The sequence below is a fragment of the Azospirillum argentinense genome (genome assembly GCF_000632475.1).
GTDB lineage: Bacteria > Pseudomonadota > Alphaproteobacteria > Azospirillales > Azospirillaceae > Azospirillum > Azospirillum baldaniorum.
In genome coordinates this window covers 2656241-2771303 of record NZ_CP007793.1, presented here as the reverse complement: position 1 = coordinate 2771303, position 115063 = coordinate 2656241, and the positions used below count along the sequence as shown (strand labels likewise).

Here is a 115063-nt window from a genome sequence, read left to right as displayed (position 1 = left end):
AATCGGCGCCGGAACGCTTGCGGCGGGGGGAGGCCATGGGGTGTCGCGCCTTATCGGAATGCGGGAACCTGGAGACGGTTTCTCCATCCTGCCCCGGAAATTGGCGGACGCAACCGTTTCAGATAAAATTTTTCAGCCGCCGGGAATTTGCCGGACAGCCTCAGCGGTTGACGATCAGCGCCACCCCCAGCACCGCCACGATGGCGCCTGCCCAGGCTCCGGCCCCCGGACGCTGGCGGGTCCAGACCCACAGCATGGGCAGGATCAGCACCGGGCTGGTCGCCGACAGGGTGGCGACCACGCCGGCGTTGCCGTGGGCCAGCCCGATCAGCAGCAGCGTCATGCCCAGCCCCAGCCCGATGAAGCCGTTCACCACAATCTGAGCAAAGATGCGCGGCGTCAGGCCGGGGCCGAAGCCGAAGCGCTGGCCGGGCAGCAGCCCGCCCGCGAACAGCAGCAGCCCCGACATGCCGACGCGCACGGCCGCCGCCGCGATGGGGTCGGCGCCCGCCGCCATCACCGGCCGGGCGATGACCGAGCCGGCGGCCTGGCAGACGGCGGCGATCAGGCAGGCGCCGACGCCGACCAGCAGGCGCCCCCGCACCGACTCCCAGTCATGGGGAACGGTGCCGGTGCCGTTCGGGACCGGGCTGGCGCGGAAGAAGATCGCCAGCATCACCCCGGCGGTGACCAGCGCGATGCCGACCGCCGTCCATGGCCCCAGCGCCTCCCCCAGCACGGCCCAGGCGAGCAGCGCGGTGATCGGCGCGTTGGTGGCGTAGATGACCGAGTTGCGGCGCGGGCCGATGCGCCCCAGCGCCCAGAACAGCGCGGTGTCGCCCATCACGATGCCGACCGCGCCGGACAGCGCCAGGATCGCCGCCCCTTGCAGGTCGAGCGTCTGCCAGCCGCCGAGCAGCGTCGCGGCCAGCGCCGTGCCGACGAAGACGATGCTCATGCGCAGGCGGTTGAAGGCGACCGAGCCGATGGCCCGCACCGGGCCGATGGCGATCAGCCCGCTGGCCGCCCAGCAGAGCGCGGCCCCCAGGGCGGCGAGGTTGGCGGTCAGCATGGCGGGAGCTTCGCAAGGGTGGGGTGGGGCGCGGTGTTGGGCGCAAAGTGGGGCATCGTGCCGGCACCCTATCCGGAACCCGGCCGCGACGGTAGCGCGGCGGTGGCATGGCGGGGGTGTGGGCGGGCGGTTTGCCTACTGCACCACGATCCGCCGCACCACGGCCTTGGTGGCGCGGGCCAGATCCGCCGGGGTCAAGGCGATCTGCAGGCCGCGGCGCCCGCCGTTGACGACCATCTCCGGCAGGGTCTCGGCGCTGGAATCGATGAAGGTGGGCAGGGCCTTGCGCTGGCCCAGCGGGCTGATGCCGCCGACCATGTAGCCGGTGGTGCGCTCCGCCAGGGCGGGGTCGGCGAGATCGGCCTTCTTGGCGCCGGCGGCGGCGGCCAGCGCCTTCAGGTCCAGCTTCGCCGCGACGGGGATGACGACGCAGGCCAGCGCCTTCGGCTCCAGCTGGACGATCAGCGTCTTGTAGACCACCGCCGGGTCCAGTCCCATCGCCGCCGCGGCGTGCAGGCCGATGGCGTCCGCCGAGGGGTCGTACTCATACTCCATCAGGCGGTGGGCCATCCCCGCCGCCTTCGCCGCGTTCACCGCCGGTGTGACCTTCGCCGCCATCTCGACCTTGCTCCCCCGGGCGCGGATTCGCCCTTTCACGCCGGGAGCTTAGCAGACCGCCCCAGCGAGGGGGAGAGGGGGACGGAGGGGATGGCGCAACGCCGCGGTGCACCCCTTTCGACGATGCAATTTTGCCCAAATTGCGCCCGTGTTCATGCCAACGCGCCTTGGACAGACGGGCCGCCTGCCGCGATTCTGAGCGCCGGCCCGTTTCCCGGTCGGAGAGTTGGAGAATCATGGTTCCACGCACGCTGCTTGTCGTCGATGACGATCCCACCCTGGAAGGCCGGGTCCAGGACGCCCTGCCGGTGTGCCGGATTGTCGCCGCGGGCGGCGTGGCGGACGCGCTGGAGGCGGTGCGGGCGCACCGGCCCCCGGTGGTGGCCCTGTCGGTCGATCTGGCCCAACTGGCGGAATCGCCGAACGGCGGCGGCGACGGACTGGACGCCCTGTCGCTGATCCTGGGCGAGGCGCCGTCGATCAAGGTGATCGCGCTCGCCCCGTACGACCAGCGGGTGCTGGCGGTGCGCGCGGTGGCCCGCGGCGCCCACGAGGTGTGCGGCAAGCCGATCGACGCGCAGGAACTGGCCGGGGTGGTGCAGCGCGCCTTCCAGCGCGCCGACCTCGAGCTGGAGGGGCGCCGGCTGGCCACCGGGGATGCCCCGCCGACCCTGCGCGTCCTGCGCGACGAGACGGAGCGGCGCGCCCTGCTCGATTCGCTGGCCCGCTCCGGCGGCAACCTGTCGGCGACGGCGCGCCTGCTCGGGGTCAGCCGCCCGACGCTCTACAGCCTGCTGCGCCAGCACGGCATCCGCGCCGATTGACGCGGGACCGGCTCACTCCGCGCGTGAGCCGGGATTGCCGATCATCGACAGGAACTCGCGCCGGGTGGACGGGTCGCTGCGGAAGGCGCCCAGCATCCGGCTGGTCACCATGGTGACTCCGGTCTTGTGCACGCCGCGGGTGGTCATGCACTGGTGCTGCGCCTCGATCACCACGGCGACGCCTTCGGGCTGGAGCACCTGATCGATGGCGTTGGCGATCTGCGCCGTCATCTTCTCCTGGATCTGCAGGCGCTTGGCGTAGGCCTCGACGAGACGCGCCAGCTTGGAGATGCCGACGACGCGCTGGCGGGGCAGATAGGCGACGTGGGCCTTGCCGATGATCGGCACCATGTGGTGCTCGCAGTAGGACTCCAGACGAATGTCGCGCAGGACGACCATCTCGTCGTAGCCGTCGGTCTCCTCGAAGGTGCGTGCGAGGATTTCCTCCGGATCGATGGCGTAGCCGGCGAAGAACTCCTCGTAGGAGCGGACCACCCGGTCGGGCGTGCCGATCAGCCCCTCACGCGCCGGATCGTCGCCAGCCCAGCGGATCAATGTGCGGACGGCATCCTCGGCCTCGGCACGGGTGGGGCGCGCGATCTCGCCATGGCCGGTGCCGGCGGGGTGGCCGGGGCCGCGGAGGACATTGTCGGCGTGCGGAGTCTTGGAAGCCGTCACGGGGCGAAGCCTTTCGATTCCTGGTCAAACAGGTTCTGATCACATGCGGGCCGTCGCCGCGGCACACAATGCCGGAGCCGGCAAGTCAGGTATGAATACGGCCCACTGCTCGCCCGGATCACCGGGATTTTCGAGAAAGCCGGCAGGCCGCAGGGCGGAGTATGGCGCAAGTGGGTTCGATGGCCCCACAGTCAAGGCGCCGGGCGCAGCCTTTCAGCGCGTGCTGCGGCGATTGGTTGCACGCGCCCGGTGGTTTTTCAGCGGCGGCCGCCGAGCGCCTGTCATGCGCCCGTCACGCGCTCGTCGTCAGTTCAGCTGGCGGGGCTGATGCGGGCTGTCCAACGAGAAGGCGGGGACCGCCACGTCGAAGGCCTCGCCGCCGCCCGTTTCGAAGCGGTAGGAGCCGACCATGATCCCGGATGGCGTGGGAAGCGGTGTCCCGCTGGTGTATTCGAAGCTGCCGCCGGGTTCCAGCACCGGCTGTTCGCCCACCACGCCCGGCCCGCGGACCTCCTGCACGCGCCCCAGCGCGTCGGTGATGTGCCAATAGCGTGTGCGCAGCCGGACGGTCTCCTGGCCTTCGTTCTCGATCCGGACGTGATAGGCCCAGACATAGCGGCTTTCGGCGGGCATGGACTGCTCGTCGAGAAAGACCGGCTGGACGGTGACGCGGATCGCGCGGGTGACTTTCGTGTACATGGCGGCACTCCCGGCACTGAGAATAGGGGCGGGGCAAAGCGCCTGTCCAGTGGTGGAGCGGGGGACACCCCCTCCGGATGCCCGCAAGAGGCGGGACGGGTGCCGCGGCGATGCATGCAGGACACACCGGGAAGCCATGCGCAACGGGCCGGTTCCGCCCCTTTCACGATCGCTTGAACCCCCTGTCCGCTGGTGTTATATGCGAGGTCCCTGCAACGGCCGAAGAGCCTTGCCCATGTCTCGTCCGCACAGCATCAGCATCCGACGACGACGCCATACCGCGCTGCGCGCGGTTGCGGCCGTCCTTGGGTCGCGTGCGGACGCTTCGGGTCTCCGCCGGCACTGATCCGGCGCTCCCCCGGCGCGGCGGCGCGATCCGCCTCCGACCACAGTCTTTCTGCCGGGAAGCCCCTTGACATGATGATCTCCCTGGAAGAGCCGCGGCACGACGCGGCGATCGAAGCCCTGCTCGACCGGTCCTTCGGCCCGGATCGTTTCAAGAAGACCGCCTACAAGCTGCGGGAGGGCGTCGCCCCGATCCCGGAGCTCGGCTTCGTCGCCATCGAGCATGACGAGTTGGGCAACGAGATCCTGGAGGGCACGATCCGCTACTGGCCGGTGACCATCGGCGGCACGGTGCCGGCGCTCCTGCTCGGCCCGATCGCCGTGTCGGACCGGCTGCAGGGCGGCGGGCTCGGCAGCAAGCTGATCCGGATGAGCCTGAACAAGGCGGCGGCGCTGGGTCACCGGGCGGTGATCCTGGTCGGCGACGCGCCCTATTACGCGCGGTTCGGCTTCACGCGGGAGCTGACGCTGGACATGGCTCTGCCGGGACCGGTGGATCTCGACCGCTTCCTTGGCCTGGAACTGGTCCCCGGCGCCTTGGCCGGCGCCGCCGGCATGGTGACCGTCCCGACGGTGGACGAGGGCTACGGCGTGCCCGCGAACGAGGACGTTCGGCAGGAGGCCAGCGGCACCGCCTTGTTTCCTCGACTGATCTCGCCGCTGGTGTCGGTTTTCGCCGCTTCCCCGCGGGAACTTGCCGAATCCCGCCTGTGGCATGCTCGAACCGCTTGAAAGCGGCGAAAGCGTCGCCTATAAACATGCGGCGCGCGGGTGTAGCTCAATGGTAGAGCAGAAGCTTCCCAAGCTTACGACGAGGGTTCGATTCCCTTCACCCGCTCCAAGCATTTCAAGGGCTTAGCGCCCAACAATTCCCCTCAAATGCCCCGTACGGAATCGGTACGGAAAAACATCGGCGGACGGCGGGGACCGCTCCCGGATGTTCACGCGCCGTCAACCGGCCATTCCACGGCCGGACCGGGGCGGCGTGCCCGGCGGCCAGAACGCGGACGCGCAACGCCGACCATTCCATCCAACGCTCCGCGCCCAGTGAGCCGTTCTTGATCGCGCGGCCCGTCCGCGCCGGTGATCGCCTCGGTCCCCGGACGGCTTGAAGACCGCGCCGTACCCAGGACAACGGAGCGTCCATCGGGGCGTTTGCCGGATGGGGCACCCGTCGCCCGGGCCGTCGTCCGCGATGTGGTTCCGGGTGTGGCGGTGTGATGGGCGTACGATCCCGAGGCCGCACCCCGGACCGATGCAGTGCGCCCGGCAGGATGCGTCGGAGGGGTGAAGGCTGTGGGAGCCCGCCCCCAAGCGACTTGCGGCGCTGGCCGATGCGGCGCGGACAAGACCTCTTCCACACACGTTTGCCCCCTACAGCCAACGGTTCACGCGCGATCATCGCCGCAATCGCCGCGAAGCACGGGGTGGCTTGCGCGCAGCCAGCGCTTGGGTCGGCGCGCTCACGTGAGCAGAGGGCAGCCGCGATAACTGTTAATTATGATCTTCTACGTTGCCCTTGCTGACGCTCAGCGCCTGATCGAGCGGTTCCAATCCACAGCCGGCACCATCACCGTTGCCATTGTCGCCAACATTAAGGAAGCCCTCGATTACGAAGAAGAATACCCTGAGGCGGCTTTGGCCACAGAGTATTTCAGCGAATATGAAATACGCCATATTGTAAATGCATTCCAAGAAATTGGAGCCTATGTGAAGATATACACCGGCGAGGACAGCTTCATGCGCTCTGTTCTCGACGGTGAGTTCGGCAAGCTGCCGCGCAAGAACAGGATGGTGTACAATTCAGCGCAATCGGGAACCGGGCCGGGGCGAAAGTCGCTGATTCCGGCGTTCTGTCAATTGCACGGCATCCCGGTCTGTAATTCGAATCCGTATGTCACCGGGCTTGCCCGGCACAAATACCACGTCGCCTCGTTGCTGACGGCGCACGGCCTGCCCGCGTGCCCGTCGTGGTATTATCTCGGAAACGGCCGGTGGATGTTGGGCCGGACGCCACCCGAGGACGTTCTGCTCATCGCAAAAGCGGCGTATGAGTCGGCGAGCATCGGCCTTACCGACGACAACGTCGGACGCCTCAGTCCGGTCTTCCTAGCGGCGTTGGATCACAAAATTCGGATATTGCGTCAACCCGTGATCGTTCAGCGGTTCATTGAGGGGTTTGAGGTTGAGGTTCCCGTGTTCGAGCACGCCGGAGCGCAGCCGCTTGGCGTCGTCAGCATCACGCTCGACGGCCAGAAGGACCTTGGAAGGCGGTTCCTGGACTTCGACGTCGTGAACCGGGATGGGTATGGATTTTCCGCCTCCGATCACTTGGAGGCCGATCTTCGGACGAGGCTGGCGCGCGACGCCGCCTCCGTGTTCGATCTTCTCGAGGTGTCCGGTGTTGGGCGCGTCGACTTTCGTGTCACGCCCGACGGGGCACACTATGTGACCGACGTCGCAACCTCTCCGCACCTCGTGCAGCACAGCTCTTTCGCGTGGCTGTTCCGCAGCGCCGGGCTGCCGGACAGTCATGCTCTTGCTCTTTTGGCGGCCGTAAATGCCCGGAGATTTGGCTGGATCTAACTTTCCGACCAGACCTGAATGTCGGACATCAGGAAGCCGTGCCGCAAGCCGTCCCAAAGGGCCGACACCAGTGGCTCCTCGTCCAGGAGCACGCCATCCCATTGGTGCATCGTCACCGGCGTCGCATCCGCGAAGCGGGCGGCCAGCAGGTCGGCGCGGCGGGAGAGGACGCGGCGCAGCTCGTCGCTCAGGGCGGCAACGGCGCCGCGGTGCTCGGCCCACACGCCGGCCGCCCGCTCGTGGTGCCCGCTAACGCGCAGCAGCGCCGCGTAGTTCGAGGTTACGAAGGCGCGGTAGTACGCATCCAGCCCTTTTCCCATCACGTGCTCATAGGCGCCGGCGAACTCCGTTTCGGCACGGCCGTAGTCGCCCGCGAGCAGGTGCAAGACGGCGAGATTGTTGCGGCACAGAATGCGGTCCTGGAGCAGGAGATCGCCGCCGATGCTGGCCGCCAGCATCGCCGCCGCCTGCTCCGCCGCCATGTCGCCGGCGCGAAAGGCGGCGATGTACGCGTTGTTTGCCACCTTGTACGGTTCGACGAGCCGGTGGATGTCCCCCAACCGCATGTAGGCGGTGAGCGCTTCCTGCCCGGCGCGGCTCGCCTCGTCGAAACGGCCCAAGGTGAAAAGGTTGCCGGACAGGTTCGTCAGCGCAGCCACATACTGGAATGGATGGCGAGGGAGGTCCGACGGCGACGATGGGCCGAAGTGGCTCACCGCCTGCCTGATGAAGGGCGTAGCCAACTCGGCCGGATAAAGAACCTCGGCTTTGCGCAACACAGCGTAGTACATGTCCTTGGCCGCGGGATCGTAGGTGCGGCGGCTGCGGCAATGCGCCTTGAGCTCACGCTCCAGGGCCGTGGCTTCATCGTGGCGATCCAGCGTCGCCAACACGGTCAGCAACGTCGCGCTGATGCGGCTCCACAATTCCGGCTCGCGCTTCAGGTAGTGCCACTCCAGCAAGGTGGTGCGTGCCCGCTCGTACGCCGCCGCCGTGCGCTGCTTGTAATACGCAAGCCCCAGCCAGTACGCGGTCTCCGCTTCAACCATCTCATCGGCGTCCGCGAACGCCGAGCAGATGGCGATGGCGTCGTCGTAACGCCCGCCGTCGATGGCCGCAATGGCGGTGGCGAGATTGGCGACGCGGTCCTGGTGGCGCGTCGCGTCGTGCCCCGCCGCAGCGAAGGCGTCATCGCGGGCACGAACGGACAGTTCACCGCGCAGAACCTGCGTTTCCACCATGAAGGCAAGCGCGTCGGCGGTGTCCCGATCTCCGGCCGCCGCGGCGTGATACAGCCGCAAAGCGTAATCGCTTGGACGGATCGCGACGAGGCACGCGCAGATTTTTCGATGATACTCCGGCGTTTCCTCCGCCATGCCCGTCAGGACGCCGTTGCGGAGGATTTCGTGCCGAAACCGAAGTTCATCATCACCGTCCAGAAGCGCCTCGCGTTTGGCCGCGGCCAGCACGCGCTCGAACACGGCATCATTGCCGAACGCGCAGGACAGTTCCCGCTTGGAGAAGGACAGACCAAGACAGGCTGCCGCCTTCAGCAAATGCGCCGACGAGGCGATCAACCGCTCGACATGGTGCATCCGCGTCCGAATGACCGCGGAAAGGAAATCCGGTACGGCGCCGTCCTTCCACCCAGGAAGCGTTCCGTCGGCGTTGTTCAGGATGACGACCAGTTCGGCGGCCAGTTTCAGATGCCCTTTTGTCACATCGTACAGTGCGTCCATCACACCGTCGTCCATGGACACCCGAATCCCCAGTTCTTTGAGAACCGCCGGAAACTTGTCCCTCGAACAGGGAGGAACGCTCATCACGTGGGGCGCGAGGGCGCGAATTTGGGAGAGCAGCGCCGTCGAGCCGACCGCGTCGTGTTCCGGCGTGCGGACGATCAGAAAGGATGCGCGTCCAGCGAACCGGAATCGCGCGTGCACGGCCGGGTCCGCCAAGGCGAGCAGGAATTTCTTTGAGGCATCGTCAAGGTACTGAACGTCATCAACGATGACCAGAATGTTTGTTTTAAGGCAGGAGCGTTCCAGAGCGCCAAGAACACGAATCATCCCCGACGAGAGGAAATCCAGACCGCTTTCCCGCCGCTTCGCCAGCCAGTCGACAAAACCGCTTAGGGCGCTTCCGCCGGGCAGCGCACGCAAACCAATGCTTGCCAAATCATACCCTGACTGAGCTTTGCGACCGTCGAGCACATCGGCTGTGGAAATCCAGGGAGCGAGTTCGAGAAAGCTTCGTCCCGAATTGCCGAAACACAGAACGAGATCTCCGCCTTCTTCGCGCCAGCGTTCCCCGATCGCCTGAACGATCCAAGACTTTCCGACTCCCGAAGGTCCTTCGAGCCAAACCCAAGTCCCGATCTGGACGCAATGTTGATAAACCCCTTCAACAAGCGCCTCACGCTGAAGGAGCGTTGCCAACTGGTCCATAATTAACAGTTATCCAGTCTTGGTCTGGTGCAAAATCAAGCCTGATCCAGACGGGTCAATGTGGCATCGTAGAAAATTTCCAGAAAAATCAGCCAAAGTCCATAAAAATTCATGAACATACCCGTGTATGTGAAAGAACTCTGGAGGGAGGATTGCGCCTTGTTGCGAGCCAATGCTTTATTTCGTGTTCGCGAGAACGCTATTTAGACTGGCTCTGCGCCCTCGTGGTCAGACGGTGGGCCAACCGGTCAAACTCGATCATCGGTGCAAGCTGGGACATGTGGTGAATGACCAGTGCGGCCCCTGCGCATTTCAAATCCGATGCCGCTCGCAAGGCGTTGGGCCCCTCTTCCGCAAAGCCGATGACGGTGATGCCGGCCTTAACCGCGGCGATCACACCTGAACGGCTGTCCTCCACAGCGATGCACGCGTCTGGAGCGACGCCCAGTTCCACCACGGCGAGCCGGTAAACAGCCGGATCAGGCTTGTCGCGACCGGCCGCGTCGGCACTGAACAGGCGATCCCCAAAGGCATCCGACAGCCCAGTCCGGTGAACCGCCATCCGTATCCACGCGGACGAGGCATTGGACACCACGGCTTTGGTCCCGGGAATTGATCGGACGGCAGCTGCGACCCCTTCGACCGGAGAGGCTTCCGCCTCACCAACGCGATCAATGTCCTGATCCAGAGCCTCGAGCCAAGACCGTTCGGCCTGACATCCAAAACGTTGCAGTTCCCGTTCCACAACGCGCACGGCCCATTGACCGCGCGCCCGGTTGATCACAGGCGCAATGTGGTCTTCCGGCAGAACATCGCGCAACCACCGCCGAAGGACCCGCGCAGCGGCGGCTTCGCTGTTGATCAGAACGCCGTCACAGTCAAAAAGCATTGCCATGCCGCCGCTCCCAAAAAACGTCCCTTCATGGAACCGCGTGTTGCCGGCGGGACGCACGCGACGAAACGGCGCAGGGCCTAAGAGCTCCTATCAAAACCCGTGGAAAGTGGGCTGAAGCCGTTGATTTACCTCAGCCCTACCCGGTTTTGATCCGCACTCTAAGCCGTCTCTTCGGTTTCCGGGCTATCAACGCATCTAATTCAGGCCTAGTCGACATCCTAATTGCCGTCCCGGTACGTGGCGCTTGCGGCGTGGTGCGGTGCGGTGTTGGGCGGGGCATCGCGCGGCGAAGGCCAATGGGGTCCCGGGGATGCGTCATCAGCCCATAAGCTCGTCTTGTCACTGGATGGCCCACCGCGCTGCAAAGGGCCTTCGCCGTGACGAAGCAATGGCCTTAAGCTTGGCCTTGCATTCGAATCGTTCGTACTCTAATCACGGCGGGGGGGCTGACGCACGCTGGTACCCCACGAGGTGCGTTCGTTGTCGGCCAGGCACGGTACCGCCGGTCGAGCCTGCGCCACAGGGTGGCTTTTCATGAACACAGCTCGTGCTTGCGCCGACTTTCTCGTTCACTGCCGCGTCGCCAAGACGCTGTCGGCACACAGCTTACGGGCCTACTCCACCGATCTGCGGGAATTCGAGCGGTTCGTCGGCGCCGGCGCCGAGGTCGCGAGCATCGACCGCCACGTCCTGCGCCGCTACCTCAGCCACCTGTTCGAAACCCGGCGGCTGAAGGAATCCAGCGTCAAGCGTCGGATCGCCTGCCTGAAGGTGATGTTCCGCTGGCTCGAATTGGACGAGGTGATCGCGATCAGCCCCTTTCATCGTTTGGATGCGCGCATTCGCCTGCCCAAGCGGCTGCCGCGCAATCTGACGGACGACGAGGTACGGAGGCTCCGCCGCACCGCCATGGACCGGGTCGGGCTATCCGGCCGCATCACCGAGGCGAAGGCGCTGCGGGTTGGCCGGCGCACCGATCCAAACGCGTTTTCGGCGTTGGTGGTGCTGGAGATCCTGCTGTGCACCGGCCTGCGCGTTGGCGAACTGACCAGCGTTCGTCTGGACGACATCGACTTGGTCGAGCGGGTCATCACCATCATCGGCAAAGGCAGCCGGCAGCGTCGCGTCTTTCTGCCCGACGACGAAACGGCCACTCTGGTGGCGGCTTATGCCGCCACGGCCGTCACCCGGCGCGGCTCCCACGACCGGTTCATCGTGACCGCGTCCGGGGCGCCCGCGACCACGGAGTTCGTGCGGTCCCTTCTGCGCACCACGGCGACAGATGCGGGGATCGCCCGCCGAATCACCCCGCATATGCTGCGCCATACCGCAGCAACGCAGCTTCTCGAGAACGGCGTGGACATCCGGTTCGTCCAAAGGCTGCTCGGGCACCAGAGTATTTCAACGACAGAGATATATACCGCGGTGACGGATGCCAGCCTGAAGGCCGCCCTTGGCCGGGCGGCTGGACGCATGAGAGGAGGTGGATAACTAGGAATTATCGATGTCGCGAATCTGGGATGGGCGGCTGGTCATAGTTGCGGACCCGTTGCCTGATATTATGCCGACGTTTACTTTTGATCGGTCTATCGACCAGCCGACCCAACGTGTTGTCGAGGAATTGCTTGCCGTCGCCCGGAAGTTTTGTCGCGAAACCGTTCTTTTGAACAGTCCGGCCGAACTTTCCTATCGGTACCGGGAATTCACCGATAGCCTGATCTTCCCGTATTGGTTCGGACGGAAACAGCGCTCGCGCCATGCGTACGTCCCCGGACTCTGTGAAGCTTGCGGCCTGATGTTCGTCGGAGCGGACGCCTTCACCAAGACGGTGTGCAACGATAAAGAACTGTCCAAAGCCGTCTGTCGTCTTTCTGGTTTATCCGTTCCAAGTTCTATAGTTGTCAACAGCCGAGAAGATCTCGAACTTTGCTGCGCGCTCGATTTTCCGGTGTTTGCCAAGCCGAATTTTGAAGGAACATCTCTGGGAATAACCGAGAGAAATGTTTGCGCAACGCTTGCTGAGGTGGAGGTGATTTTCAGCCAAATTCAGAGGGAACTGGGCCAGCCGGTCATCGTGGAGGAGTATATCGACGGGATCGAGTTCTCCGCCGCCTTCCTGGTCGGCAGGGACCGCATCCTTCATGGCGCGAGTTGCTGGATGCTTGACGGAAAGCCATTCGGGGGCGTCTACGATTGGCGCCTGAAGCGGGGCGAACAGCTCACGCCGGGGCTTTTCGAGGTTTCCAGAAGCGACTTCTGGGACAGGGCAAAAAAGGCATTATCCTATTTCGAGAAGACGGGGCTGTTCCGAATCGACTGCCGCGTCAGGGACGGCGAACCGGTGGTGATTGAGCTGACGCCAGACATCTACCTCGGGGCGGATGGCGAGTTTGTTTCAGCCTTGTCCAACGCCGGTGGAACTTATCCAGATGTCATCGGAATCATCATCCGGGACAGCCTCGAATGGTACGGGGCCGAGATGCCAGTGGGTGATTAGCGGTGTGAAGTAGCGGCAACGGTACCAAGGCAGTGCGTGGTCTCCGTCTGAGCCATCGCATTCCTTATGCCGCCAATAGTCGGCTGACAGTTCGGTCCTGATAGTCCGAAACCGTTCCCAATAGGGCTGTGCTTCTTCCGCTCTACCGAGGTCGCCAAACACCATGGCGATGTTGAACAGGGATAGCTTCAAGATTTCCTGGTCGATGCACGACAGCTTATCGACTTGGCCGGAAAGGTGCCTTGCCACCTTAACCGCGGCCTCAGGCTGCCCTAGAATGGCGTGCGCGGACAGGATGTTGTTCTCGATGAGGATGCGGTCGAGGGGATCGTTGCTGAGAGCAAGCGCGGTCTGGAGCTTTTGGGTGGTGTCGTGGTTGGCGGTTCCATTCATGAGGTTGATAGCGCAGGAATTGTTCAGAATCGAATAGCGTTCGACGCAGCCGACCATGTCCTCTTCGGCGGCCTGGGACAGGATGCGTTTCGATTGCTCGACTTGTTCGGTATACGCGAGAACTTGGGAATGGGCGATCAGCGCGGCCACCAGTTCACGGCGCTTGAGGGGAGCCCGGGCACGCTCGGTCGCCATTTCCAGCGATGCACACACCCGCTCGAAATCGCCTTCGAGGTAGAGGCAGGGATCTGCGAACCGGAGAAAGGTGGTATAGGCTGGAAGCCCCTCATCGTTCAGCAGTCTGGTGCTCGCCCGTTCATAGAGGGAGCGGGTCTCCTTCAGGCGGTTTGAGCGCCTCAGACAGTGCAGCTTGAGGAGAATTAAGCAAAGCCAATGGCTGGAAACTATGTCGGGAATTCGCTTTAGTTCCAATTCTACCTCGAGGAGGGCGCGCGCGTGCTGTCCGAGGAGATTGAGCAACTCAATCTTGAGATAGCGCAGCCGGGTCGGGAGCGATGGAATCTTATCGAGGCAGGCAAGGGCATCGGCATACCAGCCGGCCTCGTAGAGAAGTTGGGCCTGCAGCCCGACCACGGCTTTGATAAACCTCCGCATAGACGGGCTTTTGGTGGACGAGAAGCCGTCGATAAGCTTGCCTACGAAAAGGACAGCTGACCGAGGGTTGATAGACGCCACGCCGGTGCGCACGATCGCTCGCAGGCGGCTCGCCACAGCCGGCAGGTCGCCAAGCCGGGCCGAATACATCAGCAGATGGCTTTCCACCTCGCGAGGTTCCGTGCATAGCTCGCTGCCGCAGTGGGTATAGAGCGTACGCAGACGCTGGGTCGCGGCCAATTGGGGCATCCGAAATTTGCCATCATCAATGACGTGCCGCACCGATGTGGTTGCGGCATATCGTTGTCCGAGATCGACGATCAAGTCGGCCTCGGACAACGATTCCAAAATGTCCGTAAGTTTCACGGAGGTGGATGGATCAAAGACGTGAATGAGCACAAGGAGATCCATGGGTCCATGATGGGCTGCCACGAGATGGAGAACCTCCAACTCCATAGCGGTCAGACCGTCCACAAGGCGCCTCGTTAGTCGCTCTTCGCGCAACTGGTCTTCCGCCAGGAACTTGACGGCGTCTTTTTCGCTCAGCTCATGGAGCTTTCGGAACGGATGAAGATTCCCGCCTGAGGTGGCGAACTTCTCCATCAGCAACGTGGCGGCGGGTTCGCCGCAATGAGCGAAAAGCTGTTCCGCGTACTTCCTTTCCAGAGGAGCCACATTCAGGGCCGTCGCTCGGGCCGTGCTGGGATAATGGGAAAACTCCGATGGCGTTTCGTTGGCAGCGGTCCGGATTTCACACAGGAACTGCGGCTGGGCCGCCCGCGCCGACAATTGGCACATGAGTGTCCAATCGCGCCGCGACAGTTGGTGCCCGTCTTTGATATGTACTACCAAAGCGTCGGTCGGCCAATGTTCGACCAAATAGAGCATGGCGAGCTCCTCCATGTCCTCGGCAAGAAGAGCGCTTCGCAGCTTTACCTGAGGGCTCTGGCCTCTCGGTTCGAGGAGTTGCTTGAGGACGTCCCGCATACCAACCGCGCCGGCCAGACCAGTGGCCACCGACTCCGCCAGATCCTCTTTCCGCACTTTGCTGCGCAGCATGCGCTGATACTCGTCGAAGGCGGGAACGCCAAGTAAATGGCTCCGCTTTCCAACGGCCTGAGCCAAGTTCACCGCAAGAGAATCGGGTTCAAACGGCGCGTCTCCTCGGTGGCCAACTTCAACCGATTCATAATCTATATTGGTTAACCCAAGAGCCTGCTCAATAAAGGCGGTTTTCCCAACGCCCTCGGCTCCGCAGATCAAAATGATGCTGCCCGTGGATACCCTGGTTACCAGTCGAACCAACTCCGCGGTCAACCCGTCCCGATCGAGAAAAATTGGGGCCATAATTCCTAGTTATCCGTTGTTTCAATCCAAACCCATATCGGGGCTGGCATATGCTTGTATGCAATCGAGTGCACAGGAGAGAAAGATGCCATCATATTTCTGGAGAGGCGAGTCAAAGCTATTGACATGTATAAAAAATTGAACGCTTGTCTGCGCTTCATGACGTTCAAATCGGCATCGCGCGACGCCCTCCCGGCGGTGGTGACACGCCTTGCTGCCTTGATGCGTTCACCGGAGGACGACCGGCGAGGCCATAATCGTCAAAGGGGCCCGCTGAGCCGCCACCCGCACGCGTCTTGGTGGACCGGACGCGAGGCGTTGCGCGCAGCCGCGCCACTATCAGCCGACGGTCGGCCAGCATTGCGTTTGCCGTGAGCAGCGCGACGGTTCACGCTTGCGCTGTTCCGGTCCTGATTGAACACGAGTGGGCGGGGCGCGGCACGTCCCAGGCTGACGATGGTGGCTTCCGCTTGCCGTGCTCATGCTGGATCCTCGTCGGGCTCCAACGCGTCGGTGAAACTGATCCAGTGGATGGACGCCGAGCCCCGCGACAGCGCGGTGCCGTTCATCGTGATCGCCCGCACCTTGTCGGCGCCCAGCGCCGCGACCAAGCCCCAGACGGCCGTTGCCGGCAGGGCACCCAGGTATTGGCGGTGCTCGCCCCGCATTGTCAGAGTGCCAACGTGCGGAGCAGTGTCCGCGGACCGCTCCGGGGCGTTCAAGATGGCATCGGTCCCGCGTTTGCCAAGAAGCACCACGGTCACGGTCTTCCCCGCGTGCCGGACCGGTCGGACGAGCCGCGTGATCACCTCAAGATGTTGGTATTCCTCGTAGGGGCCGCGGGCAAAGCGACCGGGGTTCGAGGTGAAGCTGTAGTCGATTTTCCAAGCGAGGATCGCAAATTCGAACAATTCGAACTGTGGTTTCGGCGCGCGGCGGGGGCGTCGCGGTCGCTTGCCGTCCGCTTTCGCCGTTTTCATGCCCATGCCTCCCTCCTCCCTGTCCAAACGTTTGCGCTCGCGCCCAATGCGGGGTGCGGAGCCTGGTCTGCCTTTTTTCGCCTTCCCTTTGACGATCTCCCACTCGGATCGTCGCACCGGCCCTGATGCCCCGAGGGCATGGCAACCGGTCGCTCTTTTGTCCGCCGCCGACGGTTCCAATGGAATGCTGATCCCGAACGGTGATTCGGGGGCGGCCCGGCGTCCACGCCACTGCCGCCGCACGCAACATTCCCTGTGGCGTCGCCCATACGCCGGACCGACGCCCGGCCGATTGCTCCACCTAAAGTCGGGATCACGAAGGTGTTTGGGGAACGATGCGCGACGGTGTCTTGGTCGTGGCGCTCTGGACGTCGAACCGTGCCGCACCGTGTGTGGCGGAGGGGATGCCCATACCCGAGGTCGACGATGCCGCCGGGGGGCATGGGCGGTGTGGGGCAGCGGCGCTGCACCGGCACCGGAACGGCGTGATGCGCATGGACGTGGCGAGGGATAGAAGGGAGACCTCGATCTGGCCAAGGGCATAGGCGTCCTGCTCATGGAAGACGATACGGTTGTCATGGAGGTCGGGACGGCCAACGGCCCCGTGTGCCCACCTTGGGCGGGCACGGTGACGGCGCGCAAGACGACCTGAGAGCGCGTGGCGGGGCACGTCCGCGACCGTGTAGTCCTCCGCGGACTTGGTGAGCAAAGGCAGGGATACCGCAGGCATCACGGACGGCGGCATTGTGGTCCGCGTCGCCGGCGGCGAGGGCGGGACGGCGAAAACGGTCCTGGACGCGAGTCGTATGGCCGTCGCTCCAGAGGTCCCGGCGCCGTTGCGTGGTTCGCCCCGATGCGGAACCGTGCGCAAGCTGGAGACACCGGGCGGTCCAAAGCAATGAGACCGCCATGAGCGCTTCCTCTGACACCTCCGAACGGGGCATCACCCCTTCGGTCGCGCGCCGCTTCTCATGGAAATGGCCCGTCTGCTCGACCGTGCGGTGCGCCGGTGCTCGGGCGGCGTTGGGGGCCAAGCAGGCTTTCACTAAACAGTGCGTTGTGGTGACAGCGTGCCAAGCTGCCTGGCGCGTGGCGTTGAGATCTTAGATTCAGCTTTTCGCGTATTTCTGGGTCCACTTTTCCCGCACTTCGGCCTTCAAGCGGCGGCATGCTCCCGCTGCACCGGAGAACGTGATGCCCACTGGCCTCGCGCGCGTCTGCCGCAACGTTGTCGTCGGTCGCGGCCGGACCAGCCTGCGCCTGGAAACCCTGTTTTGGGTGGCGTTGGATGAGATCTGCCGCCGGGAGGGCACTTCCATGAAGGCCCTGGTGACCAATGTCGAGGAGCGGGGGCGAGCGAGGTGGGACCCCGATGCGTGCTTGTCGTCGGCGGTGCGGGTTTACGTGATGCAGTATTTCCAGATCGCCACCACCGAAGACGGCCACGAGCAGGCCGGTCACAACACCGGCAACCCGTTTGCCGGGTGTCACCTCGACCCGGACCGGCCAAGGCCGGCGTCGCGGACGCATGGCGGCCGGGCCGAGTCGGGACGGGGCCGGCGTTCGGCGCCATAAGGCGGGAGATCCGGGGCGCCGCGTTGGGGCCGCGGCCGATGGGGACGCCGCCACCGGTGTTGATGCCGGTCCTGGCGGCGCTGTGAGCCGCCGCAGGAAAACCCATCGACGTGGGCGCCCCGTTCCCGCGCCGGGTCCGCAGCGGGGCCACCGGTCCCAAAATGCAATCGTGGGTTCGATACATCCCGGGTTATCCTCTTCTTTCGCTACCCGTGCGCGTGTGCGCTGGCCTTCTCACGCAAAAATTTGTTCATGATGCAAGTATTTCTCCTGTTTTACCCTATTTGGGGTATGATCGCGACGAAATCCCAGAGGCAAAGTGAATACAGCGGCATGTCCTTATGATCGAAAGCTCTATGCTCAGCGTTTCAAGCACAGTTTGGCGTTTGATGGACGCAGCGCAAGCGGCTGGAGCCGGGCTGATGCTTTTGGACATGGATGACCGCATTGTCGTGTCGAACGAGATCAACACGCGTCTGTTCAATTTCATCGATTTCGACCGAAAGCCCAGCTACGCCGAGGCGTTTCTCAACTGCATCGCGCACGGGCGCTTCACCGAGCCCGATGCGTACGAGGACCCGCAGAAGTGGCTCTCAGGCGCGCTGCAGTTCCGCCGCGCCCACCGCTTCGCACAGTTCATCAAGTGCTATCCTGATGGGCGGTCTTACATGGTCACGTACGAGACCATCCCGGAGATCGGAAGCTATTTTTCGCGCATCGAAGTCACTGACGTTCTTCGGCAGCAACGGTCGTCCGGAACTCTGTTCGGCCCACAGATTTGGGCCGGCCTGGTGCCGGCGCGAGCAACACTGGTCACCGGCGCGCTGGGCTCGATGGGCGCTGCGGCGGCCGTTGTGACCACAACCGGTCTGCTGGTGGACGCCAACGCCGCGATGACGGGCTTGCTCGCGGGCCGCGACGGGCTGTCCGAGATCGGTGGGCGGATCACCGCCGCCCGGCCCCGCGAACACGACACGCTGTTGCGCCTGCTGGCGGCCACCGTGGGCGCCGAGGGCGAGCAGCCGCTGGTGATGCGGGTGACGCGCGAGGGCGTGGACGCCCCCTACCTGGTCCACGTGTCTCCCTGCGCGTTGCCGTTCGGCCAGGCCCGGGTTGCCCTGGCCACGCTGATCGTCGTGGACCCGAGCGCCGAACCGCAGGTCGCCCCCGGAGTCATGGCGGCGCTGTTCGGGCTCACGGCGGCCGAAGCTCGCGTGGCGGTCGAACTGGGGCGCGGTTTGCGTGTCGAGGATGTGGCGGAGCGCCACGGCACCTCGCCGCAAACGGTGCGCACCCAATTGAAGGCGGTGTTTTCAAAAGCCGGGCTCTCCCGGCAAGTGGAATTGGTTAGGTTGATTTCGCAACTTTCAGCCTTCTTCAGGCCAATCCTGAAGAGATAACCCTCTCAACGGAGCAAGAGAATGCCGGATGGCTCTTATCACTTCACGACGCACGCCATTCGCACGCTGGACCTTTCCTGGCTCGAGGCGCAGCTGGTGCGCCACCACGGCTTCGAGCCCGAGCGCGCCCGCCGCGTCATCGAGCATTACCGGTGCGTTCTGGAGATCGCCGCCGATCATCCGAACCGGGCGATCGCTCCGCCCGCCGGCGCGGACAAGGCGTGGCACGTGCATATGCTGAACAACAAGCGATACAACGAGGACTGCCTGCGCCTGTTCGGCACCGTGCTCCACCACGACCCGGAGCTGTGCGGAACGCCGGCCTTCTGGGACGCGTGGGACTTCACCCGCGAGCAGTTTGCCGCCCGCCTCGGCGTGGCGCTGCCCGCCACGGCGGACGTCAAAGGCGCCGCCCCGGATTTCCTGCCGATTCGCACCGATCGTCCGGGTGGCCCCGGGCCCGACGTCATGCCGGAATACTGCATGCTGGAAGCCCGCGAGCCCTGAACCGAACGGGCAGCGACCGACTCGACCGCCGGGTTCGCGATGGCGAGCCCGGCCCCCCGCCAGGCCAGAGGTGCCCATGCCCCGAAGCAAACCGCGTGCTCCAACGCCAACGACCGGCGTTGGGCCACTGGTGTCCCGCAACGTCGTCATCCACGGACGCCGGACGAGCATGCGCCTTGAGCCCACGCTGTGGGACGCGCTGAGCGAAATCGCCGCCCGCGAGCGCATGACGGTCAACGCGCTCTGTTCGTCGATCCAGGACCGCATGAGCGCACAGTTGGCCGCGCGGCGCGGCCCCGGCGCGGCGCGGCGCGACGGCCCGCCCCTCGACCACGCGCTGGATAAGGTCGGCGCCGCCGCGATCTCGCTGACCGGGGCGGTGCGCGTCCTCATCGCCGCCTACTTCCGGCAGGCGGCCCGGCAGTCCCTGACCGCCGAGCGCCGGCCCGGCGGTGACCTGTTCGAGGGCACGCCCTTCGCCGTCGCGGGCGACGCGATGATCCCGCCGGACCGCAGCTCCCGCCCACGCGGTGAGGGGGGAGCGCCGTCCCAGGCCACGTGACCTGCGGTTCGCCGGCCCCACACCCGCGGCGGGGGAATAAGCTTGGAGAAAATGGGATAGCCTTGGCGATGGCCTGGCTTCAGGATAACCTCTTGGTTGAAGCCTTTCCTAATATTTCGTGGCAGACATGATGTGCTGGGTAACGGGGTGGCGTCGGGGCCTCTTAAGGTTGTGGAGCGGCGCACCGCGCCCGCGCGCGGGAGCCCGCGTGTGGATCATCGCCGGCGCCATGCTTCTCGCCATGCCGCTCGCGGCACGCGCGTCGGCGCAGGTCCTGACCACCAGTCTGCGCGAGGACCTCACCACCACGGATCCGAGCGCCTATCTCGGGCTGACGGGAAGCCGCCTGCTCGGCCTGGTGTACGAAGGCCTGAGCGCGGTCACGCCGGAGGGGCGGATCATGCCGGCGCTGGCAACGCGCTGGGAAGTCTTCGAGCAGGGCCGGCTCTGGCGCTTTCACCTGCGGCCGGGGGTGCGCTTTCACAGCGGCCGGCCGCTGACGGTCGCCGACGTGCAGCGCAGCGTCGAGGCCGTCTTGGCCAGCCGGTCGCCCGGCATCGGCGTGTTGGCCCTGAGCAAACTGGAGGGCGCGCGGGCGTTCACCGACGGCCGCGCCGAACGGCTCGCCGGTTTCACCCCGCTCGACGCGCTGAGCTTCGAGCTCCGCTTCACCGAACCGGTCGGGACCTTTGCCCACCACCCCCTCCTCATTTTCGACAGCGGCGCCGAACGCGAGGGCGGTGCGGGCTGGTTCGCCCACCAATCCGGCGGAACCGGTCCGTTCCGGCTCGATGGCTGGACGCGTGGACGTGAGGTCACGCTGTCGGCCAACCCGGACCACTGGGGCGGCGCGCCACCGGTCACCGGCCTGCGCTTCCGCCTGCTGCCGGACGTCGAGACGGCCTTGCGGCTGTTCGACACCGGAACGCTCGACTTCGTGTCTGTGCCCGAGTCCGCGCTGCGCCGCGTCCTGGCCGATCCGGTCTACCGCGAGAGGGCGGTGGCGACGCCGCGCGCCCAGGTGCGCTATCTCGGCCTCAACCAATCACTCTACCCGCCGTTCCGCGATCGCCGCGTGCGCGCGGCGATCGCCCACGCCCTGGACCGGGCAGCGGTGGCCCAGGGCCTGTACGGCGGCGCGGCGCACGCCGCGGCCGGGCTGGTGTCGCCTGGCGTCGGCGGCCACACTGACGGCGTCCTGGACCGGCCCTACCGTCCGGACGAGGCGCGCCGGCTGCTGGCCGAGGCCGGCTATCCCGAGGGCCGCGGCTTGCCGCCGGTGGAGCTGACCGCTCCGGAGTCGGCGCGCGACGAGGCGGCCTACTACGCCGACCAGCTGCGGCGGGTGCTCGGCCTGCCGGTGCGCGTGCGCACCCTGGAGCGCGCCGCCTTCGGCAGCGCCGCCAACGCCGCGACCCTGGGGATGTTTCTCAGCGGCTGGACCGCCGACTACCCTGATGCGCTGACGTATCTGGAACCGATGTGGCACAGCCGCAGCCCGTACAACCAGTCGTGCTGGCGCGACGAAACGGTCGACCGCTGGATCGACGAGGCGGTCGGCACCGTGGACGACGCCGCGCGCCACCGGCTGTCCCAAGCGATCGAGCAGCGCCTCCTCGAGGAGGCCGCGGCGGTCCCGCTGCCGGTCCCCATGAACGTTCTGTTGCGCCACGCAAGCGCCGCGGCGGTTGCGGTCGACCCCTTCGGGTTCCTGTCGGTCGGCCCACGGCGCCGCGGGCCGTGACGGGGACAGAGGCCATGGTGGGCGCGCTCGTCCGCCGGCTGCTCGGCGCCCTGGTCACGCTGGCTGCCGCGGCGGTGCTCGCCATCCTGGCGTTCCATGCGGCGCCCGGCGACCCGGCGAGCGCGCTGTTCGCGGGAGGTGCGGCGCCTCCGGAGATGGCCGAGCGCCTGCGCGACGCCCACGGGCTGAATCGCCCCTTGGCAGGCCACCTCGCCGCCGCCATGGCCAGCCTGCTGTGCGGCGACGCCGGCACCTCGCTGCGCTATTGGGGAACGCCCGTCACGGCGATCCTCGCCGACGCGTGGCCGGTGACGGTGGCGCTCGCCACCGGGGCGCTCGCGCTGGCCCTGCCGGCGGGAGCGGCCCTCGGCCTTCTGGCGGCGCGGCGGCGCGGCGGCCGCGGCGACGTCCTGCTCGGCGCCGTGCTCACCGCGTTCCTGTCGCTTCCCACGATGGCCATGGCGACGGCGCTTGCCTGGCTTCTCGCCGTGGCCTGGCCGCTGCTGCCGCTGGCCGGTTGGACCGGTCCGGGCAGCGCGGTGCTGCCGGTGCTCGTGCTGGCCGTGCCCGCGACTGGCTACCTTGGGCGGGTGACGCGCGCGCTGACGGCCGAGATTCTTCCGCAGGACCACGTGCGCACCGCCCGCGCCAAGGGCCTGCCCGAGCACCGCGTGCTCCTCGGCCACGTTCTGGGCAACGCCGCCGGGCCGCTGGCGGCCGCGGCCGGACTGGTCTACGGCGCGCTGCTGGGCGGTAGCTTGGTGGTGGAAACGCTGTTCGCCCTTCCCGGCATGGGGCGTGTGGCCACGGAGGCCATGCTGGCCCGCGACTACCCGGTCGCCCTCGGCGCCGTGCTCGCCCTGACCGCCGCCACCACGTTGGTCACCCTCGCCAGCGACCTTCTGGCCGCTTGGCTCGATCCGCGCCGGTCGCTGGACGCCGGAGTCCCGTGAGCCACGCCGGCGCCGTCCCTCTGGGCGCGTGGCGGCGGTTTCGCCAGCAGCCCGGCGGCACCGCCGGGCTGCTGGTCACGCTCGCGCTGATCGCGATCGCGGCGCTGGCGCCGGCGCTGGCGCCGTACGATGCGGCGCACACGGACCTGGTGCGGGCGTGGGCCGCGCCGTCGCCGGAGCATTGGCTCGGCTGCGACGCCGTCGGGCGGGACGTGCTCAGCCGCCTGATCGTGGGCTCCCGGGCGTCGCTCACCACCGCCACGGCGGCGGTCGTGTTGGCCACCGCCCTCGGCGGGGGGCTGGGGCTGCTGGCCGGGACGATCGGCGGCTGGACCGACCGGCTGGTGGTCCTGTTGGTCGACCTCGGGCTGGCCTTTCCCAAGCCGGTCGTGGCCCTCCTGCTGACCGCGGCGTGGGGCCCGGGAGAGCCGGCGCTGGTGGTGGCGCTCGGCATCGCGGCCAGCCCGGCGATCGCCCGGCTGACCCGCGCCCAGGTGATGGTTGTGCGCGCAGAGCTGTTCGTTCTGGCCGCGCTGGCTGGCGGGGCAACGCCGGGCCACGTTCTGCTGCGCCACCTGCTGCCGGGCAGCCTGCCGGTCCTGGCGGCGTCGGCCGGGGCCGCGCTGGGACAGACGATGCTCGCCGAGGCGGCGCTGAGCTTTCTCGGCCTCGGCTTGCAGGAGCCGGCGGTGAGCTGGGGAGGCCTGATCCGCGACGGCTTGCCGGCGTTGCGCACGGCACCGGTCCTGGCGCTCTCCGCGAGCGCCGCCGTGTTCGTCGCGGTCGCGGGGGTCAATGCCGCGGCGGACGGGGCGCTGGAGGCGCTGAATGGCCGGGCGGTTGGCTCCAGGCACCAAGCGTCGCCATGAGGTGGCACGTGTGTACGGCGTTGGCCCTCGGCTCACCCGGGGTGGCGGTCACCGGCGGCGCGCGGCGCCCCGGCGCGGTGGCTTCCGCCGCGGCCAGGGCCGTGCGGAAGTAGGCGACGGTGAAGACGCGCAGCGCTTCGGCCAGCCAGCGCGCCTGGGATAGGCCCACGGACGCGGGGTCCTGGAGCCGGCGCGCCCGGTCGGCCACGCTGGCGCACAGGTCGTCCAGGCTCATGCCTTCGCGCCGAGCGATGCCGGCGAGGTCGTCCCAATAGGCGTCTTCCAGCCGCACGGAAACTGGGCGGCCGCGGACAAGAACCGTGCGGCTGGTGAGCATGCGGATCGCTCGTAATTGAACAGTGCACTTGCATACGAGCATAACATTGAGGGTATTTCAAGTGTCGCACTAACCCAAAAAGGGTAAGAGTTGCCTATTAATTCGTCAATTTTGCTGTGTTTTTGAGGGGGCGGTGTTGTAGACGTGCGGGGCAGGGTGGCTCATCGTTCCGCGTCGTGGCTGGGGGACCGCTGACACCGTCTTCCAACCAGCGAATCGGAAGCGATCCGCCTCCGCCTCCGCCAGGGCCGCAGACGGCACGTTCCTTGTGGCGAATCACGACGGCGACGGTTCCTCGCTCCACGGAAAGGCCTGTCCGCTGGGCAGGGGATCGATGCGGTCAGCCTCGGCCAACGCCCGCGCCGCCCAGGCTTCCAGGCGGCCCCCGGCGCCGGCCGTCCTGCCGGCGCCATGGCGGCCCGGACCGCAGCGACATATGAGCGGATCTCACCCGCCTGCCGGTGCGCGGCGGCGTCGCCCAGCAGGCGCTCGACGCGCGCCCGTTGCACCGCGGCCTGCCGGTCCCGCTCACGGCGCTCGGCTTCCTCGTGGTGCCGCTGCTCCGCCTTCTCCCGCTCGGCCCGGCGCTCGACGAGCCCGGCGTGAAGACGCTCGGCATCACGGCGGTGGCGCACTTCGCCCTCGACCATGATGGCCACGGCGATGGTCCCCACGTGGGCCCCGATCGGGGCACCATCGGCGTCCCGCCACCCCCGGGCCCGATCCGCCGTCGCCCGCGATCGTCAACGCCAACGTCTCGGTTGTCTTTGGGGTGGGGAGGCCTGGCCTCGTCCGCGGGCTCGCCGCGATGCGCTCGAGGACGACGGGGACCGAGGACTGGCCAACCTGGACGCGCCCGTCGCGTCCGGCACGGTTCAGGCTCGGTTTGCCGCCGGCCCGCCCCAGCGCCGGGAACGGGCCGTTGAGGAGGCGCAGCCGCCGTTCGAGCGGCGTGTCGAACGTGGGGGCGTCCAGGATGGACGGGTGCGCGGCCCGCGCCCGCTTCTCCAGCCGCGCCTCGTCCTCGGCCAGCAATTCGGCGATCAGCCGGTGTGGCCGGTCGAGGGCGCGCGGAACGCTGACCTTGCCCAGCATCGCCTGCACGCGCGCGGTCAGCGCCGCATCGCCCTCCTCAAACACCGGCGCTGGCGTGCCCGGGGCTCAGGGTGCCAGCGGGCGACGGCGCACCGGATGGCCGACGCGCGTGCGGGCCCAGTGGCCCGGCTCGGGGACCGGGATGCCGGCCGCACGGCCCGCCTTGGCGAGCGCCACGCCCAACATGCCGAAGCGCGGCGCTAAGGTGGAGAGCGGTTCCGACTACACGAGGTGATAGTGCAGGGCGCGGGTGAAACGACGGGTCATGGCACACCTTTGGAATGCCGGCCCCAGTGACGACAACGCCCCCTATTTACGGCGATGCGGCTCGGCAACGTCGTCGCGGCACACGCCGGGGGTGCGCCACCCTCACCGCACGCGCGGTGTGCCCCGGGGGCCTGCGGGCATGGCCGATGGGTTCGGCGGGGGCTCCGCTGTTCTTGCCCGTGGCCCCGCGGAACGGCCCGTTCCGGTGCTGGCAGTCCTGCCGATGTGGTTCGGCGCGCGAGGCTTCATGGGTGGCGCGGCGGGACCGGCGCCGGTCGGAGCGGCGGCCGCGCCGGACCAACGTTTTGCGTGTGGGGGCAACCCGGCCAGTTCGAGCACCCTAGGAACGGTCCATGCCTGCCGCTCTTGAGCTGGAGCCAGCCGTCACATCGCGGGCACTCCGCGACCGGCTGGCCGCAGTCCAGGCACCGGACGCTTCCATCGGCGCTGACCGGCAGGCCGGTGCCGCAGTGAGGGCAGGCATTCTGGGTGTGCCCGCAGTAGGGCCGGTTCGAACACCCGTAGAACGTCCCCCGTGCGCCGTCGCGGCGCTGCAGTCTCCCTTCCACGCACCGCGGGCAGGAAACCTCCGGCGCCGGCGGCCGGCCGAACACGGTGAGGTCGTCGCCGTCCTTGAGCAGCTCACGGATGAACGGCGAGGGCTGATCGCCGTCCGCGAGGAGAAAGACCCGGCGCTTGGCGCGGGTAGGGCGACGTAGAGAAGGCGCCGCTCCTCGGCGTTCGGATAGCCTTCCGGGGCCGCGAGCACGAGGTCCAGAATCGGATCGTCGGCAATCTCGGTGGGAAAGCCGAATCGCCCGGTCCCCAGGCCCAGCACGATTGCGTAGTCGGCCTCCAAGCCTTTGGCGCCGTGGACGGTCATGAAGGAGAGGCGCAGGCCGGGGTGCTCGCGCGCCAACGCGTCCATGTCCCGAGGCTGCGTGTGCCGATAACGCCCAAGCAGCAGCACCGTCGCCGTCTCCCGTATGGTCGCTGTCTCGGCGGCGATCGCCCGCAGGGCCTTCCGCAGCAGGTCAGATCCTTCGGCGCCCGGGAGCCCGATGTGCACGCAAGGCCCGTTGGCCCGAGCCACCGCGGTGACGTCTTTGCGGAGTTGCGCGGGGTTTTTGAGGACGAACCGCGTTGCCGTCGCGGCGATGCGGTCGGCGCAGCGGAACGTCGTGCCCAAGTCGACGCGGGCGCTCGCGCCGAACCGGTCCGCAAACCCGCGCATGACGGCGATGTCCGACCCGGCGAAGCGGTAGATCGCCTGCCAATCGTCGCCAACGGCGAACAGCTGGTTGCTGGGCGACTGGTCCAGGAGCGCCTTCAACAGGCGCGCCCGACCCGGCGAGATGTCCTGGAACTCGTCCACGAGGATGTAGCCGAACGGGCTCGTGTAGCGCCCCGTTTCCACATGCTCCGTCGCCTTGAGGATCATGTCGTGGAAATCGATTTGCCGCCGCGCGGCAAGCCAGCCCTGGTACCGCTCGAAAATGCGTCCGAACACGGCGAGGAACGCCTCGGCCCGTGGACGGTCGGGCCGCGCCGCCGCCCGGCGGGAGGTCTCCGCCAGCGTGACATGTCCCCCTTTGAAGTGCTGGAGAAAGGTCGCGACCAAGCGCGTGAAGGGGCTGACGCGGCCTTGGCTCTCCAGGATGGCGAAGACCTCCCCCGGTCGGATCGGGGACAGAGCGACGCCGTGGGCGGCCAGTTTGGTGGCCAGATTGTCGGTCAGCCGGCCGGCGGCCTTCTCGTGGCTGAAGGTCTCGATCAGGACGGTGCCGCGGTCGGCGTGCAGGCGCCGCTTCCACGCCATGGAGCGCCGGTACTCCTCGCGGTCGATGAACGGCGGCGTGTTTCCCGACGCGGACAGCGCGAAGTGCTCGATGTAGATCCCGGCGTCCGGCAGATAGAAGTCCGGCTGGTACTGCCGCCGGTCGGGGGTGGCGGTTTCGTGCTCGTAGGGGCGCTCGTACTCGTAGGGCACGCCGTTGAGGAAGAGAAAGTTGGCGATCTCGCACTCTTCGAAACTCTTGAGCTTTTCGCCTTTGAGCGAGCGGATGTCGTTCGCGCGGATGTAGCTCCAGTATTCGCCGTGGTTGCGGAACTCGCTGGCGCTTTTGTACGGCGCGAAATGGCTTTGGAACCACGTCACCATCACGCGCGAAAACGCCGGGTCGGCGAGCAGGTCAGCGACGATGCTCTTCAGCAGATCGAACAGGGCTTTGTCGTCCTCCGCGACCGTGGCCAGCGTGGGCCGCTTGCCCTCGGCCTCGCCGATGATGGCCATGCCGAGGCCGTGGAACGTTCGCACCGTGAGGCCGGAGGCGACCGCGTCGCCCAGCCGCTTGCGGATCCTCTGCTCCATCTCGGCGCGCGCGTCCGTGGCAAAGGCCAGCATCAGCAGCTCCGCCGGTGGACGATAGCGCTTCCACACCAGCCAGCCCGCTTTCGCCACGATGACCGAGGTCTTGCCGCTGCCGGCCGCGGCCACGACCAGAGTGCGGTCCTCGTCGACGACCACTGCCCTGCGCTGCTCGTCGGTGAGCGGCTTGGTCTCGACGCGGTCGAAGAAGTCCTTGGACCGCGCGGGCTCCTTCACCACGAAGGCCGCGTTGGCGCGCGCCCGGTGCCCCTCGGGATCGTTCAGGAAATCCCGGATCGCCCGGAGGGCGCGAACCTCGTCGCTGTCCGGAACGTCCTTGGGCAAGGCGGCCGGCAGGCTTGCGATCGCCGCGCGCGCGTCGCGCTCGAGAGCGGAAAAGACATGATGCGCCATGTACCGCGGCGGATCGGCAAGCTGCGCGATGCGCTGGCGGACGGAACGGAGCGCCGCCGCCCGCGCGCTCAGGGCGCGCGTCCACCACGCGACCCGCGCGGCCTCTCCCGCGTTCGCAAACCCACGGGCGTCGCGCTGCGCCACGCCGGAGAGGACGTAGTCGCGAGCCCCGGCGCGAAGCCGCAGGTTGGCCCAGAGCCACCCGACGTCCACCGCAATCGCCTCGAGTGTAGCGACGGGGACGGAGACCTCACCGGTCGCAAAGACCAGCGTCATCGTCTCCCCGTCCAGGGTTGCGGCCCGCGCGTGCGTCGGGCGGAGCACGGCGAACAGCACGGACGCCAGCGTGGTTCGGGTCACTCGTGACCAGGGTTGGGAACTCGGGTGGCGGCCGGGCAGCAGGCGCACGGGAATGAACGCTCCTTGGCAGAAGGTGCCAAATGATACCGGCGCAATCGGTCATCAACAACTTGCGCGTTTAGGTGGTTCCATGTGGTTCCAGCGCAATGGCGTGCGCAGGCTGGTTGGAACGGCAGGTGATCCGTTTCGGCATGCCGCCGACGGTGTCGCGGCCCCGGCCTCAGCCTTTCGCGGCGCACGGTTGCGGAGTCGCCGGGACCCTGCTCAGCGGCCTGATGGTGCCGAGGAGGCTTCGACCAGCGGCGATTGGGCATGGACCGCGGGCACCACCAGCCGTGATCTGGAGCGGGGCGCACCCGAGACGAGTGGTCCTACGCGGAATTGGCAAGCAAGGAAGGACACATCGTGCATCACCGTCGAATGGATCGTGTTCCGCGTCACCATCGGTGATGGCAGGGCGGCGAATCCAGTGCTGGAGGTGACCCGTCTGGCCGCCGCTCCCCGGAACCCAGAACTGTTCCGCGGTCCGTCGTTGTTCGCGAGTCATAATAAAATCAGCCCGCGGAAACTTTGGTGCCGCGGGCCAGCCAACTTTCGGCTTGGGCCCGTCCTCACATTACGCGGCGCGTGGGTACCTCGCTGGCGACACTGGGGCACGCGTCCTCATCCCGCCGGTGGCAACGCGGAATGCCGCGGGGGCTGGTCCACCCGCTTCGCCGGGCCTAACCTTCTCCGTCGAACCGACGCCGCATCAGCGCCAATTTTTCACGGTGCCACCGTTCTTCCCGCATCAATGCTTCTTCACGCTTCAAAAAGCGGTCCCTTCTTTTCTCGTCAAAGCGGTCGCGTCCCACCGGCCAATAGCCGTTGCGCCCAACCTCGAAAAAGGCATCGTTTTCAACTGTGGCGAGGTCGATGTCGAAGATCGAAGGAAGATCCGGCAGGCGATGAGACGCGGCACCCATCGCTTCGGCGTTGTCGAGCAGCACCCGTTCATCGTAGGGGTGGCCACGCTGCGCCACCAGTTGCAGATATTCTTCCATCTGGCGAGTCGCGGCCGCGATGCCCCCGCCGAAGACGGCGTCGACGGTTTCCCGTTTGTACACGGGGAACTTCGACGGGATGTCAGCGCCGTAGAAGGACAGCACGAACACGCTGACTTTGCGGTATGGCCAGTCGACGTAGTGGGTTTTCGCTTCCAGAGCGTCCACAATCTCCCAGAGCCGGTCGTCGATGGCGCGACCCTCTTCCGCGCTGTAGCGGCGCGTGCCTCGCTTCGCCTCGAAGACGAACAGTTGACCCGTCCGCTCGTTGATCGCCAGACAGTCGGCTTTGCGGTGGGACCGCCGCGTCGGAATGTCGGCCTCGTGGAACGCGCGCCAACCGTCCTGCATGTTGGCGAAGTCGACCAGGGCGCGCTCGATCAGGCGGGCATGGAAGAGCCGGATGCAGGTCGCCTCGACAAGGTTGCGGTAGAGCTTCTCGCCGTTGCCCTTTCGGGCGAACAGGGGATCGAGCGCGCACCCGTCGGCGCGCATGCGGGCCTTAGCGTAGATGTCCGCGGCCTCTGCCTGCCATTTCTGGACTTCGGCCTTTTCAAAGACCAGCGTTGCGTCCGCGCCGTCGGTGTTCGGAACTGGCCGGTAAGGCTTGGCATCTCGAGACGGTCTGCGCACCATTGCGGAGGCCCCTTGGGTCGGTGTTTCCGGTTGATTATTGAAATCGCCGCGTGCGAGCCCGGTCTTGCCGGCCACCTCGCTTGGTCGACCATGGATGCCAGTGCTGCACTATTGCAGCGTCCACCGCAACGCTCCTGCTTGGATGGGTTGGGCGTCGGCCACTGCCGCGCGACAGGGTCACGCACCGCGGTCGTTGCCAAGAAGCGCCGCGAGGGCCCTGAGCTGTTCGCCGATGCGGCGGCCGTGCAACGGGACCTCGACGGAATAGCCGAGCGCGGCCAATTGCGGCTCGAGATGCTCGCGGTACGCCGCTCCGGCGAGGATCACGAGGCACGTCCCCGGCGCGACCCGGCTGCCGATTTCGCGCACGACGCCGTCCGCCCAGCGCCTCCGCTCCTCCCGCTTCATGCGGTTGAGCGTCTGGTCGTACGGCGCGATGACGGCGTCCGGGGCGAGCAGCCCATGCCGCGCGGACAGAATGAACCAGCGCCCGCCGTGCCGCTCGGCGAAGGCGCGTGACTTGGCGAACAGGTCCGACACGTACAAGTCCTCGGCGCGGTGCGCGGCGGTGCGCTTCCGGCGGGCGCAGGACACCAGGACCACGGGCCTGTCCCGCCCGGCGTCGTGCACCGCGTCGCTGGCGCCGTTCATGCGGCGGTCTCGGCGAGCAACGAGCCGTACCGCTCGCCCACGTAGGACCGCCACTCCCGAAGGGCGGGGTGGCGGCCGGCGTCGAACGCGCCGAACACGCCCGCTGTGGTCGCGCTGACGAAGTCCTCGGGTTGGGCGAGCATCCCCTTCCAAACCTCGACCGCCGCGACACCGCGGCCGCGCAGGGCCGGCGCGGTCACCGCTTGGAACGCCGTGTTGCAGCTCGGCGCGATGTGCAGCACGCGCGCCCTCTCGCAGTCGTTCGCGCCGGTCCGCGGCGTGTGGAAGGCCAGCATCTGCTGGCGCAGGAACTGGTAGAACGGCTCGTGGAGGAGGTCGCGCAGGTTGACGCCCTCGACTCGGCGCACCGGGCCGTCGGGCGCAAAGGCGAGGTTCTGGTAGTGCGCGAGGCGCGTGGGCTCGCTTTTGGGGGTCGGGGCTTGGCCGTAGCGCTCGGTGTACTTCCACTCGATCAGGAGCGTTTCGGTGCGGCTGCCCCGCCGGAACCGCACCGCGGCGTCGGCGCTGGTGCAGTTCGCCCCGCGCCGCCGCGTCTTGGCCGCCCCGCTGCCCTCGTTGAGCACGTCGGGGCCGATCCACTCGAACGCGACGTACCAGTCCGCGCCGGAAGGCCCTTCACCGGGGAACGGCAGCACCTCAATGTCTGGTCCAAGCAGTGGCCGCAGGAGATCGTTGAGCGCGTCGGCACGGGTGGCGAACGGCATGAGGACGTTCAGGCAGCAAATCTGCGAACTGAGCAGGTGATGCCGCATGCGGTGCCAAACGATGGCGTGGTGGCCGAAGTAGGCCGCCGCCTGCTGGCGGATGCCCGGATAGAGGTTTTCCGCCCAGTGCTCAGCCGGGATGAGGAAGGGACGGCGGCGGCCGGCGTGGCACCCGTCGCGCTTGGCCGCTGCCGAGAACGTGGAGGACGACTGGCGGAAGGCGATCTGGCGCGCGCGCTCCTGGCGCTCGAACGAGGGAATGCCGATGGCGCTCATGGACCTGTCTCATCAACCGCGGGCTCCGCGCGGCGGGACGCCCAGGCCGAGCGCCCTCAGTATCGGCGATGCGCACCCGGTCCGGCAAGACGGATCGCTACCATACATTCAGGGGAAATGCACCCTGGCTGATTCCAGATCAAGGACCGCACATCCTCTCAAATATGGTGAGAGAAACACAAGTGATACGCATAATCATGCCTAGACCGGCGTATGTCGCATCTGTAGGCTGCAGGATGGCCGGGGAAATTGCCGCGCGCGAGTGGAGGATTTTGGATGACCGATGCGGCGTTTGCGGGTGGCACCAGCGTGTTCACCAAGCTCACGAGCCCAGCCGCGGTAAAGCTGGCGGTGGCCGAATGCAAGGCCATGGGGCGGCAGGCCTTCTTGGAGCACTACGGGTTCAGGATGGCCCGCGAATACCTGCTGGAGGACGCGGACGGCCACTACGACTCGAAGGCCATTGCGGCGGTGGCGTTCGGCTACCAGCACCCGGAGATTGGGCCGCTGGCGTCGAACCAGTGTTCCGGGGGCAAGGGACACGGCCACGCCGGGTGGGCGCTACACCGCTTGGGCTTCGCTGTCGCCGGAATGGCCGCGAATAGGAACGAGTGGCCGCTCGCCGAGGTCGAGGCGGCGGTCGACGCCTACCTCGGCGTGCTCCAGCGCCAGGACAGCGGCGCCCCGTTCAGCAAGAAGGCTGTGGTCCAGGCTGTGGCGGCGGCGCTGGGAACCCGAACGGAAAAGGCCGTCGAGTACAAGTTTCTGAACATCAGCGCGGTCATGGCGTCCCTCGGAAGGCCGTGGGTGCAGGGCTGGGCGCCGCTCGGGAACTACCAGCGGCTCCTCGAGTTCGTCGTGCGCGACCGTTTGACCTATGGCGCGCTCGGCATCGGCCCCGAAGGTCCCGCGGGCGACCCCGCGGAGGTGTTCGTGCCGCCGCCCAGCCCGCCGACCGGCGGGGGCGGCCACGTGGGGCCCCCCACAGGACGGAAGACCGACTGGAGCGAGCGCGGCGCCCGCAACGCGGAACTCGGCCGCCTCGGCGAGCAGTTTGTCCTCGATCTCGAGCGCGCCCGCCTCCTGCCCTTGGGGAAGGAGCCGGAGTGGACGGTCGCCGTGCACGGCGACGGCCTTGGCTACGACATCCGGTCCTGCGACGCCGACGGCAAGCCGATCCTGATCGAGGTGAAGACCACCGCCTCGGGAATCGGCGCGCCATTCTACCTAACCACCCGGGAACTCGTCGTGTCGCGCGAGCACGGCCCGTCCTACAAGCTGTACCGCGTGTTCAACTTCTTCGGGGAACGTCGGATTTACGTCCTTAACGGGCCGCTCGACGCAGCGTGCGCGCTGGAGCCGGTCAGCTTCAGGGCCGTGCCGAGCCCGCACCGGGAGGACGCGGCAGCCTGACGCCGGTCCCCACACGGCGGCCTCGTCGGTCCAATCAACGCGCCGGCTGGCGCGGACGGAGTCGCGCCCCGTGCGCACGGAACGTGCGGCGCAATCAGGGAAATCAAGCATGTCGATGCTGGCCGACGTCACGGAGGACCACGCCGCCGCGAGTTCCGGCCCGGGCCGGGAGGTCTGGCGGCTTACCCGAGACAAGCTCGAGGCCTTCGTCGGGCTGATCCGCGACGACGGCACGTACAAGGACCGGATTTACGAGAGCGCCAACAGCGCGTCGCGCCACATCGCGACCGACTACGGCCGGCGCTTCCTCATCGAGCTTGTTCAAAACGCCTACGACGCGCACCCGCCCGTCGGCCGCGCCGGGCGCATCAAAGTGGTCATGTGCGGGGACGAAGGCCCGTTCGGTACCCTCTACGTCGCGAACGAGGGCCAGGCTTTTGGCGGCGACAACGTCAACGCGCTGTGCGACTTGGGGCTGTCCAGCAAGCCGCCCGGGGAAACCGTTGGCAACAAGGGGCTCGGCTTCCGCAGCGTGCACCACGTCTCAGACGACCCACAGATCTTCTCCGCACTGTCGGCGTCCGCCGGGACGTTCGACGGGTACCGCTTCCGCTTCGCGAGTCACGACGACCTTGACCGCCTCCTTGCGACTCCGCAGCACCGCGAACTGGCGAAGAGGGATCTTCCCCTCTTCCACACGCCCGTTTGGATCGACGAGGTGCCGGAAGCCGCGCAGCGGTTCGCGCGTGACGGCTTCGTCACGGCGGTCCGCCTGCCGCTGCGCAACGAGCCGGCACGCGAGGCCGTCGCGGCGGCCTTCGATGAGGTCCGGCAACTGGTGGTGCCGCTGAACCTTTTCCTGCCGCGCGTCGCGCTGATCGAGTTTGCTATCGAAGCGGCGGCGGGGGCCGGGGTCTTCGGCCTGTCGCGGGCCGCCAAGGACGTCTTCGCCGCCAAGGACGAGCGGTACGAGATCGTCGACTTGGCGGAGCAGGGGCGGTATTTCGTCGCGCACCGCTCCATCGCTGAAGAGCGGGTGCGCGCGGCGATCGACGCGAGCATCGAGGCGCAGGAACTCCACGACAGCTGGCGCGCGTGGCACGGCTGCGGGGAAGTCGCCGTCGCCGCGCGGCTGGACGACGCGGCGGTCGAGCCCCGGTTGTACACCTTCCTTCCCATGGGAGGGCAGGCCGCCGCGCCGTTCCACGGCCACCTGCACGGCACCTTCTTTCCCAAGTCCGACCGGACCAGCCTCAAGGCGTCGATCCCGCTGAACGGCCTGCTTCTTCGCGAGGCGGCCTCGCTGGCGGCGCGGGCGGCGCTGTGGCTGGCCGGATCGGCCGGCGCCGACGGCGCGGCGACCGTCGAGGCGGCCGCCCGCGCGGCCGTCGACCTCATGACGTGGCACAAGGGGGCGGGCAGCCTCGAGGGGCTCCGCGACGGCGAGCTGCCGGCGCTGGTCCGCGATGCCCTGGTCGCCTCGGCCGGGGGCCAAAGCATCCTCGACGCGCCGATCGTGCCATGCTGGGGCGAAACGCCGAGCCTTCCCGACGCCCCCGCGCCGGCCCTCGAGCACCGGCCGGCGCGGCGTGCGCGCGAGTGGACGGCGGACCTGAAGGCGTTCCCGGAGGCTGCCGCCGCGATCCGCGCGCCCAGCGTCGGGCTGTCCATCCTGTGGTCGGGGCTTGGCGCGGAGCGGATCGGGCGCCTGCAGAGGTTCCTGAGCGCGCCGCCGCTGCGCGCCCTGCAGTTGGAGCAAAGCGAGCGCGCAGCCTTGGCCGAAGCGTTTGCCGTCGACCTGCACCGCGAGGGCCAGGACGACCCTGAGGCTTGGACCGGCTATTACCGGGACCTGCCGGCGTTCCTCGGCCCGGCGGGCGCGCCGAGCTTGTTCGGCCGCCGCGTCCTGCTCTGCAGCGGCGGTCGGCTGAACAAGGTCGAGGGCGACGGCAGCTCCCTCGGCACCCAGGGCGAGCCGCGGCGGCGGTCGCGCAAGGATCTGGGGCTGGCGGTGTTTTCCCCCTCCGACCGGCTGATGGGCCAGCGCGCGCCGGAGCATGCCGACGACGACGACCCGCTCCGCCCCCCGGAAAGCCTGGCGGGGAGCTTCGCCTTCCTAGACGACCGCCTGGACTGGTACGGCGAGACCCTGACCAAGACCCGGCAGTACTTCGAAGCGGCCCGCCTGGTGAGGCCGTACCAGGGTGACGAAGTCCTCGCGCACGTGTCGGACGCCATCAAGCGGGACGCGCGGAAGTCCACCCGCCGGGATGCGCTGATGTGGGCGTTCCGCCTGTGGCGGCGCAGCATGGCCAGCAACCGTCCCATTTCCCTGCGGGAAGCCAAGCTCTACGTTCCCACCCGAACCGACGACTACATCGAGGCCGGGGAGGTCTGCTTCGGCGTGGGGTGGCCGGACGACACCCAAGGGCCTCTGCTGGAGGATTTCCTCCAAGCCGCGGCCTCGCACGCCGACGACCTCCGCGCCATGCGCGGAACGCTGCTGGCGCTTCCCGATGCCCGGCCCTTCAGCCGAAAGATGCTGATGCCGTGGCGGGACTTCCTGCGCCAAATCGGCGTGCGGTGCGGCCTCCAGCCGGTCGCGCGCCACTTCGGAAGCGACACCGTCGAGGCGTGGAAGCTGAGCACGTTCGATTTCTGCCGGAGGCTGGGCATCGCGGACAGCGTGGCCGCCGCGTGGCGGAGCCACGTCGCGGCGGCCGTCGGCGCGCTGCCATACGGTCGCGGCGCCTACCGCATCACCGGGGGGATTTGGGTCATGCCCGGGCAGGAGGCGCTTGCCGGCGACGGCCTCGCGCCCGAGGCTCGGGAAATGTTCGCCACGCTCGTCGCCCACTGGTTTCGCGAGCACGCCGACCCGGACGAGCACTTCACCGTCACAGCGGTAAATCCGAACCGGTCCACGTCTTCTCGCCAGGTGTGGCCGACGCCGCTGGCCGCCTTTCTGCGCGACAGCCCCTGGTTCCCGGTGGACTGGCCGGCGGGCGGCGCGGACGGGCGGCGCCACCTCCCCTGCCGGCAGGTGTGGCTCGCGGCCGACAATCAAAGCGAGCGTCCTCCCGCCGTTCTCCCGCAAATTGCGATTTCTTTCCGCCGGGCGCTGGCGCGCCTTTCCCCGGAGCGCTTGGACCTGCTTGTCCGCATGTGCGGGCTGCGGGTGCTGAACCGTGTGGAGGATCTCTGGGCGCAGGCGGACTTCCTGGCGAGCTTCTACGCAACGGGCGCCGTGGCGCGCCACGACGCGCGGGCGTTTGCCAGGCTGTACGAGCAGACGTGGGCGCTCTTGGCCGACGCGGCGAGCGGTCCCGCGGAGGCGCCCTTGCGCCATCTCCTGGTGCGTCAGGGCGGCGAACTGCGCGCGGTCGATCTGGCGGCGGAGCGCAGCGGGACGGACCGGCAGCCGGTCTACGTGCGCGACGGCGCCGACGAGCTTCCCGCAGACTTGCTCGCGGCGGCCGGACGAGCGGTGTTCGACGTCGGGGCCGCCAAAGCGTCCCGCGTTGCCGCCCTGGTGCAAAGCCTCGCCGACGATGTGTTTGTGCCCGCATCCTCGGCCCTCATCGCCGCTTTCGCCGACGGCGTGGAGATCAAGGCCGCGCTCGCGGGCGGGGCGCTGCCCCCGTGCTGCGCCCCGATTGTCGCGCGGTGCCCGTCGCTGCCCGTGCTCGTGCTCTTGGCCATGGAGGCGCTGAACGGCGCGGCCGCCCGGCGGCTTCCGGCCGACCGGCGCGAGGTCGTCGACCGTCTTGCCGACGTTGTCGTCTGGCCGGCAAACGCGCTGACGTTCCGCGTTGGGGGCGAACCGGTGGACGTGCCCCCGGGGGCGACGGCCGCGGTGCTGGTCGCGGCGCCGGGGCGCCAGGTGGTGGTGGGCAGCGGCGTCCGGGACAGCATTCTCGCTTGGGCCGACCTGACACGCATGCTTCCCAAGGTGAGCGAGGCGGTCGCGCAGCCCGATCTGGCCGTCCATCTCCGTGCCCTGTTCGGAGAACTCGAAAAGCGGAACCTGCCGGTCGACGGGACAGTGGCCGACGATGTGCTCGCCGCGCTGGCCGGCGTGCTGTGGCTGAAGCCCGACGCTGCGCTCGCCGCCCTCGACCTACTGAACGCGCGCGCCGAGCGCTGGCTGCCGTGGCTCGAAGCGGTGGTCCATTGCTGCGCGGGGGAAGCGGCGCGCGCCGCGTTTGCGGCGTCGGCGCCGGGGCTTGCGTTGGATGCCGCGGCCCTGAAGGCCGCCGTGGAACGCCATGTGGCGGACAGCGGGATCGCGGCCGACCGGCTGATCGACGCCTGCCGGCGGTCGCGCGCGCCGGGCCAACTCCGCGACGACCTGGGCCTCGACTTTGCCGCGTTCAACAGGAGCCTGAGAGCCGCCGGCCTGGCGCCCGAAACCCACCCGGCGCTCCACAAGGCCGCCTGGGCAACCTTCATCGACACGCACTGGGCGGACATCCTCCTCCCGCTGCGCGGCCATTGTGCGGCCAAGTTGGACCAGCGCCGCCCGGCGCCTGAGTACCCCGAGCTCCTGTCCGAACTGCGCCGGCTGGAGCCGGACGAGGACTGGCTGGAACGCCACCAGGCGCCGCCCGAACCGCTTTGCCGCGCGCGTGTGGAGGCGTGGCTGAAGGCCCGCAGCCTACCGGCGATCGGCAAGAGCCCGATCGTCCTCCCGCCCTATCTCGAGACCCGGAAGGGGAACACAGAGGCCGTGCGCCGCTTCGCCGGGAAGGCCGGCGAGCGCGTCCGAGCCTGGTGCGCCGGCCAGCGCACGAGCGCGCCACCGCTGTGGCAGGACCCGGGATCGTCACCGCAAGCGCTGTTCGCCGCGCTCGAAGCGGTCGGGGTCATTGACTTCCGCCCTTTGGAGGAGGCCACCCTCGTCGGCTGGGCCGTCGCGCTGGCGCTGTGGCCGGACGGCATGCCGCCCGCGCTCGATCTCGCGGCGCTTGGGCTGAAGACGGAGGCGTTGGAGAAGCAGCGGCAGAGCGACAAGGACAGCCGCGACCAAAGGAACAAGGAACTCCGGTCCTTTGTGTTCAACGGCCGGTCCGTGGACCCGCGGGAGGCCGACCGCGAGGCGCTTTCTGCCGAAATCGCCATGGGCATGCCGCGCTCCCTGCGCAGCGCCGGGCTTGCGAATCCGCTCAAGCTGGCGCCGCTGCCGCCGACTACCAGGAGCGGCGGTGGAACTTCGCGCGGCACCGGCGGCGGGGCGGGCCGCACCAACCGGGAAAAGACCGAGATCGTCGGCTATATGGGCGAAGCCGCGGTGTACCACTGGCTCAAAGCCAAGTTCGCGAACCAGGACATCGACGCCGCGTGGGTCTCGTCGAACCGGGAGGCCCTGCTTCTCGAGCCGGGCAACGACGGGCTCGGCTATGATTTCGAAGTGCGCTTCCGCCGCCAGACCTGGCGGCTCGAGGTCAAGGCCAGTCTTGGCGATCCGTGCCAGTTTGAAATGGGCGAAACCGAGGTCAGGGCCGCGCGCGATGCGCTGCTCTCCCGCACCGCCGAGCGCTATTGCATCGTGTACGTGAGCAATCTAGCGACGCCTTCCGAACTTCGCATCGAAGTGCTTCCCAACCCGCTGAGCGAGGAGGCCGCCGGGCTGTTGCGCGTCAGGGGCGAAGGGCTACGGTATCAGTTTAAGCGGGCGTAGATGGGTTCGAAGCCTCCTGGCTTTGCGTGTGCGATCACTGCCTGACCGGGCTGGCCAATAACCAAAATCGGAAAAGGCGCTCTGCCGACACATTGTAGGGGTATGCGATGCCGATCGTTGATGGCTTTATAAGTATACCGACGCTCAAGTGGTGTTCTCTCTGTGATGCCGTGTTGTGGATTGAGCACGGCCGGCCCCCCGTTGCCTTCCGCTTTACGGGCGCGGTGTCGGTTCCTTTTTTGGGGCTTGATGAGAATGGGCAGGATTTGCGCATATCGCAAATCTATCGGGACAGCTTTTGCAAACTCTACAGCGTTCTGTGTGCGGATAATGGCGCGGCTCTGAGAGGGCGGCCCGCCATCGGTGCTCAGAGGATTTCTTACGACTACGGTAAGCGGCATGTTTTCTGTTCAGAGTGGGGAAATGATCCGGTCATTATCCCGAAAAATCGAATAGAGGAAGCTTCAATACTTGAGTTCGAGAACGCCGTTGTCGATAGCGTATTGACGGACGGCAGGATTCATCCCAGCGAGATACGCCCTGATACGGCGTGGGCCTATGCGGCGCCGGAGGTAGACTTCGAGCGGTTGGCAATGTGGTTCCCGCGAGGAGACGTTCAAAATCTCCGCATTGGTGAGGAAAAGGTGCTTCTGTTGCCGAAGCCGCAACCCAACGGATCTTCGGCGCAGCCCGGTGCTTCTGGCCGCAGCGCCGAAAGGCACCCTTATAGGACGCGCATACTCGATGCCATCGACGAACTTCGCGACATGATTGCCGATGATCCAAGGCCTCACAGATGGAATCATGACTCGATCAAAAACCTGCTGCAGGAGGGCAGCCTGAAGCATTTGGGAGAGGGGCTTTCGGCGCGCGACATCAAAGCCATTGGCACGGCGATCCTTCCTGACACGGTCAGGGGCAAGGACAAAGCGCGGTTGAATGAAGGTTCGGGAGCCGATTGAGCGCCGAGCGATTCCACAGGGCTATCCTCGTGCGCCTCAACGTCACTTGGGGCCGCTGGGGGCCTGGTCAGGACGCGGTATGGCCGATCGGGTTGTCAGCAGCTGATCCGCAGACGAGCATCGGCCGAAAGCAGCGTCCAATGTGGCGGGCGCGACCGAAGGCTGCTCCGCACCTCGAAGCGGTCCGCTGTCCACCCGTCGTAGTTTGGAGTGCACGGCGGTTTCTCACCTGACGCCGAACGGCCGCTCCCGAGCCAAACCGTGCCAAGTTGGCCGTTCCTTCTCAGTAGGTGGGCGATGTGACGAAGTACCGAGTGTGGGGGCGGTCCGCCGCCGGGACCATGACACTGAAGAACGTTGTTCAGGCCGGCAGCGCCCCTGGTACACCCTTGACGCCTCACCGGACCCATAGCGTTTCCTGAACCGGCCCTCCGTGCCGGCCTGCATTGAGCTTGGCCGGCAGAGTTCCCGGCGCGTCCGCCTCCCCGGCACCGACGAGGTGTTCGGAGTGGCTTTGTGTAGCGCACGCTGGGCAAGCAACCTGCGCCGACCCATCAAGCGTGTGGTCATCATTTGCGAGGCGCTCGTGCTGGGTGGCTTGCGCTTCGGCCAGGATGAATGTCCAATCGAGCGGCACGACGCCCTTGTTTGAACTTAGCGCGCAGGCGCAACTCCACCTCGCACCCGACCGTCTTTGTTTGGCGTTTCGTCCCCTGTCATCCAGCTTGGGGCGGCAGCACCGAGCGTGCTTGCCCAAGCTTCAGAGTAATGCCGCGACTCCTTGCGTTTTCGGGTGCTTAGCACCGCTCACCCCAGCCCTGTCACCCCCATGGTGTCAGGGGAGGGGCAGGGGGGGTCAGTTCCGCAGCCATCAAGAATCTGCCACCGTTTGTCCGCAACCACCGACAGCGCACGCCATTCGCCACCGTCCACGGAAGGAGACAGACGATGCAGAAGAAGAAAGTTACCAACGCGACCCCGATGGCAGGCATCACCAAGGTTTTGCTAACCATTCCCGAGTTTCTGAGCAGCACGGGCATTGGCCGCTCACTGTTTTACGAAGAGGTGAAAGCTGGCCGCATCAAGATCATCAAGGTCGGCGCTCGAACACTAATCCCAGCCACCGAACCCATGGCGTGGGTTGCCCGTCTGTCCGGCGACACCGCATAACCGGGAGATCGACGAGGCCCGCTCAGGAGAGATGCCCCTGATCCCCTGACCGGAGCTCGGCTTGAAGGCGCCACCGCGCCCGTGTGCGCCGCGGTGGCGCCGAAGCCACCACCCTTCACGTTTGGCGAACGCAGCAACTGCGTCGCGGCATCTACCCGCGCCCCAATGCACTTGCTTTGATCGCCTTGCCCGATCAACCAAAACCACGCACCAACAGAACAAAGGGAGCGTCGCTCATGATGTCACTATGGAACCAGCCGTATCCTCAAAGCTACTCGACTGTAGAGATGACGCAGCCAGCGCTAAGATTTGATCTGGTCCGGCAGCAAACGGCTGAGAACATCGCCACAGCCAAGCATCTTGATTCTTGGGAGCAGCGCGCCAAGGCGGAAAAAAAGTGGTTGGATGCCCAAGCGGTGCACGGCATTCGCATGCAGTTGATGCAAGCACCAATTCTTCCTTTGAGGAAAACTCTTGAAGTATCAGCGCCGTTGCCCCTCGCTCAGCTTCCACCCACGATGCGTGACCTGGTTGAGGCGACGGCGACGGCGTTGGGCGTTGGCGCTGAACTGGTGCTGCCCTGCGTCCTCGCTGGCGCTCTTATCGCGTCGCGCGGGAACTTCAAAGTCAAGGTCAGCGATGGGTATTTTGAGGCGCTAACCGAGTACTTCCTGGTCATTGCGGCCTCCGGTGAACGCAAAAGCGCCGTTGTGGGTTTGTTTCGTCACGTTTTCGAACAAGAAGAAGCGCTGCGCATAAAGCATAGTGCTGAGAGGCAAGGTGTCGCGCGGGAGGTGTTGCGCAAAGCGACTGCAAAGAAGAAGCATGAGTTGGCAAAAAAATTCGGCCGCCTCTATGATGAGTGCCGGGACGTCGATGCCGTGAAGAACTTGCTTTGGGATGAAATTGCGGCTGTCGAGCGCCTTGACATGGCGGTGTGTGGTGATGCGGTTCCCCGCCGCATTCTGATTGACGCCACGACGCCGCAAGCTCTAGCCGCCGAGCTGGCGCGCCACGGCGAGGTGCTCGCCATTTTCGAAGCCGAAGGGCGGACCTTGAAACAGTTTTCTCCGGCAATGGACGACATCTTTCTCAAGGGGTTTACCGGCGAGCCGTACACGTCCGACACCAAGACGGCGGGAACAGTCCGTCTGCGGACTCCCATGCTGTCCATCTGCGTGTGCGCGCAGCCCAACATTGCGGATCAATTTTACGGCAACAAGGACCTGGTGGGGCATGGCCTCACCGCCCGTTTCCTCCCGCTTTTCGTGCCAACGTCCAGTGCCATGTCCGGAGGCGGTCTGGCTGATTTTCCACCCGGCTTGGTCGCTCCATACGAGGCGCACATGCGTGCGCTCCTGCAGATTCCGGCCCCGGCTGGAACGGAGGGGGAGAGGGCCTTTCATGTTCTTGACCTCAGTTACGGAGCCTATAAGGAGCTTGACCGCTATACCAGGGAGATCGACGCCCAGCTCCGGGCTGGACTGTGTGAACGGTACGCCGCGTTCGCCAGAAAACTTCACGGGCACGCCGCGCGGCTTGCCGCGAATGTTCACCTGTTTGTCCACCCGGACCCCCAGAATCATCCGATTGCTCCAGCGACGATGGTGTGTGGAATCGCTTTGGCGGAATATTTCCGCAAACATGCGGCAGTCGCTTTCGTTGCTGAGGCGCGCGACGGCGTGACCTACGCGCCAAAAATCCTACAGTGGATGGAACGCCAGCGTCTCGCGCACTTCACCGAACGCGAGGCTCATCGAGGGATCGGGAGCAGCCGGCATACCGTCGCGCAAATACGAGCTGGGATTGATGAGCTTGAGCGTCACAATTTTCTGCGCCGGTATGTCAGTCTCAGCAGAAGTTCGATCTGCGTCGTGCACCCCGACGCTTACAGGGTGTGATGACGGGAACGGCGCGTTGACACCGTTGACCGTCAACGGTGTCAACGTAGCGCGCGCCGTCCCAAGCCCTTTTCCAAACATTGGCGGTGGGCGCCTTCTGCGAAGACGTTCAGGTTAACCCGGCAAGCGTGTTGCCCGACGCGCCTAAGAAGCGGCGCCTCATCGGGGCGCTTGGAGCGTCATAGCCTTTTCCAGAGGGTTCTCAGCGCCGGATCGCGTCGTCGCTTCACGACCAAAGGGCTGTCTGACGATATCCGTGCGGTGCCTCTCCGCTCGTGCCGGGAGGAGCCCAGCCGCCGACCGGCTGGGCCGCTCTTCCTCACCATGATAGCCTGTTGCCGTCCATCCCGGTGAGCGCTGGCAAGACGCAGTGGTTTGGCGGGGCGATCATCCCGACCGGCAGACGCGACGCGCTGAACTCGCGCACGCGGTAGGGTGCGCGGTCCTTCGAGTCCTCCTTGGCGAGATACGATGCCCAGCCCCAGGCGGCGGTGTAGTCCTGCTGAAACGCTTGCTGCTGGGCGATGAGGTCGGCCCCGGTCGCCGTCCCGGACACGCGCCGGATCATAATGCCCCAGTTCCCACTGTTTCCTCCGCCCGTTGGGCGGCATTGCTGGACCAGCGCGCGTGGCCCGTTCGTGATGTCCGACCACACCTCCGCCGCCTTGTCCCAGACGCCCATGGGGTGCTGGACCTTGGAGCCATTCAGCAGCACCACCACGTGATAGTGTGGCGCGTCGCTGCTGTCCTGCTCACGCGCCCAGACGTAGTGAAGCGCGATGCCCTGGGCTTTGTAGTGCGCCTTCAAGGTCTTCATGAACTGCGACATCTCAGTGTTCCGGCCCACATGACCGGTACCAAGAGGAAACCGCACATCGAAGCGAACGAAGAGGACCTTGCAATGGTGTGCCAGCATGAAATCCAGTCGCTCTTTGATGCACCAGAGGATTGCTGGGTAGTAGGTGTAGGCGATGTACATGAAGTTCTCCAAGATTATGCTATGAGGCTTCTTTGCCTATAACATAGTAGGTACCCATATTATATATTACTTATAACCCATTATTGTATGTAATAAAATCCCTGTGTTTGTCGAGTAAGTTACGCGGAAAGTGACCGTGATATCGGGGAGGGATTTTTCCGCGAATTAACTTGTTGCATTTCCAAAAAACGTAGATCACTTGAAGTAGCGATGTCGTTGAGCGCCAAGGAACACGCCTTTTGCGCAACAGCCCAGCGCAAGTGGGCGCTTTTGCGCCCACCCGTCGTGGCTTAGTCACTTGGCAGCGGCTTGGCTACGCCTTGCGACATCGGGCAGTGGCCCTGCCCAAGCTCGAACAAAGGCAGTTCAAGCCGCATCTTTCAGCCGCCCCTCCCGGTCGGCGGACGGGATGATCTCTGCCGAGTCTTTCCGGTGCAGCGACACGACGACGCCGACGATGGCGCAGGCCAAGCCGGTAACCGCCGCCGTTCCGAGAATGTTGGCGACGCTTTTACCGACCAGCACGGCGGTCACCGCCCCGCAGACGGCACCGACACCGCCCAAGGCTGCGATGGTCTTCGGTTCGACGCCATAAGTGGACGGTCTCTTCATGGTTCCGTTGCCTTCAGTCATGGTTTCCTCATTGCAGGGGAGCGAAAGTGAGTCGGCGCTCCGGTGAGTTTTGGTTGCGGCGAGGCCAGCGGCTGCCGGCGCAGCCGTGCGCACCGCTCGTGCCTTTCCGCGTACGGACATGCTGTCGTCGGCGCCGGAGTCCGACGCGCCGCGCGGTTCGGGGGCGCGGTGGATACCGGTTGTCGAGGCGGACACGCGGCGCCCGCCTTGCGACGGGCCTTGCGACGGGGCGCTCAGGCGTCGCTGGCGTACTGCGTGACGGTGATTGTCAGCAGGCGGTAATTGGCGTCTGGGTTGGGGCTGTCGACCAGCGTCGGCAATGTTTCGTCCGTCGGGAGGGTGATGCTCCACGCCAGCTTGAGGCGGCCGTGCAGGATCACGCCGGCGATGTTGGCGGTGGCGAAGCCGGCGGCGCAGAGCTGGGCATGGTCGGCGAGCTTGTGTAGGGCCGCGGGCAGACTGGTGTCGGTCACGTTGAGCGCGCCGCTGACCAGCCAGACGGTGGGCCCGCGGCTGGCGGGCAGGCCGCGAGTAGTGGGGGTGGGCCGGGACGGTTCCTCGGTCATGGGGCATTCCTGCGCTGGTGGAGGGAGGCGCCGTCCGCGCACGCGCTCTGGACCGCACCTCAAGGGCGAGTCCGGCGACGGTGGTAAGGCGGTGGGACGTGACGGCGGGCGAGAGCGTGTGGCTATGGTGCGCGGCAAAAACCGCACACCGAGCCACTCTCCTCCTGGGGGTGATATATGTCCAAGAGGACTTGGGCAGCACCGGGGGCAGGGCATGGCGGAGATGGGAAACGGGTATGGGAGCGAGTGCCATCTGCTGCGCTTCCTTGGCCGGCATCGACGGTTGCTCGATGAGCGCGTTTGCGCGGTGGTCGGCGCGGAGCGTGTGGTGTGGCTCGACCAGCCGTTCGACGCGTCCCGCACATGGGCGATGGCGAGTGGCAGGGGCTGGACTTCCTGCCCGAGGACTCCGCCACGCGCATGGTCTGGGCTGGCCTCTTGCCACGGCGGGGCAGCCCACCCATCTGGGACGCCGTCGCCCGCACGACGCGCGGCGGCGTGGAGGAATGGTTGCTGGTCGAGGCCAAGGCCAACATCGAGGAGCTGCGTAGTTCCTGCCGGGCCAGCCCGCAGGGTGGGCGCTCGATGATCGAGCGGGCGCTTGACCGCGTGAATCGGGAGCTCGGTGTGCCGCACGACCGGGATTGGCTCACCAGGCACTACCAGCTCTGCAACCGCGTGGCCGTCCTCCATGCCCTTAAGGAGCAAGGCGTGGCGGCGCCCCTGCTGTTCATCCACTTCGTCGGCGACCGCGGTGGGCCTGGCCGGACCTGCCCCGGTACCGCCGCGGAATGGGCGGAAGCGCTAACCGCTCAGAACGCGCACGTCGGCCTACCCGCCGGCCATCCACTCGACGATCGGATTCGCCGGCTTTTTCTGGAGGTGGCGCCGCGCTGAGGCGAGTGGGGTGCCAAAGCCGCCCGAGGGGAGCCCGGACGTTTCGGGTGCGGTGCCGCGGGGGACCGGCCCGGTCAACCGGCGAAGGCTACGGCGTCTACGGGAACGCCCGCGTGCACCAACGGCCCGCGCAGCGCGCTCCTGAGATCGGCGCGAGCGTCACCGCTCAACACGACACCGAAGGCGTACGCCGTCCGGTATGCGTCGCTCCGCGTGACCACTGGGCGGACTTCGGGTAGGTCGATGTAGCCGTAGCGGTGCCGGCAGCGCTGTCCCGCCGCCGATAGCGCCGATTGGCAATGCGGGCATTCCTCGGCCAGACGGCGCTCCGTGCGATCGGGAGCATGACACTGGGGCGGGACGCTCGCGGTTTTCGCCGCCGCTTCGCCTTGCGGACCTTGCCCCCGGGACCATCCTGCGAGGGCGGAAGGTGGGAGTTCGCCGAGGTCTTCTTCGGCTTGCCAACCAACACTTCCAGTTCGGCAATCCGCGCCGCCAAGCGATCGATCAGTGCCGCCTGCTCAAAGAGCAGGGCGTCCTTCTCGGCGTCGCTCAGGCGGTAGCGCGGCGGAACGGTCATCCCGCTCTTCACTCACGTCCGGCTCCGCGACGCAACACCGGATCGCCAATCAATCCCAATGCGTGGAGAGCCCAGGCCGCGTTACCCGCTCAGCCAGCTTGGTGAGGAGTTACCTCTCTCCCATGTGGCAACTCTTCGGCCGTGGGGCCATGCCGCACCCTGCCGAATCTGGAAGAAAGTTCAACCCGCGATTGGCCACAAAAACTTCCATGAACCCAAATTTGCCAGCCCGATAACAGCGGAGGGAGAGGCGCCGGGAGCAAACTCTCTCGTCGCATGGGTTCACACAAATTCGATTAGGGGCCGACGAGACGAAGCGAAGGCTTTTGATCATTGGAGGTTAATGGCACCTTAATCGATCAATGGATTTGCAATGGTGCAACAGTTTACCGACCGCAATTGCCTGTTCCTTTCGCCGTAGCATGCGAAGCCTGCTGGCAATCAGCGGATCAGCCGCTCCGCCGGATCCGTGGCATATAGCCTGCCACAGATGGCGCCCTCCAAATTCGGTTGAGCGACTCACCCGTATTGGGTACTTTCGACGCCAACCCAGAAACTGGGCGCACTCAGTTCCGTAGCAGGATCATTGGTCTATGACGAAAAGGCCGGATCTTCGGTGGGGCGTCGAGCGGCGGCTCGAGTTCATCGAGTTCCGCCTGTTTTGGGAGGGGCATGTGAATCGGGGCGATCTGATGGATGCGTTCGGCGTGTCGGTGAACCAGGCGTCTACCGATCTGAACCGCTACATCGGAATGGCTCCGGACAACATGGTCTACGACAAGAGCGCCCGGACCTACATCCGAGGCAGCAAGTTCGACCCCCTTTTTTTGAAGCCGGACGCTAGTCGTTACCTCTCTCAGATTCGTTCCGTCGCCGACGGCAACCTCGACCGGGCTGAGGCCTGGATCGGCCAGTTTCCGTCCTACGACTCCGCGCCGACACCAGTACGGGGCGTCAACGCCAAAACCCTGCGTTCGGTTGTTGCCGCAATTCGCCGATCAGAAGCAATCGAGGTCAAATACCAGTCCCTGTCCCGGCCGGAGCCACACTGGCGATGGATTGCGCCACACGCGATCGGGTTCGACGGGTTCCGCTGGCATGCGCGGGCCTTCTGCCTCACCGACCAGAGCTTTAAGAACTTTTTTCTCTCTCGGATCATCGAGACTCGCGGCACCAAGCCGAGCGAGGTCGGTGCCGATGGCGACGCCGACTGGAACGAGCAGGTGACTTTGGAGATCGGACCGCACCCAGAGCTGTCCGACACGCAGCAGAAAGTCATTGCCCTCGATTACGGGATGCGTAGCGGCCGGGCGAAGTTCCCCGTGCGCAAGGCGCTTCTCTACTACGCGCTCAAGCGGCTGGGACTGGACACCGACCCCACAGCGCGGCGCCCTCAGGATCAGCAAATCGTGCTGCTTAACGCGGCCGAACTCAGCACCAAGACTCAAGCCAGGTTCCCCGAGTCTCGGACGGATGGCTGAGATGATCGAGAAGCTGGATCACCTGGTCGAGGATATCTCGGGCCTGAACAGCAAGCTGATCCTTCTGATCGGTCCGCCGCGATCAGGAAAAAGCAATCTGCTTGGGCAGTTAGCCGAGCGTCGGCAAGCGCACGTTCTGAGCGTTGGTGCTGCCCTTGGTCGTGAATTGCTTACGGTGCCTAGTACCCGAAGACACTTGCTGGCGGCTGATCTGCTGAAAGAGCTCGCGGATGGATTTGTCAGCCGGGGGCTCTTACTCTTGGATAACATCGAGCTCCTGTTCGATCGAACACTTCAGCTCAGCCCGCTAGATCTACTGAAGCGACATGCTCACGCGCGTCGCGTCATTGCAGTGTGGCCAGGAGAGCTGCAGGAAGGCCGGCTTTCCTATGCCACGACAGGACATCCAGAACATCAGGACTACGGCATCGACGGCCTAGTCCCGTTCAAAATTCATTGAAGGGGGAACTCGGGATGCCGATGCGTTATGGCGATCTCATTCAATTTGAACCGATCGAGTCGGTCATTCAGCTTCTGGACGCCAATCGTCCGGATGAGGCCAAGAAGCTTGTCTCGACCTACGTCATTTCCGACGACATGGCCGAGCGAATCGCCAAGCAAATGATCCCCCAGCTTTCGTTCGACGAGGCCGTGGACCACAAGGGCGTGCTGGTTGTTGGCAACTACGGGACCGGTAAGTCGCACCTGATGTCGGTGCTATCGCTGGTCGCCGAAGACGCCGCATATGTCCCGATGATCCGCCATCCCAAGGTGGCCGAGGCCGCGGGTGCCATTGCCGGAAAATTCAAGGTTCACCGGATCGAAATTTCTAGCCAGATGTCCTTGCGGGACATCATTACGCAACAGCTTGAGGTATTCCTCGAAAAGCACGGCGTCAGCTATTCCTTCCCTCCAGCCGACAAGGTTATTAACAACAAGGCCGCCTTCGAAGAGATGATGGCGGCGTTCGCCGAGGTCCATCCCAACCACGGCGTCCTGCTCGTAGTCGACGAGTTTCTCGAATACCTGAGATCGCGCAAGGATCACGATCTGGTTCTAGACCTCTCGTTCTTGCGAGAGATCGGCGAGGTCACAAAGCACCTCCGTTTCCGGTTCGTCGCCGGCGTTCAGGAAGCGATCTTCGACAGCAGCCGCTTCCAGCATGTCGCCGACAGCCTTCGTCGTGTGAAGGACCGCTTCACACAGATCCTGCTCGCCCGCCAGGACGTCAGTTTCGTCGTGGCCGAGCGCCTCCTGAAGAAGACGGCAGATCAGCAGAACAAGATCCGCGCTTACCTGACGCCGTTCGCCAAATTCTATGGCTCGATGAACGAGCGCATGGACGAGTATGTCCGGCTGTTCCCGGTGCACCCTGATTACATCGGGACCTTCGAGCGGCTGGTGTTCACCGAGAAGCGCGGCGCACTGGTTACCCTCCGGGATCAGATCCAGGCCATTCTCAGCGATGAGGTGCCCGACGAACGGCCGGGACTGATCGGCTACGACAAGTTCTGGGAGACGGTCACGTCGAACTCCGTGCTGCGCGCGGATCCGAACATCGGGCCTGTGCTTAAGGTATCCGAAGTCCTGTCAGAGCGCGTAAGGAAGGCTTTCACCCGCCCGGCATACCGGCCAATGGCGCTCCGCATCATCGACGGACTTTCGGTTCATCGCCTGACGACGGGCGGCGACATTTATGTTCCCGTGGGACCGACGGCTGAGGAACTCCGCGATACGCTTTGCTTGTTTCAACCGGGCATCGAAGACATGGGCGGAGAGCCGGAGGCCGACCTGCTTTCCCTCGTTCAGACAGTGCTGCGGGAGACGCTGAAGACCGTCAACGGACAGTTCGTCTCGAAAGCGCCGGATACCGAACAATACTACCTTGATCTGAAGAAGGACGTCGATTACGACGCCCAGATCGAGAAGCGGGCTGAAGCCCTGTCCGATGACGCGCTCGACCGCGCGTACTACAGCGCGATCCGTCAGCTGATGGAGCGCACCGACGAGACCACCTACGTCACCGGCCATCAGATATGGCAGTATCAGATCGAGTGGCAGGACCACCGCGTCGAGCGCAGCGGGTATCTCTTCTTCGGTGCCCCGAACGACCGGCCGACGGCGCAGCCCGAGCGGGATTTCTACATCTATTTCATTCAGCCGTTCGAACCGCCGCGGTTCCGTGACGACCACAAGGCCGACGAGGTCTTCTTCCGTCTCAAAGGGCTCGATGATGCGATCAGGCGTCATCTCTCCTTCTATGCCGCAGCTCAGGATCTTGCCTCCACGGCCAGCGGCGGCGCGAAGTCCATCTACCTCGACAAGGCCAAAGACGCCCTGCGCGACATGAGCAAGTGGCTGCAGGAAAAGCAGATGACGGCCTACGAGGTCACCTATCAGGGCAAGAGCAAAACCCTGCAGGAGTGGACTAAGGGCGTCTCGTTGCGCGACAAGGCACGTCTCGGTCCGGAAGAGCGCATCAACTTCCGCGACGTCGTCAACGTCATCTCCGGTCTCGCGCTGAACAACCAGTTTGCCGAGGTGGCGCCTGAATATCCGACATTCTCCGCGCTCGTGACCGAGGCGAACCGGAAGCAGCTTGTCGGCAACGCTCTACGCGCGCTCGCAGGCGGAAACCGGACCAAGGACGCCGTGGTCATCCTCGACGGCCTGGAGATGCTGGACGGTGATCGCATCGACCCCACACAGTCTCGCTATGCGCAGGACGTCTTGGCTCGGCTGAAGGCCAAAGGCCATGGCCAGGTGCTGAATCGTGGTGAGCTGGTCAGCGGCGACGCGGACGTCGAGTACTTCGCGCCGATCAAGTTCCGCCTGGAGCCCGATCTGCTTGTCACCGTTCTGGGCGGGCTGGTCTATGCCGGCGACGTCGTCCTGGCGATCACCGGCGACAAGATCGATTCCGGCAAGATCACGCTCCTCGCGGAACGGCCGCTCGACGAGCTGAAGCAGTTCAAGCACGTCGAGGCACCGAAGGAGATCAACGTCGCCGTCCTCCGCGCGCTGTTCGAGATGTTGGGCTTGCCGCCCGGGCTCGCTCAGCAGGCAACGCAGGGCTCGGACGAGCCGGTCAAGCTGCTCCAGGAGGAGGTTGGGAAGCTGACGCGGCGCGTGCTCAGCGCCGCTACGGACATGTCTGGCCGGCTGAGCTTCTGGGGTCAGCCGCTGCTGCGGGAAGAAGAGATCCGCGACTGGCGCACCAAGCTCGATGCGCTCAAGACCTTCACGGAGAGCCTGGCTCCTTACAACACGGTCGGAAAGCTCAAGAACCTTCGCATCGGCTCTGACGATATCGCGGCCCAGAAAAAGAACCTCGAAGTCCTGCAGGCTGTCGAGGGGATGCTGGAACTGGTCGTCGAGCTCGGTACCACGGCCAGCTATCTGTCGCAGGCCGAGATGGTTCTGTCGGCAGACCATGCCTGGGTTCGCCTAGCGCAGGAGACTCGCAAGCAGGTCCTCGACAAGCTCGCGGCAGATAGGACCGCGCAGCACGCAGCGGAATACCGGCAGACGTTGGCCAAGCTGAAGAAGGATTACATCACGGCCTATGTCGGGCTGCACAGCAAGGCACGCCTTGGGGTCACGGAAGAGAAGACGAAGTCCGCACTGCGCAAGGACCCGCGGCTTGTCGCCATGCGGGCGCTGGCTGGCATCTCGCTGATGCCGACCAGCCAGCTGACGACCTTCGAGGAGAAGCTGGACAAGCTGAAGAGCTGCGCATCTCTCGTCGAGTCTGAGCTTTCGGCCAGCCCGGTCTGCCCGCACTGCGGCTTCCGGCCGGCGAACGAGCAAGGCGACCTGCTTCCGGCTGCGAACGTCCTGAAGCAGCTCGACGACGAGCTCGACCGGCTGATCGACGGCTGGACGCAGACCCTGCTCGACAACCTCGACGATCCGATCATCCAGGAGAACTTCGATCTCCTGAAGACAGCCGCCCGTAGCCTCGTCGATGGCTTCATCTCGTCCAAGAGACTGCCGGATCCGGTGACGCCTGAGTTTGTCGCTGCGGTTCAGGAGGCGTTGTCGGGGCTGGAAAAGATCAACGTCAGCAGTGCGGACATCAGACAGGCGCTCCTGCAAGGCGGTTCCCCGGCAACACCCGAGGATCTTCGCAAGCGCTTCGAGTCCTTTCTGAACGACCGCTGCAAGGGCAAGGACACCACCAAGCTGCGCTTTGTGGTGGAGTGAAGTCCATGTCCATCCAAGCTGTCACGGACATTGATGTCTTAGCGCTTGCGGTTCGGGACCGGGAGTCACGTCGACTGGTCGAGGAAGCGATTACTGCATATCGTGGAGGAGCTCTCCGCTCCGCAATCATGTCGGTCTGGATCGCAGTTGTGCACGATGTCTTCTCCAAGGCTCGGGAACTGGCTAGTCAAGGAGATGCAGCCTCCGTTGCGTTCGTTGGGAAGCTCGACAATGCGATCGAGCACAAGAACATCGTGCAGATGCAGGCATTGGAGCGTGAACTGCTGGATACGGCCAAGGACGATCTGCAGCTCGTCACACCCCATGAGTTTGAAACGCTCCGGCGAATTCAAGAAGACCGCCATCTTTGTGCCCACCCGGCATTCATCACCGAAGATGAACTATTTCAACCGTCTCCTGACCTCGTCAGATCGCATCTTGTTCACGCTCTTCAGTGCCTGCTGATTCACGCGCCGCTTCAAGGAAAGAGCGCACTCAACCGCTTTAAGGCGGACGTCCTCAGTCCATCGTTTCCGTCGACCGAGGACGGCATCAGGACTTTCGTATCGGCCAAATACCTGAACCGCTCCAAAGATGCCCTGGTGGCGAACCTGATCAAGGTTCTGCTCAAGGCGCCGTTCCTGGAAGGTGAAGAGGAACTGCTCAGGAAGAAGCGCCAACTCGCGTGGGCGCTTAGCGAGGTTGCCGCAAAGAAGACACGGATTTTTGAAGAGATCGCCCGCCCGTTCGTCGGCCAGTTCTTTGATGGCGTAGGTGACGGTCGGCTTCTGAACATCTGCACTTTCATTGGTGCCGAGCCGCAGCTTTGGGGCTGGCTCACCGATCCCGTCAAACTGCGTCTTGTGCGCCTCATCGAGGAGTGTTCGATCGAGGACATGAAGGAGCATCTGGTCTTCGATGCGTTCGCGATTCCAGAGTTGGCAGACACGCTGTTGGCAAAGTTCACGAGCTTTGCAGCGCCCGAGCGCATACAGCTCTTGTCCGACAATCCCTGCAGGGAGTTCGTGCCGTTCGGTATCGACATCTACGCGACGGCGGGCAGCTATCGCGACGCGGAGAAGCTTGGACAGACGGTGGTGATCCCTCTCGCTCCGCATTTCGGGGCGGATGACATCGGTCGTTTGCTCGATGCAGTGCTCGGCAACAGCCAGATCTCCTACGCGTCAGCGACGGCGGACGTCCTGCTGGGGGTTTTCAAGCTGACTTCAGCGACCTTGCCTGCGTCGCGAGACCATTGGCAGCGCTTTGTCGACGAGATGACCGCTCAGCATGGCGGCAAGACCGACACGCCGTACTCCTATCCCAGCATTCGCGCGAAGCTCGACGCCGCGTAAAAGGTGACACCAATGAATGACCTCCTGAACCACGACACCGGAGTGAACAAGAAAGGCCATGTTGAGTGCCTTGGTATTACTTTCCCAAGCGAGGACGCGCGGCGGGAGCACTTCTTGGGGCTGTTGGCGGAGAAGTTGAAGGATCCGGCGTTCCGGAAGCAGGAGGGGTTTCCGCAAGGCTCGGATGAAGCGATCCTGGCCATGTCTGATCCGCCTTACTACACGGCGTGCCCGAATCCCTGGCTGGCGGAATTTGTGAAGTACTACGGCAAGGCTTACGACCCTAGCCAGGAATACGCGCGCGAGCCGATGGCGATCGACGTGTCAGTGAGCAAGACCGATCCGATTTACAAAGCGCATTCCTACCACACCAAGGTGCCCCACCTGGCCATCGTGCCGTCGATCCTGCACTTCACCGAGCCGGGTGACATCGTGCTCGACGGATTTGCAGGATCGGGCATGACCGGCGTGGCCGCACAGTGGTGCGGCACGGCCCCCGCGTCTTATCGCCACCAAGTAGAGATGGAGTGGAAGAAGGCAGGCATGTCCGCGCCGAAGTGGGGTGCGCGCAGGGCTGTGCTGAACGATCTGTCGCCGGCCGCGACGTTTATCGGGGCCAACTACAACCTGCCCTTCGATGTCGACGCTTTTGCCAAGGCAGGAAACCAACTCCTAGCTGAAGTCGAGCGCGAAATCGGCTGGATGTACGAAACGCTGCACACGGATGGCAAAACAAAGGGGCGGATCGAGTTCACCGTCTGGAGCGAGGTGTTCACATGCCCCGAGTGCACAGGCGAAGTGAACTTCCTTGAAGAAGCGCTTGAGGAAGACAGCAAGCGTACTCGCGATGTGTTTCCGTGCCCGCATTGCGGTTCAGAACTAAACAAAGACCGGCTAGAACGGGTTCTAGAAACCCGCATTGACCCCGCAAGCGGAAAGCCTTGGAAGAGGGTAAAATTTAGGCCTGCTTTGATTGTCTATAGCATCGGAAAAGGGCGCTACAAGAAACAGCCTGATAGCGCCGATCTAGCGATGATCTCACGCATTGAGAACATGCCACTTCCTGTTGGCATCCCAACGGACCGCTTTCCGATTGAGGAAATGTACCACGGATCGCGTATCGCGCCGAAAGGCTTCACAAATATCCATCACTTCTTTTTGCCGCGATCGTCTCAGGCTATGGCACTCCTGTGGTCCAAGGCTGCCGCACAATCAGACCCTCGCATTCGCTCCGTGCTGAAGTTCTTTGTCGAGCAAGCTTTTTGGACTGCGTCTTTGCTCAACCGGTTTCGCCCAACCGGCTTCTCCCAAGTGAACCAATACCTTACAGGCGTATATTATGTAGCTTCCCAGCATGCTGAGTGCAGCCCTCGGTATATTCTGGAAGGCAAGCTGGGTAGATTGGTAAAAACGTTCCAGCAGTTTAAATCTCGTCTTGGAAATTCAGTCATAACTGCCGGTACAGCGGCAAGCCTACCACTGCCGCCTGACTCAATTGACTACATTTTTACGGACCCGCCATTTGGTGAAAACATTTACTACGCCGACCTTAATTTCCTTATTGAGTCATGGCACGGCGTTACAACCGATGCCAAGCCTGAAGCCATCATCGACGGTTTCAAGAACAAGGCGCTTGTGGACTACCAGCACCTTATGCAGCGGTGCTTCGCAGAATATCACCGAGTTCTGAAGCCCGGCCGCTGGATGACTGTAGTCTTTTCCAACAGCAAAGCGTCTGTTTGGAACACAATTCAGGTTGCACTTCAGCAGGCTGGCTTCGTGGTCGCCGAGGTCAATGCGCTCGACAAGGTCCAGGGTAGCTACCGACAGGTCACGTCGACGACAGCGGTGAAGCAGGATCTTGTCATCTCTGCGTACAAGCCGAATGGCGGGCTCGAAAAGCGGCTGGCAGAACGTGGCGCAGCCCCGGAGTCAGCCTGGGATTTCGTCCAGACGCATCTCCGGCAGTTGCCCGTCTCGAAGACAAAGAACGGCGGCCTTGAAATGGTCGTGGAACGCGATCCACGCCGTATCTACGACAGAATGGTTGCCTGGTTCGTTCGCCATGATTTCCCGGTGCCGCTCTCGACCGAGGAGTTCCTGGAAGGGATGCGGAGCCGGTTCCCGGAGCGTGACGGCATGGTGTTCCTGCCGGAGCAGGTCGCCGAATACGACCGAAAGCGGGCCCAAGCCGCGCAGGCGCCACAGATGGAGTTGTTCGTCTCCGACGAACGTTCGGCCATCGACTGGTTGATGGACTTCTTGCGAAAGCGCCCCTCGACCTATCAGGAGGTGCATCCCGAGTTCACCACCCAAGTCGGCGCGGGCTGGCGGAAGCACGAGGAGAGGCCGGAGCTCTCGGCGCTGCTCGCCGACAATTTCCTGCGCTACGATGGCAACGGCGACGTGCCGAGCCAAATCCACAGCTATCTGTCCACCAACTTCAAGGATTTGCGCGGTCTGGAGAAGGATGACCCGCGGCTGAAGGCCAAGGCGAAGGATCGCTGCTACGTCCCTGACCCGAGCAAGGCGAAGGACCTGGAGCAGAAGCGCGAGCGGTCGCTGCTGAAGGAGTTCGAGAGCTACAAGTCCGCACCGGGCCGCCGTCTCAAGGAGTTCCGGCTTGAGGTGCTTCGTGCAGGCTTCAAAACCGCGTGGGCCGCGAAGGACTACAAGACCATCATCGGCATCGCTCAGAAGATCCCAGAGGAGGCGCTGCAGGAGGATGAGAAGCTGCTGCTTTGGTACGACCAGGCGCTCACCCGCATGGAGGCTGATGCGTGACGCATGCCGGCGGCAGACATGGCATCGGCGCGTGGTGCTGGCATGAACGACATGCCGCGCCCTGCCGTGTCGTTGACCGGGAGGAGATCTGGGAAGAAACCGCCTATCGGGTCTGGCTGCCCGGCAAAGACGCCGTGGTTCGCGCACGCTCGCGCGATCTGAGCCCGCTCGACGCGGTCCAGCCGACAGTCGATCAGATGCTGCACACCGCCGCGGCGGCCAAGCTTCTGGACGCGCTGGAGGACAACCTCCTGCTGGCGCCGATCCAGTCGAGCGTCGTGCCGTTGCCGCACCAGCTCTACGCGCTCAACCGCGCCATGAGCCGGGACAGGATCCGCTATCTGCTCGCGGACGAGGTGGGGCTAGGCAAGACGATCGAAGCCGGTCTCATCCTGCGCGAACTGAAGCTGCGCGGGATGGCGCGGCGGATCCTCGTCGTGGCGCCCAAGGGGCTGGTCAGGCAGTGGCAAGCCGAGATGCGCCTGCATTTCGGCGAGCATTTCCAGTTCATCGAGCCGGCCGAACTCTCCGCCTTCCGCCAATGGCGAAGCGACGAGGATAACCTCTGGCGGCTGCATGATCAGGTAATCTGCTCGCTCGACTCCGTGAAGCCGCTCGAAGGCCGTCGCGGCTGGAGCCTCGAGCAGCTCAGCACCTACAATCGGGAGCGCTTCGAAGACCTTATCTCGGCATCCTGGGATCTGGTCATCATCGACGAAGCCCACCGCATGGGTGGCAGCACGGACCAAGTGGCGCGCTATAAATTGGGTGCTGCACTGGCAGAGGCCGCGCCGTATCTGCTGCTGCTGTCTGCTACCCCGCACCAGGGCAAGACCGATCAGTTCCATCGGCTGATGCAGCTACTCGACCGGGACGCCTTCCCGGACGAGAGCAGCGTTTCCAGCGAGCGGGTACGCCCCTTCGTCGTGCGAACCGAGAAGCGCGTCGCGATCGATGCCGAGGGCAAGCCGCTCTTCAAACCGCGCATGACCCGCCTCCATCCAGTGGCATGGCAGGACCGCCATGCCAGCCAGCAGAAGCTCTACGAGGCCGTCACCGACTATGTCCGCCACGGCTACAACCAGGCCATGGCCGCGAAGCAGCGGCACATCGGATTCCTGATGATCCTGATGCAACGGCTCGTGACATCCAGCACGGCGGCCATCCGAGCGACGCTTGAAAAACGCCAAGCCTTGCTGGACCAGCCGCAGCTACAGCCATCCTTGTTCGAGACAGCCGACGTTGACGAGTGGGCGGAGCTGGACGGCCAGACCCAAGTTGATCTCGCCATCCAGACCAAGGGCTGGGAGATGGAAAAGGCCGAAGTCGACACGCTGCTCGACCTTGCCCACGCCACGGAGGCACAGGGGACGGACGCCAAGGCTGAGGCACTTCTGGAGCTCATCTATAAGCTTCAGCAGGAAGAGAACGATCCTGAGCTGAAGGTGCTGGTCTTCACCGAGTTCGTGCCAACGCAGGCGATGCTTGCGGATTTCCTCGAAAGCCGCGGCTTTTCGGTCGCCACTTTGAACGGGAGCATGGATCTCGAAGCCCGAACCCGGGCGCAGCAATCATTCTCCCGAGATATCCGCATTCTGATCTCGACGGACGCTGGTGGCGAGGGTTTGAACCTCCAGTTCTGCCACGTCATCGTGAACTTCGACATGCCGTGGAACCCTATGCGGGTCGAACAGCGCATCGGCCGCGTCGACCGTATCGGGCAACCACACATCGTGCGTGCGATCAACTTCGTCCTGGAGGACACGGTCGAACATCGCGTGCGCGAGGTTCTGGAGACGAAGCTCGCCGTCATCGCCGAAGAGTTCGGGGTGGACAAGGCCGCCGATGTAATGGACTCGGTCGAAGCAGAGCCGCTGTTCGATGAACTCTTTGTCCAGGGGCTCCAGAACCCAGACGCCATCGAAAGCGAATGCGACGCAGTTGTGTCGCAGCTTCGGTCGACCATCGCGGAAAGCCGCAAGAGCAGCGAACTCTTGTCGGATGGGCACCAGCTTGATGCAGACGATGCCCGCAAATGGAGAGACCACCCGGCACAGTTCTGGCTGGAACGGGCAATCACGACCGGACTACCCGCGCGCGGCGGAGACGCCGTCAAAGAAGCCGATTTTTGGCGGGTGCGTTGGGTGGACGGAAGCGAGTCGGCCAAGGTCTGCTTCGACGCGAGGACGGCCGAGGAGCGGCCCGACGTCGAATGGGTGACGCTTGAAGATACTCGCGCTCGGGCAGTGATCAGCGATCTGCCGCGCTGCGTTTCGGGTCAACCGCTTCCTACTGTCCGGATTGCCGGCCTTCCGGAGAGCGTCCGGGGCGTATGGTCGCTGTGGGAGATCAGTCTGTCCGCCGATGATTTCAGCCGACGGCGCTTCTTGTCCGTCTTCGTGAATGACGAAGGGCGAACCTTCCTGCCAACAGCGAAGCGGATCTGGGATCTTCTTCTGACGGAACGGGTCGAGAGTGTCGGAACTGTTGCCGCCGCTGATGCAAGCGGCTGCTTTGATCGCTCGAAAAATGCCGCTCTCGCCCAAGGTGAGCGTATCTTTGCGGATCTGGTGGAGGAGCACAGGGCCCGAATTCAGGAAGAGCGCGAACGTGTTAAGTACGCCTACGATGCGCGGTATCAGGCAATTGGCCGGGTCGGGCTCCAGACAGTCCGTGACTACCGTCGCAAGCGTCTGCGTGCCGACCATGATGCCCACATGGCGCAGCTGGATGCCGCCGAGGCATACACGCCCGATCTGAACGCCATTCTCATGCTGCGTGTCGGCGAACCAGGACGGGCTGCATCATGAGCGCATGGACCGACCGTATCCTGCAGGAGTTTCCTGCCGATCTTTCCCGCTTCTGGATCGCCTGCGATCCGGATGATCTCCTGTTGGATGAGCGCATATTGCACGGTCTTCGCGAACGAGGTTTCGAAGTGCTGCCCTTCGATGACCCTGTCGCCTTTAGAACAGAGTATGAAGAGCGCTACCGAGCAGCTTGGGATCGCGGCGAGGAAGGAACATCAAAGGCGCTCGTCTTGCAGCTGCGCGAGACTGATGTTAATGCGCTGCCTTGGGATTACGTCCGCATGGGACGCAAGGTCAGCCTGAGCTTGGCCGATCTGTTCCCCAGACTGAGTTATGGCGTAATCCGGCAGATTGACTCGGAGTACCATGAAGCCCTGTTTCTGGCGCACAATAAGCACGCCACTCAGCCGCTCGGGGAAGGGGCGACCAAGGACTTCATCCTGACCCACATCTTCCGCATAAGCCCTTACCTGCTCAGCAGGCCAGAGGATTTCTGGCGAGAAGTCTTGCGGCTCCATTACCGCGGCGCTGGGCTGCCGGCTTTGCTGGCGAAGCATGTTGCGGCGATCTTGAAGGACACGCCCCTCGGCGATCTGCCCATAGCGGAGCTGCTGGCGTCGAAGAGCTACATAGTGCGCACAGTGCAGGATGCCTGGGGCCGCTTCTTGTTGCAGTATGGTGTCCACAGCCAACGCACTTCGAACGACTCGGCAGAGGTCTTGCCAGAGGTTTCAGTACCGTTTGAGCATCCCGACGTCAGGGTCATCGTCGACACGATGTTCCTCGAAGGGGCTCTTCAGCCTGTCGGGGCGCATGACCCTCCGAGTGACTTGCCGGGGTGGGTCAAGGTGGGGCTGGTTGAGGACCCACATGCGCTTGGCCACCTTGTATCAGAAGGTGTGAGGAGGATCACCGCTGACCTGCCTGATGCCAACGCGACGCATCGCGACTGGGTCGAACTGGCCCGCCGGCTCGGCGAAGTCATCTCGCGCTTCAATAGTCTAAGCACAGAAATCGCCGAGTCGATCCAGCAACAGGTCCGCAAGCTGCAACGCGACGCTGACGAGCGTCTGAAGGACTGGCTAATTCAGCATTACGCGGATATTCCGTCCCTCTCGGCGGCGAAAGGGCCAGTGATGGTTCATCACGTGCCGCGGTATCTGGCACTGCGCCGGAATGCCGGCGAGGAACGGGTTGCGCTTCTTGTGTTCGACGGCCTGGCACTGGATCAGTGGTTCCAAATCCGAGAGCGCTTGGCTGCTCGTCTACCTGGCTTTTCAGCAGAAGAAGGAGGGTGCTTCGCATGGCTGCCCACTCTCACTTCCGTCTCACGACAGGCTCTGTTTTCAGGTCTAAAGCCCCGTGAGTTCTCGAACTCGATCGAAAACACATCCCAGGAACCGTCTCTATGGGCTCGTTTCTGGCAGGAGAACGGCCTTCGCAAGCCAGAGATCGTTTATCAGAAAGGCCTGAAGCGGACGGCGCAATTGGCCGAGCTAGAGGATGCCGTCTCCAGACCAGCAACAAAGGTTGTTGGCATAGTCGTCGATATGATCGATGAAATCGTTCACGGGGCGATGCTGGGAAAGCGAGGTGTCGCTGGGCAAATAAATGAGTGGTGCGAAACCGGTTTCGTAGAAAAGCTGTTCTTGCTGCTCGCGGAGCAAGGATATCAAATCTATCTCACCGCTGACCACGGCAATGTCGATGCGGAGGGCATTGGCCGTCTCAGCCAAGGTGTCGTTTCTGAGCTGAGAGGCGAAAGGGTTCGGACCTATCGCAGTGAACCCCTGGCTGCGTCTGTGCCGCCAGAAATTGATGCGTTCCGGCTATATAGTTCTGGACTACCGCCGGACTTCTTGCCGGTATACGCCGGCACACGGGGAGCATTCGTTCCAAAAGGAGATCAAATCGTCGCGCACGGAGGGATTTCAGTCGAGGAACTCATCGTTCCCTTCATCAAGATAAACATAAAAAGACCAGCATCATGAACTCCTCGTCGCCGCAGATAGGTTTTGACCGCTTCATCCAACTGGATTGGGCTTTGCTTGCACTCCGCATCCGGGCTGGTAGGGGCACTCTCGAAGAGCTCGACGAGGTGCTGGCGTCATCGCACGCCGGACCAGCAGCGAAGAAAAAGACTAGGACGGTACTCAACCGCCTTTGGCTGGAGCCTCGTGCTGACCTTGTCGGCTTTGCCGACCGCGGAGTTGAAATCTTTTGCGATGCGCCTGAGACCACGGTTCCCGCACTGACATGGGGTATGGCGCTCGCCACATACCCCTTCTTCGGAAAGGTGGCGGAGATTGTTGGCAGACTCACAACGCTTCAGGGCGATTGCACATCCGCAGAGGTTCACCGACGCATGGCCGAAATCTACGGCGAACGGGAAGGCACTCGTCGCATGACAAACATGGTTCTGCAGTCGCAGGCCAGTTGGGGGGCCATCGGGAGGACAGACAAGGGCAAGCGGCTTGTTCGCAAGACGGCGATCGATTTGCATGGATCGGCGGTAGCCACGTGGCTCGCCGAAGCGTGTTTGAGACATGCTGGTCGAACCGTTCCGGTCGCCAGCATTGCTTCAAACCCAACTATTTTTCCCTTCACGCTTGGAGGATCAATTTCATACCTCCTTTCGAAGTCACGAGCCATTGAGATGCGCGTCGATAGCTCAGGCAATCAAGTTGTCGGCCTGACAGGCTGAATGATGGTTGCATTTTCTGAAGTCAATATATGAGGCTGGTTACGGCAGACTGCGTAATCCGGTTGAAAGCGACCACCGGTTCCAGATGAAGGCGACCGGGCATTCCGGTTGAACCCGACCGCGGATTCCGGTCGAAGGCGTCCACCGATTCCGGTGAAGGCGACCACGCTCGTGGGCTCGGCTTGCTGCTGGAGCTGTTCAACCCCCGGTACTGTAATGCTAGCTTGCGCCGGTACACAAGCCCGATACACGCCGGGCCTGGACGCTGGCGGAGAGAGATTCAAATTCACGCCGTACCTGGGGCCACCATCAGCCAGGCCAGCCACGCAGTAATTTTTTTGTTCATCCCTCGGCGGACAGAGGCAAAATATTCTTTTGCTGAACGAGGCCAAATGACGGCGCGGTCCGGCGCACCATGTCAGCCACGTAGGACTGTGCCAAGTGCCCATAATGCTGCTCAACCATCCGCGTATCGCGGTGGCCAAGGTTCTGCGCCACCACCATCAGCGGGGCGCCGGCCATAATCGTCAGGCTGGCCCAGGTGTGGCGCAGTTCATGAAACGTGAAGGCCGGGTCGAGGCCGGCGCGGCGTACCGCCTCCTTGAAGGGGCGCTGGTGCAGGTCACGGTCCCAGCGCCCGCCGTCCTCACGCTTGAGCAGCGGCTCGCCCATGGGACGGCCGAGTGTCAGTTGGCGGCAGGCCGCCATGCCCTCCTCGTTGAGCACGACGTGCCGCGGCTTGCCCGACTTGCTGTCGCGGATGAACAGCGTGCCGCTGGCCGCCTGGTAGTCGCGCCCCTCCAGCCGGCACAGCTCACCGTAGCGCGCGCCGGTGAGCAGCGCCAGCTGCACCAGCGCGCGCAGGTCGGGCGGGCAGGCGTTGAGCAGGCGGCGCGCCTCGTCGTGGTCGAGGAAGCGCGAGCGCTGGCGCTCGACGCCGCCGAACTGCTGGACGCGCGCCCAGGCGTCGTTGCTCGGGATCAACCCCTCGCGCCACGCCCGGTTCAGCGCTGCGCGCAGCGTCACCAGGTGACGGTTGGCGCGCAGCCGGCGCTTGCGCAGCGCCTCCTCCGGGTTGGGATCCTCGGCGCGGTAGCGCTGCGCCTTCCCCTTGGACGTGCGCAGGCGCGGCGGCTCCTCGGCGATCTCGCGGTGCCACTTGCGGATCACCGCCGAGGTCAGCGCCGCCGTGTCGAGCGCGCCGAGGCGCGGCAGGATGTAGGCCTTGACGTAGGTGTCGAGGTGCTTGACCGACTTGCGGTGCATCTTCACGTAGTCGAGGTAGTCTTCCAGGCACTGCGCCACCGTGTAGGGGCCGCGCCGCACGCCGGCCTCGGCGGCGGCCCGCGCCTCGCACCAGCGCCGCGCCCGGGCGCTCGCTTGGTCGAAGGTGAGGACGCCGACGCCGTCGGCCTCCAGCGCGTCGTCGGCCTGGCCGAGCGCGTCGAAGTGCTGCGTGCCCAGCGCGTCGCGGTAGCGGACCAGCCAGCTGCCGGCCCCTTCCTTCAGCCGTCGGTAGCCGAGGTAGCTGCCCTTGGCCAGGCGCGCCCAGTAGGGCTCGCGGCGGGGGGCGAGCTTGCCGCGCGCGGTCTTCGAGCGGGTGTCGGGGGCGGCGGAACGGGCCATGAACGGGTCTCCTCGTACGGAATCGGTACGGAAAAGCGTCGGCGGTCGAGCCCGGATGATAGCAGACAGGTGTTTGCTAAGCTATTGAAAATGCACAGTTCGCCGACGTCCGTCAGTGTCCGTTCTTGTCTTGTTCCGCCGTTCCCAAGCTTACGACGAGGGTTCGATTCCCTTCACCCGCTCCAACATTTCCCTAAAAATCAGACGTCTGCTGAAGCCCTGACATTGAGGGCGCGCAGGCGTGTGGGGTGGCCGCGGACACTGGTCCGGCGGCCTGATCCCCGTTGTGGAACCGGTGTTTACCGGTGCTTGCCGTTGTTGGAGGTCAAGGCGCCCACCGCGGCGCCGGCCGCGCCGCCGATCACGCCGCCCATCACGGCGCTGCCCCCCGTCAGGGCGCCGACCGCGGCACCGCCCGCGGCGCCGATGGCGCCACCCGACAGCGTGCGCTGTTCGCGGTGGCTGAGGTTCGAGCAGCCCGTCAGAACAAGGCCGCCAACCACGATCACTGCCAGTTTCTTCACCATGATCCTACCCGTTATCTTCCCTGTATTCTTGGGTGCCGTCAGCCTCGGAAGCCAGCGGTCAAGCCTGCGCTTGCATCGCATGCTTACGGAATGAACACGCTTTTGCGTGTGACTATTCCGGGGCGGAAAGCCACCTTTCCCATCCCTAAGAGAGTGGGTTTGTCTCCTCACCCTCCCTCGAAATAGGCATCCTGGCGCGCTCTGCAAAGCCAGGAGGGCAGTGCTTGGTGAACAGTCAATAACTATAATAATAATCTGGTTATTTCTTTTTTTACCATTGCCCCGCGTCGAATGGTTGCACGGATTCGGGGGTGTTTCCTCTTTACTTCATTCAGGGCGCGTGGAACGTTCAGTGTCCTAACGACCTGCGCGACATTGAGGACGCAGGCTCATCGGAAACGTCCCAGGATGCCCACCATGCTGCATCTTTCCCGACCGCAGGCGCTTGCCGCTCTCCCGGCGAGCCGCCCGAGTGACCGCCGTGAACGGCACCCGTTGCAGCCGGTCAGCGCCCATCCCTGCGCGCCGGCCTTCGAGCGCTCGGATGTGGCGATCCATCCAGCAGTTCCGGCCGTAGGCCAATCCACATCCCCGGTTCGCGCTGGCGGGGAACCGCTGGCCCGTGTCATCCGCTTGGCGACCACCGGCGTGTGGGTGGTGAAGCACCATGGCCGGATGCTTGAAATTGACGGACGGCTGCACTGGAACTGCCCGCGCATGCTCGCGTCGGACGCCGAGCGCGCCGGCGTCGTCCTGTCCGATCTGGTCGTGAACACCGGTCACCAGCTCTGATCCGGTGGTGGAAAAGGAAAGGAGCGGCGCCCGCCGGCGCCGCTCCCTCGCGTTCTCGGGTCCGTTGGGGAGCGCTGGTCAGCGCTCCATCGTCACGGCCTTGATGGTCTCGACACGGATTTCCTCGGTCAGCCGTTCCTTGTAGGCGGCGAATTCCGGGGTGGTCTTGACCTTGTAGGAGCGGGGGTGCGGCAGATCGATGGGGATGTCGCACTTGATGCGGCCGGGGCGGGCTGACATCACCACCACGCGGCTGGCCATGAAGATGGCCTCGTCGATGTCGTGGGTGACGAACATCACCGTCTTGCGGTCGGCCTCCCAGATGCCCAGCAGCAGTTCCTGCATCAGTTCGCGCGTCTGGTGGTCCAGCGCGCCGAACGGCTCGTCGAGCAGCAGCATCTTCGGGTCGTTGGCCAGCGCGCGGGCCAGCGCCGTGCGCTGCTGCATGCCGCCGGAGAGCTGGGCGGGGTGGTGGTTCTCGAAGCCCTTCAGCCCGACCTGGGCCAGGAAGCGGTCGGCGATCGCCAACTGCTCCGCCCGCGGCAGGCCGCGCTCGCGCAGGCCGAAGCAGACGTTGTCGCGCACGGTCAACCAGGGGAAGAGCGTGTAGGACTGGAAGACCATGCCGCGGTCGGGGCCGGGGCCGGACACCGCCTTGCCCTCCAGCAGCACCTCGCCGGCGGTGGGGGTTTCCAGACCGGCGACGATGCGCAGCAGCGTGGACTTGCCGCAGCCCGACGGCCCCAGGATGGTGATGAAGTCGTTGTCGGCGACCTCCAGGCTCGTCGGCACCAGCGCGCGGGTCGGCGCCGTGCTGTTGCGGCCGGGAAAGGTCTTCTCGACGTTGCGGATGGACAGCTTGCTCATGGCCGGCGCTTATCGTCCTTTGGCCCACGGGAAGAGACGGGCGTTGAGCGCCCGGAACAGCAGGTCGGTGATCAGGCCGATCACGCCGATGATGAAGATGCCGAAGATCATCTGCCCGGTGTCGAGGAAGCGCTGGGCGTCGATGATCATGTGGCCGATGCCGCGCGACGCGCCCACCAGTTCCGCCACGATCACGTAGGTCCAGGCCCAGCCGAGCACGAGGCGCAGCGCCTCGAAGATCTGCGGCGAGGCGGCGGGCAGCAGGACGCGCAGCACCACGCCGTCGCGCTTGGCGCCCAGCGTGTAGGCGGCCTCCACCAGATCGCTGCGGATGCCCGACACGATGACCGTCACCATGATGATCAGCTGGAAGACGGAGCCAATGAAGATGACCAGGATCTTCTGCAGCTCGCCCACACCCGCCCACAGGATCAGCAGCGGGATGAAGGCCGAGGCCGGCAGGTAGCGGGCGAAGGACACGAAGGCCTCGAAGAAGGCCTCCACCGGCTTGAAGGCCCCCATCAGGATGCCCAGCGGCACCGCCAGGGCGGCCGCCATGACGAAGCCGGCGAAGACGCGCCAGACGGTGACGGCGATGTCCTCGGCGAAGCCGAACTCCCGGAACAGCGCGATGCCCGCCGTCAGCGTGTCGCCGGGCGAGGCCAGGAACAGCGGCTTCACGAAGCCGCCGTAGGTGGCGATGCCCCAGCCCAGGAAGAACAGCACGAAGCAGGCGATGCCCAGCACCGTGCGCAGCGCCGGAGCGACCGGCTTCAGCGGAGTGAAGAGGGGGGACATGGGATTGGCGGACCGTTGTCGGGTTTGGAAGGCGGTGCCCCCTCCCTGACCCTCCCCCGCCTTCGGCGAGGGAGGGGAACTTAACCCCTCTCCCGCGAAGCGGGGGAGGGCTGGGGAGGGGGCAAGAACTTACTTCACGAAGGACGTGTCGGTCATGCTGTCCAGGCTCGGCGGGGCCTTGCGGATCAGCTTGGCCTCCAGCATCACGTCCTGGACCTCCTTGATGAAGGTCGGCATGGTCTTGGTCAGATACTCGACGTTGCCGGCCTTGTCGTACCAGAGCACGGTCTTGGCGGAGGAGGCGAACTGTTCCGGCGTCTGGTTGACGTCGCGGGCCATGATCTCGAAGGCCTTCTTCTCGTCCTTCTTGATCTCGTCCAGCGCCTCGAACCAGCTGTCGACGAAGGCCTTCACGACCTTCGGGTTCTTCTGGATGTAGTCGGGCTGGAAGGCCAGCGTGTCGATGATGACGCCCGGCGTCTGGTCCGACGTGACGATGATCTTGCCGTTGGCCTCGCGCACCTTGGACAGGTACGGCTCATAGGTCACGGCGGCGTCGAACTGGCCGGCGACGAAGGCGTTGGCGGCGTCGGACGGCTGGAGGTTGACGGTCTGCACCTCGCCGATCGACAACCCGTTCTTCTTCAGAACATAGGCCAGCCAGAACTGCGGCACGCCGCCGTACTGCACGGCCACCTGCTTGCCCTTCAGGTCGGCGAGGCTGTTGACCGCGTCGCGCACGACGATGCCGTCGCCGCCGTGCGAGCTGTCGAGCACCAGCACCTGGGTCACGTCCACACCGGAGGAGGCGTAGAGCAGGTGCGTGTCCACCGTGGTGGTGATCGCCTGCACCTCGCCCGCCGCCATCGCCTGGTGGCGGTTGGAGGTCGGCATCTTCTTGATCTCGACCTCGATGCCGTTCTTCTTGAAGATGCCGGTTTCCTTGGCCAGCGTGATCGGCGCGAAGCCGGTCCAGCCGCTCATCGCCACGGTTACCTTGGTCTGCGCCGAGGCCGAAACCGCGCACAGCCCAGCGACGGCCGCCGCAAGGGCTCCGGCCATCCACGACGTCTTCCTCATGATCCCCCGCTCCCGGTTCTGAAGGTGTCTTTTGATCGCGCCGGGCGGCGGCCCGCCGCCCACGCATCCGTGTGCCGCATTGTGCACGCCCGCGGGGCGGGTGGGAAGGGACGGGCGGCCGCGACCGCGCAAGCCTGACCTTCGTTGGAAGGGCCGGAGGGAAGCTCTTGCAACCAAAGGCTTATTGGGATGCTTGCGTGCCCAATCCATATACCAACTGAACAAACCGCGACGGGTGTATGCCGTTCTTTTGGGCATCACAGAGGGGAGGCCGGACCGATGCGCTCCATGGACCCGATGAAGCCGCCGACGAACCCGCCGATGAACGCGACGGACCGCCAGCGCACGCTGGATTATTTCGAACGACTCGGCCGGGACAAGGTGCGGCTGTACAGCGCCATCGACTGCGACCGTTACCTGGGCGGCTGGCAGGTGCGCGAGTTGGCCGACCAGTGGCTGGCCGAGAAAGCCGCCGAGGAAAACCCGGTGCCGCTGTGGCGGCGGATCGTGCGGCGGCGCTGACGCCGCCGCACGCTTTCCTTCCGTTTACGCCGCCCCGGCGTTGGCCATCATCTTGCGCAGGTCGTTGGGGAAGACCGGCTTGTGCAGGATGCTGAAGCCGTTGCGGCGGGCCTCGTCCAGCCGTTCCGGGGCGGTGTCGCCGGTCAGGATGATGCCCGGCACGTCCTTGCCGACCAGACCCTGCACCGCGGCCAGAGCCTCCGGCCCGGTCCGCCCCTGCTGGAGTTGATAGTCGGCCAGAACGATCTGTGGACGCCGACCGTCGGCGCGCAGCCGTTCCAGCGCCTGGTCGCCCGAGCGCGCGGTCAGCACGCTGTAACCCCAGCCCTCCAGCATCGCCTTCAGGCCGAGCAGGATGATCGCCTCGTCGTCGATGACCAGCACCATGCCCTTGGTCGCGCAGTCGTTGGCGGCCTGCCGGAAGAGGTCCATGGCGGGCGGCGGGACGGCGGCGCGGGGCTTCTCCACGACGACGCGCGGCATCTCCACCGAGAAGACGGAACCGATGCCCTCCTTCGAGCGCACGCGGACGCGGTGGTCGAGCAGCTTCGACAGGCGCTTGACGATGGCGAGGCCGAGGCCCAGCCCGCGGTCGCCGCTGCCCTGGATCTGGGTGAACTCCTCGAAGATGTCCTCCAGCCGGTCGGCCGGGATGCCGACGCCGCTGTCCCACACCTCGACGCGCAGCCGGTCGGGGCCGCTGCGGCGGCAGCCGATCAGGATGCGGCCCTGGCGGGTGTAGCGCAGCGCGTTCTCGATCAGATTGCGCAGGATGCGCTCCAGATGCGACGGGTCGGTGCGCACCCAGGCCCGCGTCGGGACGGCGCGCAGCTCCAGCCCCTTTTGGGCGGCGCGCGGCGCGTATTCGGCGACCAGACGGCCCAGCACCTGGCCCAGCCGGACCTCCGCCGGGTTGGCGGCGATCTTGCCGGATTCCAGCCGCGACATGTCGAGCAGACCGTCCAGCAGGCCCTTCAGCGTGTCCAGCGCCTGACGCATGTTGTCGAGCAGCGGCAGGCTGGGGTGGCCCTGCAGGCGGTCGCCCAGCGCGGCAGCGAAGAGGTAGAGCGACTGCACGGGCTGGCGCAGGTCGTGGCTGGCGACGGCCAGGAACTTGGACTTGCCGGCGGCGGCGTGCTCCGCCGCCTCCCGCGCGCGGCGCAGGTCGGCCTCGGCCTGCTTGCGGCCGGTCACGTCGACGGCGGCGCAGGTGATGCCGGCCAGCGCGCCGTCGGGGCCGCGCAGCGGGTCGATGGTCATGTCGTAGAAATGGTCCTGCCCGGCTTGGCGGATGCGGACCTCCTCGCGCACGCCCTCGCCGGTCTCCAGCGCGCGGCGCTTGATGGCGGTCACGACCTCGGCGTCGGCGGCGTCCTCGAACACCTCGGCATCGGTCTTGCCGACGACGCGGTCCGCCGTGAAGCCGAGGGCGGGGTTGTGCATCCAGGTGTAGCGCAGCGCGCAATCCTGGTTGAAGACCACGACGCCGGAGTTGCGTAGCGCCGTGCGGAAGCGCTCGTTGGCGACGCGCAGCGCCTCCTCGGTGGACTTGCGCTCGGTGATGTCGATGCCGGAAACGATCAGGTGGGTGATCCGCCCGTCGGGACCGCGCATCGGCGTGACCCGCATCTCCATGATCGCAGCGCGGTCCCCGGCGATGCGCACCGGCGCGTCGAAGCGCGCGGAGTCGCCGTGGGCGGCGCGCTCCACCGCCGTGCGCAGGCGGTCGCCCGCGGCCCCGGCGAAAGCGCGCCGGCAGGCCTCGTGGAAGGGGTGGCCGACGATCTGCTCGACCGGCAGGCCGGACGCCTGGACGGCGGTCTGGTTGACCTGAAGCACGTCGCCCGCCGGGCTGAGCACGCCGATGAAGGTGGGCAGGGTGTCCAGGACGGCGCGCAGATGCTCCTCCGAGCCGCGCAGCGCGCGCTCGCGGGCCTCCAGCGTCTCGGCCATCGCGTCGAAGGCGCGGCCGAGCTGGCCGATCTCCGACTTGCGGTCCACCAGACCGGCCCGCGCGCTGGAGTTGCCGGCGCTCCAGCCCTGGGTGGCGCGGATCAGCGCCTCGACCGGGCGGCGGATGAACAGGGTGCCGCCGATCCAGGCGGCCAGGATGGCGACCAGCAGCCCGGTCAGCGTCATCAGCAGGCCCTGGCGGGTGGCGCGGTCGATGGTGCCGGCCACGGCGGTGTGGTCGAGCCCGACGCTGATGAACAGGTCGCGCGTGCCCTGGCGGGACGGCGAATAGGCCAGCACCCGCGCCACCCCGTCCATCCCCGGCAGGGTGGTGACGCCGCCGCGCTTTTCGCCCAGCAGGTCCAGATAGGGCTGCGGCACGCGCTCGCCACGCTGGGCGATGCCGTTGGGCAGCTTGACCAGGATGGTGCCGTTGCGGTCGGTGACCAGCAGGCTGGCGTTCTCGGGCAGCGGGCGCGCCGCGAAGTTGGTGGCCAGCCAGGGCAGGTCGAGGCCGAGCGTCACCACGCCGGCGACTGTGCCGGCCTCGTCGCGGAAGGGAACCGCGAAGGGCAGCATGGCGGTGCCGGGTTCCGCCGCCGGGCCGGGGGTCGTCCATTCGCCGACGACGAAGCGGCCTTCCTCCAGCGCGCGGCGGATGTAGGGACGGTCGGCGGCGGTACGGTTGGCGCCATGGTCGAGCGCGGCGCTGCACAGAACGGTGCCGTCGCGGTCGAGGACGGACAGGTTGCGGTATTCGGGGGCGCGTTGGGCGAGCCGGATCAGATGGGCCTGGCATTGGGCGTAGTCGCCGGATCGCAGGGTGGCCGATTCCGCGATGGAGGTGACCATCAAGCGCGCGCCGTCGACGATCCGGGCCTGCTCCCCTTCGACCAGATGCAGCAACCGCTCGGCCTGGGCCGCAACCTCCTCGGCGCGTTCCGCACGGAACTGGAACACGCTGTAGGCCTGGATGCCCAGGGCCGGCAGAACGGCCAGAAGCACCAGCAGGAAAAGGCGGGCCAGCAAGGTCATCGTGTCACAGGCTCCCATCGGGCGGGAAAGCAGTCGGAACCGAAAGTCCGCTATCGTTTCGCCTGTGTTCCGAATAACCTTTGCATGGTTAAATCGCAGTTAATGGAGGGGATTTATTTTCTTACGGATTGGCAACCCGCGGGATTCTTGCTGGAAATAAAGGGGTATATGGAAGGGTGAGGTTGAAGATTTACTTATGTATTTCTCCTAAAATTTTCGGATTTATTTTTATCGGAAGAGGTAATCATCACCCCTTTCGATCAATGGGCGGCCGTTGCTGTGGGCGGGCCATTGCTGGGCGATGCCGGATGTGGCTGATGACGTCCCGCTTGAAATGGATGTGTCGCTCTCCTTCGTCCCGTTCCGCCCTCCGCGGTGTGGGCGGAGTCCAGCCTGTACGGTAAGGTTGTAGAGACCAGCTTGATCGCACCTCTGCGGCGGCTCCTGCGTCGTCTCAGCAAAATAGGTGTCTGCAACCTTTTGTCCTGCGGTTACCATGGGTGGATGAGCGAAGCCGTTGCAACCCATGGTAAATCCGGGATGCGCAGCATTCCTGAACCGGATCATCCGCTTTCAGCGGAGGACAGGCGTGGTACAGTACACGCCCCGCCGATCCGGAAGACCCGCTTGCCGTTGAAGTCCCATCATCGTCCGCTGGTCCTTCTGGTGCTGGCCGCGCTGCTGCCTCTGGTTGTCCTGTCGGCGGTTCTCGGCGGCGCCTGGCTGCGCGGGCAGCAGAGCGCGATGGAGGCCAACGCCATCGCGCGGGTGGACCGGTTGTCGGCCCTGGTGGACCGCGAGCTGTCCGCGCAGATGGACGCGCTGAAGGCGGTGGCGGCGTCGCCCCTGCTGGACGGTCTCGCCGCGGGCCGCGAACTCGACGCCGTGACCTTCTTCGAATACGCCGAGCGGGTGCAGAGCGCGCTTCCCCTGTGGACGACCATCGTCCTCAGCGACGTCGAGGGGAACCGGCTGGTCGACGCTCCCTTCCTGGTGGGCGGTGTCCGGGGCAGGGTGCTGGACATGGACAGCCACCGGCGCGTGGTGGAGACGGGCCAGCCGGCGGTCGGCACGATCCTGCGCGGACCGCGCGGCAATTACGCCTTCCCCATCCGCGTTCCGGTGACGCGCAACGGCGCGCCGGTCGCCGTCCTGTCGGCGGTGGTGATGCCGGAGGGCTTCCAGAGCCTGCTGTTCGGCAACCGCCTGCCGCCGGGCTGGATCGCCGCGGTCATCGACGCCGAGGGACGTCTGGTGGCACGGGCCGGCGGAGAGCCGGACATGATCGGGCGCCACGCCAGCGAAAACGCGCTTCGCGCCCGCCGCGCCGCCGGCAGCGGCGTCTATGACGGGATGAGCCTGGAGGGCACGCCGACGGTGGTCGCCTTCCGCACGCTGCCCGATTATGGATGGTCGGTTCACTTCGCCATCCCGCAGGACGCCTATCGGGCACCGGTCTCCAACGCGGTCTGGCTGGCCGGGGTGGGGGCGTTGGCCAGCCTGCTGATGGCCGGCGCCTTCCTGTGGCTCCTCGCCCGCGAATTGCGGCTGCGCCGCCGCCAGGAGGCGGCGCGGGAGGAAAGCCTGCGGCTGGAGGCCCTTGGCCGCATGACCGGTGGCGTCGCCCACGACATCGCCAATCTGCTGACCGTCGTGATGAGCGGCATCGCCGCCATCCGCAGCCGTCCCAACGACGCCGAGCGCATCACCCGCGTGCTGCCCGAGATCGAGGGTGCCGTGGCGCGCGGGCAGGCGCTGATGCGGCAGATGGCCGCCTTCGGCCGGCGCAGCGTCTACGAACCGGTGCCCTTCCGCCTTCAGGACCGCAAGGCGTCTTTGGAGGCTCTGCTGGCGCGCTCCGCCGGCAGCGCGGTGGACACCGCCCTGATCGTTCCGGACGACCTCTGGCCGATCATCGCCGATCCGGACGCCATGGAGGTGGCGCTGCTCAATCTGGCGGTGAACGCCCGCGACGCCATGCCGGAGGGCGGAACGCTGACCGTCATGGCGGAAAACCGCGCCCTGCCGGGGCGGCGGAGCGACGACACCGGCCTGACCGGCGATTTCGTGGCGCTGGCCGTCCGCGACACCGGAACCGGCATCCCGCCTGATCATCTGCGCCGCATCTTCGAACCCTTCTTCACCACCAAGCCGGATGGCAAGGGAACCGGGCTGGGGCTCAGCCAGGTCTTCGGCTTCGCCCGGCAGTCGGGCGGGACGGTCACCGTGACCAGCACGGTCGGGGCCGGCACCACCGTGACGCTCTATCTGCCGCGGGCGGCGGGCGACATCCCCGGCTGAACAGGTCGGCGGCCGGGGAACCGCCGTGCCGCGCGCCGTGTTGAACGGGCGCCATGGACACAGCATTCCGCACGCCCCCCCATTCCACCACGACGGACGGCGCCCCGCGCACGGTCGGCGTGGAGGTCGAATTCGCCAATCTCGACGCCCCGTCGGCGGCGGCCGTGGTGCGCAGCCTGTACGGGGGCGCGCTGGAGCCGGAGGACCCGCACCGCTGCCGGGTGACCGGCACGCGGCTGGGCGACTTCGCGGTGGAGCTGGACATGCGCTCCGCCCATCCGGGCAAGACGGAGGAGAGCGACGCCGGCCCGCTGGGAAAAGCGGTGGGCAAGGCGGTGGATGGCGTGGTGGAGGCGCTGCGGCCCTGGTGGGGCAACATCGGCAGCCTCGTCATGCCGTTCGAGATCGCCGCCCCGCCCATTCCCATCGACCGGCTGGCCGAGCTGGAGCCCCTGTTCGCCGCCCTGAGCGCCCAGGGAGCCGCCGGCACGGACGCCAGCCCGCTCTTCGCCTTCGGCCTGCACCTGAATCCGCAGGTGGCGCGCACCGACGGCGACTATGTGCTGGACCATCTGAAGGCCTTCCTGCTGCTGGCCCCCTGGCTGCGCCGCGAGATCCGCGTCGACCCGACCCGGCGCCTGACCGGCTTCATCGCCGCCTTTCCGGTGGACTACGCGGTGAAGGTCGTCGATCCCGCCTACCGTCCCGACCTCGACGGGCTGGTCGGCGACTATCTTGAGGCCAACCCGACGCGCAACCGCGAGCTGGACCTGTTCCCGCTGTTCGCCCATCTCGCCCCGGAGACGATGGCGGCCAAGCTGAGCGACCCGCATGTGCGGCCCCGCCCGACCTTCCATTACCGCCTGCCGAACGCCCGGCTGGGCGACCCGGACTGGAGCCTGGCCCAGGACTGGAACCGTTGGGTGGCGGTGGAGGAGCTGGCGGCGGACCGCGATCGGCTCGACGCGCTGGGGACGGACTTCCGCGCCTTCGCCGCGCGCGAGGCGCTGGACGGCTGGGCCGCCGAGGCGGGCCGGCGGCTCGCCGTCTGACGGGGGCGACATGGCCGCCTTCATCGCACGGGGACGCCCCCTGATCGGAGTCACCGCGTCGGTTCACGGCAGCCGCATCGCCTGGTGGGCGAACCGGCTTGCGTTGCGCCGCGCCGGGGCGCGGGCGGTGCGCATCACGGCGCGCGATCCCTTTCCCATCGAGCGGCTGGACGGTCTGGTGGTCGGCGGCGGCGACGACATCGACGCCGCCCTCTACGGCGAGACCGCCCTCCCGAAGATGCGCATCGACCCGGAGCGCGACCGGCTGGAGCTGTGCGCGCTGGACGGCGCGGCGGCGCGGCGGCTTCCCGTTCTGGGCATCTGCCGGGGTTCGCAGATGATCAACGTGCACCGCGGCGGCTCGCTGCTCACCGACATCCACGAAGTGTACGAGGAGGCGCCGCGCCTGCGCACCGTGCTGCCGCGCAAGCGCATCCGCATCGACCCGCGCAGCCATCTATACCGCATCCTGGGCATCGCCGAATGCCGGGTCAACGCGCTGCACCATCAGGCGGTGGACCGGCTGGGCGACGGCCTGCGCGTGGTGGCGCGCGAGACGGTGGGGATCGTCCAGGGGATCGAGGCGGTCCACCACCCCTTCCTGATCGGGGTGCAGTGGCATCCCGAATATCTGGTTGCCGACCAGCGCCAGCAGGCGCTGTTCCGCACCCTGGCCGCCACCGCCGCCGGAACCGCCAGCCTGGAGGACGCTGCGGCCTTGTGATCGCTCCTCACCCGTGTGATCGCTCCCTAACTGTTCGTTGTGCCACCATTTCCCTCGCGCGCGGAAGCGGCTATCCTAACGATCGGGCCGAATGATCGGGGTTTGGCGATCGGGCCGCCGCAACGGCGGAGGGGCAAGGGCGTGACGGAGAAACAGGCGGGCCGGCGGCTGCGGCTGCACACGGTGACGATGATCACCGCGCTGGCCACGGCGTTTCTGATGGCCGGGCTGACGCTTGGGGTGGGCGGCGCCTTCGTCCGGGTGCTCGACCTCGCGGAGGAGGCGGACCGCGCCATCGTTCCCCAGATCGCCCGCCAGCACCAATACGCCGTCTTCGCCGCCCGCATGGGCCAGCTCGCCGAGGCCGTCCTGCGCTCGCGCTCGCCGGAGGAGCGCGCCGGTGCCCTGGCCGAGGTGGAAGGCGTGTCGCAGCGCTTCGCGGCGGACGCGGCGGCTCCGGAGCTTCTCCAGCGGCTCGAAACGGCCATCCAGGCGGTGCGCCGCACGGCCGAGCGGGCCGATGCCATCGACGCCCTGGCGGCCCAAGCCATCACTTTGCAGCGAAAGGGGGACGAGGCGTTCCTGAGCCTGCTGCGCTCCGGCGCCCCCCTGGCGGTGCAGGAGCCCTACCACCGCGCGCTGGAGGCGCTGGCCGCCGGGCTGATCGCGACGGACACGGAGCAGCTCGCCGCCGAGGTCGCCCGCTTCCACGAGCACGCCGCCGCGGTGGTGAACGCGCTGATCCCGCTGGAGCCGGGGGAGCGGGCGCCGCTGGCCCGCACCGCGCGCGACCTCGACGGGCTGGGCGCGCTGTTCACCCTGCGCCGGACCATCCTGGCGGAGGCGGGTCTGATGGGGCTGGAGACGGAGATCGCCCACGGCGTGCTGAACGACCTCAGCGGCAGCCTGACCGACGCCGCCGCGACCAACACGCGGCGCATCGCCGACACCTTGACCGATCAGGCGCGCAGCGGTCTGTGGATCGTGCTGGTCGGGCTGGGCATCGCCTCGGCGGTGCAGACGCTGCTCTACGTGCTGCTGCGCGTCCATGTGGTCCGCCCGATCCGCCGCGCCTCGCAGGCGCTGGCCATGGTTCAGAAGGCGCGCCGCACCGTCCGTCTGCCGCCCGCCCTGTTCGCCGAGCTTCAGGCCATCTCCACCAGCGTCGAGCGGTTCGGCACGGCGCTGGTGGAGACCCACGCCTACGCCGAGGCGCTGAAGGCGGGGGAGGAGCGGATGCGCGCGATCCTGGCGGCCTCGCCCTTTCCCATCGTGATCGTCCGGCGGTCGGACGACGCCGTCCTGTTCGCCAACCCGCAGGCCGAGGCGCTGTTCGGGACCGAGGGGGAGCGGCTGGCGCTGACGCGCAACGCGCGCTTCTTCGTTTACCCGTCCGACGCCGCCCGGCTGTCCCGTCTGGTGGCCGAGCAGGGGGCGGCGAGCGATCTGGAGATGGAGATGCGCACCGCCGGGGGGCGGCCCTTCTGGGCGATGATCTCCGCCGTGGAGATCCATGACGTGGACGAGCCGGCCATCCTCATCGCCGTCAACGACATCACCCTGCGCAAGCGGTCGGAGGAGGAGACGGAGGCCGCCAAGCAGCGCGCCGAGAGCGCCCTGGCCGATCTGCGCGACACCCAGGCCCACCTGATCCAGGCGGAGAAGATGGCCTCGCTTGGCGGGATGGTGGCGGGGGTGGCGCACGAGGTGAACACGCCGGTGGGCATCGCCCTGACCGGCATCACCCACTTGGCCGACCAGACCCGCAAGGTGGTCCGCGGGGTCGAGGCCAACACGCTGCGCCGCGCCGACTTCACCGGTTATCTGACCACCGCCGGGGAGGCCTGCCGGCTGATCGAAACCAACCTGAACCGAGCCGCCGAGCTGATCCAGAGCTTCAAGCAGACCGCGGTGGACCAGACCAGCGAGGAGCGGCGCCGCGTCGATCTGGCCGCCTATCTGGACGACGTGCTGACCAGCCTGCGCCCGCGTCTGAAGCAGACCCCCCACCGCGTGGTGATCGACTGTCCGGCGGGCCTGTGGGTGGACAGCTATCCCGGCGCGCTGTTCCAGGTGCTGACCAACCTGACCATGAACGCGGTGGTCCACGCCTATCCGGACGGGCGGGCCGGCACGCTGACCGTCGCCGCGACCCGCCCCAACCCGCAGGAGGTCGAACTGCGCTTCTGCGACGACGGCTGCGGCATTCCCGCCGCCCATCTGGGGCGCGTCTTCGACCCCTTCTTCACGACGCGGCGCGGCGAGGGGGGGAGCGGGCTTGGCCTGCACATCGTCTACAACATCGTGACCACCCGCCTGCGCGGCAGCATCCGGGTCGAAAGCCGGGTGGAGGGCCGGGAGGGCGGCCAAGAGGGTGGAGGCACCTGCTTCGTCCTGCGCTTCCCCGCCGAGGCTCCCCCCGCGGTGGACTCCGGTGAACCGGCGGCGGTCAGGGCGGAGCCGGTGAGCTGAAACGGAAAAGGGCGCGCCGGAGGTCCCGGCGCGCCCTTCGCTGCAAAGCTTGAAGGCGATTAATGGAAAGCGGTTACTTGCTGCCGTCCGGGCCGCAGTTCGGGGTGCCCGGCGGGCAATGGGTGCCGGTCGCGGTCTGGTTGTCGCGGGCCGGGTTGCTGCTGGTGGCGCTGCCCAGGCCCGACGGCGCCGTGGTCTGGCCCTGCCAGGTGCCGCCCGACGAGCCGCTGCCCATGGTGCCGCTGCCCATGGTGCCATTGCCCATGGTGCTGCCCGACGAACCGGGCACGGTGGTCCCCGGCGAGTTCATGGTGCCGGTCGAGCCGGCGGTGCCCGGCGTGGTGACGCTGCCCGGGGTGGAGCCCGGGCCGGAGGTGCTCAGGCCGGTGGACGGCGAGGTCGTGGTGCTGGGAACGGTCGGGCTCACGGCGGTGCCGCCCGACTGGGCGACGGCGGAGCCGGCCATCAGGGCGAGGGCCGACGCGGCGGCGATCAACAGGGTACGCATCCTCATCTCTCCATCTGGTGGCGGCGCCCTTTGGCCGGGCGCCTTCCTGGCGGGGGTTCGGGCGGGGATTCAGTCCGGCGCCCTGCGGCGCGCCCGTCCCCCATTCGCCACTCCCAACAGAAGGCCCGGCGCATCGTTGCGGAGAAACCGGACGGTCATCCAATCTTTTGGTCCGATCTTTTGGCGAGCCACCCGCCGTCCGGGCGTTCCGTCCGCCCCCACCCAGATGCGGATGCCGGGCGATTCCGGAGCAGCCGGTCGCCTTGCGGAACAGGCCGCCGCCGGAAGAGTTGACGCAAGCACCGTTACGGCACGTCGAGGCAGGAATGAGCGATCATCGGGATGCGGCGGACCATGCCGGGGTGCGGCCCATTCTGCGCCCCGGCGCCACCTGCTGGCGGACCGAGCGCGCGGACCGGGTGGCCGTGCTGGTCGATGGCGCCGCCTTCTTCGCGGCGGTGCGCGCCGCCCTGCTGCGGGCGCGGCGGTCGGTGATCCTGCTCGGCTGGGACATCGATCCGCGGATGCGCCTCGACCCCCACGACCCGGAAACGCTGGGCGATTTCCTCGCCCGCCTGATCCGCCACCACCCGTCGCTGCAGATCCACGCGCTGAAGTGGGACATGCCGTTTCCCATCTCGCTGGAGCATCCGCATGGGCCGCTGGAGCGGCTGAACCGGCGCACCGGCCCGCGGCTGACGCTGGAGCTGGACGACGCCCTGCCCGTGGGCGCGGCGCAGCACCAGAAGCTGGTGGTGGTGGACGATGCGCTGGCCTTCTGCGGCGGCATCGATCTGGCCGGCGACCGCTGGGACACGCCGGAGCATCGCGACAACGACCCGCGCCGCCGCTGGCCGACCGGGGAGCTTCACGCCCCGCGCCACGACGTGATGATGGCGGTGGACGGCCCCGCCGCCCGCGCGCTGGGGCTGATGGCGCGCGAGCGCTGGAGCCACGCCACCGGGCAGGCGCTGCCGCCCCCGCCGCCGGAGGGGTTTCTCGCGGGCGCCGCCGACCCCTGGCCGGAGGGGCTGCACCCGCTGATCACCGACGCGGATGTGGGCATCGCCCGCACGCTTCCCGACTGTCTGGTCGGCCGTCCGGTTCGCGAGAACGAGGCGCTGACCTTCGCCGCCATCGCCGAGGCGCGCCACAGCATCTATCTGGAGAACCAGTATTTCGCCTCCTTCCGCGTGGCCGAGGCGCTGGCCCGGCGGCTGCGCGAGCCGGACGGGCCGGAGGTGGTGGTCGTCGTTCCCATGGAAAGCCCGAGCTGGTTCGACCGCATGGCCATGGACACGCCGCGCGGCGTCGTGCTTCAGGAGCTGCGCGCCGCCGACCGCCACGGGCGCCTGCGCGCCATGACCCCGCTGACCGAGGGCGGCAACGGCATCGTCGTGCATTCCAAGCTGATGGTGGTGGATGACCGGCTGCTGCGCATCGGGTCGAGCAACCTGAACAACCGCTCCATGGGCTACGACACCGAATGCGATCTGGCGGTGGAGGCGCCGCCGGGCGACCGCAGCGACGCCAACCGCAGCACCGGCAACGCCATCGCCGCGGTGCGCAACCGCCTGCTGGCCGAGCATCTGGGTGTGGACCCGTCGGAGATGACCGCCGCCGTCCGCGCCACGGGAAGTCTGGTGGCCGCCATCGACCGGTTGAACAAGCCGTCCGGACGCCGCTTGGCGCCGCTGCCCGACACCGACCCCGGCCTGACGGAGCAGGCTTTCGCCGCCCTGCGCATCGCCGACCCCGACCGCCCGGAGGAAGCCTGGGCCGTGTGGAAGCGCATGCCCCCGGCCCCGGCGCCGGCCCGCTCCCTGACCCGTGCGGTGGGGGCGGCCCTGTTCACCGCCGGGGCGATCGCCGGGGTCTACGCGGTGGCGCGGGCGATGGTCGAGACCGAGCGCGGCGACCGCTGAGCGGCGCGGCGCGCAGGTCGGTCAGGCGGCGCGCTTCCGGACGCCGGACAGGCCGCGCAGATCCTCCTCCAGACCGTTCAGCCGGGCCAGCCCGCCACTGATCGCGTCCAGCTCCCGCCGCAGCCCCTCGGGAACGCGCAGGTCCCCGGCGAAACCGGCCAGCGTGTCGGTCAGGGAATCGCCCAGCCGGTCCAGCTCACCCATCAGCCGCCGCTCGTGCCCGGCGACGTCCTGCTGGCCGGCGCTGAGGCTTTGCAGGCGGTCGGCCAGATCGGACAGCAGCGCGTGCTCGGCGGCCACCTTGGCCTGGGCGTCCTGCCCGGCGATCTGCTGGGCGATCGCCTGCTGCATGCGGTCGATGCCCTTCTGGATCACCTGGATGGCCTCGTTCGACTGGCGTGCCAGATCGCGCACCTCGTTCGCCACCACGCGGAAGCCGTGGCCGTATTCCCCGGCCCGCGTCGCCTCGATGGCGGCGTTCAGCGCCAGCATGTTGGTGGCGGACATGATGCGGGTGATGGCGTTGACCGAATCCTCAAGCGCGCGGGACTCCGCGACGATCTGCTCGAACCGCGTCAGGTCGGAGGTCGCCTCCGCCCGGCGGCGGTCGAGATGCTCCTGGAGGCTGGCGAGAAGCGTGTGGTTCTCCGTCGCGCGACGCTGGGCGTCGTCGTGGCGGCCGGCGATCTGCACCCCGCTGTCGCGGATGAAGCCGACCAGGGAGGCCACCGCGTCCTGCGTGTCGGACAGGCGGGCGCGCAGGGCCTGCACCTCCCGCTCCGCCTGATCAAGCGCCCCGCCGACGCGGGCCTTGGCCAGCTCGACCGCCTGCGGCACCTCGGCGATGGCGCGCTCCGCCTCCGGTGGGATGCCCTGGGGGCGGCGCGCGAAGGCCAGCCGGGCGGCGCACAGGCTGCCGAACTCGTCCAGCGGGCCGTCCATGCCGTTGTCGCGCAGCAGGCGGCGCCACTCCTCCGAATCCCGGTGCAGGGTGACGAACAGGCGGTTGGCCTCGTCCGTCGTCAGCGTCTCGCCGTCGAAGGTCAGTTGTTCGTGCGGGATGAAGTTGAACAGCGACGTGACCATGGTCCGCCGCGTTTCCAGAACCCAATATTGCACGACCATCACCACCATGATGGTGACGATCATGCCGAGCGCCGCCGCCGGCCCCTCCGGCACGCCGAAGCGGTGCAGCGTGGCGTTCCACAGCGGGTTGAGGAGAACCACCACCACGATCACCGGCAGGCCGATGATGAGGAGAAGCAGAGCCTGCGCCTTCAAAAATCCCCTGCTGAGCATCGCTCCCTCGTCACCCTGTCCAGTGGTCATTCCGAATCCCCGCGCAATCAAAAGGACGCCGTGGTCCCTCATGTTCGCGCATCGTAAAACCACACACCTTAAAAGGTAAAGAAGCATTGATTTTGCCCTGCATTCGAGACAATTTTTCCGAATGACCGGGCTTCCTGCGCAATGGTGGAGCGGGAAAAACGGCCGGAAATCGGGCCGGAATCGAAGCGGGCGAGCCGTTTCCGGCCCGCCCTTTCTTGTTCAAGCGCAATGTGCGTCAAATGGCAGCATGGCCCGTCAGGAGCGCGTCTCCGCCACCGAGCCCGGCTCGGAAATCACGATGTCGACGCGGCGGTTCTGCTGGCGTCCCGACTCCGTGCTGTTGGAGGCGACCGGCTGGGCCGACCCCAGGCCCTGGGCGGCGATGCGGCTGGGGTTGACGCCGCGCGCGGTCAGCGCGTCGCGCACCGCCATGGCCCGCTCCTCCGACAGGCGCAGGTTGGTGGCCGACGAACCGGTGGTGTCGGTGTAGCCCTCGATCCGCACGGTCCGTTCCGGATTGCGCTGGAGGAAGTTGGCGAGTTCGCTCAGACGCGCGTCGGCGCCCGGCGTCAGACGGGCGCTGCCGGTGGCGAACAGCACGTCGCCCAGCGACATCACCAGACCGCGCTCCGTCCGCTCCGCCTGAAGGGCGCGGATCTGGTCCTGGAGGCGGTAGGTCTCGGCGTTGGCGACGACCTGCTGCGCGCCCTTCATCGCCGCCACGTCCTGGGCGATCTGGAGCTGCCGGTTGGCGAGATAGGCCTGATGGTCCATCTCCGCGGAGTTGCCGTCGCTGCGCGCCCGCTCGCCGCGCTGCAGCGCCTCTTCGGCGCGGCGCAGCTCCAGCGTGGCGTTGCTGGCCAGCTGCGGGTTGGCGGCGGCGCCGGCATAGGACTGGCGCGCCTGGGCCAGCGCCGGCGTGTCGTCCGGGGTGGCGCAGGCACCGAGCGACAGGGCGACGACGCCCAGCGACGCCAGGGCCAGACTTTTCCGCACCGTTTGGGATTTCTTTGTGGTGTGCATCACGGCGTGCCCTCCAGCGTGCGCGGGGAATCCCAGGTCGAGGTCCCGCTCATGCCCGACGGGGCCAGGGGAGCGGCCGCGGAAGCGGCGGGCGCCCGGCCCGGAAGCGGAGCGCCCGGCATACCGGCCTTGGGGTTGGCGAGCGTGCGCACGGCGCTGGCGGCCTGCTGCGCCGTCGCGCGCTGCGAACGCACGGTGGCGAGTTCGGCGTCGGCCTGCGCCTGCTCGGCGAGGCGGCGGGCCTTGGTCCGCTCGTCCTCGCGCATGGCGGCGTCGGCGGCGGCCAGCTTCTCGCGGGCGGACTGGAACTCCGCGGGGGCGTGTTCGAGGGCGCCGGCCCGTTCGGCCTGCTGAATGGCCTGCGCCGACGCGCCGAGCTGGGCGGTCGGCGGCGGCACGCTGCCGGCGCAGGCGGCCAGCCCGAGCGACGCCGACAGGATGGTCGCGGCCCTCCATCCCACCCTGGGCCATCCCAATGTCGAAATGCTGTTGCGGTTCATGCTGCGGCTTCCCGAATGACCGCGGCGCACGGCCGCGGGAGAGTGTTCGCCGCTCCAACGCGCCGTCGGGTGGAAGGTTCCTTCTCCGCACATCCGCGCCGGGAAACGCCCCGCCTGCGCGCAAAAAGACGGCCGGGGGAGTGCCCCGGCCGCAAGGTCTGCCTGAATGGGAGGGTGGATGGGGAGGTGGTTACTTCTGGATGCCGATGACCTGCTGCTGGGCCTTGTTGCCGATGCCGGCGGAGAGGTTGGAGACGGTGCCGAGGTTCTGGTTGAACAGGGCGCCCGGCGCACCGAACTGCATGGCCTTGACCTGCTGCTGGGCGGTGTTGCCGATGCCGACCGCGCTGTTGCTGACGGTGCCGGCGTTGCTGTTGAAGCCGCCCAGAGCGAAGGGCGTCTTCACACCGCCGCCCATCCCGCCGGCCTGCACGCCAACCACCTGCTGCTTGGCCTTGTTGCCGACGCCGGCGGCGAGGTTGGAGACGTTGCCCAGGTTGGAGGCGGTGCCGAAGGGACCGGCCAGCCCGCCGCCGGCCTGGACACCCATCACCTGCTGCTGCGCCTTGTTCTGGATGCCCGCGGCGGTGTTGGAGATGACCCCCAGGTTGCTGGCGTTGCCGAGCGGGATGCCGCCGGTCATCAGGTCGCCGGCGAAGGCCGGGGCGGAGCAGAGCAGGGCGACGGCGGCGGCGATCAGGGTGGTGCGGCGCATGGTGTGGTTTCCTTCCGGTGTCTGGGGAGTTGGTGTCTGGGGGATTTGTCTGCCGGTTCCGTCTGCGTCGGGGCCCGGCCTGTCCGATGACCAGACACTACGCCCCGCCGCCCATCCCCGCTGTGGCCTGCGCCACACTCGGACGCGGTTTGCCTTCGCGGCTCCAAGTTTGACGTTCATCAAGACTCCGCCCGGCAAAGCGGTGTTTCCTTGCGGCCCATGACCACCGATCTTCTTCTCGCCGCCCTGTTCCTGTTCGCCACCCACGCCGTGCCGTCCTGGCCGGGGGTGCGGCCGTGGCTGATCGCCCGGCTTGGGCGGGGCGGGTTCGTCGCCCTGCATTCGCTGGGTTCGCTGCTGGCGCTTGGGCTGTTCGTCTGCGCCTACCGCGAGGCCGGTGGCGGGGAGCCGCTGTTCGTTCCCGCCGGCTGGGCGGCGCCGCTGGTCGTCGCGCTGATGCCGCTGTCCTTCCTGCTGATCGCCGCCCGCGTCACCAGCAAGGTTGGCGAGCCCGACGCCCCAAACCCGCCGCGGGGCATCTACCGGATCACCCGCTTTCCCGGCTCCATGGGGCTGCTCCTGTGGGCGCTGCTGCACCTGCAAGCCACCGGGGACGGGCGGCGGGTTGTGCTGTTCGTCGCGATGGCGGCCATCGCCCTGTTCGCCATGGTCAAGAACGACTGGCTGCTGCGCCGCAGCGCGGCCGGGCGGGCCTACCGGGCGGAGACCTCGGCGCTGCCCTTCGCCGCCATCCTGGCCGGACGCCAGCGCTTCCGTCCCGGCGAGATCGGCTGGGGCCGTGTGCTGGGCGCGCTGGCCGCCTACGCCGCGATGATCGCGGTGCATCCCTGGCTGTTCGGGGTCAGTCCGCTCTATTGGCTGTAGCGGATAGGTCTGCGGCACGCCGGTGCGGTCCGCCTGTTGACGGTCATGACAACAGACCGCCGAGGAGGGACAGCGCCATGGAGCATCACACCGGCCCCGACGACCCCCGCGTCCGCGAGCGCGCCCACGCCATCTGGGAGCGGGAGGGCCGTCCCGAGGGGCGCCACATCGAGCATTGGCAGCAGGCCGCCCGCGAGATCGCCGAGGAGGACGCCGTCCCCGGTCCGGAGGCGGGGCTGCAAACCCCCGACAGCGCCAGCGAGCGCGCTCTGCACGAGGCCGCCGAGCATCTGCGCGGCGTGGACGCGCACAGCCACCACCGCCAGTCGTCGCCGGCGGAAGGCTGACGGCGGGCCGTCAGTCCTCGTCGTCCAGGGACAGTTGACGGACTTCCAGTCGGGGATCGGGCCGTTGGGAATCGGGCTGCGGCAGCGGGCGCGGCTCCGCCGCCCGGCCTGCGGCAGGAGGCGCGGCGGCGCGCGGCGGGCGCAGCGGCTTGTTCACCGTCCCGCGCGGCCCGATGCTTGGCTCGTCGCCGAAGTCGGGCAGGGGCGGGCAGCGGTCCATCACCGCGCGCATCAGCACGGCCACGCGGTCCGTCTGCTTGCGCAGGCCCTGCCCGCGCTCCCCGTCGTAGAGCGGGTCGTCGAGGAACTTGCGGATCTCCATCAGCGCGCGGAACTCCACCCCCACCGTCTCGTGGGTGCCGATCGGCAGCGCCTTGACCCGCGCGAAGGTGTTGAAGAAGCCCAGGCTCTCCTCCACGAACAGGATCACCATGCGGGCGTGCAGGCGTTCCAGCGCGGTGGTCATCGGGCCGATCAGCTCCTCCATCTCCGATGGGGCGGCGTCCAGCCGTTCCTGGGTCACCGCCGCCAGCGAGAAGAAGTCGCGCACCTTGCGGGAGAATTTGCGGTAGCGGCCCATCCCGCCGACCGACACGCGCTCCCGCGCCGCCGCCGCCAGATCCCCGCACTTCTTCAGCATGTCGTCGAGCCGCATCAGCATGCGGGCGACTTCGCGCTGGCGCTGGGCCGCGCTGACCATGGGGGCGGGCGGTGCCTGCCGGCGGGGAGGGGAGGGGCGGCCGATCATCAGACCATGGTTATCCCGATCCGGTTCGCCGGGTCTAGTTCGCCGTGCGGACGTTCAGCACCCGTTCGCTGCCGCCGCGCAGGACGGTCACCTGAAGCGGCGTGCCGGCCCGCACCAGACCCATGCGGTTGCGGAAGTCGGTGGCGCTGCGCACCGGGCGCCCGTTCACCGCGGTCACCACGTCGCCGCTGCGGAAGCCGGCGCGCTCGGCGGCCGATCCGCGCTCCACCTGGGCGATGACCGCCCCGGCGTCGCCGGCCAGATTCATGCTGTCGGCCAGATCGGGGGTCAGGTCCTGGATGGAGACCCCCAGCCGGCCGCGCCGCACCTCGCCATACTCGACCAGCTGCTCCATCACCGAGCGGACGATGCTGACCGGGACGGCGAAGCCGATGCCGACCGACCCGCCCGCTGGCCCGATGATGGCGGTGTTGATGCCGACCAGCTCGCCGTTGAAGTTCACCAGCGCGCCGCCGGAATTGCCGGGATTGATGGAAGCGTCGGTCTGGATGAAGTCCTCGTACCCCTCGATCTTCAGCCCGCTGCGGCCGAGCGCCGAGACGATGCCGGAGGTCACCGTCTGACCCAGCCCGAAGGGGTTGCCGATGGCGACCAGGAAATCGCCGACCTTGAGCTGGTCCGAATCGCCCCAGGGCAGGGCGGTCAGCTTCTCCGCCTCGATCTTCAGCAGCGCGATGTCGGTCGCCGCGTCCCGCCCGACCAGCTTGGCGCGCAGGCGGCGGCGGTCCTTCAGGGTGACGGCGATCTCCTGCGCGTTCTCCACCACATGGGCGTTGGTGATGACGTAGCCGCGCCGCGCGTCCACGATCACGCCCGACCCGGCGCTGACCTGCGGGCGGGCCTGCTGCTCGGGGACGTTGAAGAAACGGCGGAAGAAGGGGTCGCGGAGCAGCGGGTTCTCGGCCTGCGGCGCCCGCGACAGGACGGCGATATTGACGACGGCGGGGGTCACCTGTTCCAGCATCGGCGCGATGGTCGTCACCCCGGTGACCCCGGCGGGCAGGGCTGCCGCGGCGGGTGCTGGGGCCAGGCCCGCGCCCGGAACGCCGATCCCCAAAAGCCCGGCCACGCACGCCGCCCCTGCAAACCGAAGCGCCGCGAACCGAAGCGTCGTCGTCATCGGCATCTTGTCCCCGTTCCTGTTGTTCCGTACCGCGTTGGCGCGGCTGATGTGGGCGAACGGCGCCCTTGGGTCAAGCCTGTGCGCCCTTTGCCCCACCGCCCTTTGCCTTACTGCCCGCCGCGCCGGGGCAGAGAAGTATAGGGCAGCGGCGGCGACGGGAGAATCCTCAATGCCGCGTCACCGCCCTCTTTCCCAATTCCGACCCGGTGAACGGCTTCCATGATTGGTTGCATGACGAGGGGTGCGTCATCGCGCACCGCCCATGACTTCATTAAGACTTTGTTCAGCGGGATCTGCGAGGCAGAGATGTGCAGGATTTGCCTGAAATCCAGGCCATGTCTGGTGTAACCTCAGTTTTCCTAAGACGTGCTTTCCTCCATGGCGGAATCTCAACAGCGGCCCGCCGACGGTGACGACGATGAGCGACGTTCCTCTGATGGAACTGACCGAGCATGACTACCTCCAGATGGAGGAGGCGCTGTCGCAGACCGCGCGCGGCCGCGCGTTCCTGCGCATGCGTGACCGACGATCCCGCGTGGTCGCGGTGGACGAGTTCCATCGGCTGACCGGCGCGCTGGAGCAGCAGGTCAACCGGCTGCGCGGAGTGGACCCCGGCGCCTTGTCCCGTCCGGTGCCGGGCGGCGGGATGGACAGCGGCCTGGGCGACGGCCTGCAGCTTCAGCAGGAGCTGATGTCGATCACCCAGGTGGTGCGCGAGACGCGCAGCGACATCGCCGCGCTGCGCCCCGCCGACACCGGGTCGAACCGCATCGAGGCGGCGACCGGCGAGCTGGACGAGATCGTCGCGGCGACGGAGCGGGCGACCACCGACATCCTGAACGCCACCGAGAAGATCCAGGAGATCACCCAGGGCATCCCGCGCACCGATCCCGACATCGCGGAGATGGTCGACGCCATCGACGCCTGGAGCATCGAGATCATGACCGCCTGCGCCTTCCAGGACATCACCGGTCAGCGCACCACCAAGGTGGTCAACACGCTGCGCTACATCGAACAGCGCGTGAACACGATGATCGAGATCTGGGGCGTCGACCGCATCGCCTCCGCCACGGAAACCGCGTCCATGGGCGAGGGGGCGTCCCACCGCAAGCTGGGCGACACCCGGCCCGACGCGCATCTGCTGAACGGCCCGCAACTCGGCGGGCCGGAGGTCAGCCAGGACGACATCGACGCCCTGTTCGACACGCTGGCCACCCAGATCCCCCAGGTGCTGGAGCGGGCCGAGCCGGCCGAGGCGCCGGCACCGCCCCCACCGCCTCCGTCTCCGCCTCCCGCCGCTGCGAAGCCGGCTCCGCGACCCGCCGCCCCGGCGCCCGAACCGTCGGGCGGCGGCAGCGAGATTTCGCAGGCCGACATCGACGCGCTGTTCGCCTGAGGCGCCGATGGCGAACGACGGCTCCCACAAATCCCGGATACGCTTGAGCCAGGAGCAGCTGGACCGGGTGTGCGAGCGCCATGTCCGCTTCACCGAGGGGCGGCCCAACGGCGCCCGCGCCAACCTTCCCTTCTTCGACCTGACCGGGCTCGACCTGTCGGGCCGCAACCTGACCGGCGCGCATCTGTCCGGCGCCATCCTGCGCGACGCCCGGATGCAGGGAACCATCCTGGACCACGCCGACCTCTACGGCGCGGACCTGCGCGGCGCCGACCTGTCGGAAGCCCGGCTCTACCGCACCGACATGCGCGGCGCCAACGTGCGCGGCGCCATCCTGGACGGCGCGGTGATGGTGGAGGTCGACCTGCGCGACGGCAGCGTCGCCAACCGCAGCGCGTCCGGCGAGCTGAAGGTGGTCGGGTTCGAGCCGGGACCGGCGGATATGGCCTCGGCCAAGCTGACCAACGCCGACATGGCGCGGGCCAAGCTGTCGGGCAGCTTCGCGCGGGCGGCCGACTTCACCAACTCCCGCCTGTCGGGGGCGCGGCTCCAGCGCACCGATCTGCGCGACTGCAACTTCTCCGGAGCCGACCTCCAGGGGGCCGACCTGAACGGCGCCGACCTGCGCGGCGCCATCCTGGACGGCGCCAAGGTGTCGGAGCTGGACCTCGTCACCTCCATCCGCACCGACGAGGAGGCCGTGGCCGCCGCCCAGGCGCCGCAACCGCTTCTGGAGCCGGACGAGGACCCGGCGGCGGAGCCCGCCCGCCCGGCGATCGCGGCGGCGGACATCGAGGTTCTGCTGCACCAGCACCTGCTGTGGCTCGGCACCAGCGGCCAGAAGGGGCGCCAGCTCGACCTGACCGGCCTCAACCTCGACGGAGCGGACCTGTCGGGCAAGGTGCTGACGCTCGCCAAGGGCTCCGGCGTGCGGCTGCGCCACGCCCGGCTGAACGGCGCGCAGCTCCAGGCGGCCCAGTTCGACGGCGCCGATCTGCGCTCCGCCGACCTGCGCGGCGCCGACCTGCGCGGCGCGAAGCTGGACCGCGCGATCCTGATCGACGGCTGCCTGGACGGGGCCAATCTGGGGATGCTGCTGATCAGCGCCGGGGCGAAGGTGATGCGCGCCTCGCTGGTGCGCGCCCGCATGGCCGGCGCCTCGCTCAGCGCCACGAACATGAAGGGTTGCGACCTGACGCTGGCCGACCTGACCGGCTGCGACCGCAGCGGCGCGATCTTCGACGAGGCCATCCTGGACGGCGCCCGGCTGGGCAGCGCGTAAGGGTTCAGGGCCGATTCACCGCAAAGAAAAAGCCCCTCCCCGGCGGACCGGGAAGGGGCTTTTTTCTTGCTGCGACCGACGCGCGGCTAGGTCGCTCCCTGAGGAGCGATCTGGCCTCCCGGTGCGACGCCCGGCTGGCCGGTGACCGGCTCCGTCACCTGATGGGTGATGGCCGCCGGCGCCGACTCCGGGCTCATCAGCGACATGCTGACGGTCGGAGTCTTCCATTCCAGGCTGTCGAAGGCGCCGCAATGGCCGCACAGGCCGCCCCAGCTCGGGCTGACCGCGTTGCAGGCGCTGCAGGTCCAGGCCGCGTCCGCCGGGGCGTTGGCCGCCTGGGCCAGCCAGGCGCGCGCCGCCTCCTCGTCCTGCCGCTCCGCCCGCTCCAGCTCGGCCAGGAGTTGGAAGACGCGGCGGGAGGGCCGCATCTCCAGGGCCTTGGTCAGATGGGCGCGGGCCTCGCCCCAGAGCTGGGCGTCGAGGGCGGCGCGGGCCACGGCGAGCAGCGACTCGACGTCGTTGGGCGCGTGGTTGCGCAGCTTCTCGAACAGCTTGACGCGGGTCATCGGGTCGTAGCTCGACACCACCTCGCGGTATGCCGAGGTCAGGTCCGGGTGCGGGTTGACGCGCCAGCAGCGCTCGATGGTCTTGGCGGCGTTTTTGTGCTTGCCGATGGCCATCTGCAGCCGGGCCGCGCGGGCCGCCGCCGGGACGAAGCCGGACAGCAGGTCGTGCGCCGCCTGGGCGTGCGACAGGGCCGAATCGGACCGGCCGCGGCGCTCCGCCTCGAAGCTGCGCTCCAGAAGCAGGGTGGCGCGGTGGCGGCGGCCGTCGTCGGGGTTGATGGCGCCGGCCTGCACGGCCTGCTGCAGCGTGCCTTCCGCCGCCGCCCATTCGCCCGAACGGGCTTCCAGGTCGTACAGCGTGCCGAGCAGCCAGGGCGTGTTGGGCTGAAGCGACTGGGCGCGGCGGGCGAGCTGCAGCGCCTCCACCCGGTCGCCGGCCTTCAGCGACTGCGTCAGCAGGCCGCGCAGGCCGAGGAAGGCGGTCTCCGGCCGGTCGAGCATGGCGGTGAAGTATTCCTTCGCCGCGCGGTCGTCGCCCTGGAGCTGGGCGGCCTGGGCCGACAGCAGCATGGTCAGCGGCGGCTCGTTGAGCAGCCCGTCGGCCTTGCGCGCCATCTTGCGGGCGGTCGTGGCGTCGCCGGCGGCGACGGCGACCATGCCGCGGGTCAGCGCCTGATAGCCGCGCTCGCGCCGGCGCGACCGGCGGTAGCGGCCGTAGTTGCGCGGCGCGCCGAGGATGGCGCGGGCCAGCCGGTACAGGACGATGCCCGCCGCCAGAGCCGCCACGCCGATCAGGATGGCGATGCCGATGCCGGTCTCGACGACGTAGCCCTGCCAGTTGATGGCGAGGGTTCCGGGGTGGTTGGCCAGCCAGACCGCGATCGCGACGACGATGGCGACCTTGATGATGAACCAGATGGCGCGTGTCATTGGGCCGCTCCCTTGACACCGGCGGACTGCGACAGCAGGCCGATGGCGCGGTTGGTGAGCTGCTGGCCGGCCTCGTTGGCGGCCAGACGGGCCTTGGCGTCGGCGATCCACGGGGCGGCGACCTGCGCCGCCGGGCCCTTCAGGGCCGCCAGCTCGTTGACCGCGCCGCCGAGATTGCCGGCCTGAAGCGCGGCTTCGGCGCGGGCGACCACCGCCGAGGCGCCGTCGCCGACCGCGTCGCCGCCCGAGCGGCGGACGGTGACCAGCGTGGCGATCTTGCCGGTGACCTGCTCCACCCAGTCGTTGCCCTCGCCCTGGTTGTCGGCGCGCACGATGTCGGACGCCATGGCGGAGAAGCGGTCGGTGAGCTGCGGCTGCGTCGGCACGCCCTTGGCGGCGTAGCCGGCCACGGCCTCCAGCGGCTGCGTCACCTGGGCGTCGCCCGACGCCACGGCGCGGACGGCCTGGAGTTCCTGCTGGAACGGCTGCCCGGCGGCCAGGGCGGAGCGGAGCTGCCCGGCGGCGAGCACCAGCGTCTGGGCGGCGGTGGCGGCGTCGCGGCGGGTCTCCACCACTTGGTTGACGGCGGCCAGCTCCTGCTTCAGCGCGTCAACCTCCTGGCGGATCTGCCCGGCGGCCTGGGCCTCGTTGCCCACGGCCTCGACGCGCTGCTGGACTTGGCCGAGCTGCTCGGTCAGCTGGGCGACGCGCGGGTCGGGCTCGGCCGGGGCGGCGGGGGCAGCGGCCTGCGGACGCTCCTCAAGCTGCTGGATGCGGGCGGTGAGCTGGCCGACGGCGTTGTCCAGCGTCTGCTGGTCGATGCCGGAAGCGGCGGCGTTGCCTTCGGTCGGGGCGGCGGCGGGGCGCTGCTCCAGCTTGGCGAGACGCTCGGACAGCTGCTGGATCTGGTTGCGCAGGGCCGGGTCGGGCTGCGGCGCCGGGGCCGCGGCGGACGGGGCAGCGGGGCCGCCGGCGTTGGGCCAGCCGGGAACGCGCGGGCCCCACCAGGGCTGCGACAGGGCGGCGGCGCCGACCAGCAGGGCGATCAGCGAGACGGCGGTGGCGAAGCCGGCGCCGGACTTGCGCTCCTCGCGCGGCGCCTCGTAACGCGGCGGCTCGTAGGAGGAGGTGGTGTAGGCGGGGGCGGGGGGCTCCACCGGCGGCGGCGTCTCGCTCTTGATCGTATCGGTCTTGAAGGGGTCGGCCTTGGCCTCTTCGATCCGGGTCTCCTCGACCTTGATCTCTTCGGAGCGGATCTCCTCGCCCTTGATCGTCTCGGCCTTCACGCCGTCGCCGGGCAGCGTGTCGGCGCCCGGCAAAGTGGAGGGCGGCAGAGTGTCCGCGGCGGGCGGCAGGGTGGAAGGCGGCAGGTCCGTGGCCGGCACCGGGCCACCGCCCGGCAGCGTGTCGGCGCCCGGCAGGGTGTCCTCGGCCTTGACGGGCTCGGCACTTTCGGAGAGGGGAGCGGTCGACGCGATGACAGGGGCGTCCGGCGGCAGCGGGATCACCGACCCGGCGGCGTCGGGAGCGCTGCGGTCCTCGCTCGGCGTGGCGGCTTCCAGGTCGGCTTCGCTCAGCTTGATCCGATGCTTGGCGGCGGAGGCGCGGAGGTCGGCGTGGCGGGCCAGCGGAATGGCGCCGCGCTTCTTCCAGCCCTGCACCGTGGTGACCGGGATGTCCAGCTTGTGGGCCATGGGGCGGATGCCGCCGAAGCGTTCGATGATGCGTTCGACGGCGGGGCCGCCGGACACTTGGTTCTGGTCGGCCATCTGGTTCTGGGGCGTCTGGTTCTGGTCGGACGGCGTGTGGCCGTTCGGGTCAGCCTCGTGTTCGGAGCCTGGGCGAGAGGTCATTGGGTGCCTTCTGGTCGCAGTTGTTCTCAACGAACGCCACACAAACCCCCAAGCGGATGCGCTCAAGCCCGGCCCGTGCCGCCGGACGGTTCCGGCAGCAGGCCGAGCAGAGAGTCCTGCTCCGGCCGTGGCGCCACCCGTACGTTCTGCCACGGTGTCACTCCCAGCTCACCGTACGCGCGGGCAGCCTCCGCGACCGCGGGGCTGAGGCAGAGCGCGTCCACTGTACGACAGCGGTCGATGAGCCCGGCCTCGGCGACAAGCCTAACAAACGAACGGGCGGTACGGGGAGAGAAAAACAACACGGCGTCCAGTGTTCCCGTACGCAACAGCGCCGCCGTGCCATCCGACAGCCGTGCGCTCGGAACGGCGTCGTACAGCGTTTCCCGCAGGATGGAAAATCCGGACTCGCCCAGCATGGCCGACAGGTCGCCGGCGAGCTTGGTTCCTGCGACATGAAGTAGCGGACCCGCCGCTGCGGTGCAGCGTCGGCGCACCAGATCGGCCAGCGCGTACACGTCGCCGGACGCGCTTTCCACCCGCGTGAAACCGGCCGCGCGGGCGGCGGTCGCGGTGGCGTCGCCGACCGCATAGACCGGACGGTCAAGCCGGCTCGTACGTCTGGTGTAGCCCCGTACGCCGTTTGCGCTGGTGAAGAGGAGGGCCTGTACGTTCCCGATGTCCGGCTCCGGCCCGTCCAGCCAGCGGATCTCCAGCATCGGCTCCGCCGACACGATGAAGCCCAGCGCGCGCAGACGGGCCGCCAGAGGCTCGGAATCCTCCGCTGGACGGGTGACCAGGATGTGAGGGGCCGCCATCGCCGGCCGCCGTCAGCTCTTGAAGAAGTCGGGCGGCAGGACCGCCTTGATCTCCGCCCCGGCGTCGGCGCCGATCGCCGCGGCGTCGGCGGCGCTGCCGTTGCGCTCCGCCCGGAAGACCTGCCGCCCGTCGTTGGACAGCACCTTGGCCTTCAAATGCAGGCGGTCGCCGTCCAGCGTGGCCAGCCCGGCGATGGGGGTGCGGCAGGAGCCGTCGAGCATGGCGAGCAGCGCGCGCTCCGCCGTCACGCGGGCCGTGGTGGCGGCGCAGTTCAGCGGGGCCAGCAGGGCGCGGGTGGCCTCGTCGGCGCTGCGGATCTCGATGCCGATGGCGCCCTGGGCGACGGCGGGAAGCATTTCCTCATGCTCCAGCACGGCGGTGATGCGGTCGGTCAGGCCGAGACGGCGCAGCCCGGCGAGCGCCAGCAGGGTGGCGTCGACCTCCCCGGCCTCCAGCTTGGCGAGGCGGCTCTGCACGTTGCCGCGGAAGGGCACGACCGTCAGGTCGGGCCGCCGCTCAAGGATCTGGGCCTGACGGCGCAGGCCGGCGGTGCCGACGACGGAGCCGGCGGGCAGCGTGTCCACCGTGTGACCGCCGCGCGAGAAGAAGGCGTCGCGCGTGTCCTCGCGCGGCAGGAGCGTGGAAATCTCCAGCCCGTCCGGCATCCAGGTCGGCACGTCCTTCATCGAATGGACGGCGAGGTCGGCGCGGCCGTCGAGCAGCGCGTCCTCCAGTTCCTTGGTGAACAGGCCCTTGCCGCCGGCCTCGGCCAGCGTGCGGTCCAGGATGCGGTCGCCGGTCGTCTTGAAGACGACGATCTCGATGGCGCCGGGGGCGGCCAGATGCGGGTGCGCCGCGATCAGCCGGTCGCGGGTCTCGTGGGCCTGCGCCAGCGCCAGCGGGCTGCCGCGCGTGCCGATGCGGAGCGGTTGGGTCATGAGGCCAGTGTTCTAGGCGATCCACCGCGGTTTGCAAGCCTTGGTGACGCGCGCGCTACTCTTTGGTGAAAGGGGAGGCGCGCCGCGCCGTGACCACCATGCGGCGGCTGTCCACCGTCCAGGGGGTGTCCTCGAAATCGCCGGCCAGCCGTTCGATGGTGAATCCGGCGCTCTCCAGCATCAGCTCCAGCTCGTAGCGGAAGATCATCCGCCAGGTGAAGCCGTACTCGGTCACCGCGATCTTGCCGTCCGGCAACAGCTCGTCGTACCAGCCGTAAATGCGCTGGCATTGCCCCTCGTCCAGGCGGGTGGCCAGACTGTTGCGGATGTAGCGGTTGCCGCTGTGCGGGTTGCGCCGCGGCTCCGACGGGCTGGGCTTGGTCTCGGCGTCCATCGGCAGGGTCAGCGGGTTCATCACGTCCAGCGCCAACACGCCGCCCGCCGCCAGATGGGCGGCGGCGGCGGCCAGCGCGCGGCGCTCCCCCGGCAGGTCGGGGATCAGCATCAGCACGTTGAAGGGGATGATGGCCAGCCGGAAGTCCCGCACCGGCAGGTCCAGCGCCGCGGCGTCCTGCCGCACCGGATGGACGCGGGCCTGCACCTCCGGCGCCTCGCGCGCCAGCTTGGCGCGAAGCTGGTCGAGCATGGCGTCGGAGACGTCCACCGCCCACACCGCGTGCCCGGCGCGGGCCAGCGGGATGGTCAGGCGTCCGGTGCCGCAGCCGATCTCCAGGATCGGGCCGCCGGTCTCCGCCGCGCGCTCCGTATAGAAGGGCACGTCGCCCAGCATGCCGAGCCGGGCGAGCGTCGCGGCGTTTTCCGCCCGCGCCTCGCCGATCTCCAGCGACGGGTAATCGCCGTCGTAATAGACGATGCTGGCGTCGTGGTCGGGGACGTCCTTGTTCATGGAAAGGGAAAGTCCTGAAGAATCCGGGTCAAGACCCTATACCAGAGCGGTGGAGACGGCTAGTTTGACGGCCATCATGATCGTTCTTGGAATCGAAACGAGCTGCGACGAGACGGCGGCGGCCATCGTGACCGACGCGCGGGAGATCCGCGCCGACGTGGTGCTCTCGCAGCTGGACGACCACACGCCCTATGGCGGGGTGGTGCCGGAAATCGCCGCGCGCGCCCATCTGGAGCATCTGGACGGGCTGATCCGCCGCGCCATGGCGGAATCCGGGCTGGGCTTCGCCGACATCGACGCCGTGGCGGCGACCGGTGGGCCGGGGCTGATCGGCGGGGTGATCGTCGGCGTGATGACCGCCAAGGCCATCGCCGCGGCGCGCGGGCTGCCCTTCGTCGCGGTGAACCATCTGGAAGGCCACGCGCTGACCGCCCGGCTGACCGACGATGTGCCCTTCCCCTACCTGCTGCTGCTGGTGTCCGGCGGGCATTGCCAGCTTCTGGTGGTCGAGGGGGTGGGCCAATACCGGCGGCTCGGCACCACCATCGACGACGCGGTGGGGGAGGCGTTCGACAAGACGGCCAAGCTGCTCGGCCTCGGCTATCCCGGCGGGCCGCTGCTGGAGAAGGCGGCGGCGCTGGCGACGAATCCGGGCCGCTTCGACCTGCCGCGCCCGATGGTCGGGCGCCCCGGCTGCGATTTCTCCTTCTCCGGCCTGAAGACCGCGGTGCGGCGCCATGTCGAGGAGCTGGGGACTCCCCTCTCGGCGGAGGATCAGGCCGACCTCGCCGCCGCCTTCCAGACCACGGTCGCCGAGGTGATGGCCGACCGCTGCGCCCGCGCCATGCGCCAGTTCAAGGAGATGCACCCGCAGGGCGGCGCCCTGGTGGTGGCCGGCGGCGTGGCGGCCAACAAGACGCTGCGCGCCCGCCTGCAAAAGCTGGCCGACCGCGAGGGCATGCCCTTCGTGGCGCCGCCGCTGCGGCTGTGCACCGACAACGCGGCAATGATCGCCTGGGCGGGGATCGAGCGCTTGCGGCTGGGCCAGACCGACCCGCTGGACTTCGCCCCGCGCCCGCGCTGGCCGCTCGACCCCAGCGCGAAGCCGGCCATCGGCAAGGCCGGGGTCGGCTCCGGCGTGAAGGCGTGAGGGTGAGTCCGGCATGGCTTTGACCTTCCGCACCGCCGGGCGCGACGACGTGCCGGCGATCGTCCGGCTGACCGCCGACGACGCCCTGTCGACGGCCGGCGACGTCTACGCCGAGCCGCTGGACCCGCTCTATTGGGACGCCTTCGACCGCATGGGGGCCCAGCCGGGCAATTCCATCGTGCTGGCGGAGCGGGACGGACGGATCGTCGGCTGCTTCCAGTTCACCGTCACCCACGGGCTGGCCCGCCGGGGTGCGGCGCGGGCGACGGTGGAGGCGGTGAAGGTGGACAGCGCGCTGCGCGGCCAGGGGATCGGCAGCGCCATGATGCGGCACGCCATCGCGCTGGCCCGCGCCGAGGGCTGCGTGATGGTGCAGCTGACCAGCCAGACCCGGCGCACCGACGCCCACCGCTTCTACGAGCGGCTGGGCTTCCGGGCGAGCCATGTCGGGATGAAGCTCATGCTGACACCGGAGGCTTGACCGTCCGGGTTGCGGACCGGGGACGCTCCGCCTAAACAGTCGGCCAATCCTTCAGGCCAAATTTTAAAAACAGGGGGCATCCATGGCGGCAACGGACTTCCGGCGCATCGGCGTGATCGGCGGCGGGGCCTGGGGCACGGCGCTGGCTCTGGCCGCCCTGCGCGCCGGGCGGGAGGCCCTGCTGTGGGCGCGCGAGCCGGCGGTGGTCGAGTCGGTCAACGCCGCGCGCGAGAACCGCGACTTCCTGCCGGGCGTGACCCTGCCCGCCGCGTTGCGCGCGACCGGCGATCTGGCCGAGGTTGCCGCCTGCGACGCCATCCTGCTCGTCACCCCGGCCCAGCATCTGCGCAGCGCCTGCGCCGGCCTCGCCGCCCATCTGCGGACGGGCACCCCGCTGGTCGTCTGCGCCAAGGGGATCGAGCTGGACAGCCACGCCCTGATGAGCGAGGCCGCCGCGGCGGCGCTGCCGGTGGGGACCCCGCTGGCCGTGCTGTCCGGCCCGACTTTCGCGGCGGAGGTGGCGCGTGGCCTGCCGACCGCGGTGACGCTGGCCTGCGCCGACGCCGCGCTGGGCGCCCGGCTGGTCGAGGCGCTGGGCAGCCGCACCTTCCGCCCCTACCTGTCCGACGATGTGGTCGGCTCGCAGATCGGCGGGGCGGTGAAGAACGTGCTGGCCATCGCCTGCGGCGTGGTGGAGGGCCGCAAGCTGGGCGACAACGCGCGGGCGGCGCTGATCACCCGCGGTCTGGCGGAGATCACCCGGCTGGCCCTGGCGCTCGGCGGACGGCCGGAGACGCTGATGGGGCTGTCCGGGCTGGGCGACCTGACGCTGACCTGTTCCAGCCTGCAATCGCGCAACATGTCGCTGGGCGCCGCCCTGGGTGCCGGCCGGACGCTGGCCGAGGTGTTGGCGGAGCGCCGCTCCGTCGCCGAGGGCGTCTACACCGCCGCCGCGGTGGTCGGGCTGGCCGGGAAGAAGGGCGTGGACATGCCGCTGTGCGCGGCCGTGGATGCCATCCTGAACCGCGGCGCCGGGCTGGACGCGACGATCGACGGGTTGCTGTCACGGCCGTTCCGCGAAGAGGGGCGCTGAGGGACCGGGGGTTTGGCCGCATTGGGAATGGTTGCAAGGTCGGATGGGTTGTGCGAGGCTTCGCGCCTTCACATTCGGAGTCCGTTCCCATGTTTGCCCCGCCGCACCCGTTCGCCCTGCTGGCGCTTCGCGCCGCCGCATTGCTGGATGCCGGGCGGATGATCGCCGCCCGACGGAGCGGGGACGGGCGAAAACAGCGCGGCGCCTGAGCGAAACCGCCGCAACACCGGCCCTGCGCGTCCCGGGCGCCCGCCGCCGCTGCGCGCGCCCTTTCTTTGGCTGCACCGCTGACTCCTCCCCGTCCGCGGAAGGCCGCGCGTCGCGGCACCTTCCGCGGCGGTCGCGGCTGCGCTAGGCTCCCGCCCGACCGAACGGAAGGGGTTCCCCATGCTGTACATGTTCCATTGCACCGACAAGGCCGGCGCCGCCCAGGTGCGGGCCGACAACCGCCCGGCCCATCTGGCCTATCTGGAAGCGCACGCCGACCGTCTGTTCGCCGCCGGTCCGCTGCTGTCCGACGACGGCCAGGGCATGGCCGGCAGCCTGCTGATCGTGGAGTGCGCCGACGAGGCCGCCGCGAAGGACTTCGCCGCCAACGACCCCTACGCCCAGGCCGGGCTGTTCGAGAGCGTGGAGATCCGGGCGTGGCGCCGGGTCTACCCGAAGTCCTGAGCGGGGGCGGACGGCGATGGCCCGCTGGCTTCTGAAGTCGGAGCCCTTCAAATATTCGTGGGAGCGCATGGTCGCCGACGGCACCACCCATTGGGACGGCGTGCGCAACCATCAGGCCTCGAACAACCTGAAGGCCATGAAGGTCGGCGACCGGGCCTTCTTCTATCACTCGAACGAGGGGCTGGAGGTGGTCGGCGTCGTCGAGATCGCGCGGGAATACTACCCGGACCCGAGCGACGAGGCGGGCCGCTTCGGCATGGTCGACGTGCGGGCGTTGCTGCCCGTAAAGACGCCGGTCACGCTGAAGACGATGAAGGCCGACCCGCTGCTTCAGGGCATGGCCCTGGTCAAGCAGTCGCGCCTGTCGGTCTGCCCGGTGTCGGACGCCGAATGGGCGCATGTCTGCGCGCTGGCCGGGATCGAGGCGTGACGGTGCTTCGGACGTGTTGAGAGCGCGGCCGTCTGCGGTGGCGGATCAGTCCGCCGGTTCGCAGATGGCCGCCTGGAAATCCTGCGTGGCCTGAAGCATCCGGCGGGCCAGCGCCTGCATCTCCGCCGCAGCTCCGGCGAAGCCCGCGTCTTCCCCGAACGGCGCCAGGGCGGCGGAGCCGGACGCATCCAGTTCGGCCAGAGACGCCGTGCGCAGGGCGGCGTCGATCACCATCAGGCTGGTGCGGCTGCCCATCTCCGACAGGCGCCCGGCCAGCTCCATGCCCTGTCCGGTTCCGCCGCCAGTCGTGCCGTTCCCTGTGGTGCCGTCCGCGCTGGTCGTGCTGGCCATGCCGGTGCCCTGCTGTTGGGTGAACACCATGCACGCTAACGATGCGACGGTTAAGACCGGGTTAAGCGGCCGCCCGCAGGCCGTCATCATGCTTTCGTATTATGCGCGACAAATAGTCGCGCTGTCGTGTCGTCGCGGATGCCGGTGAATTCAAAAGAATGGGCGGTGCGCTGCAACAAAGTGGAGTCGAAAGCCCCGATGGAGAGGACGGACAATCAGCCGTTCTGCTTGTGGTGACGGGAACTTGTGTGGATAATGTCCCGCAACAGGAGCGGCCGGAAACCGCTCCCCAACAGCCCTTCAGGGCGTAACCAGAAGCACTACGGGGGAATCGCGAGCCAATGTCCGACAATTCGTTTTTTCCTGTTAAGCAGGAAATCGCCAAGACCGCTTACGTGGACGAAGCCGCCTACGCCCGCCTGTACGAGCAATCGATCAACGATCCGGAAGCCTTCTGGGGCGAGCAGGGCAAGCGCATCGACTGGATCAAGCCCTACAGCAAGGTGAAGGACGTCAGCTACACCGGCGACGTCCACATCAAGTGGTTCTACGACGGCACGCTGAACGTGTCCGCCAACTGCGTCGACCGCCACCTCGCGACGCGCGGCGACCAGACCGCCATCATCTTCGAAGGCGACGATCCGGGCGTTTCCAAGCACATCACCTACAAGGAACTGCACGAGCAGGTCTGCCGCCTCGCCAACGTTCTGAAGAAGAACGGCGTCAAGAAGGGCGACCGCGTCACCATCTACCTGCCGATGATCCCCGAGGCCGCCTACGCCATGCTGGCCTGCGCGCGCGTCGGCGCCATCCACTCCATCGTGTTCGGCGGCTTCTCGCCGGACAGCCTGAAGGACCGCATCGTCGACTGCGACAGCCACTTCGTCATCACCTCCGACGAGGGTCTGCGCGGCGGCCGCAAGGTTCCGCTGAAGGCGAACGCCGACAAGGCCGTCGCCGCGGCGCCGGGCGTCAAGCACGTGCTGGTCGTCAAGCACACCGGCGGCAACGTCGCCTGGACCGAGGGCCGCGACCTCTGGTACCACGAGGAGATCGCGTCGGTCTCCGCCGACTGCCCGCCGGAGGAGATGAGCGCGGAGGACCCGCTGTTCATCCTCTACACCTCGGGTTCGACCGGCAAGCCGAAGGGCGTGCTGCACACCACCGGCGGCTATCTCGTCTACGCGTCGATGACCCACCAGTACGTCTTCGACTACAAGGACGGCGAGGTCTATTGGTGCACGGCGGACGTGGGCTGGGTCACCGGCCACAGCTACATCGTCTACGGCCCGCTGGCCAACGGCGCGACCACGCTGATGTTCGAAGGCGTGCCGACCTATCCGGACATCTCCCGCTTCTGGCAGGTGGTGGACAAGCACAAGGTCAACATCTTCTACACCGCCCCGACCGCCATCCGCTCGCTGATGCGCGAGGGTGAGGGTCCGGTGAAGAAGACCTCCCGCTCCTCGCTGCGCATCCTGGGTTCGGTGGGCGAGCCGATCAACCCGGAAGCCTGGCTGTGGTACTACAACGTGGTCGGCGATGGCCGTTGCCCGATCGTCGACACTTGGTGGCAGACCGAGACCGGCGGCATTCTGATCACCCCGCTGCCGGGCGCCATCGGCCAGAAGCCGGGTTCGGCGACCAAGCCCTTCTTCGGCGTCAAGCCGGTCGTCGTGGACAACGACGGCAAGGAGCTGGAGGGCGAGACGGAAGGCAACCTGTGCATCGCCGACAGCTGGCCGGGCCAGATGCGCACGGTGTTCGGCGACCACGAGCGCTTCGTCCAGACCTACTTCTCGACCTTCGCGGGCTACTATTTCACCGGTGACGGCTGCCGCCGCGACGCGGACGGCTATTACTGGATCACCGGCCGCGTGGACGACGTGATCAACGTGTCGGGCCACCGCATGGGCACGGCGGAAGTGGAAAGCGCGCTGGTCGCCCACCCGAAGGTGGCCGAGGCCGCCGTCGTCGGCTACCCGCACGACCTCAAGGGCCAGGGCATCTACGCCTACGTCACGCTCAACGCCGGGGAAAGCCCGACCGAGGAGCTGCGCAAGGAGCTGGTGGCCTGGGTGCGCAAGGAGATCGGCCCGATCGCCTCGCCGGACCTGATCCAGTGGTCGCCGGGCCTGCCGAAGACCCGTTCGGGCAAGATCATGCGTCGCATCCTGCGCAAGATCGCCGCGAACGAGCACGACAGCCTGGGCGACACCTCGACGCTGGCGGATCCGACCGTCGTGACCGACCTGATCGAGAACCGCATGAACAACGCCTGACCGCGGCGTTCATCGGAGTCTGTCTGCGGACCGGGGGCCTTCGTGGCCCCCGGTTTCGTTTTGGGGCCGTTATTTGGGAACGGTGTCCGCTCCGCCAGAGGCGCCGCTGCCGGATTGGGTCTTCACGGCTTCGGCGGTGCCGGGCTTCAGGCCGGACTCGCCGCTCGCCGCGTCGGGGACGGAGCCGATGCGGCCCTGCGCGCGGGTCTCCGCCGCGTTCTTCTGCTTCTCGGTGCGGCGCTCGCCCAGAGTCGGGTCCTGGGCGCCGGTCGATTCCATCCAGGCTTCGCCCTGGGACGGCGGGGCGGCGCCGAGTCCGCCCTCCATCGTCTTGGCGTCCTGCGCCACGGCGGCACCGGTCAGGGCGAGGCTGGCGGCCAGCAAGGCGATGGCGCCGGGGACGTAAGACGAGGCCTGGGTCGTCATGGTTCGCTCTCCTCCTTGGTGGGAGGGGCAACAGCGGAGCGAGACGGCGGGTTCCCGATTCGTCCTTTGGTAGAACGGGTTAGCCCATGCCCGTCCCGTCGCACCAGGGCTGGCGCCGTTCGCCGTGATAGGGGCGGGCGAGCCCCGCCTCGATCAGCGCGGCCGACAGGTCGGTGCCTCCGCCGGTCAGCACGCGGGCGCGCACCCGCCCGCCGTACTTGTCGGGCTGGACGTCGAGCAGCCGCACCGGGGCGGCCCCGATCAGACGGCGCGCGTGGTCGCGGGCGGTCTCCGCCAACTCCCGCTCATGGGGGCAGCGGGCGCGCATCTCCGGCGCGTCCAGCCCGTCCACCCGGACATGGGTTTCGACCACCTGCCCCAGCCAGATGGTGGCGCGCACCAGCAGCGTGTCGCCGTCCAGAACCTCCAGAACCTCCGCCGGGATCGGGCCGGGCAGGGCGGGCGGAGCGGCTTGGACGGTGCCGGCCAGCAGTGCAGAGAGAAACGCCAGCCATATCCCGGAGCGCGGCGGGCATGGGGTGATGGACTTGGGCGAACCCATGGCGCGGCCTCTCCGGGCACCGGTTCGCGAAAGGGCGAACCGGTCACAGAGTAACGCGCGAACAGGAGCGCATCAAGCACAACCTAGGTATTCTATCCTGGTTGCTTATGTATTCAATTTCAACGCAGGGGTGTTCAGGCAATCGGTCCTAGAGGCATCGGCTTAGAAGTCCGAGCAGCGGCCCTTGAACTCCCAATCGCCGAAGCGGGTCGGCTCCGGTCCTTGCGGACCACCGATCTCGCCGGGCATCTGCTCGGGTCCCTTCGCCCCCTCTCCGGCCTTGGCGTCCGGGATTCGGGCCTCGTCCGCTTTCGTCGCCGGGGAGGCGGGGTTCGCAACGTCTTCCGGTGCCGGGCCGGTGGTCTTCGTCTCGGTCATGGCCGTCCTCTGGGATCGGGTGCGGTGCTTGGCCATCTTGAACGATGCCTTCCGCCAAGCCCATATCACCAGACAGGCCCGGCGGAAAGCCCCGCCGGGGCCGTCTCGTCCAACCAACAGTGAAACCGTCCAGAAGATTGCCCGGAAACACCGCCATGACCAGCTATGTGAAGACCACCATCCTCCTCGCCGGCCTGACCGCCCTGTTCATGGGCATCGGCTATCTGATCGGCGGCAAGGGCGGCATGATGATCGCCTTCTTCATGGCGCTGGGCATGAACCTGTTCAGCTACTGGAACTCCGGCGACATGGTGCTGTCCATGTACGGCGCGCGGGAGGTCGACGCCTACACCGCCCCCGAGTATTACGGCATCGTCCAGCAGCTGGCCGAGCGCGCCGGCCTGCCGATGCCGCGCGTCTACATCATGGAGAACGACCAGCCCAACGCCTTCGCCACCGGGCGCAACCCGGAGAACGCCGCGGTCGCCGCCACCACCGGCCTGCTGCGCCTGCTGAGCCCGGAGGAGATCGCCGGCGTCATGGCCCATGAACTGGCCCATGTGAAGAACCGCGACACGCTGATCATGACGATCACCGCGACCATCGCGGGCGCCATTTCCATGCTCGCCAACTTCGGCATGTTCTTCGGCGCGTCGCAGGGCAACAGCCAGAACGGGCAGGGCGGCAACCCTCTGGGGCTGATCGGCGGCATCCTGGTTGCCGTCCTGGCCCCCTTCGCCGCGATGATCGTCCAGATGGCGATCAGCCGCACCCGCGAGTACGAGGCCGACCGCATCGGCGCGGAGATCTGCGGGCGCCCGCTGTGGCTGGCCGACGCGCTGACCCGCATCCACAACTACGCCCACCAGATCCCCAATTACGCGGCGGAATCCAACCCGGCCACGGCGCATCTGTTCATCGCCAACCCGCTGCACGGGCGCAGCCTCGACAGCCTGTTCTCCACCCATCCGAACATGGAGGAACGGGTCCGCCGCCTGCGCGGCATGGCCGGCCCCTCCTTCATGCCGCGCAGCCCCTGGGGGTGAGCGGAGACGGCTCGGTTCGCGGTTGCACGCCGAAAGACGTACGTCTACCTTCCCTCCGCTTGCCGATTGTGGAGCGCTCAGGGGGAAAACCGCATGTCCGACGTCACGAAATACCGCCTCGTCACCCGGTCCGATTTCGACGGGCTGGTCTGCGCCGTGCTCCTGAAGGAGCTGGGCATCCTCGACGAGATCAAGTTCGTGCATCCCAAGGACATGCAGGACGGCAAGGTCGAGATTTCCGACCGCGACATCACCACCAATCTGCCCTATGTGCCTGGCGTCCATCTCGCCTTCGACCACCATCTGTCGGAGACGATCCGCGTCGGCAAGCGCGACAACCACATCATCGAGGCCGACGCCCCCTCCGCCGCCCGCGTCGTCTACAATTACTACGGCGGCAAGGAGCGCTTCCCGACCATCTCCGACGCGATGATGGCCGCGGTCGATCAGGCCGACTCCGCCCAGTACGGCATTGAGGACATCCTGAAGCCGCAGGGTTGGGCGCTGCTGAACTTCATCATGGACGCGCGGACCGGCCTCGGCCGCTTCCGCGATTTCCGCATCTCCAACTATCAGCTGATGATGGAGCTGATCGACTATTGCCGCAGCCACGGCATCGACGAGATCCTCGCCCTGCCCGACGTGAAGGAGCGGGTGGACCTCTACACCGAGCATGAGGCGAAGTTCTCCAACCAGCTCGCCCGCTGCAGCACGATCCGCGGCAACGTCGTGGTCATCGACCTGCGGCGGGAGGAAACCATCTACGCCGGCAACCGCTTCATGATCTACGCGATGTATCCGGAAGCGAACGTGTCGATCCACGTCCTGTGGGGTCTGAAGCAGCAGAACACGGTGCTGGCCTGCGGCAAGTCGATCATCAACCGCAGCTCCAAGACCAACATCGGCCCGCTGATGCTGGAATACGGCGGTGGCGGGCACGAGGCGGCGGGCACCTGCCAGGTGGACAACGACAAGGCCGAAGCGGTGCTGGAGGAGATCGTCGGGCGCATGCGCGCCGACGGCTGACGGGAATCGTGCCGGACCTGTTTCTCGACAAGACCCCGCTGTTCGAGGCGCGGTGGCTGAGCGTTTCCACCGCCACCAGCCGGGATGACGTGCTCCTGCGCATCGCCGAGGCCGAACGCCGTGCCGAGGCGGCGCTGGAGCAACTCGGACGGACGCTGACCCAGGGCGGAATTCCGGCATCCGGTGCGGTGGACCGCGACCGGCGCATCGACGCCCTGCTGGCGCTGGAGACGCGCGGCATCCCGGCGTCCGGCACCGCGGCGGACGGGGCGGTGGAGCGAGTCATGATGGAGGTCGGCTTCCGCAAGCGCGACCTGATGCCCCGCTTCCACGAGCTGGCCGAGCATTGCCGCGCCATCCACCGCCGCGCGCTGGCCGTTGCGCGGGACGCCCGCTGGGCGCTGATGCTGGAGCGCGCCACCACCGACCCCGGGGGGCCGTCCAGCCCCATCCAGGGCACGGGGACCTGCTACGTCAAGAGCGACCGCTACGACGCCCGCGCCGCGCGCAGCCTGCCGCCGGACGACCGCGTCCGCGCCGACCGCTTCCTCAAGCGGCTGGGCGAGGACCCGGTGCCGCCGGAGCTGGAGCTGAGCCCGCTTGAGGGGGCAGGGCTGGAGAGGACGGCGCTGTGGGGGATGAAGGCCGGCAACGGCAACCGCTTCATCCTGCGTCGGGGCGAGCTGCGGGGCGTCGCCTGCTTCTTCGTCGAGGACGTCGGCCCCTATCCCGACTACGAAGGCGGACGGCGGGGCGCGCTCGCCCGCTGAGGCCCCTGCCGAGAAGAGTCCGAATCCGTTCGGCCCCGCGCTGCGGCTACTCGACACCCGCCGTCCGGCGCGCTACATCCAGCGGCATGTCCGACGCCTCCCTTGCCGCGCGCTCCGCCGCGCTCGACCTTCTGCGCGATGTGCTGCGCAAGTCCATCCCCTTCGACGATGCGTTCGACGCGCATCCGGAGTTGCGCGGGCTCGACCCGCGCGACCGCGGCTTCGTGCGGCTGCTGACCGCCACCGTGCTGCGCCGGCTCGGCCAGATCGACGCGCTGATCCAGGGCAGCCTCGCCAAGCCGGGCCTGCCCAAGGCCACCGTGCACGACATCCTGCGGCTGGGCGCGGCCCAGCTCGTCTTCCTCGGCACGCCCGCCCACGCCGCCGTCGACACGGCGGTGGAGCTGGCCGCGGCCAAGGGGGCCGAACCCTACAAGGGCCTGATCAACGCCGTCCTGCGCCGCATCGGCCGCGAGGGGGCGGAACTGGCCGCCCAGCAGGACGCCGGGCGCCTGAACACGCCGGACTGGCTGTGGCTGGCCTGGCGGCAGGCCTACGGCATCGGCCGCACCCGCGGCATCGTCGAGGCGCACCTGCACGAGGCGCCGCTGGACATCACCGTCAAGGCCGACCCCGCGGCCTGGGCGGATCGGCTGGAGGCCAGGCTGCTGCCCACCGGCACGCTGCGCCGCGCCGCCGGCGGCAACCTGACGGAGCTGCCGGGCTTCGCCGAGGGCGCCTGGTGGGTGCAGGACCTCGCCGCCTCGCTGCCGGCCAAGCTGTTCGGCGATCTGGCGGGCAAGCGCGTCTACGACCTGTGCGCGGCGCCCGGCGGCAAGACCGCGCAGCTCGTCGCGCAGGGCGCGCTGGTGACGGCGGTCGACCGCTCCGCCAAGCGGCTGGAGCGGGTGCGGGAGAATCTGGCCCGCCTCAACCTGTCGGCGGAGGTGCTGGCGACCGACGCCGCCACCTGGACCCCCGACCAGCCGGCCGACGCGGTGCTGCTCGACGCCCCCTGCTCGGCGACTGGGGCGATCCGCCGCCATCCCGACATCCTGCGCGTCAAGACGCCGGAGGACATCGGCAAGCTGGCCAAGGCGCAGAGCCGCCTGCTGGCCCACGCCGTCGATTTGGTGAAGCCGGGCGGCACGCTGGTCTACTGCACCTGCTCCATCCAGCCGGAGGAGGGCGAGGCGCAGATCGACCGCATCCTGGCCCGCGACAAGCGGGTCGAGCGCCTGCCCATCACACCGGTTGATCTGGGTGGCGGCCATGCGGGGGATGGCAATTTGGCCGAGTTGATCAACGAGCGTGGTGAGGTACGATCCCTGCCGGGCATGCTCGGGGACCTCGGCGGCATCGACGGGTTCTTCGTGGCACGGCTGCGACGGTTGCACGATTAGGGCACCACCGGCTTGCGGGGGTCGAGGCGAATTTGATACGACAACAGGATGCATCCCCCCGATCGCCCGAATGCCTTCAGCGAAGCGCCGGCCATCGCCTCCCCCTGCCGTGTGACGGGGTGAGCCGATGAGCGCCGGGCGTGGGAAAATGGGCCGCTTGCGGGACGGCGTCGCGCAGATCGCCTTCGGCAACCCGATCTACAAGCTGACCTTGGGCGGCCGCGCGCCGACCGCCCTGTCCGCCGTGCCGCCGGACCCCTGGCCGGGCGACGCCGGGGACGGCTCGGCGATCCTGGCCGGCGTCTTCCGCTTCGGCGGGCAGGCCGCGGCGGCCGACGCCCACGGCGCGCCGAACTGGCGGGCCGGCAGCGCCGTCTGGCAGGACGCCCTGCACGGCTTCGAATGGCTGCGGGACCTGCGCGCGGTCGGCGGCGACACGGCGCGGCGGCGCGCCCGCGCGCTGGTGCTGTCCTGGCTGGACAACAACGGAAGCTGGAACGCCCAGACCTGGGCGCCGGAGGTGCTGGGCGCCCGCATCGCCGCCTGGATCGGCCTGCACGACTTCTACTGCGCCTCCGCCGACGACGAGTTCCGCGCCGCGGTCTTCGACAGCCTCGCCCGGCAGGTCAAGCATCTGACCCGCGTGGTGCCCGGCGCGCTGGACGGCAAGGCGCTGGTCACCGCGGCCAAGGGCCTCGTCTATGGCGGCTTCTGCCTGCCGGAGCATGAGCGGATCGGCCAGGACGCGCTGAAGCTGCTGGAGCGGGAATTGCCGCGCCAGATCCTGCCGGACGGCGGCCATATCGAGCGCTGCCCCTCGGTGCAGCTGCGCATCCTGCGCGACCTGATCGACATGCGGTCGGTCCTGCGCACCGCCCGCGCCGACGTGCCGGAGGCGCTGCAACACGCCATCGACCGCATGACCCCGGCCTTGCGCTTCTTCCGCCATGGCGACGGTGGCCTCGCCCTGTTCAACGGCGGGCGGGAGGAGGATGCGGCGCTGGTCGACACGGTGCTGGCCCAGGCCGACGCTCGCGGGCGCCCGCTGAAGAGCGCGCCGCACACCGGCTTCGAACGGCTGATCGCCGGGCGGACCATGGTGCTGATGGACACCGGCGTGCCGCCGGTCACCGGGCTGGACGCCACCGCCCACGCCGGCACGCTGTCGCTGGAGATGTCCGTCGGCAAGGAACGGCTGATCGTCAATTGCGGCGCCCATCCGGTGAAGACCGGCCCCTGGCGCGCCGCGCTGGCCGGCACCGCCGCCCATTCCACCGTCGTGCTGGCCGAGACCAACTCGTCGGAGGTGATCGAGGCGGGCGGGCTGGGCCGCCGCCCCTCCCATGTCGGCTGCGAGCGGCAGGAGAACGACGGGGCGGTGCTGGTCGTCGCCACCCACAACGGCTACAGCCGCAACTTCGGTTACCTGCATCGCCGCCGCGTCTATCTGGCGGAGAACGGCGAGGACCTGCGTGGCGAGGACATGCTGGAGCCGGTGATCGGCGCCACGCCGGAGCCGCGGCCCTTCACCATCCGCTTCCACCTGCACCCCGCGGTCCAGGCGAGCCTTGTCCAGGGCGGGCAGGTCCAGCTGAAACTGCCGAGCGGGGCCGCTTGGCGGCTTCGCGCGTCGGGCGCCACGCTGGAACTGGAGGAGAGCATTTATCTGGGCAGCGGCGACGAGCCGCGGCGGACCACCCAGATCGCCGTCTCCGGACATACCGGCCCCGCCATCAAGACGGTGAAATGGGCCTTGCGCCGCGAGCGCAAGGGGGGGTAAACCGCGCGCATCCGCGGCGGACAGGCCGTGGGAATACGGATCGGTGCCTGTTTCGAGAGTCTGTGGAGTGTTCGCCCTGCGACCGTGATCCCCGCCCGGGCGGGGGTGACGAAGCGGGGTGTTTCGCTTTTCCGTCTTTCCGGGTCCCGTCTTCTCAGGCCCCGTCTTCCCATGCCCGGTTCGCCGCAGCCGGTTCCATGACAGCCAGGATGCCCCGATGAGCCCGCCGAACGTCGCCCACTCGCCCGCCCCCGATCTCGTCCGCATCACGCGCGCGCTGATCTCCGTGTCCGACAAGACGGGCCTCGTCGCGCTCGGTCAGGCGCTGGCGGCCAAGGGCGTGGAAATCCTGTCCACCGGCGGCTCCGCCCAGCGGCTGGCCGAGGCCGGCATTCCGGTGAAGGAGGTCTCCGACCACACCGGCTTCCCGGAGATCATGGACGGGCGCGTCAAGACGCTGCACCCGCGCGTTCACGGCGGCATCCTGGCCCGCCGCGACATCCACGCCGAGGCGATGACCACCCACGACATTCCGCCGATCGACCTCGTGGTGGTGAACCTCTACCCGTTCGAGGCGACGGTGTCGAAGGGGGCCGATTACGCCAACTGCGTGGAGAACATCGACATCGGCGGCCCGGCGATGATCCGCGCCGCGGCCAAGAACCACGACTTCGTCACCGTCGTCACCGACCCCGAGGATTACGAGGCGGTTCTGGACGAGCTGGCGACCCATGACGGCGCCGTCACGCTGACGCTCCGCCGCACGCTGGCCCAGCGCGCCTACGCCCGCACGGCGTCCTACGACGCGGCCATCTCCTCCTGGCTGGCCGGCCAGCTCGGAGAGACCTTCCCGCCGCGCACCACCCTGTCGGGCAAGCTCAGCCAGACCCTGCGCTACGGCGAGAACCCGCACCAGCAGGCGGCCTTCTACGTCACCGGCGAGCAGCGTCCGGGTGTGGCGACGGCCATCCAGCTCCAGGGCAAGGAGCTGTCCTACAACAACCTGAACGACACCGACGCCGCCTTCGAGCTGGTTGCCGAGTTCGAGCGCCCGGCCGTCGCCATCATCAAGCACGCCAACCCCTGCGGCGTGGCCGAGGGGGCGAACCTGCTGGACGCCTACAAGCAGGCCCTGCTGTGCGATCCGGTCAGTGCCTTTGGCGGCATCATCGCCGTCAACCGCCCGCTGGACGCCGCCACGGCGGAGGAGATTTCCAAGCTGTTCGCCGAGGTGGTGATCGCCCCGGACGCCGATGACGCGGCCCGCGCCCTGCTCGCCACCAAGAAGAACCTGCGCGTCCTGCTGACCAAGGACGTGCCGAACCCGGCCGAGCCGGGGATGATGGTGAAGCAGTTGTCCGGCGGCTTCCTGCTGCAGAACCGCGACAACGGCCGCATCACGCTGGACGACCTGAAGGTGGTGACCAAGCGCGCCCCGACGGAGCAGGAACTGGCCGACCTGCTCTTCGCCTTCCGCGTCGCCAAGCATGTGAAGTCGAACGCCATCGTCTACGCCAAGAACGGCGCCACGGTGGGCGTCGGCGCCGGCCAGATGAGCCGTGTCGACTCGGCGCGCATTGCCGCCATCAAGTCGGCGGAGGCCGCCAAGGCCGCCGGCCTGTCGGAGCCGCTGACCAAGGGGTCGGTGGTCGCCTCGGACGCCTTCTTCCCCTTCGCGGACGGCCTGCTGGCCGCGGCGGAAGCCGGCGTGACGGCGGTGATCCAGCCCGGCGGCTCGATCCGCGACAACGACGTCATCGCCGCCGCCGATGAGAAGGGGCTGGCGATGGTGCTGACGGGGATGCGCCACTTCCGGCACTGAGCATCTGCGTTCGCGAGCTTTTGCCCCCTCCCTAACCCTCCCGTCCCGTCCGTCCGGACCGGACCGGACCCGACCCGACCAGGGAGGGGACCAACCCCCTCCACCGCGGAGTGGGGGAGGGCCGGGGAGGGGGCAATGCACTTTCTACCCCCGCCGCGCCCCCATCAGCCGCGCCAGCAAGGCGGCGGCTTCGGTTTGCGGCGTTTTTCCGTCCGCACCGTCTTCCGGCTTCAGGCGCCCGGTCGCCGCCATGGCGATCAGCATCGCCGGATGCATCGCGGGATGATGGGGCGCGGGATGATGCCCCGGCGGGTGCCCCGTCGAATCGTCTTCCCCACGCGCCGCGGCGTGGTCGCGGGCCAGCGCCTCGTTGATGTGCGCGAAGGCCTCGATGTCCTTGATGTGCAACATGTCCGTTCCGCCCTCCGCGCAAAATTCGTTGTGCGTCGCAGCAAAAGGCAAGTTAGCAGCTTCCGCTGAGTGAATCCGCCGTCATGCCGCGGCGGACTGTCGCACCGTATTCGCATCGCCCGGTGCCGGCTCCCGAACCGCCAGCATAAGCCCAAAACCGATGACGAAGAAAGCCACAACGCTCGCCATGCCGGCCCGCTGGCTCTCGAACAGCGCGGTCGCCAGCCCGAAGGCGAGCGGCCCGACGAAGCCGGCCATGCGGCCGGTCAGGCTGTAAAGCCCGAACATCTCGCCCACCATGCCCGGCGGGGCCAACCGCGCCATCATCGATCGCCCGGCCGCCTGCGCCGGCCCGAAGAAGGCGCCCAGCCCCAGGGCCAGCACCCAGAACCACGCCTTCTCCGTCGCCAGCAGCAGCGGCACGCCGAAGGCGGTCAGGCCGATCAGGCTGACCAGGATGGTCGGCTTGGCCCCCATCCGGTCGTCCACCCAGGCGAAGCCGATGGCGCCGACGCCGGCCACCACGTTCAGCGCGATGGCGAAGAGCAGGATCTCCTCGAAGCTCATGCCGAAGGCGTGGGCGGCGAAGATGCCGCCGAAGGCGGTGATGGTGTTGATGCCGTCGCGGTAGATCGCGCTGGCGATCAGGAAGCGCAGCGTGTTGCGGTATTTGCGCGTCTCCGCCAGCGTCCGGCGCAGCGTCGCCATGCCCTCCCGCGCCGCCTGACGGATGCCGAGGCCGGTCGCCGGCACGTCCGGAACGAACAGGAAGAAGGGCAGGGCGAACAGCCCGTACCAGGCGGCGGCGAGCAGGGCGGTGGCGCGCACCGGCGCCTGCTCCGCCGTGTCGAGCAGGCCGAACAGCGGGGCGGGGGACTTCACGAAGACGAACAGGGCGACCACCAGACAGGCCAGTCCGCCGAAATAGCCGATGCCCCAGCCCCAGCCGGAAATCCGCCCGAGCATCCGCGGCGGCGCCAGCGCGGTCAGGCTGGCGTTGTAGAAGACGTTCGCCAATTCGAAGGCGACGGTGCCGATGACCACGCAGACCAGGGCGAACAGCGCGTGGGACGGGTCGGGCTTCACCCACCACAGAGCGGCGCAGAAGACCACGGTCAGAGCGGTGAACAGCGCCATCCACGGCTTGCGCCGCCCCGTCCGGTCGGCCACCGCGCCCAGCACGGGGCTGAGCAGGGCGATCAGCAGCCCGGCGACGGTCAGCGCCGCGCTCCAGCGCGAGGCGCCCGCCACCTCATCCCCGACCACGCCGCGGGCGAAATAGACCGAGAAGATGAAGGTCGTGATGATGGTGTTGTACGACGAGTTCGCCCAGTCGTAGAGGCACCAGGACGCGATGGCACGGCGGCTCGGCGCCTCGGCGGTGTGGGGCATGCTGAAGGATCGGCCGTCTGTTGTCCGGGATGGCCCACTCTAGGCAAAGCGGCCGGGAATGCCAACCCGGGGACAGAGCTACGCCGGTTTGGCGGAGTCCGCCGCCGGCGTGGTGGCTTTCGCCAGCGCGATGCCCTGGGCGATGCCTTGCGCCACGTTTCGGGCGGCGGTGGCGTCCAGTTGGGACTCGAAGCCCTTGAACCACGCCTGTGTCTTCAACTCGTCCGGTGTCTTGGGGATGTGCCGCAGCGGGTCGGACTGCGACCGGTCCATCGCCTGCTTGATCAGGGTCGCGAGCGGGTTGTCGCTGTCGAGCTTTTCCGGTTCATCGCCCTTCTCCCTCGTGTGGATTTCGTAGGACACCTGCGCCGACGCCCGGCGTGTCGCCCATTCGGTCGAGGTCTTCTCCTCGGGGCCGACGGCGTCCAGGAAGGTGAGGTTCGCCTTCATCCTCGCGGCCTCGTCGCCGCGGAACGGATCGGTGAAGCTGGCCTCCTGGCTGATCGGGCCGTTGTAGAGGCCCATGGCCAGCCCTTCCTGCTGCGCCATGATCGATTGGGCGATGTCCTGCTCCTGCTTGGAGAATTGGCCGCCGGCGTTGCTGCGGACCGCCTCCAGCGAGCGGCGGTCGAGATCGCCCATCAGGGAGTACCAGTCCCGGCCCTCGAAGCTGTCGAAGTCGAAGGGCTTGCCGCTCGCCTTCATGGCCTCGTACTGCGCGTCCATGCGGGCGCGGGCGTCCTTGGCGATGTCCGGCCCGCTCAGGCCCGCCGAACTGGACACCGCGCCCGGATCGGACACCGCCTTGGCCAGCGCCGTGGCGGGTTTGCCGTCGCGCGTCGGGAAATAGGCGGTGTAGGGCCCGGCCGCACCGCTTGCGGTCTTGCCGGCCTTGGAGACGGTGGTGGTGGCCATGAAGGCCTGGGCTTCGACGGACAGGGTGACGAAGACGGACGAACCGCCGGAGGTCGACGCCGCTTGGCCGGCGGCGGTCTTCGCAGAGGTGCCCTTGTCGGTTCCCAACACGGTCAAGGCCGCCTTGAGACTGAAGCCGGACGCCTGCGCGTTCGTCGCCGTGATCGACATCGAGGACCCTCCCGGCCATCCAGGCGGGCGTCCTGCCGCTGCCGCCAATCGTTGACAGCAGCCTACAGCGTTCAGGCTCGGGTTGTCAAAAACCGGTCGTTGCGTCCCCTGCGGCGAAGGAGCGCCGCCTCAACCGCCCACGCCGAACGAAATCTGGTTGTTGTCGTAGCGGGCGACGATGGTCAGCCGGTCGCCGGGGCGCACGCGGATCGGCGTCTCCAGATAGGTCATCGCCTGCTTCCAGTGGTTCGTCCGCGCCCGGCTTTCGGAGCGGTAGGTGACCTCCTCGTCCATATGAAGGTCGAACCAGAAGGCCACGCCGTGGCAGGTGCCCTCCGCCGTGATCTCCACGGCGATCTCGCGACCGCCCTCCTCCGGCATGTTGCGGGTGAAGTCGAAATCGAGCGCGGTGAAGGCGGCCGACAGCGGCGTGTGGGTTTCGGCGCCGAGGTCGATCTGCTGGTAGCCGGGGGAGCGGAATACGTCGAAGGTCGACATGTCGAAGCCGCCGATGCGCTTCACCGGGTTGATGCGGGCCAGCTCCGGCGTTTCCACCAGCATGGCGTAGACGGTGGAGGCGCGCGGGATGATCGCGCCGCCGGGCTTCACCAGATGGGTGCGGGCGTGCTGCAGCACCGACAGCATGCGCGGCGCCAGCATGCCGATGTTGATGAGTTCCGACACGAAGACGTCGGCCTTCTCCGGCAGGTCGCCGCCCGCGCCCACCGACAGGCGGGTGGACAGCTTCGGCACCACGTCGATGCGGTCGGCGTAGCCGTTGTTGGCGACGGTCTCGCGGGCGATGCGGGCGAGGATCGGGTTCACCTCGCAGGTCACCACCTTCCGCGCCCCGGCGCGCGCGGCCATCATGGCGACGATGCCCGAGCCGGTGCCGATCTCCAGGACCAGCGAGTCCGGGGTCACCGCGCGCTTCAGCGCCGCCTCGTAGGCGTCGTTGCGCTCGAAGTCGTTGATCATCGGCAGGTGCCAGCCGGGGACGGCGTTGGAATAGATCAGCCGGCGGGTGAACTGCACCAGC

General features: G+C 67.4%; 93 protein-coding genes, 1 tRNA gene and 3 pseudogenes (2 of these 97 cut by a window edge). 51 read left to right on the top strand and 46 right to left on the bottom strand.

Annotation, left to right across the window (positions count from 1 at the left end):
* The 3 genes from ABAZ39_RS12915 to ybaK form a co-directional block, all read right to left on the bottom strand.
* Positions 1-37: the 5' end (the start) of a MarR family winged helix-turn-helix transcriptional regulator gene (locus tag ABAZ39_RS12915; protein WP_038529923.1), read on the bottom strand. The gene continues 506 nt to the left of window position 1, outside the view; the window shows 37 of its 543 coding nt (coding positions 1-37); its start codon is at positions 35-37; the stop codon falls past the left edge of the window.
* Positions 38-160: 123 nt separating this feature from the next.
* Positions 161-1072, bottom strand: coding sequence for a DMT family transporter (locus tag ABAZ39_RS12910; RefSeq protein ID WP_014239117.1), 912 nt, complete (start codon positions 1070-1072; stop codon positions 161-163).
* 135 nt (positions 1073-1207) lie between these two features.
* A complete protein-coding gene (ybaK, locus tag ABAZ39_RS12905) occupies positions 1208-1690 on the bottom strand; it encodes a Cys-tRNA(Pro) deacylase (protein ID WP_038529921.1) in 483 nt (160 codons plus the stop codon).
* A gap of 236 nt (positions 1691-1926) precedes the next feature.
* Between ybaK and ABAZ39_RS12900 the strand changes: the two genes are divergently transcribed.
* Entirely contained in the window at positions 1927-2514 is a 588-nt protein-coding gene (locus ABAZ39_RS12900) for a response regulator (RefSeq protein ID WP_038529918.1), read from the top strand.
* A 12-nt stretch (positions 2515-2526) separates the two neighbouring features.
* On the opposite strand, the gene folE is transcribed toward ABAZ39_RS12900, so the two are convergent.
* Positions 2527-3192, bottom strand: a complete 666-nt coding sequence (folE, locus tag ABAZ39_RS12895) for a GTP cyclohydrolase I FolE (protein ID WP_200885623.1) — start codon at positions 3190-3192, stop codon at positions 2527-2529.
* A gap of 306 nt (positions 3193-3498) precedes the next feature.
* Positions 3499-3891, bottom strand: a complete 393-nt coding sequence (apaG, locus tag ABAZ39_RS12890; protein WP_014238636.1) for a Co2+/Mg2+ efflux facilitator ApaG/CorD — start codon at positions 3889-3891, stop codon at positions 3499-3501.
* A 417-nt stretch (positions 3892-4308) separates the two neighbouring features.
* Between apaG and ABAZ39_RS12885 the strand changes: the two genes are divergently transcribed.
* The 3 genes from ABAZ39_RS12885 to ABAZ39_RS12875 all read left to right on the top strand — a co-directional run bounded on the left by ABAZ39_RS12885 (position 4309) and on the right by ABAZ39_RS12875 (position 6822).
* The gene (locus ABAZ39_RS12885; protein ID WP_038529915.1) at positions 4309-4968 is read left to right on the top strand and encodes a GNAT family N-acetyltransferase; all 660 of its coding nucleotides are present in this window, start codon (positions 4309-4311) and stop codon (positions 4966-4968) included.
* Positions 4969-5003: 35 nt separating this feature from the next.
* A tRNA-Gly gene (locus ABAZ39_RS12880) sits at positions 5004-5077 on the top strand.
* A gap of 659 nt (positions 5078-5736) precedes the next feature.
* On the top strand, positions 5737-6822 hold the full coding sequence (locus ABAZ39_RS12875) for a D-alanine--D-alanine ligase family protein (RefSeq protein ID WP_038529912.1): 1086 nt from the start codon (positions 5737-5739) through the stop codon (positions 6820-6822).
* Here the strand turns inward: ABAZ39_RS12875 and ABAZ39_RS12870 are convergent.
* Together ABAZ39_RS12870 and ABAZ39_RS34120 are read right to left on the bottom strand one after the other, a co-directional pair.
* A complete protein-coding gene (locus ABAZ39_RS12870) occupies positions 6819-9269 on the bottom strand; it encodes an ATP-binding protein (protein ID WP_144243540.1) in 2451 nt (816 codons plus the stop codon). The two genes, ABAZ39_RS12875 and ABAZ39_RS12870, sit on opposite strands and share 4 nt — an antisense overlap.
* A 199-nt stretch (positions 9270-9468) precedes the next feature.
* Positions 9469-10164, bottom strand: coding sequence for an HAD family hydrolase (locus ABAZ39_RS34120; protein ID WP_081863002.1), 696 nt, complete (start codon positions 10162-10164; stop codon positions 9469-9471).
* A gap of 534 nt (positions 10165-10698) precedes the next feature.
* On the opposite strand from ABAZ39_RS34120, the gene ABAZ39_RS12860 reads away from it, so the two are divergent.
* Both ABAZ39_RS12860 and ABAZ39_RS34115 read left to right on the top strand, forming a co-directional pair.
* Positions 10699-11655 carry a tyrosine-type recombinase/integrase gene (locus tag ABAZ39_RS12860; RefSeq protein ID WP_038529908.1) on the top strand — a complete coding sequence of 319 codons (957 nt, stop codon included), beginning with the start codon at positions 10699-10701 and terminating at the stop codon, positions 11653-11655.
* Between the two features lie 13 nt (positions 11656-11668).
* Positions 11669-12661, top strand: a complete 993-nt coding sequence (locus ABAZ39_RS34115) for a D-alanine--D-alanine ligase family protein (protein WP_081863001.1) — start codon at positions 11669-11671, stop codon at positions 12659-12661.
* Here ABAZ39_RS34115 and ABAZ39_RS12855 read toward each other — a convergent pair.
* On the bottom strand, positions 12560-15016 hold the full coding sequence (locus tag ABAZ39_RS12855) for a hypothetical protein (RefSeq protein WP_038529906.1): 2457 nt from the start codon (positions 15014-15016) through the stop codon (positions 12560-12562). The genes ABAZ39_RS34115 and ABAZ39_RS12855 overlap by 102 nt on opposite strands.
* 479 nt (positions 15017-15495) lie before the next feature.
* Positions 15496-16002, bottom strand: coding sequence for a hypothetical protein (locus ABAZ39_RS12850; RefSeq protein WP_144243539.1), 507 nt, complete (start codon positions 16000-16002; stop codon positions 15496-15498).
* A 1188-nt stretch (positions 16003-17190) separates the two neighbouring features.
* Between ABAZ39_RS12850 and ABAZ39_RS12845 the strand changes: the two genes are divergently transcribed.
* The 8 genes and pseudogenes from ABAZ39_RS12845 to ABAZ39_RS12815 all read left to right on the top strand — a co-directional run bounded on the left by ABAZ39_RS12845 (position 17191) and on the right by ABAZ39_RS12815 (position 23606).
* On the top strand, positions 17191-17571 hold the full coding sequence (locus tag ABAZ39_RS12845) for a ribbon-helix-helix domain-containing protein (protein ID WP_051658006.1): 381 nt from the start codon (positions 17191-17193) through the stop codon (positions 17569-17571).
* Positions 17572-17993: 422 nt separating this feature from the next.
* Entirely contained in the window at positions 17994-18971 is a 978-nt protein-coding gene (locus tag ABAZ39_RS12840; RefSeq protein ID WP_038529901.1) for a helix-turn-helix transcriptional regulator, read from the top strand.
* A 21-nt stretch (positions 18972-18992) separates the two neighbouring features.
* Positions 18993-19478, top strand: a complete 486-nt coding sequence (locus ABAZ39_RS33005) for a glycine-rich domain-containing protein (RefSeq protein ID WP_051658005.1) — start codon at positions 18993-18995, stop codon at positions 19476-19478.
* A 76-nt stretch (positions 19479-19554) separates the two neighbouring features.
* The gene (locus tag ABAZ39_RS12830) at positions 19555-20040 is read left to right on the top strand and encodes a ribbon-helix-helix domain-containing protein (RefSeq protein WP_081863000.1); all 486 of its coding nucleotides are present in this window, start codon (positions 19555-19557) and stop codon (positions 20038-20040) included.
* 208 nt (positions 20041-20248) lie between these two features.
* A complete protein-coding gene (locus ABAZ39_RS12825; RefSeq protein WP_051658003.1) occupies positions 20249-21784 on the top strand; it encodes an ABC transporter substrate-binding protein in 1536 nt (511 codons plus the stop codon).
* Positions 21785-21798: 14 nt separating this feature from the next.
* Entirely contained in the window at positions 21799-22737 is a 939-nt protein-coding gene (locus ABAZ39_RS12820) for an ABC transporter permease (protein ID WP_038529897.1), read from the top strand.
* Positions 22734-22877 (top strand): annotated as a pseudogene (locus tag ABAZ39_RS37685) (hypothetical protein); the annotation flags it as partial. The gene ABAZ39_RS12820 and the pseudogene ABAZ39_RS37685, both read left to right, overlap by 4 nt.
* A gap of 9 nt (positions 22878-22886) precedes the next feature.
* Positions 22887-23606 (top strand): ABC transporter permease, encoded by a 720-nt coding sequence (locus tag ABAZ39_RS12815; RefSeq protein ID WP_247881586.1) that lies wholly within the window; start codon positions 22887-22889, stop codon positions 23604-23606.
* Here the strand turns inward: ABAZ39_RS12815 and ABAZ39_RS33730 are convergent.
* The 7 genes and pseudogenes from ABAZ39_RS33730 to ABAZ39_RS12785 all read right to left on the bottom strand — a co-directional run bounded on the left by ABAZ39_RS33730 (position 23530) and on the right by ABAZ39_RS12785 (position 31778).
* A complete protein-coding gene (locus tag ABAZ39_RS33730; protein WP_038529892.1) occupies positions 23530-23943 on the bottom strand; it encodes a ribbon-helix-helix domain-containing protein in 414 nt (137 codons plus the stop codon). The two genes, ABAZ39_RS12815 and ABAZ39_RS33730, sit on opposite strands and share 77 nt — an antisense overlap.
* A 618-nt stretch (positions 23944-24561) precedes the next feature.
* Complete coding sequence (locus ABAZ39_RS12805) at positions 24562-25083, bottom strand: hypothetical protein (protein ID WP_038529890.1); 522 nt, start codon at positions 25081-25083, stop codon at positions 24562-24564.
* Between the two features lie 467 nt (positions 25084-25550).
* A complete protein-coding gene (locus ABAZ39_RS37680) occupies positions 25551-25874 on the bottom strand; it encodes a topoisomerase DNA-binding C4 zinc finger domain-containing protein (RefSeq protein ID WP_081863050.1) in 324 nt (107 codons plus the stop codon).
* A 653-nt stretch (positions 25875-26527) separates the two neighbouring features.
* Positions 26528-28411, bottom strand: a pseudogene (locus ABAZ39_RS12800) (UvrD-helicase domain-containing protein); the annotation flags it as partial.
* A 758-nt stretch (positions 28412-29169) separates the two neighbouring features.
* Positions 29170-30201, bottom strand: a complete 1032-nt coding sequence (locus ABAZ39_RS12795; protein WP_144243536.1) for a nuclease-related domain-containing protein — start codon at positions 30199-30201, stop codon at positions 29170-29172.
* A gap of 102 nt (positions 30202-30303) precedes the next feature.
* On the bottom strand, positions 30304-30777 hold the full coding sequence (locus tag ABAZ39_RS12790) for a DUF6884 domain-containing protein (RefSeq protein WP_051658001.1): 474 nt from the start codon (positions 30775-30777) through the stop codon (positions 30304-30306).
* A complete protein-coding gene (locus ABAZ39_RS12785) occupies positions 30774-31778 on the bottom strand; it encodes a PGN_0703 family putative restriction endonuclease (RefSeq protein ID WP_051658000.1) in 1005 nt (334 codons plus the stop codon). Before ABAZ39_RS12785 ends, ABAZ39_RS12790 begins: the two co-directional genes overlap by 4 nt.
* 276 nt (positions 31779-32054) lie before the next feature.
* On the opposite strand from ABAZ39_RS12785, the gene ABAZ39_RS12780 reads away from it, so the two are divergent.
* The 5 genes from ABAZ39_RS12780 (at position 32055) to ABAZ39_RS12765 (ending at position 42904) form a co-directional block, all read left to right on the top strand.
* Positions 32055-33191, top strand: a complete 1137-nt coding sequence (locus tag ABAZ39_RS12780) for a protein NO VEIN domain-containing protein (RefSeq protein WP_038529885.1) — start codon at positions 32055-32057, stop codon at positions 33189-33191.
* A gap of 109 nt (positions 33192-33300) precedes the next feature.
* Positions 33301-38871, top strand: coding sequence for a sacsin N-terminal ATP-binding-like domain-containing protein (locus tag ABAZ39_RS12775; protein WP_038529882.1), 5571 nt, complete (start codon positions 33301-33303; stop codon positions 38869-38871).
* Positions 38872-38978: 107 nt separating this feature from the next.
* Positions 38979-39833, top strand: a complete 855-nt coding sequence (locus tag ABAZ39_RS35590; protein WP_144243535.1) for a hypothetical protein — start codon at positions 38979-38981, stop codon at positions 39831-39833.
* Positions 39834-40781: 948 nt separating this feature from the next.
* A complete protein-coding gene (locus tag ABAZ39_RS12770) occupies positions 40782-41003 on the top strand; it encodes a helix-turn-helix transcriptional regulator (protein WP_247881585.1) in 222 nt (73 codons plus the stop codon).
* Positions 41004-41239: 236 nt separating this feature from the next.
* The gene (locus tag ABAZ39_RS12765; protein WP_081862996.1) at positions 41240-42904 is read left to right on the top strand and encodes a DUF3987 domain-containing protein; all 1665 of its coding nucleotides are present in this window, start codon (positions 41240-41242) and stop codon (positions 42902-42904) included.
* 319 nt (positions 42905-43223) lie between these two features.
* Here ABAZ39_RS12765 and ABAZ39_RS12760 read toward each other — a convergent pair whose 3' ends face one another.
* The 3 genes from ABAZ39_RS12760 to ABAZ39_RS12750 all read right to left on the bottom strand — a co-directional run bounded on the left by ABAZ39_RS12760 (position 43224) and on the right by ABAZ39_RS12750 (position 45082).
* The gene (locus ABAZ39_RS12760) at positions 43224-43883 is read right to left on the bottom strand and encodes a YagK/YfjJ domain-containing protein (protein WP_038529877.1); all 660 of its coding nucleotides are present in this window, start codon (positions 43881-43883) and stop codon (positions 43224-43226) included.
* 366 nt (positions 43884-44249) lie between these two features.
* Positions 44250-44495: a hypothetical protein gene (locus ABAZ39_RS12755; RefSeq protein WP_144243534.1), complete on the bottom strand. Its 246-nt coding sequence runs from the start codon at positions 44493-44495 to the stop codon at positions 44250-44252.
* Between the two features lie 254 nt (positions 44496-44749).
* Positions 44750-45082: a hypothetical protein gene (locus tag ABAZ39_RS12750; protein WP_038529873.1), complete on the bottom strand. Its 333-nt coding sequence runs from the start codon at positions 45080-45082 to the stop codon at positions 44750-44752.
* Positions 45083-45445: 363 nt separating this feature from the next.
* On the opposite strand from ABAZ39_RS12750, the gene ABAZ39_RS12745 reads away from it, so the two are divergent.
* Positions 45446-45979 (top strand): hypothetical protein, encoded by a 534-nt coding sequence (locus ABAZ39_RS12745; protein ID WP_038529871.1) that lies wholly within the window; start codon positions 45446-45448, stop codon positions 45977-45979.
* Between the two features lie 197 nt (positions 45980-46176).
* On the opposite strand, the pseudogene ABAZ39_RS34105 reads toward ABAZ39_RS12745, so the two are convergent.
* Positions 46177-46559, bottom strand: a pseudogene (locus ABAZ39_RS34105) (IS66 family transposase); the annotation flags it as partial.
* Positions 46560-47152: 593 nt separating this feature from the next.
* Between ABAZ39_RS34105 and ABAZ39_RS12740 the strand changes: the two are divergent.
* Genes ABAZ39_RS12740 through ABAZ39_RS34095 form a run of 8 tightly spaced genes read left to right on the top strand, consistent with a single transcriptional unit; the run spans position 47153 to position 61899 of the window.
* Positions 47153-48040: a BrxR family helix-turn-helix transcriptional regulator gene (locus ABAZ39_RS12740; RefSeq protein ID WP_038529869.1), complete on the top strand. Its 888-nt coding sequence runs from the start codon at positions 47153-47155 to the stop codon at positions 48038-48040.
* A 1-nt stretch (position 48041) separates the two neighbouring features.
* A complete protein-coding gene (gene brxF, locus ABAZ39_RS34100; protein ID WP_081862995.1) occupies positions 48042-48500 on the top strand; it encodes a BREX-3 system P-loop-containing protein BrxF in 459 nt (152 codons plus the stop codon).
* Between the two features lie 14 nt (positions 48501-48514).
* Complete coding sequence (locus tag ABAZ39_RS12735) at positions 48515-52246, top strand: DUF6079 family protein (RefSeq protein ID WP_200885622.1); 3732 nt, start codon at positions 48515-48517, stop codon at positions 52244-52246.
* A 5-nt stretch (positions 52247-52251) separates the two neighbouring features.
* Positions 52252-53601, top strand: a complete 1350-nt coding sequence (locus tag ABAZ39_RS12730) for a hypothetical protein (protein WP_144243533.1) — start codon at positions 52252-52254, stop codon at positions 53599-53601.
* A 12-nt stretch (positions 53602-53613) separates the two neighbouring features.
* A complete protein-coding gene (locus ABAZ39_RS12725) occupies positions 53614-56385 on the top strand; it encodes a DNA methyltransferase (protein ID WP_038529865.1) in 2772 nt (923 codons plus the stop codon).
* Positions 56382-59195: a DEAD/DEAH box helicase gene (locus ABAZ39_RS12720; RefSeq protein ID WP_038529863.1), complete on the top strand. Its 2814-nt coding sequence runs from the start codon at positions 56382-56384 to the stop codon at positions 59193-59195. Before ABAZ39_RS12725 ends, ABAZ39_RS12720 begins: the two co-directional genes overlap by 4 nt.
* On the top strand, positions 59192-61186 hold the full coding sequence (gene pglZ, locus ABAZ39_RS12715) for a BREX-3 system phosphatase PglZ (protein ID WP_038529860.1): 1995 nt from the start codon (positions 59192-59194) through the stop codon (positions 61184-61186). The genes ABAZ39_RS12720 and pglZ overlap by 4 nt, the downstream gene beginning before the upstream one ends.
* Positions 61183-61899 (top strand): hypothetical protein, encoded by a 717-nt coding sequence (locus tag ABAZ39_RS34095; RefSeq protein WP_081862994.1) that lies wholly within the window; start codon positions 61183-61185, stop codon positions 61897-61899. The genes pglZ and ABAZ39_RS34095 overlap by 4 nt, the downstream gene beginning before the upstream one ends.
* A gap of 342 nt (positions 61900-62241) precedes the next feature.
* Here the strand turns inward: ABAZ39_RS34095 and ABAZ39_RS12710 are convergent, their stop codons facing one another.
* Both ABAZ39_RS12710 and ABAZ39_RS12705 read right to left on the bottom strand, forming a co-directional pair.
* A complete protein-coding gene (locus ABAZ39_RS12710) occupies positions 62242-63525 on the bottom strand; it encodes a tyrosine-type recombinase/integrase (RefSeq protein WP_038529858.1) in 1284 nt (427 codons plus the stop codon).
* A gap of 299 nt (positions 63526-63824) precedes the next feature.
* On the bottom strand, positions 63825-64052 hold the full coding sequence (locus tag ABAZ39_RS12705) for a YMGG-like glycine zipper-containing protein (RefSeq protein WP_014238634.1): 228 nt from the start codon (positions 64050-64052) through the stop codon (positions 63825-63827).
* Between the two features lie 417 nt (positions 64053-64469).
* Here ABAZ39_RS12705 and ABAZ39_RS35585 point away from each other — a divergent pair, with 417 nt between their 5' ends.
* Positions 64470-64844, top strand: coding sequence for a hypothetical protein (locus ABAZ39_RS35585; RefSeq protein WP_144243532.1), 375 nt, complete (start codon positions 64470-64472; stop codon positions 64842-64844).
* A 78-nt stretch (positions 64845-64922) separates the two neighbouring features.
* Here the strand turns inward: ABAZ39_RS35585 and ABAZ39_RS12700 are convergent, their stop codons facing one another.
* From ABAZ39_RS12700 to ABAZ39_RS12690, 3 genes are all read right to left on the bottom strand, one after another.
* Positions 64923-65711: an ABC transporter ATP-binding protein gene (locus tag ABAZ39_RS12700; protein WP_014238630.1), complete on the bottom strand. Its 789-nt coding sequence runs from the start codon at positions 65709-65711 to the stop codon at positions 64923-64925.
* 9 nt (positions 65712-65720) lie between these two features.
* Complete coding sequence (locus ABAZ39_RS12695) at positions 65721-66509, bottom strand: ABC transporter permease (protein ID WP_038529855.1); 789 nt, start codon at positions 66507-66509, stop codon at positions 65721-65723.
* A 129-nt stretch (positions 66510-66638) separates the two neighbouring features.
* Positions 66639-67589 carry an ABC transporter substrate-binding protein gene (locus ABAZ39_RS12690; protein WP_038529852.1) on the bottom strand — a complete coding sequence of 317 codons (951 nt, stop codon included), beginning with the start codon at positions 67587-67589 and terminating at the stop codon, positions 66639-66641.
* 279 nt (positions 67590-67868) lie between these two features.
* Between ABAZ39_RS12690 and ABAZ39_RS12685 the strand changes: the two genes are divergently transcribed.
* Positions 67869-68111, top strand: coding sequence for a hypothetical protein (locus ABAZ39_RS12685; protein WP_038529849.1), 243 nt, complete (start codon positions 67869-67871; stop codon positions 68109-68111).
* A 24-nt stretch (positions 68112-68135) separates the two neighbouring features.
* Here the strand turns inward: ABAZ39_RS12685 and ABAZ39_RS12680 are convergent, their stop codons facing one another.
* Positions 68136-71099: a PAS domain-containing protein gene (locus ABAZ39_RS12680; RefSeq protein ID WP_038529847.1), complete on the bottom strand. Its 2964-nt coding sequence runs from the start codon at positions 71097-71099 to the stop codon at positions 68136-68138.
* Between the two features lie 627 nt (positions 71100-71726).
* On the opposite strand from ABAZ39_RS12680, the gene ABAZ39_RS12675 reads away from it, so the two are divergent.
* The 4 genes from ABAZ39_RS12675 (at position 71727) to ABAZ39_RS33000 (ending at position 77648) form a co-directional block, all read left to right on the top strand.
* On the top strand, positions 71727-73400 hold the full coding sequence (locus tag ABAZ39_RS12675) for an ATP-binding protein (RefSeq protein ID WP_160174823.1): 1674 nt from the start codon (positions 71727-71729) through the stop codon (positions 73398-73400).
* Positions 73401-73453: 53 nt separating this feature from the next.
* Entirely contained in the window at positions 73454-74452 is a 999-nt protein-coding gene (locus ABAZ39_RS12670; protein WP_038529843.1) for an amidoligase family protein, read from the top strand.
* A 10-nt stretch (positions 74453-74462) separates the two neighbouring features.
* Positions 74463-75176 carry a gamma-glutamyl-gamma-aminobutyrate hydrolase family protein gene (locus tag ABAZ39_RS12665; protein WP_038529840.1) on the top strand — a complete coding sequence of 238 codons (714 nt, stop codon included), beginning with the start codon at positions 74463-74465 and terminating at the stop codon, positions 75174-75176.
* Positions 75177-75317: 141 nt separating this feature from the next.
* Entirely contained in the window at positions 75318-77648 is a 2331-nt protein-coding gene (locus tag ABAZ39_RS33000; protein WP_051657997.1) for a sensor histidine kinase, read from the top strand.
* A 73-nt stretch (positions 77649-77721) separates the two neighbouring features.
* Here the strand turns inward: ABAZ39_RS33000 and ABAZ39_RS35580 are convergent, their stop codons facing one another.
* The gene (locus ABAZ39_RS35580) at positions 77722-78156 is read right to left on the bottom strand and encodes a hypothetical protein (RefSeq protein WP_051657996.1); all 435 of its coding nucleotides are present in this window, start codon (positions 78154-78156) and stop codon (positions 77722-77724) included.
* Positions 78157-78482: 326 nt separating this feature from the next.
* Between ABAZ39_RS35580 and ABAZ39_RS12650 the strand changes: the two genes are divergently transcribed.
* Positions 78483-80081, top strand: a complete 1599-nt coding sequence (locus ABAZ39_RS12650; RefSeq protein WP_051657995.1) for a phospholipase D-like domain-containing protein — start codon at positions 78483-78485, stop codon at positions 80079-80081.
* Positions 80082-80102: 21 nt separating this feature from the next.
* Here the strand turns inward: ABAZ39_RS12650 and ABAZ39_RS35575 are convergent, their stop codons facing one another.
* From ABAZ39_RS35575 to ABAZ39_RS12630, 4 genes are all read right to left on the bottom strand, one after another.
* On the bottom strand, positions 80103-81410 hold the full coding sequence (locus tag ABAZ39_RS35575) for a methyl-accepting chemotaxis protein (RefSeq protein WP_247875103.1): 1308 nt from the start codon (positions 81408-81410) through the stop codon (positions 80103-80105).
* Between the two features lie 255 nt (positions 81411-81665).
* Positions 81666-82433 carry an OmpA family protein gene (locus ABAZ39_RS12640; RefSeq protein ID WP_051657994.1) on the bottom strand — a complete coding sequence of 256 codons (768 nt, stop codon included), beginning with the start codon at positions 82431-82433 and terminating at the stop codon, positions 81666-81668.
* Positions 82433-82894 carry a DUF4398 domain-containing protein gene (locus ABAZ39_RS12635; RefSeq protein ID WP_038529833.1) on the bottom strand — a complete coding sequence of 154 codons (462 nt, stop codon included), beginning with the start codon at positions 82892-82894 and terminating at the stop codon, positions 82433-82435. Before ABAZ39_RS12635 ends, ABAZ39_RS12640 begins: the two co-directional genes overlap by 1 nt.
* A gap of 229 nt (positions 82895-83123) precedes the next feature.
* A complete protein-coding gene (locus ABAZ39_RS12630; RefSeq protein WP_038529831.1) occupies positions 83124-83648 on the bottom strand; it encodes a hypothetical protein in 525 nt (174 codons plus the stop codon).
* 219 nt (positions 83649-83867) lie between these two features.
* Here ABAZ39_RS12630 and ABAZ39_RS12625 point away from each other — a divergent pair, with 219 nt between their 5' ends.
* Both ABAZ39_RS12625 and ABAZ39_RS12620 read left to right on the top strand, forming a co-directional pair.
* The gene (locus ABAZ39_RS12625; protein WP_038529829.1) at positions 83868-84533 is read left to right on the top strand and encodes an NnrU family protein; all 666 of its coding nucleotides are present in this window, start codon (positions 83868-83870) and stop codon (positions 84531-84533) included.
* A 77-nt stretch (positions 84534-84610) separates the two neighbouring features.
* Complete coding sequence (locus tag ABAZ39_RS12620; protein ID WP_014238612.1) at positions 84611-84880, top strand: DUF2934 domain-containing protein; 270 nt, start codon at positions 84611-84613, stop codon at positions 84878-84880.
* Between the two features lie 10 nt (positions 84881-84890).
* On the opposite strand, the gene ABAZ39_RS12615 is transcribed toward ABAZ39_RS12620, so the two are convergent.
* A complete protein-coding gene (locus ABAZ39_RS12615; protein ID WP_038529827.1) occupies positions 84891-85628 on the bottom strand; it encodes a hypothetical protein in 738 nt (245 codons plus the stop codon).
* A 34-nt stretch (positions 85629-85662) separates the two neighbouring features.
* Entirely contained in the window at positions 85663-86769 is a 1107-nt protein-coding gene (locus tag ABAZ39_RS12610; protein ID WP_038531442.1) for a Do family serine endopeptidase, read from the bottom strand.
* A gap of 421 nt (positions 86770-87190) precedes the next feature.
* Between ABAZ39_RS12610 and ABAZ39_RS12605 the strand changes: the two genes are divergently transcribed.
* Both ABAZ39_RS12605 and ABAZ39_RS12600 read left to right on the top strand, forming a co-directional pair.
* The gene (locus ABAZ39_RS12605) at positions 87191-88168 is read left to right on the top strand and encodes a hypothetical protein (protein ID WP_038529824.1); all 978 of its coding nucleotides are present in this window, start codon (positions 87191-87193) and stop codon (positions 88166-88168) included.
* Between the two features lie 43 nt (positions 88169-88211).
* Entirely contained in the window at positions 88212-89450 is a 1239-nt protein-coding gene (locus tag ABAZ39_RS12600) for a pentapeptide repeat-containing protein (protein ID WP_247875065.1), read from the top strand.
* A gap of 86 nt (positions 89451-89536) precedes the next feature.
* On the opposite strand, the gene ABAZ39_RS12595 is transcribed toward ABAZ39_RS12600, so the two are convergent.
* From ABAZ39_RS12595 to ABAZ39_RS12575, 5 genes are all read right to left on the bottom strand, one after another.
* The gene (locus ABAZ39_RS12595) at positions 89537-90946 is read right to left on the bottom strand and encodes a heme biosynthesis protein HemY (protein WP_038529821.1); all 1410 of its coding nucleotides are present in this window, start codon (positions 90944-90946) and stop codon (positions 89537-89539) included.
* Positions 90943-92799: a carph-isopro domain-containing protein gene (locus ABAZ39_RS12590; RefSeq protein ID WP_038529817.1), complete on the bottom strand. Its 1857-nt coding sequence runs from the start codon at positions 92797-92799 to the stop codon at positions 90943-90945. The genes ABAZ39_RS12595 and ABAZ39_RS12590 overlap by 4 nt, the downstream gene beginning before the upstream one ends.
* Before the next feature lie 62 nt (positions 92800-92861).
* Positions 92862-93617 (bottom strand): uroporphyrinogen-III synthase, encoded by a 756-nt coding sequence (locus ABAZ39_RS12585; protein ID WP_038529815.1) that lies wholly within the window; start codon positions 93615-93617, stop codon positions 92862-92864.
* Positions 93618-93629: 12 nt separating this feature from the next.
* Positions 93630-94556, bottom strand: coding sequence for a hydroxymethylbilane synthase (gene hemC, locus ABAZ39_RS12580; RefSeq protein WP_038529812.1), 927 nt, complete (start codon positions 94554-94556; stop codon positions 93630-93632).
* Positions 94557-94611: 55 nt separating this feature from the next.
* Entirely contained in the window at positions 94612-95463 is an 852-nt protein-coding gene (locus tag ABAZ39_RS12575; RefSeq protein ID WP_038529810.1) for a class I SAM-dependent methyltransferase, read from the bottom strand.
* 76 nt (positions 95464-95539) lie between these two features.
* Here ABAZ39_RS12575 and tsaD point away from each other — a divergent pair, with 76 nt between their 5' ends.
* The 5 genes from tsaD (at position 95540) to ABAZ39_RS12550 (ending at position 99289) form a co-directional block, all read left to right on the top strand.
* Positions 95540-96613 carry a tRNA (adenosine(37)-N6)-threonylcarbamoyltransferase complex transferase subunit TsaD gene (tsaD, locus tag ABAZ39_RS12570; protein ID WP_038531439.1) on the top strand — a complete coding sequence of 358 codons (1074 nt, stop codon included), beginning with the start codon at positions 95540-95542 and terminating at the stop codon, positions 96611-96613.
* 13 nt (positions 96614-96626) lie between these two features.
* Positions 96627-97094, top strand: a complete 468-nt coding sequence (locus ABAZ39_RS12565; protein ID WP_038529808.1) for a GNAT family N-acetyltransferase — start codon at positions 96627-96629, stop codon at positions 97092-97094.
* An 82-nt stretch (positions 97095-97176) separates the two neighbouring features.
* Entirely contained in the window at positions 97177-98187 is a 1011-nt protein-coding gene (locus ABAZ39_RS12560) for an NAD(P)H-dependent glycerol-3-phosphate dehydrogenase (RefSeq protein WP_038529806.1), read from the top strand.
* Between the two features lie 387 nt (positions 98188-98574).
* Complete coding sequence (locus ABAZ39_RS12555; protein ID WP_035669394.1) at positions 98575-98859, top strand: YciI family protein; 285 nt, start codon at positions 98575-98577, stop codon at positions 98857-98859.
* Positions 98860-98875: 16 nt separating this feature from the next.
* Positions 98876-99289, top strand: coding sequence for an EVE domain-containing protein (locus tag ABAZ39_RS12550; RefSeq protein ID WP_035669391.1), 414 nt, complete (start codon positions 98876-98878; stop codon positions 99287-99289).
* 45 nt (positions 99290-99334) lie between these two features.
* On the opposite strand, the gene ABAZ39_RS12545 is transcribed toward ABAZ39_RS12550, so the two are convergent.
* Positions 99335-99670, bottom strand: coding sequence for a hypothetical protein (locus ABAZ39_RS12545; RefSeq protein WP_038529803.1), 336 nt, complete (start codon positions 99668-99670; stop codon positions 99335-99337).
* A 311-nt stretch (positions 99671-99981) separates the two neighbouring features.
* Between ABAZ39_RS12545 and acs the strand changes: the two genes are divergently transcribed.
* Complete coding sequence (acs, locus tag ABAZ39_RS12540) at positions 99982-101922, top strand: acetate--CoA ligase (RefSeq protein WP_014238596.1); 1941 nt, start codon at positions 99982-99984, stop codon at positions 101920-101922.
* A gap of 69 nt (positions 101923-101991) precedes the next feature.
* Here the strand turns inward: acs and ABAZ39_RS12535 are convergent, their stop codons facing one another.
* The 3 genes from ABAZ39_RS12535 to ABAZ39_RS12525 all read right to left on the bottom strand — a co-directional run bounded on the left by ABAZ39_RS12535 (position 101992) and on the right by ABAZ39_RS12525 (position 103288).
* Positions 101992-102348, bottom strand: a complete 357-nt coding sequence (locus ABAZ39_RS12535) for a hypothetical protein (protein ID WP_038529800.1) — start codon at positions 102346-102348, stop codon at positions 101992-101994.
* Between the two features lie 79 nt (positions 102349-102427).
* Complete coding sequence (locus ABAZ39_RS12530; protein ID WP_051657991.1) at positions 102428-102910, bottom strand: thermonuclease family protein; 483 nt, start codon at positions 102908-102910, stop codon at positions 102428-102430.
* A gap of 162 nt (positions 102911-103072) precedes the next feature.
* Positions 103073-103288 carry a succinate dehydrogenase assembly factor 4 gene (locus ABAZ39_RS12525; RefSeq protein WP_038531434.1) on the bottom strand — a complete coding sequence of 72 codons (216 nt, stop codon included), beginning with the start codon at positions 103286-103288 and terminating at the stop codon, positions 103073-103075.
* Between the two features lie 155 nt (positions 103289-103443).
* Here ABAZ39_RS12525 and htpX point away from each other — a divergent pair, with 155 nt between their 5' ends.
* The 6 genes from htpX to purH all read left to right on the top strand — a co-directional run bounded on the left by htpX (position 103444) and on the right by purH (position 111135).
* Positions 103444-104334 carry a zinc metalloprotease HtpX gene (htpX, locus tag ABAZ39_RS12520; protein ID WP_038529798.1) on the top strand — a complete coding sequence of 297 codons (891 nt, stop codon included), beginning with the start codon at positions 103444-103446 and terminating at the stop codon, positions 104332-104334.
* A gap of 93 nt (positions 104335-104427) precedes the next feature.
* A complete protein-coding gene (locus ABAZ39_RS12515; protein ID WP_038529796.1) occupies positions 104428-105360 on the top strand; it encodes an exopolyphosphatase in 933 nt (310 codons plus the stop codon).
* An 8-nt stretch (positions 105361-105368) separates the two neighbouring features.
* Positions 105369-106130, top strand: coding sequence for a hypothetical protein (locus ABAZ39_RS12510; RefSeq protein ID WP_051657990.1), 762 nt, complete (start codon positions 105369-105371; stop codon positions 106128-106130).
* A gap of 86 nt (positions 106131-106216) precedes the next feature.
* Complete coding sequence (locus tag ABAZ39_RS12505; protein WP_038529794.1) at positions 106217-107533, top strand: RsmB/NOP family class I SAM-dependent RNA methyltransferase; 1317 nt, start codon at positions 106217-106219, stop codon at positions 107531-107533.
* A 148-nt stretch (positions 107534-107681) separates the two neighbouring features.
* Complete coding sequence (locus tag ABAZ39_RS12500; RefSeq protein ID WP_103040417.1) at positions 107682-109313, top strand: heparinase II/III family protein; 1632 nt, start codon at positions 107682-107684, stop codon at positions 109311-109313.
* A 217-nt stretch (positions 109314-109530) separates the two neighbouring features.
* Positions 109531-111135: a bifunctional phosphoribosylaminoimidazolecarboxamide formyltransferase/IMP cyclohydrolase gene (purH, locus tag ABAZ39_RS12495; RefSeq protein WP_038529789.1), complete on the top strand. Its 1605-nt coding sequence runs from the start codon at positions 109531-109533 to the stop codon at positions 111133-111135.
* A gap of 144 nt (positions 111136-111279) precedes the next feature.
* Here the strand turns inward: purH and ABAZ39_RS12490 are convergent, their stop codons facing one another.
* The 4 genes from ABAZ39_RS12490 to ABAZ39_RS12475 form a co-directional block, all read right to left on the bottom strand.
* Positions 111280-111546 carry a hypothetical protein gene (locus ABAZ39_RS12490; protein ID WP_038529786.1) on the bottom strand — a complete coding sequence of 89 codons (267 nt, stop codon included), beginning with the start codon at positions 111544-111546 and terminating at the stop codon, positions 111280-111282.
* Positions 111547-111627: 81 nt separating this feature from the next.
* Complete coding sequence (locus ABAZ39_RS12485; RefSeq protein ID WP_038529784.1) at positions 111628-112938, bottom strand: MFS transporter; 1311 nt, start codon at positions 112936-112938, stop codon at positions 111628-111630.
* A gap of 78 nt (positions 112939-113016) precedes the next feature.
* Complete coding sequence (locus tag ABAZ39_RS32995; protein WP_051657989.1) at positions 113017-114024, bottom strand: hypothetical protein; 1008 nt, start codon at positions 114022-114024, stop codon at positions 113017-113019.
* A 129-nt stretch (positions 114025-114153) separates the two neighbouring features.
* Positions 114154-115063, bottom strand: partial view of a tetratricopeptide repeat protein gene (locus tag ABAZ39_RS12475; RefSeq protein ID WP_038529783.1) — the 3' portion only. Its footprint extends 725 nt past the window's final position; only the last 910 of its 1635 coding nucleotides appear in the window; its start codon lies off the right edge, out of view; the stop codon is at positions 114154-114156.

Coding starts and splice junctions, on each gene's coding strand:
- ABAZ39_RS12910 (WP_014239117.1), bottom strand. CDS start 1,072: ATGCTGACCGCCAACCTCGCCGCCCTGGGGGCCGCGCTCTGCTGGGCG.
- ybaK (WP_038529921.1), bottom strand. CDS start 1,690: ATGGCGGCGAAGGTCACACCGGCGGTGAACGCGGCGAAGGCGGCGGGG.
- ABAZ39_RS12900 (WP_038529918.1), top strand. CDS start 1,927: ATGGTTCCACGCACGCTGCTTGTCGTCGATGACGATCCCACCCTGGAA.
- apaG (WP_014238636.1), bottom strand. CDS start 3,891: ATGTACACGAAAGTCACCCGCGCGATCCGCGTCACCGTCCAGCCGGTC.
- ABAZ39_RS12885 (WP_038529915.1), top strand. CDS start 4,309: ATGATGATCTCCCTGGAAGAGCCGCGGCACGACGCGGCGATCGAAGCC.
- ABAZ39_RS12875 (WP_038529912.1), top strand. CDS start 5,737: ATGATCTTCTACGTTGCCCTTGCTGACGCTCAGCGCCTGATCGAGCGG.
- ABAZ39_RS12870 (WP_144243540.1), bottom strand. CDS start 9,269: ATGGACCAGTTGGCAACGCTCCTTCAGCGTGAGGCGCTTGTTGAAGGG.
- ABAZ39_RS34120 (WP_081863002.1), bottom strand. CDS start 10,164: ATGGCAATGCTTTTTGACTGTGACGGCGTTCTGATCAACAGCGAAGCC.
- ABAZ39_RS12860 (WP_038529908.1), top strand. CDS start 10,699: ATGAACACAGCTCGTGCTTGCGCCGACTTTCTCGTTCACTGCCGCGTC.
- ABAZ39_RS34115 (WP_081863001.1), top strand. CDS start 11,669: ATGTCGCGAATCTGGGATGGGCGGCTGGTCATAGTTGCGGACCCGTTG.
- ABAZ39_RS12855 (WP_038529906.1), bottom strand. CDS start 15,016: ATGGCCCCAATTTTTCTCGATCGGGACGGGTTGACCGCGGAGTTGGTT.
- ABAZ39_RS12850 (WP_144243539.1), bottom strand. CDS start 16,002: ATGGGCATGAAAACGGCGAAAGCGGACGGCAAGCGACCGCGACGCCCC.
- ABAZ39_RS12845 (WP_051658006.1), top strand. CDS start 17,191: ATGCCCACTGGCCTCGCGCGCGTCTGCCGCAACGTTGTCGTCGGTCGC.
- ABAZ39_RS12840 (WP_038529901.1), top strand. CDS start 17,994: ATGCTTTTGGACATGGATGACCGCATTGTCGTGTCGAACGAGATCAAC.
- ABAZ39_RS33005 (WP_051658005.1), top strand. CDS start 18,993: ATGCCGGATGGCTCTTATCACTTCACGACGCACGCCATTCGCACGCTG.
- ABAZ39_RS12830 (WP_081863000.1), top strand. CDS start 19,555: ATGCCCCGAAGCAAACCGCGTGCTCCAACGCCAACGACCGGCGTTGGG.
- ABAZ39_RS12820 (WP_038529897.1), top strand. CDS start 21,799: ATGGTGGGCGCGCTCGTCCGCCGGCTGCTCGGCGCCCTGGTCACGCTG.
- ABAZ39_RS33730 (WP_038529892.1), bottom strand. CDS start 23,943: ATGCTCACCAGCCGCACGGTTCTTGTCCGCGGCCGCCCAGTTTCCGTG.
- ABAZ39_RS12790 (WP_051658001.1), bottom strand. CDS start 30,777: ATGAACGGCGCCAGCGACGCGGTGCACGACGCCGGGCGGGACAGGCCC.
- ABAZ39_RS12785 (WP_051658000.1), bottom strand. CDS start 31,778: ATGAGCGCCATCGGCATTCCCTCGTTCGAGCGCCAGGAGCGCGCGCGC.
- ABAZ39_RS12780 (WP_038529885.1), top strand. CDS start 32,055: ATGACCGATGCGGCGTTTGCGGGTGGCACCAGCGTGTTCACCAAGCTC.
- ABAZ39_RS12775 (WP_038529882.1), top strand. CDS start 33,301: ATGTCGATGCTGGCCGACGTCACGGAGGACCACGCCGCCGCGAGTTCC.
- ABAZ39_RS35590 (WP_144243535.1), top strand. CDS start 38,979: ATGCCGATCGTTGATGGCTTTATAAGTATACCGACGCTCAAGTGGTGT.
- ABAZ39_RS12770 (WP_247881585.1), top strand. CDS start 40,782: ATGCAGAAGAAGAAAGTTACCAACGCGACCCCGATGGCAGGCATCACC.
- ABAZ39_RS12765 (WP_081862996.1), top strand. CDS start 41,240: ATGATGTCACTATGGAACCAGCCGTATCCTCAAAGCTACTCGACTGTA.
- ABAZ39_RS12760 (WP_038529877.1), bottom strand. CDS start 43,883: ATGTACATCGCCTACACCTACTACCCAGCAATCCTCTGGTGCATCAAA.
- ABAZ39_RS12755 (WP_144243534.1), bottom strand. CDS start 44,495: ATGAAGAGACCGTCCACTTATGGCGTCGAACCGAAGACCATCGCAGCC.
- ABAZ39_RS12750 (WP_038529873.1), bottom strand. CDS start 45,082: ATGACCGAGGAACCGTCCCGGCCCACCCCCACTACTCGCGGCCTGCCC.
- ABAZ39_RS12745 (WP_038529871.1), top strand. CDS start 45,446: ATGGGCGATGGCGAGTGGCAGGGGCTGGACTTCCTGCCCGAGGACTCC.
- ABAZ39_RS12740 (WP_038529869.1), top strand. CDS start 47,153: ATGACGAAAAGGCCGGATCTTCGGTGGGGCGTCGAGCGGCGGCTCGAG.
- brxF (WP_081862995.1), top strand. CDS start 48,042: ATGATCGAGAAGCTGGATCACCTGGTCGAGGATATCTCGGGCCTGAAC.
- ABAZ39_RS12735 (WP_200885622.1), top strand. CDS start 48,515: ATGCCGATGCGTTATGGCGATCTCATTCAATTTGAACCGATCGAGTCG.
- ABAZ39_RS12730 (WP_144243533.1), top strand. CDS start 52,252: ATGTCCATCCAAGCTGTCACGGACATTGATGTCTTAGCGCTTGCGGTT.
- ABAZ39_RS12725 (WP_038529865.1), top strand. CDS start 53,614: ATGAATGACCTCCTGAACCACGACACCGGAGTGAACAAGAAAGGCCAT.
- pglZ (WP_038529860.1), top strand. CDS start 59,192: ATGAGCGCATGGACCGACCGTATCCTGCAGGAGTTTCCTGCCGATCTT.
- ABAZ39_RS34095 (WP_081862994.1), top strand. CDS start 61,183: ATGAACTCCTCGTCGCCGCAGATAGGTTTTGACCGCTTCATCCAACTG.
- ABAZ39_RS12710 (WP_038529858.1), bottom strand. CDS start 63,525: ATGGCCCGTTCCGCCGCCCCCGACACCCGCTCGAAGACCGCGCGCGGC.
- ABAZ39_RS12705 (WP_014238634.1), bottom strand. CDS start 64,052: ATGGTGAAGAAACTGGCAGTGATCGTGGTTGGCGGCCTTGTTCTGACG.
- ABAZ39_RS35585 (WP_144243532.1), top strand. CDS start 64,470: ATGCTGCATCTTTCCCGACCGCAGGCGCTTGCCGCTCTCCCGGCGAGC.
- ABAZ39_RS12700 (WP_014238630.1), bottom strand. CDS start 65,711: ATGAGCAAGCTGTCCATCCGCAACGTCGAGAAGACCTTTCCCGGCCGC.
- ABAZ39_RS12695 (WP_038529855.1), bottom strand. CDS start 66,509: ATGTCCCCCCTCTTCACTCCGCTGAAGCCGGTCGCTCCGGCGCTGCGC.
- ABAZ39_RS12690 (WP_038529852.1), bottom strand. CDS start 67,589: ATGAGGAAGACGTCGTGGATGGCCGGAGCCCTTGCGGCGGCCGTCGCT.
- ABAZ39_RS12685 (WP_038529849.1), top strand. CDS start 67,869: ATGCGCTCCATGGACCCGATGAAGCCGCCGACGAACCCGCCGATGAAC.
- ABAZ39_RS12680 (WP_038529847.1), bottom strand. CDS start 71,099: ATGACCTTGCTGGCCCGCCTTTTCCTGCTGGTGCTTCTGGCCGTTCTG.
- ABAZ39_RS12670 (WP_038529843.1), top strand. CDS start 73,454: ATGGACACAGCATTCCGCACGCCCCCCCATTCCACCACGACGGACGGC.
- ABAZ39_RS12665 (WP_038529840.1), top strand. CDS start 74,463: ATGGCCGCCTTCATCGCACGGGGACGCCCCCTGATCGGAGTCACCGCG.
- ABAZ39_RS35580 (WP_051657996.1), bottom strand. CDS start 78,156: ATGCGTACCCTGTTGATCGCCGCCGCGTCGGCCCTCGCCCTGATGGCC.
- ABAZ39_RS12650 (WP_051657995.1), top strand. CDS start 78,483: ATGAGCGATCATCGGGATGCGGCGGACCATGCCGGGGTGCGGCCCATT.
- ABAZ39_RS35575 (WP_247875103.1), bottom strand. CDS start 81,410: ATGACCACTGGACAGGGTGACGAGGGAGCGATGCTCAGCAGGGGATTT.
- ABAZ39_RS12640 (WP_051657994.1), bottom strand. CDS start 82,433: ATGCACACCACAAAGAAATCCCAAACGGTGCGGAAAAGTCTGGCCCTG.
- ABAZ39_RS12630 (WP_038529831.1), bottom strand. CDS start 83,648: ATGCGCCGCACCACCCTGATCGCCGCCGCCGTCGCCCTGCTCTGCTCC.
- ABAZ39_RS12625 (WP_038529829.1), top strand. CDS start 83,868: ATGACCACCGATCTTCTTCTCGCCGCCCTGTTCCTGTTCGCCACCCAC.
- ABAZ39_RS12620 (WP_014238612.1), top strand. CDS start 84,611: ATGGAGCATCACACCGGCCCCGACGACCCCCGCGTCCGCGAGCGCGCC.
- ABAZ39_RS12615 (WP_038529827.1), bottom strand. CDS start 85,628: ATGATCGGCCGCCCCTCCCCTCCCCGCCGGCAGGCACCGCCCGCCCCC.
- ABAZ39_RS12610 (WP_038531442.1), bottom strand. CDS start 86,769: ATGACGACGACGCTTCGGTTCGCGGCGCTTCGGTTTGCAGGGGCGGCG.
- ABAZ39_RS12605 (WP_038529824.1), top strand. CDS start 87,191: ATGAGCGACGTTCCTCTGATGGAACTGACCGAGCATGACTACCTCCAG.
- ABAZ39_RS12595 (WP_038529821.1), bottom strand. CDS start 90,946: ATGACACGCGCCATCTGGTTCATCATCAAGGTCGCCATCGTCGTCGCG.
- ABAZ39_RS12590 (WP_038529817.1), bottom strand. CDS start 92,799: ATGACCTCTCGCCCAGGCTCCGAACACGAGGCTGACCCGAACGGCCAC.
- ABAZ39_RS12585 (WP_038529815.1), bottom strand. CDS start 93,617: ATGGCGGCCCCTCACATCCTGGTCACCCGTCCAGCGGAGGATTCCGAG.
- hemC (WP_038529812.1), bottom strand. CDS start 94,556: ATGACCCAACCGCTCCGCATCGGCACGCGCGGCAGCCCGCTGGCGCTG.
- ABAZ39_RS12575 (WP_038529810.1), bottom strand. CDS start 95,463: ATGAACAAGGACGTCCCCGACCACGACGCCAGCATCGTCTATTACGAC.
- tsaD (WP_038531439.1), top strand. CDS start 95,540: ATGATCGTTCTTGGAATCGAAACGAGCTGCGACGAGACGGCGGCGGCC.
- ABAZ39_RS12565 (WP_038529808.1), top strand. CDS start 96,627: ATGGCTTTGACCTTCCGCACCGCCGGGCGCGACGACGTGCCGGCGATC.
- ABAZ39_RS12560 (WP_038529806.1), top strand. CDS start 97,177: ATGGCGGCAACGGACTTCCGGCGCATCGGCGTGATCGGCGGCGGGGCC.
- ABAZ39_RS12555 (WP_035669394.1), top strand. CDS start 98,575: ATGCTGTACATGTTCCATTGCACCGACAAGGCCGGCGCCGCCCAGGTG.
- ABAZ39_RS12550 (WP_035669391.1), top strand. CDS start 98,876: ATGGCCCGCTGGCTTCTGAAGTCGGAGCCCTTCAAATATTCGTGGGAG.
- ABAZ39_RS12545 (WP_038529803.1), bottom strand. CDS start 99,670: ATGGTGTTCACCCAACAGCAGGGCACCGGCATGGCCAGCACGACCAGC.
- acs (WP_014238596.1), top strand. CDS start 99,982: ATGTCCGACAATTCGTTTTTTCCTGTTAAGCAGGAAATCGCCAAGACC.
- ABAZ39_RS12535 (WP_038529800.1), bottom strand. CDS start 102,348: ATGACGACCCAGGCCTCGTCTTACGTCCCCGGCGCCATCGCCTTGCTG.
- ABAZ39_RS12530 (WP_051657991.1), bottom strand. CDS start 102,910: ATGGGTTCGCCCAAGTCCATCACCCCATGCCCGCCGCGCTCCGGGATA.
- ABAZ39_RS12525 (WP_038531434.1), bottom strand. CDS start 103,288: ATGACCGAGACGAAGACCACCGGCCCGGCACCGGAAGACGTTGCGAAC.
- htpX (WP_038529798.1), top strand. CDS start 103,444: ATGACCAGCTATGTGAAGACCACCATCCTCCTCGCCGGCCTGACCGCC.
- ABAZ39_RS12515 (WP_038529796.1), top strand. CDS start 104,428: ATGTCCGACGTCACGAAATACCGCCTCGTCACCCGGTCCGATTTCGAC.
- ABAZ39_RS12505 (WP_038529794.1), top strand. CDS start 106,217: ATGTCCGACGCCTCCCTTGCCGCGCGCTCCGCCGCGCTCGACCTTCTG.
- ABAZ39_RS12500 (WP_103040417.1), top strand. CDS start 107,682: ATGGGCCGCTTGCGGGACGGCGTCGCGCAGATCGCCTTCGGCAACCCG.
- purH (WP_038529789.1), top strand. CDS start 109,531: ATGAGCCCGCCGAACGTCGCCCACTCGCCCGCCCCCGATCTCGTCCGC.
- ABAZ39_RS12490 (WP_038529786.1), bottom strand. CDS start 111,546: ATGTTGCACATCAAGGACATCGAGGCCTTCGCGCACATCAACGAGGCG.
- ABAZ39_RS12485 (WP_038529784.1), bottom strand. CDS start 112,938: ATGCCCCACACCGCCGAGGCGCCGAGCCGCCGTGCCATCGCGTCCTGG.
- ABAZ39_RS32995 (WP_051657989.1), bottom strand. CDS start 114,024: ATGTCGATCACGGCGACGAACGCGCAGGCGTCCGGCTTCAGTCTCAAG.